The sequence below is a fragment of the Thermotoga sp. 2812B genome, from assembly GCF_000789335.1.
Taxonomy (GTDB): Bacteria; Thermotogota; Thermotogae; order Thermotogales; family Thermotogaceae; genus Thermotoga; species Thermotoga maritima.
Genome location: NZ_CP003408.1, coordinates 56388 through 171730, shown reverse-complemented (window position 1 = coordinate 171730; position 115343 = coordinate 56388). Strand labels below are relative to the sequence as shown.

General features: G+C 46.0%; 115 protein-coding genes, 3 tRNA genes and 1 riboswitch (2 of these 119 cut by a window edge). Of the genes, 84 read left to right on the top strand and 34 right to left on the bottom strand.

Annotation, left to right across the window (positions count from 1 at the left end; all coding sequences use genetic code 11):
- From ubiE to T2812B_RS00860, 8 genes are all read right to left on the bottom strand, one after another.
- Positions 1 to 178 carry the beginning of a bifunctional demethylmenaquinone methyltransferase/2-methoxy-6-polyprenyl-1,4-benzoquinol methylase UbiE gene (ubiE, locus tag T2812B_RS00895; RefSeq protein ID WP_008192795.1) on the bottom strand. 482 nt of this gene lie to the left of the window's left edge, so the window shows 178 of its 660 coding nt (coding positions 1-178); the start codon lies at positions 176 to 178; its stop codon lies off the left edge, out of view.
- Positions 175 to 1251 carry an NAD(P)/FAD-dependent oxidoreductase gene (locus T2812B_RS00890; RefSeq protein WP_008192797.1) on the bottom strand — a complete coding sequence of 359 codons (1077 nt, stop codon included), beginning with the start codon at positions 1249 to 1251 and terminating at the stop codon, positions 175 to 177. Before T2812B_RS00890 ends, ubiE begins: the two co-directional genes overlap by 4 nt.
- A 6-nt stretch (positions 1252 to 1257) precedes the next feature.
- Positions 1258 to 2454, bottom strand: a complete 1197-nt coding sequence (locus tag T2812B_RS00885; protein WP_008192799.1) for an FprA family A-type flavoprotein — start codon at positions 2452 to 2454, stop codon at positions 1258 to 1260.
- Positions 2455 to 2565: 111 nt separating this feature from the next.
- Positions 2566 to 5691 (bottom strand): glycosyltransferase, encoded by a 3126-nt coding sequence (locus T2812B_RS00880; protein WP_008192801.1) that lies wholly within the window; start codon positions 5689 to 5691, stop codon positions 2566 to 2568.
- 2 nt (positions 5692 to 5693) lie between these two features.
- Positions 5694 to 8276 carry a glycosyltransferase family 2 protein gene (locus T2812B_RS00875; protein ID WP_008192803.1) on the bottom strand — a complete coding sequence of 861 codons (2583 nt, stop codon included), beginning with the start codon at positions 8274 to 8276 and terminating at the stop codon, positions 5694 to 5696.
- Between the two features lie 105 nt (positions 8277 to 8381).
- Positions 8382 to 9545 (bottom strand): flagellar hook-associated protein FlgL, encoded by a 1164-nt coding sequence (gene flgL / locus T2812B_RS00870; protein WP_039454413.1) that lies wholly within the window; start codon positions 9543 to 9545, stop codon positions 8382 to 8384.
- Between the two features lie 131 nt (positions 9546 to 9676).
- On the bottom strand, positions 9677 to 10315 hold the full coding sequence (locus T2812B_RS00865; RefSeq protein WP_008192840.1) for an HAD family hydrolase: 639 nt from the start codon (positions 10313 to 10315) through the stop codon (positions 9677 to 9679).
- A complete protein-coding gene (locus tag T2812B_RS00860) occupies positions 10312 to 11280 on the bottom strand; it encodes an ATP-grasp domain-containing protein (RefSeq protein WP_156106812.1) in 969 nt (322 codons plus the stop codon). Before T2812B_RS00860 ends, T2812B_RS00865 begins: the two co-directional genes overlap by 4 nt.
- A gap of 69 nt (positions 11281 to 11349) precedes the next feature.
- Between T2812B_RS00860 and T2812B_RS00855 the strand changes: the two genes are divergently transcribed.
- From T2812B_RS00855 to rpsB, 3 genes are all read left to right on the top strand, one after another.
- The gene (locus tag T2812B_RS00855) at positions 11350 to 12546 is read left to right on the top strand and encodes a glycosyltransferase family 4 protein (RefSeq protein WP_008192848.1); all 1197 of its coding nucleotides are present in this window, start codon (positions 11350 to 11352) and stop codon (positions 12544 to 12546) included.
- A 59-nt stretch (positions 12547 to 12605) separates the two neighbouring features.
- The gene (locus tag T2812B_RS00850) at positions 12606 to 13853 is read left to right on the top strand and encodes an MFS transporter (protein ID WP_008192850.1); all 1248 of its coding nucleotides are present in this window, start codon (positions 12606 to 12608) and stop codon (positions 13851 to 13853) included.
- Between the two features lie 139 nt (positions 13854 to 13992).
- Positions 13993 to 14781, top strand: coding sequence for a 30S ribosomal protein S2 (gene rpsB / locus T2812B_RS00845; RefSeq protein WP_008192855.1), 789 nt, complete (start codon positions 13993 to 13995; stop codon positions 14779 to 14781).
- Positions 14782 to 14802: 21 nt separating this feature from the next.
- Here the strand turns inward: rpsB and T2812B_RS00840 are convergent, their stop codons facing one another.
- Genes T2812B_RS00840 through T2812B_RS00825 form a run of 4 tightly spaced genes read right to left on the bottom strand, consistent with a single transcriptional unit; the run spans position 14803 to position 17032 of the window.
- Positions 14803 to 15123, bottom strand: a complete 321-nt coding sequence (locus T2812B_RS00840) for a YbjQ family protein (protein WP_008192858.1) — start codon at positions 15121 to 15123, stop codon at positions 14803 to 14805.
- A 13-nt stretch (positions 15124 to 15136) separates the two neighbouring features.
- On the bottom strand, positions 15137 to 15859 hold the full coding sequence (locus T2812B_RS00835) for an ABC transporter permease subunit (protein WP_081501906.1): 723 nt from the start codon (positions 15857 to 15859) through the stop codon (positions 15137 to 15139).
- Between the two features lie 13 nt (positions 15860 to 15872).
- Complete coding sequence (locus T2812B_RS00830) at positions 15873 to 16670, bottom strand: ABC transporter ATP-binding protein (RefSeq protein ID WP_038050783.1); 798 nt, start codon at positions 16668 to 16670, stop codon at positions 15873 to 15875.
- Positions 16667 to 17032: a GntR family transcriptional regulator gene (locus T2812B_RS00825; RefSeq protein ID WP_008192866.1), complete on the bottom strand. Its 366-nt coding sequence runs from the start codon at positions 17030 to 17032 to the stop codon at positions 16667 to 16669. Before T2812B_RS00825 ends, T2812B_RS00830 begins: the two co-directional genes overlap by 4 nt.
- 123 nt (positions 17033 to 17155) lie before the next feature.
- Here T2812B_RS00825 and T2812B_RS00820 point away from each other — a divergent pair, with 123 nt between their 5' ends.
- A complete protein-coding gene (locus T2812B_RS00820; RefSeq protein ID WP_008192869.1) occupies positions 17156 to 19069 on the top strand; it encodes a DUF1923 family maltosyltransferase in 1914 nt (637 codons plus the stop codon).
- Here T2812B_RS00820 and ylqF read toward each other — a convergent pair.
- From ylqF to T2812B_RS00805, 3 genes are read right to left on the bottom strand one after another with little or no spacing between them, the layout of a single operon-like run.
- Entirely contained in the window at positions 19032 to 19820 is a 789-nt protein-coding gene (ylqF, locus tag T2812B_RS00815) for a ribosome biogenesis GTPase YlqF (RefSeq protein ID WP_008192872.1), read from the bottom strand. The genes T2812B_RS00820 and ylqF overlap by 38 nt on opposite strands.
- Entirely contained in the window at positions 19817 to 21232 is a 1416-nt protein-coding gene (locus T2812B_RS00810) for a phospho-sugar mutase (RefSeq protein WP_008192875.1), read from the bottom strand. Before T2812B_RS00810 ends, ylqF begins: the two co-directional genes overlap by 4 nt.
- A complete protein-coding gene (locus tag T2812B_RS00805; RefSeq protein WP_008192879.1) occupies positions 21229 to 23028 on the bottom strand; it encodes a TIGR03960 family B12-binding radical SAM protein in 1800 nt (599 codons plus the stop codon). The genes T2812B_RS00810 and T2812B_RS00805 overlap by 4 nt, the downstream gene beginning before the upstream one ends.
- Before the next feature lie 60 nt (positions 23029 to 23088).
- Here T2812B_RS00805 and T2812B_RS00800 point away from each other — a divergent pair, with 60 nt between their 5' ends.
- The 5 genes from T2812B_RS00800 to infB are packed head-to-tail and all read left to right on the top strand — an operon-like array spanning position 23089 to position 27466.
- Positions 23089 to 24027 (top strand): DNA polymerase III subunit delta', encoded by a 939-nt coding sequence (locus T2812B_RS00800; RefSeq protein ID WP_008192882.1) that lies wholly within the window; start codon positions 23089 to 23091, stop codon positions 24025 to 24027.
- Positions 24018 to 24833, top strand: coding sequence for a stage 0 sporulation family protein (locus T2812B_RS00795; RefSeq protein ID WP_008192887.1), 816 nt, complete (start codon positions 24018 to 24020; stop codon positions 24831 to 24833). Before T2812B_RS00800 ends, T2812B_RS00795 begins: the two co-directional genes overlap by 10 nt.
- Positions 24834 to 25058: a DUF2905 domain-containing protein gene (locus T2812B_RS00790; protein ID WP_008192890.1), complete on the top strand. Its 225-nt coding sequence runs from the start codon at positions 24834 to 24836 to the stop codon at positions 25056 to 25058. It begins immediately after the preceding gene.
- A gap of 4 nt (positions 25059 to 25062) precedes the next feature.
- Positions 25063 to 25377: a 50S ribosomal protein L7ae family protein gene (locus T2812B_RS00785; RefSeq protein WP_008192895.1), complete on the top strand. Its 315-nt coding sequence runs from the start codon at positions 25063 to 25065 to the stop codon at positions 25375 to 25377.
- A 19-nt stretch (positions 25378 to 25396) separates the two neighbouring features.
- The gene (infB, locus tag T2812B_RS00780; protein ID WP_008192898.1) at positions 25397 to 27466 is read left to right on the top strand and encodes a translation initiation factor IF-2; all 2070 of its coding nucleotides are present in this window, start codon (positions 25397 to 25399) and stop codon (positions 27464 to 27466) included.
- A 96-nt stretch (positions 27467 to 27562) separates the two neighbouring features.
- Here the strand turns inward: infB and T2812B_RS00775 are convergent, their stop codons facing one another.
- Genes T2812B_RS00775 through T2812B_RS00765 form a run of 3 tightly spaced genes read right to left on the bottom strand, consistent with a single transcriptional unit; the run spans position 27563 to position 30168 of the window.
- Entirely contained in the window at positions 27563 to 28771 is a 1209-nt protein-coding gene (locus tag T2812B_RS00775; RefSeq protein ID WP_008192901.1) for an RNA-guided endonuclease TnpB family protein, read from the bottom strand.
- Positions 28756 to 29388 (bottom strand): hypothetical protein, encoded by a 633-nt coding sequence (locus T2812B_RS00770; RefSeq protein WP_008192904.1) that lies wholly within the window; start codon positions 29386 to 29388, stop codon positions 28756 to 28758. The genes T2812B_RS00775 and T2812B_RS00770 overlap by 16 nt, the downstream gene beginning before the upstream one ends.
- A gap of 36 nt (positions 29389 to 29424) precedes the next feature.
- Entirely contained in the window at positions 29425 to 30168 is a 744-nt protein-coding gene (locus T2812B_RS00765) for a Mut7-C RNAse domain-containing protein (protein ID WP_008192907.1), read from the bottom strand.
- 63 nt (positions 30169 to 30231) lie between these two features.
- On the opposite strand from T2812B_RS00765, the gene T2812B_RS00760 reads away from it, so the two are divergent.
- The 4 genes from T2812B_RS00760 (at position 30232) to T2812B_RS00740 (ending at position 32736) form a co-directional block, all read left to right on the top strand.
- Positions 30232 to 30705: a peroxiredoxin gene (locus T2812B_RS00760; RefSeq protein ID WP_008192909.1), complete on the top strand. Its 474-nt coding sequence runs from the start codon at positions 30232 to 30234 to the stop codon at positions 30703 to 30705.
- Positions 30706 to 30747: 42 nt separating this feature from the next.
- Positions 30748 to 30963, top strand: a complete 216-nt coding sequence (locus tag T2812B_RS00755; RefSeq protein ID WP_004080906.1) for a hypothetical protein — start codon at positions 30748 to 30750, stop codon at positions 30961 to 30963.
- 40 nt (positions 30964 to 31003) lie between these two features.
- Positions 31004 to 32008, top strand: a complete 1005-nt coding sequence (locus T2812B_RS00750; RefSeq protein WP_008192923.1) for a glycosidase — start codon at positions 31004 to 31006, stop codon at positions 32006 to 32008.
- Positions 32009 to 32220: 212 nt separating this feature from the next.
- Positions 32221 to 32736, top strand: a complete 516-nt coding sequence (locus T2812B_RS00740) for a hypothetical protein (protein WP_008192925.1) — start codon at positions 32221 to 32223, stop codon at positions 32734 to 32736.
- Between the two features lie 31 nt (positions 32737 to 32767).
- On the opposite strand, the gene T2812B_RS00735 is transcribed toward T2812B_RS00740, so the two are convergent.
- Positions 32768 to 33565 carry a family 1 encapsulin nanocompartment shell protein gene (locus T2812B_RS00735; RefSeq protein ID WP_008192929.1) on the bottom strand — a complete coding sequence of 266 codons (798 nt, stop codon included), beginning with the start codon at positions 33563 to 33565 and terminating at the stop codon, positions 32768 to 32770.
- 14 nt (positions 33566 to 33579) lie between these two features.
- Positions 33580 to 33927, bottom strand: a complete 348-nt coding sequence (locus tag T2812B_RS00730) for an encapsulin-associated ferritin-like protein (RefSeq protein ID WP_008192931.1) — start codon at positions 33925 to 33927, stop codon at positions 33580 to 33582.
- A 102-nt stretch (positions 33928 to 34029) separates the two neighbouring features.
- Positions 34030 to 34140: riboswitch (TPP riboswitch) on the top strand.
- A 49-nt stretch (positions 34141 to 34189) separates the two neighbouring features.
- Between T2812B_RS00730 and T2812B_RS00725 the strand changes: the two genes are divergently transcribed.
- Genes T2812B_RS00725 through T2812B_RS00690 form a run of 8 tightly spaced genes read left to right on the top strand, consistent with a single transcriptional unit; the run spans position 34190 to position 41442 of the window.
- The gene (locus T2812B_RS00725; protein ID WP_008192934.1) at positions 34190 to 34936 is read left to right on the top strand and encodes a sulfide-dependent adenosine diphosphate thiazole synthase; all 747 of its coding nucleotides are present in this window, start codon (positions 34190 to 34192) and stop codon (positions 34934 to 34936) included.
- A 4-nt stretch (positions 34937 to 34940) separates the two neighbouring features.
- Positions 34941 to 36215, top strand: coding sequence for a phosphomethylpyrimidine synthase ThiC (gene thiC, locus T2812B_RS00720; RefSeq protein ID WP_008192937.1), 1275 nt, complete (start codon positions 34941 to 34943; stop codon positions 36213 to 36215).
- A complete protein-coding gene (locus T2812B_RS00715) occupies positions 36212 to 36958 on the top strand; it encodes a sugar phosphate isomerase/epimerase (RefSeq protein WP_008192939.1) in 747 nt (248 codons plus the stop codon). Before thiC ends, T2812B_RS00715 begins: the two co-directional genes overlap by 4 nt.
- A complete protein-coding gene (locus T2812B_RS00710) occupies positions 36958 to 38154 on the top strand; it encodes a thiamine-phosphate synthase family protein (RefSeq protein ID WP_039454406.1) in 1197 nt (398 codons plus the stop codon). Before T2812B_RS00715 ends, T2812B_RS00710 begins: the two co-directional genes overlap by 1 nt.
- A gap of 4 nt (positions 38155 to 38158) precedes the next feature.
- Positions 38159 to 38572 carry a preQ(1) synthase gene (queF, locus tag T2812B_RS00705; protein ID WP_004080885.1) on the top strand — a complete coding sequence of 138 codons (414 nt, stop codon included), beginning with the start codon at positions 38159 to 38161 and terminating at the stop codon, positions 38570 to 38572.
- Positions 38556 to 39194, top strand: coding sequence for a queuosine precursor transporter (locus T2812B_RS00700; RefSeq protein WP_008192943.1), 639 nt, complete (start codon positions 38556 to 38558; stop codon positions 39192 to 39194). The genes queF and T2812B_RS00700 overlap by 17 nt, the downstream gene beginning before the upstream one ends.
- 5 nt (positions 39195 to 39199) lie before the next feature.
- On the top strand, positions 39200 to 39952 hold the full coding sequence (locus T2812B_RS00695; RefSeq protein ID WP_008192945.1) for an ABC transporter ATP-binding protein: 753 nt from the start codon (positions 39200 to 39202) through the stop codon (positions 39950 to 39952).
- A gap of 23 nt (positions 39953 to 39975) precedes the next feature.
- On the top strand, positions 39976 to 41442 hold the full coding sequence (locus T2812B_RS00690; protein ID WP_008192948.1) for a hypothetical protein: 1467 nt from the start codon (positions 39976 to 39978) through the stop codon (positions 41440 to 41442).
- On the opposite strand, the gene T2812B_RS00685 is transcribed toward T2812B_RS00690, so the two are convergent.
- A complete protein-coding gene (locus T2812B_RS00685) occupies positions 41359 to 42171 on the bottom strand; it encodes a PfkB family carbohydrate kinase (RefSeq protein WP_004080876.1) in 813 nt (270 codons plus the stop codon). The two genes, T2812B_RS00690 and T2812B_RS00685, sit on opposite strands and share 84 nt — an antisense overlap.
- A gap of 49 nt (positions 42172 to 42220) precedes the next feature.
- On the opposite strand from T2812B_RS00685, the gene T2812B_RS00680 reads away from it, so the two are divergent.
- The gene (locus T2812B_RS00680; RefSeq protein ID WP_004080873.1) at positions 42221 to 43237 is read left to right on the top strand and encodes a DUF1611 domain-containing protein; all 1017 of its coding nucleotides are present in this window, start codon (positions 42221 to 42223) and stop codon (positions 43235 to 43237) included.
- Positions 43231 to 43914: a 2-phosphosulfolactate phosphatase family protein gene (locus T2812B_RS00675; RefSeq protein WP_008192954.1), complete on the top strand. Its 684-nt coding sequence runs from the start codon at positions 43231 to 43233 to the stop codon at positions 43912 to 43914. Before T2812B_RS00680 ends, T2812B_RS00675 begins: the two co-directional genes overlap by 7 nt.
- Here the strand turns inward: T2812B_RS00675 and fabD are convergent.
- From fabD to fabF, 5 genes are read right to left on the bottom strand one after another with little or no spacing between them, the layout of a single operon-like run.
- A complete protein-coding gene (gene fabD, locus T2812B_RS00670; RefSeq protein WP_004080868.1) occupies positions 43892 to 44773 on the bottom strand; it encodes an ACP S-malonyltransferase in 882 nt (293 codons plus the stop codon). The two genes, T2812B_RS00675 and fabD, sit on opposite strands and share 23 nt — an antisense overlap.
- A complete protein-coding gene (locus T2812B_RS00665) occupies positions 44770 to 45279 on the bottom strand; it encodes a biotin transporter BioY (protein ID WP_004080866.1) in 510 nt (169 codons plus the stop codon). Before T2812B_RS00665 ends, fabD begins: the two co-directional genes overlap by 4 nt.
- A complete protein-coding gene (gene fabK / locus T2812B_RS00660; RefSeq protein ID WP_004080864.1) occupies positions 45276 to 46220 on the bottom strand; it encodes an enoyl-[acyl-carrier-protein] reductase FabK in 945 nt (314 codons plus the stop codon). Before fabK ends, T2812B_RS00665 begins: the two co-directional genes overlap by 4 nt.
- A complete protein-coding gene (fabZ, locus tag T2812B_RS00655) occupies positions 46217 to 46630 on the bottom strand; it encodes a 3-hydroxyacyl-ACP dehydratase FabZ (RefSeq protein ID WP_004080862.1) in 414 nt (137 codons plus the stop codon). The genes fabK and fabZ overlap by 4 nt, the downstream gene beginning before the upstream one ends.
- The gene (gene fabF / locus T2812B_RS00650; RefSeq protein ID WP_004080861.1) at positions 46627 to 47865 is read right to left on the bottom strand and encodes a beta-ketoacyl-ACP synthase II; all 1239 of its coding nucleotides are present in this window, start codon (positions 47863 to 47865) and stop codon (positions 46627 to 46629) included. Before fabF ends, fabZ begins: the two co-directional genes overlap by 4 nt.
- A 141-nt stretch (positions 47866 to 48006) precedes the next feature.
- On the opposite strand from fabF, the gene T2812B_RS00645 reads away from it, so the two are divergent.
- The 14 genes from T2812B_RS00645 (at position 48007) to T2812B_RS00580 (ending at position 64951) form a co-directional block, all read left to right on the top strand.
- Positions 48007 to 49581, top strand: coding sequence for a CTP synthase (locus T2812B_RS00645; RefSeq protein WP_004080860.1), 1575 nt, complete (start codon positions 48007 to 48009; stop codon positions 49579 to 49581).
- Positions 49578 to 50279 (top strand): PHP domain-containing protein, encoded by a 702-nt coding sequence (locus T2812B_RS00640; RefSeq protein WP_004080859.1) that lies wholly within the window; start codon positions 49578 to 49580, stop codon positions 50277 to 50279. Before T2812B_RS00645 ends, T2812B_RS00640 begins: the two co-directional genes overlap by 4 nt.
- A 4-nt stretch (positions 50280 to 50283) precedes the next feature.
- Positions 50284 to 51207: a glycosyltransferase family 4 protein gene (locus T2812B_RS00635; RefSeq protein WP_004080858.1), complete on the top strand. Its 924-nt coding sequence runs from the start codon at positions 50284 to 50286 to the stop codon at positions 51205 to 51207.
- Between the two features lie 16 nt (positions 51208 to 51223).
- The gene (locus tag T2812B_RS00630) at positions 51224 to 54421 is read left to right on the top strand and encodes an O-antigen ligase (protein WP_008192967.1); all 3198 of its coding nucleotides are present in this window, start codon (positions 51224 to 51226) and stop codon (positions 54419 to 54421) included.
- Positions 54422 to 54581: 160 nt separating this feature from the next.
- Complete coding sequence (locus T2812B_RS00625) at positions 54582 to 55229, top strand: peroxiredoxin (RefSeq protein ID WP_008192969.1); 648 nt, start codon at positions 54582 to 54584, stop codon at positions 55227 to 55229.
- A gap of 180 nt (positions 55230 to 55409) precedes the next feature.
- Entirely contained in the window at positions 55410 to 56462 is a 1053-nt protein-coding gene (locus T2812B_RS00620; protein WP_004080854.1) for an ROK family transcriptional regulator, read from the top strand.
- A gap of 7 nt (positions 56463 to 56469) precedes the next feature.
- Positions 56470 to 57873, top strand: a complete 1404-nt coding sequence (gene nagA / locus T2812B_RS00615; protein WP_010865208.1) for a beta-N-acetylglucosaminidase — start codon at positions 56470 to 56472, stop codon at positions 57871 to 57873.
- Positions 57870 to 59132, top strand: a complete 1263-nt coding sequence (locus tag T2812B_RS00610; RefSeq protein WP_008192972.1) for a sugar ABC transporter substrate-binding protein — start codon at positions 57870 to 57872, stop codon at positions 59130 to 59132. The genes nagA (T2812B_RS00615) and T2812B_RS00610 overlap by 4 nt, the downstream gene beginning before the upstream one ends.
- 49 nt (positions 59133 to 59181) lie before the next feature.
- Positions 59182 to 60084, top strand: coding sequence for a carbohydrate ABC transporter permease (locus T2812B_RS00605; protein ID WP_004080851.1), 903 nt, complete (start codon positions 59182 to 59184; stop codon positions 60082 to 60084).
- Entirely contained in the window at positions 60077 to 60892 is an 816-nt protein-coding gene (locus T2812B_RS00600; RefSeq protein WP_008192975.1) for a carbohydrate ABC transporter permease, read from the top strand. Before T2812B_RS00605 ends, T2812B_RS00600 begins: the two co-directional genes overlap by 8 nt.
- A gap of 13 nt (positions 60893 to 60905) precedes the next feature.
- Positions 60906 to 61898 (top strand): SIS domain-containing protein, encoded by a 993-nt coding sequence (locus T2812B_RS00595; protein ID WP_008192976.1) that lies wholly within the window; start codon positions 60906 to 60908, stop codon positions 61896 to 61898.
- Between the two features lie 10 nt (positions 61899 to 61908).
- Positions 61909 to 63009 (top strand): N-acetylglucosamine-6-phosphate deacetylase, encoded by a 1101-nt coding sequence (gene nagA / locus T2812B_RS00590; protein WP_008192978.1) that lies wholly within the window; start codon positions 61909 to 61911, stop codon positions 63007 to 63009.
- A 195-nt stretch (positions 63010 to 63204) separates the two neighbouring features.
- Positions 63205 to 64407 carry an FprA family A-type flavoprotein gene (locus T2812B_RS00585; RefSeq protein WP_008192980.1) on the top strand — a complete coding sequence of 401 codons (1203 nt, stop codon included), beginning with the start codon at positions 63205 to 63207 and terminating at the stop codon, positions 64405 to 64407.
- On the top strand, positions 64394 to 64951 hold the full coding sequence (locus tag T2812B_RS00580) for a hemerythrin domain-containing protein (RefSeq protein WP_008192982.1): 558 nt from the start codon (positions 64394 to 64396) through the stop codon (positions 64949 to 64951). The genes T2812B_RS00585 and T2812B_RS00580 overlap by 14 nt, the downstream gene beginning before the upstream one ends.
- Positions 64952 to 64973: 22 nt before the next feature.
- Here the strand turns inward: T2812B_RS00580 and T2812B_RS00575 are convergent, their stop codons facing one another.
- Complete coding sequence (locus tag T2812B_RS00575) at positions 64974 to 66368, bottom strand: MATE family efflux transporter (RefSeq protein WP_008192984.1); 1395 nt, start codon at positions 66366 to 66368, stop codon at positions 64974 to 64976.
- Between the two features lie 108 nt (positions 66369 to 66476).
- Between T2812B_RS00575 and T2812B_RS00570 the strand changes: the two genes are divergently transcribed.
- From T2812B_RS00570 to pheT, 9 genes are all read left to right on the top strand, one after another.
- Positions 66477 to 66905 carry a MarR family winged helix-turn-helix transcriptional regulator gene (locus T2812B_RS00570; RefSeq protein WP_008192986.1) on the top strand — a complete coding sequence of 143 codons (429 nt, stop codon included), beginning with the start codon at positions 66477 to 66479 and terminating at the stop codon, positions 66903 to 66905.
- 1 nt (position 66906) lies between these two features.
- A complete protein-coding gene (locus T2812B_RS00565; protein ID WP_008192988.1) occupies positions 66907 to 68931 on the top strand; it encodes an RND family transporter in 2025 nt (674 codons plus the stop codon).
- A gap of 43 nt (positions 68932 to 68974) precedes the next feature.
- Positions 68975 to 69061, top strand: a tRNA-Leu gene (locus T2812B_RS00560).
- Positions 69062 to 69108: 47 nt separating this feature from the next.
- Complete coding sequence (locus tag T2812B_RS00555) at positions 69109 to 69840, top strand: WecB/TagA/CpsF family glycosyltransferase (RefSeq protein WP_038050816.1); 732 nt, start codon at positions 69109 to 69111, stop codon at positions 69838 to 69840.
- Positions 69841 to 69891: 51 nt separating this feature from the next.
- Complete coding sequence (locus T2812B_RS00550) at positions 69892 to 71091, top strand: uracil-xanthine permease family protein (RefSeq protein ID WP_008192994.1); 1200 nt, start codon at positions 69892 to 69894, stop codon at positions 71089 to 71091.
- Positions 71092 to 71129: 38 nt separating this feature from the next.
- The gene (locus T2812B_RS00545) at positions 71130 to 72317 is read left to right on the top strand and encodes an iron-containing alcohol dehydrogenase (protein WP_008192996.1); all 1188 of its coding nucleotides are present in this window, start codon (positions 71130 to 71132) and stop codon (positions 72315 to 72317) included.
- A 26-nt stretch (positions 72318 to 72343) separates the two neighbouring features.
- Positions 72344 to 72432 (top strand) — tRNA-Ser (locus tag T2812B_RS00540).
- Between the two features lie 33 nt (positions 72433 to 72465).
- The gene (gene pheS / locus T2812B_RS00535) at positions 72466 to 73443 is read left to right on the top strand and encodes a phenylalanine--tRNA ligase subunit alpha (RefSeq protein WP_008192998.1); all 978 of its coding nucleotides are present in this window, start codon (positions 72466 to 72468) and stop codon (positions 73441 to 73443) included.
- A gap of 15 nt (positions 73444 to 73458) precedes the next feature.
- Positions 73459 to 75825, top strand: coding sequence for a phenylalanine--tRNA ligase subunit beta (pheT, locus tag T2812B_RS00530; protein WP_008192999.1), 2367 nt, complete (start codon positions 73459 to 73461; stop codon positions 75823 to 75825).
- Between the two features lie 18 nt (positions 75826 to 75843).
- Here the strand turns inward: pheT and T2812B_RS00525 are convergent, their stop codons facing one another.
- From T2812B_RS00525 to T2812B_RS00515, 3 genes are all read right to left on the bottom strand, one after another.
- On the bottom strand, positions 75844 to 76416 hold the full coding sequence (locus T2812B_RS00525; protein ID WP_004080830.1) for a TetR/AcrR family transcriptional regulator: 573 nt from the start codon (positions 76414 to 76416) through the stop codon (positions 75844 to 75846).
- A 15-nt stretch (positions 76417 to 76431) separates the two neighbouring features.
- Positions 76432 to 77880 (bottom strand): radical SAM protein, encoded by a 1449-nt coding sequence (locus tag T2812B_RS00520; RefSeq protein WP_004080829.1) that lies wholly within the window; start codon positions 77878 to 77880, stop codon positions 76432 to 76434.
- Positions 77881 to 77961: 81 nt separating this feature from the next.
- Positions 77962 to 78933, bottom strand: coding sequence for a radical SAM protein (locus T2812B_RS00515; protein WP_008193002.1), 972 nt, complete (start codon positions 78931 to 78933; stop codon positions 77962 to 77964).
- Between the two features lie 127 nt (positions 78934 to 79060).
- Between T2812B_RS00515 and T2812B_RS00510 the strand changes: the two genes are divergently transcribed.
- From T2812B_RS00510 to yqeH, 23 genes are all read left to right on the top strand, one after another.
- Positions 79061 to 79231, top strand: coding sequence for a hypothetical protein (locus T2812B_RS00510; protein ID WP_004080827.1), 171 nt, complete (start codon positions 79061 to 79063; stop codon positions 79229 to 79231).
- A gap of 31 nt (positions 79232 to 79262) precedes the next feature.
- Complete coding sequence (locus T2812B_RS00505) at positions 79263 to 79904, top strand: ATP-binding cassette domain-containing protein (RefSeq protein ID WP_008193004.1); 642 nt, start codon at positions 79263 to 79265, stop codon at positions 79902 to 79904.
- 29 nt (positions 79905 to 79933) lie between these two features.
- Entirely contained in the window at positions 79934 to 80893 is a 960-nt protein-coding gene (locus tag T2812B_RS00500; protein ID WP_008193006.1) for a 1-phosphofructokinase family hexose kinase, read from the top strand.
- On the top strand, positions 80894 to 81346 hold the full coding sequence (locus T2812B_RS00495) for an HPP family protein (protein WP_008193009.1): 453 nt from the start codon (positions 80894 to 80896) through the stop codon (positions 81344 to 81346). It abuts the gene before it with no gap.
- Complete coding sequence (gene mtaB / locus T2812B_RS00490; protein ID WP_008193010.1) at positions 81343 to 82647, top strand: tRNA (N(6)-L-threonylcarbamoyladenosine(37)-C(2))-methylthiotransferase MtaB; 1305 nt, start codon at positions 81343 to 81345, stop codon at positions 82645 to 82647. Before T2812B_RS00495 ends, mtaB begins: the two co-directional genes overlap by 4 nt.
- Positions 82607 to 83428 carry an aminotransferase class IV gene (locus tag T2812B_RS00485; protein WP_008193012.1) on the top strand — a complete coding sequence of 274 codons (822 nt, stop codon included), beginning with the start codon at positions 82607 to 82609 and terminating at the stop codon, positions 83426 to 83428. Before mtaB ends, T2812B_RS00485 begins: the two co-directional genes overlap by 41 nt.
- On the top strand, positions 83425 to 83730 hold the full coding sequence (locus T2812B_RS00480) for a DUF721 domain-containing protein (protein ID WP_008193015.1): 306 nt from the start codon (positions 83425 to 83427) through the stop codon (positions 83728 to 83730). Before T2812B_RS00485 ends, T2812B_RS00480 begins: the two co-directional genes overlap by 4 nt.
- Complete coding sequence (gyrB, locus tag T2812B_RS00475) at positions 83711 to 85621, top strand: DNA topoisomerase (ATP-hydrolyzing) subunit B (RefSeq protein WP_008193016.1); 1911 nt, start codon at positions 83711 to 83713, stop codon at positions 85619 to 85621. Before T2812B_RS00480 ends, gyrB begins: the two co-directional genes overlap by 20 nt.
- A gap of 122 nt (positions 85622 to 85743) precedes the next feature.
- Positions 85744 to 86178: a DUF4894 domain-containing protein gene (locus T2812B_RS00470; protein WP_231556587.1), complete on the top strand. Its 435-nt coding sequence runs from the start codon at positions 85744 to 85746 to the stop codon at positions 86176 to 86178.
- Between the two features lies 1 nt (position 86179).
- A complete protein-coding gene (locus T2812B_RS00465; RefSeq protein WP_008193022.1) occupies positions 86180 to 87430 on the top strand; it encodes a cell division protein FtsA in 1251 nt (416 codons plus the stop codon).
- Positions 87431 to 87446: 16 nt separating this feature from the next.
- Positions 87447 to 88502 carry a cell division protein FtsZ gene (ftsZ, locus tag T2812B_RS00460; RefSeq protein ID WP_004080800.1) on the top strand — a complete coding sequence of 352 codons (1056 nt, stop codon included), beginning with the start codon at positions 87447 to 87449 and terminating at the stop codon, positions 88500 to 88502.
- On the top strand, positions 88502 to 90202 hold the full coding sequence (locus T2812B_RS00455) for a GspE/PulE family protein (protein ID WP_008193029.1): 1701 nt from the start codon (positions 88502 to 88504) through the stop codon (positions 90200 to 90202). Before ftsZ ends, T2812B_RS00455 begins: the two co-directional genes overlap by 1 nt.
- Positions 90199 to 91404 (top strand): COG1361 S-layer family protein, encoded by a 1206-nt coding sequence (locus T2812B_RS00450; RefSeq protein WP_004080795.1) that lies wholly within the window; start codon positions 90199 to 90201, stop codon positions 91402 to 91404. Before T2812B_RS00455 ends, T2812B_RS00450 begins: the two co-directional genes overlap by 4 nt.
- Before the next feature lie 42 nt (positions 91405 to 91446).
- Complete coding sequence (locus T2812B_RS00445; RefSeq protein ID WP_268741196.1) at positions 91447 to 92481, top strand: FtsW/RodA/SpoVE family cell cycle protein; 1035 nt, start codon at positions 91447 to 91449, stop codon at positions 92479 to 92481.
- A 48-nt stretch (positions 92482 to 92529) separates the two neighbouring features.
- Entirely contained in the window at positions 92530 to 93165 is a 636-nt protein-coding gene (locus tag T2812B_RS00440; RefSeq protein WP_008193036.1) for a hypothetical protein, read from the top strand.
- A 16-nt stretch (positions 93166 to 93181) separates the two neighbouring features.
- Positions 93182 to 94552 carry a PEGA domain-containing protein gene (locus T2812B_RS00435; RefSeq protein WP_004080789.1) on the top strand — a complete coding sequence of 457 codons (1371 nt, stop codon included), beginning with the start codon at positions 93182 to 93184 and terminating at the stop codon, positions 94550 to 94552.
- Positions 94553 to 94589: 37 nt separating this feature from the next.
- A complete protein-coding gene (locus T2812B_RS00430) occupies positions 94590 to 95351 on the top strand; it encodes a response regulator (protein ID WP_004080787.1) in 762 nt (253 codons plus the stop codon).
- Positions 95348 to 96262, top strand: coding sequence for a glutamate formimidoyltransferase (gene ftcD / locus T2812B_RS00425; protein ID WP_004080786.1), 915 nt, complete (start codon positions 95348 to 95350; stop codon positions 96260 to 96262). The genes T2812B_RS00430 and ftcD overlap by 4 nt, the downstream gene beginning before the upstream one ends.
- Complete coding sequence (locus T2812B_RS00420) at positions 96259 to 96714, top strand: 23S rRNA (pseudouridine(1915)-N(3))-methyltransferase RlmH (RefSeq protein ID WP_004080783.1); 456 nt, start codon at positions 96259 to 96261, stop codon at positions 96712 to 96714. The genes ftcD and T2812B_RS00420 overlap by 4 nt, the downstream gene beginning before the upstream one ends.
- 16 nt (positions 96715 to 96730) lie before the next feature.
- On the top strand, positions 96731 to 98098 hold the full coding sequence (locus tag T2812B_RS00415; protein ID WP_004080781.1) for a hemolysin family protein: 1368 nt from the start codon (positions 96731 to 96733) through the stop codon (positions 98096 to 98098).
- The gene (cdd, locus tag T2812B_RS00410) at positions 98037 to 98435 is read left to right on the top strand and encodes a cytidine deaminase (RefSeq protein ID WP_004080780.1); all 399 of its coding nucleotides are present in this window, start codon (positions 98037 to 98039) and stop codon (positions 98433 to 98435) included. The genes T2812B_RS00415 and cdd overlap by 62 nt, the downstream gene beginning before the upstream one ends.
- Positions 98431 to 99327: a GTPase Era gene (era, locus tag T2812B_RS00405; RefSeq protein ID WP_024103711.1), complete on the top strand. Its 897-nt coding sequence runs from the start codon at positions 98431 to 98433 to the stop codon at positions 99325 to 99327. The genes cdd and era overlap by 5 nt, the downstream gene beginning before the upstream one ends.
- Positions 99328 to 99338: 11 nt before the next feature.
- A complete protein-coding gene (yqeH, locus tag T2812B_RS00400; RefSeq protein ID WP_004080778.1) occupies positions 99339 to 100430 on the top strand; it encodes a ribosome biogenesis GTPase YqeH in 1092 nt (363 codons plus the stop codon).
- Here yqeH and dnaJ read toward each other — a convergent pair.
- The 3 genes from dnaJ to hrcA are packed head-to-tail and all read right to left on the bottom strand — an operon-like array spanning position 100427 to position 103082.
- Positions 100427 to 101536, bottom strand: a complete 1110-nt coding sequence (gene dnaJ / locus T2812B_RS00395; RefSeq protein WP_004080777.1) for a molecular chaperone DnaJ — start codon at positions 101534 to 101536, stop codon at positions 100427 to 100429. The two genes, yqeH and dnaJ, sit on opposite strands and share 4 nt — an antisense overlap.
- A gap of 6 nt (positions 101537 to 101542) precedes the next feature.
- Entirely contained in the window at positions 101543 to 102061 is a 519-nt protein-coding gene (locus tag T2812B_RS00390) for a nucleotide exchange factor GrpE (protein WP_004080776.1), read from the bottom strand.
- Positions 102062 to 102065: 4 nt separating this feature from the next.
- Complete coding sequence (gene hrcA, locus T2812B_RS00385; RefSeq protein ID WP_004080775.1) at positions 102066 to 103082, bottom strand: heat-inducible transcriptional repressor HrcA; 1017 nt, start codon at positions 103080 to 103082, stop codon at positions 102066 to 102068.
- A gap of 128 nt (positions 103083 to 103210) precedes the next feature.
- Between hrcA and T2812B_RS00380 the strand changes: the two genes are divergently transcribed.
- The 11 genes from T2812B_RS00380 to secF all read left to right on the top strand — a co-directional run bounded on the left by T2812B_RS00380 (position 103211) and on the right by secF (position 112012).
- Positions 103211 to 103297: transfer RNA gene (locus T2812B_RS00380), tRNA-Leu, on the top strand.
- A gap of 53 nt (positions 103298 to 103350) precedes the next feature.
- Entirely contained in the window at positions 103351 to 104358 is a 1008-nt protein-coding gene (locus tag T2812B_RS00375; protein WP_004080774.1) for an L-threonylcarbamoyladenylate synthase, read from the top strand.
- Between the two features lie 7 nt (positions 104359 to 104365).
- A complete protein-coding gene (locus T2812B_RS00370) occupies positions 104366 to 105835 on the top strand; it encodes a cell wall metabolism sensor histidine kinase WalK (RefSeq protein ID WP_008193055.1) in 1470 nt (489 codons plus the stop codon).
- Entirely contained in the window at positions 105804 to 106661 is an 858-nt protein-coding gene (locus T2812B_RS00365) for an HDOD domain-containing protein (RefSeq protein WP_008193057.1), read from the top strand. Before T2812B_RS00370 ends, T2812B_RS00365 begins: the two co-directional genes overlap by 32 nt.
- A gap of 12 nt (positions 106662 to 106673) precedes the next feature.
- Positions 106674 to 107069, top strand: coding sequence for a 30S ribosome-binding factor RbfA (gene rbfA, locus T2812B_RS00360; RefSeq protein ID WP_004080768.1), 396 nt, complete (start codon positions 106674 to 106676; stop codon positions 107067 to 107069).
- Positions 107066 to 107995: a tRNA pseudouridine(55) synthase TruB gene (gene truB / locus T2812B_RS00355; protein WP_004080766.1), complete on the top strand. Its 930-nt coding sequence runs from the start codon at positions 107066 to 107068 to the stop codon at positions 107993 to 107995. Before rbfA ends, truB begins: the two co-directional genes overlap by 4 nt.
- Positions 107996 to 108000: 5 nt before the next feature.
- Positions 108001 to 108882 (top strand): riboflavin biosynthesis protein RibF, encoded by an 882-nt coding sequence (gene ribF / locus T2812B_RS00350; RefSeq protein ID WP_004080749.1) that lies wholly within the window; start codon positions 108001 to 108003, stop codon positions 108880 to 108882.
- A gap of 7 nt (positions 108883 to 108889) precedes the next feature.
- On the top strand, positions 108890 to 109390 hold the full coding sequence (locus T2812B_RS00345; protein ID WP_008193067.1) for an ECF transporter S component: 501 nt from the start codon (positions 108890 to 108892) through the stop codon (positions 109388 to 109390).
- The gene (gene yajC, locus T2812B_RS00340) at positions 109383 to 109733 is read left to right on the top strand and encodes a preprotein translocase subunit YajC (protein ID WP_004080747.1); all 351 of its coding nucleotides are present in this window, start codon (positions 109383 to 109385) and stop codon (positions 109731 to 109733) included. Before T2812B_RS00345 ends, yajC begins: the two co-directional genes overlap by 8 nt.
- Positions 109734 to 109736: 3 nt before the next feature.
- Positions 109737 to 111134 carry a protein translocase subunit SecD gene (gene secD, locus T2812B_RS00335; RefSeq protein WP_004080746.1) on the top strand — a complete coding sequence of 466 codons (1398 nt, stop codon included), beginning with the start codon at positions 109737 to 109739 and terminating at the stop codon, positions 111132 to 111134.
- On the top strand, positions 111131 to 112012 hold the full coding sequence (secF, locus tag T2812B_RS00330; RefSeq protein ID WP_004080745.1) for a protein translocase subunit SecF: 882 nt from the start codon (positions 111131 to 111133) through the stop codon (positions 112010 to 112012). Before secD ends, secF begins: the two co-directional genes overlap by 4 nt.
- Before the next feature lie 23 nt (positions 112013 to 112035).
- Here secF and T2812B_RS00325 read toward each other — a convergent pair whose 3' ends face one another.
- Positions 112036 to 113103 (bottom strand): glucose-1-phosphate thymidylyltransferase, encoded by a 1068-nt coding sequence (locus T2812B_RS00325; RefSeq protein WP_004080744.1) that lies wholly within the window; start codon positions 113101 to 113103, stop codon positions 112036 to 112038.
- An 82-nt stretch (positions 113104 to 113185) separates the two neighbouring features.
- Between T2812B_RS00325 and rplI the strand changes: the two genes are divergently transcribed.
- The 4 genes in view from rplI to T2812B_RS00305 are tightly spaced (at most 13 nt apart) and all read left to right on the top strand, a layout consistent with a single transcriptional unit that may run on beyond the window.
- On the top strand, positions 113186 to 113635 hold the full coding sequence (gene rplI / locus T2812B_RS00320; protein ID WP_004080743.1) for a 50S ribosomal protein L9: 450 nt from the start codon (positions 113186 to 113188) through the stop codon (positions 113633 to 113635).
- Entirely contained in the window at positions 113632 to 114474 is an 843-nt protein-coding gene (gene rnz / locus T2812B_RS00315; RefSeq protein ID WP_004080741.1) for a ribonuclease Z, read from the top strand. Before rplI ends, rnz begins: the two co-directional genes overlap by 4 nt.
- Positions 114475 to 114486: 12 nt before the next feature.
- The gene (locus T2812B_RS00310; RefSeq protein WP_004080739.1) at positions 114487 to 114909 is read left to right on the top strand and encodes an NfeD family protein; all 423 of its coding nucleotides are present in this window, start codon (positions 114487 to 114489) and stop codon (positions 114907 to 114909) included.
- Between the two features lie 13 nt (positions 114910 to 114922).
- A protein-coding gene (locus T2812B_RS00305; protein ID WP_004080738.1) for an SPFH domain-containing protein crosses the window boundary here: on the top strand, positions 114923 to 115343 show its 5' end (the start). The gene runs 497 nt beyond the window's last position; the window shows 421 of its 918 coding nt (coding positions 1-421); it begins with the start codon at positions 114923 to 114925; the stop codon falls past the right edge of the window.

Here is a 115343-nt window from a genome sequence, read left to right as displayed (position 1 = left end):
CTTTTCTTTTCAGGAGCCTGGCTACATCTCCGGTTCCCGCGGCAAGATCGAGAACCTTTTCTGGATTCACCTCAAGGGTGAGTTCCGCTACTCGTTTTCTCCACTTCGTATCCATTCCGAAAGAGATGATCCTGTTCAAAAGATCGTACCTTTCCGCTATTTTGTCGAAGAGCTTCATCGCGTGCTTCTTAGTCTTTCCTCCCACTCCCTGGCTTTTCTCACATCAGAGAGTACGACCACACCGACGATCCTTTCATCTCTGTAGAAAGCCTTTGTTTCGCTGTCGATCAACTCTCCTCTGTCTGTGAGTTCTCCAACTATGGCTATAGGAAAGTCTCCGAACTTGAAATAAGAGGATCTGAAACGAAAGTCGTACTCATCGGGTATGCCCTTCAACGTGTTTGCCAGAACTTTCGCGTGTGCCATGGCGGCTTTCGCCGTTCCGCAGATGATGCCTTCGTATTCCGCACAGTCTCCGATGGCGTATATATCAGGTTTTGATGTCCTGAACTTTTTGTCCACCAAGATGCCTCTGTTCACATCAAGCCCGCTCTCTTTTGCGAGCGACACCTCCGGGATTATTCCTATGGAGCAGAGAATCACCCTCGCCGGTATCTCTTCTTTGTCTGTGACGAGAACATCGTTTTCTATTCTCTCCACGTCCCTGCCGAGGTAAAACTCCACTCCGTGTTTTTCGAGCTCTCCTTTTATTCTCTCTGTCAGTTCTTCGTCCAGCCCCATGAGACGGGTCATCTTCTCAACCACTTTCACTTTGATACCCTGCTTCGACAGATTCCCTGCGATTTCAAGGCCGATGAACCCTCCGCCGATGATGAGAAGATCCTTTTCTCTTTCCACCGCCTCTTTCAATCTCTTCGCATCCTCTATCGTCCTCAAAGTGTACATTCGCTCCCAGCCGGGTATCTTGAGTGCTCTCGGCTTTGCACCCGTTGCGAGAACGAGGACGTCGTATTCAAGGGTTCCTCTGTCTGTTTCGAGAACTTTCTTTTCTGCGTCTATCCTTTTTGCGGTTGTGCCAAGAAGGAGTTTTATTCCCTTCTTTTCGTACCAGTCGGGCGGATAGGGAAAGAGACTTTTTTCCTCTGCCAGTCCCGCGACGTAATGGCTGAGCATGGGTTTTGTGTAGTAGGGCACCGTTTCTCTTTCCACGATGGTGACCTCGTGTTCTTCTGAAAGCTGTTTTGCGAGTTCAACCCCGCCGGGCCCGTTTCCAACGATCACTATTTTCACAATTCATCACTCCAGTTCTTTTTTGAGAAGAGATATAACCTCTTCGATTTTTTTCTCGTCCACACTGACACCTTTTATCTCTGTGAAGGAGAGGATTTTGAACTTCGTTCCTTTCAAGAATTCTCCTGCTGTTCTCTCGATGGATGGAGCCCAGCCGTGCACTCCAAAAACGAGGACGGGTTTTTCGTAGTTTGCCTTGTCTATTATCTCGAGAAGGGTGAATCTCATGAGTGGATGCATCTCCGCCTCGTAGGTGGAAACACCAAAGATCAACGCTTCACTGTCCGGGATGTCTTTCAGGATCTCGCTGATCGCGGGTCTCTCTTCGTCGGAGAATTTGTACACAACCGGTGTGAAACCTTTCTCTTTGAGAGAGTCGATCGCCTTCTTCATCACGTTCTCGACGAAGCCGTACATGGAATCGTAGATCACCGTGACTTTTCCTTTTTTCGGATCTCCCTTTGCAACACTCACGTAGTGGTTCAGTAGCCTTTGAGGATCTTTCTTCCAGATCAGTCCGTGTCCTGGAAGGAGTGCCTTTATCTCCAGACTGGAAAGCTTTTCCGCACCTTCGAGGATGTAATTCTTGTAGTGCCCTATCACCGTGACGATGTACTTTGTGACGTAGGGAAGGTACTCTTCCACAACGCTCTCGTTTGAGTCGTCCAAGACATCTGGGAGCAGGTATCCACCGCCCACATCACAGCCGAAGAGAACTCCGTCGAGATACGTCACCATTGTGTCGGGCCAGTGAAGCCAGGGAGTCATGACGAATTTGAATTTTTTCCCTCCGATTTCTTTCTCTTCTCCATCCTTCACGACTGTCACGTCTTTTATGCCGTAGAATCCTTCGAGGAGTCTTTTTCCGAAGTTCGAAGCGATTATTTCCACATCGTGACCAATCGCTTCGAGCGTTGCAGGGAGAGATCCGCTGTGGTCCGGCTCGGTGTGGTTCACAACGATGTGTGTGATCTCCTTAGGATCGACGATCTTGGACAGAATGTCGATGAACTCTTTCGTGTAGTTCTTCTTCCAGCCGTCTATCAGAACGTTTGCATCCTTCAGCTTCACAAGATACGCGTTGTAGCTGATCCCTTCAGGTATTTCCCAAACCGCCTCGAAGTACTTTATCTGATCGTCGTCTATTCTCAAAATGTGGATTTCCGGATCGTCGAAGATCTTTTCAGACCAGATTTTTGGCATACAGGACACCTCCATTGAATTAGGGATTCCAAAGTGATTATAGCAAAAAAATGTAAAGAAAGCGGTTTCAAAAACTGGAACAACTATGTGAATTTTTTCATATACTTGGGTTTATAGCATTATACCGGAAAAGCGGCGTTTGAATTCCAAATAGTTTTCAAAGAACTTCTGTCCCAATTCTTGACCATAGATTCTAACAGCACTTTGCTTCACAGTATTCTCAAGTTGTTTGAGAGTTGCTTTATCGAACAATTTTTCTTTTTGTGATATTACTATGAGGAAAGCGATGCATATGGGAATTTGTTTGATTCTTTCCAAAAGTTTTTTTGAGTTCGATTGTAAGTTACCGATCTCATAGCCTGTGAAAGTGTAAAAAATTGGAATCATTTTTTCTGCGTAATGCTTTAATAAAAGATAATTGGCAAGAATTGTGTCCTCGGCAATCGTCATTTTTGTTATTCCTACTTTATTAAGAATTTTGGCGAGTTCTTCGTAAGCTTTTTGAAGAGGAATACGTTCTATAAGGGTGTCTATTATCGGAATTTTCCCTGAAAGAGAAGTGATTTCTGAAACAAGCAATTCTTCTTTGTTTTTATAAAAATCACTACACCAAATTTCTCCATTGAACTGTTCTCCTGACATCAACGCATTTGCTACGGTGAGTAATGGTTTTTTGTTCGGAAAGTTCAACAAATCATCCAAAAGTTTTTTGATTCCTTTGGAGTAAACAAGATCATCAATATCATGAAAGAAAACAAATGATCCTTGACTGTGTTTAACACCCATTAATCTTGAGTGAAAGGTTCCAACGTTTTCTTTATTTCTAATTATCAAAACCTTATCGCGTAACTTAGGTTCTCCTTTTGTGAACCTTTCAAATAAATCAGCCGTTTCGTCAGTTGATCCATCGTCAACCAATACAACTTCAAAATTCTCATAATCGATTTGTTTAATATTGTCCACGAGTCTTTTTACATAATTTGCTCCATTCAAAACAGGTATAACAATGGAAACCGATGGTTCGGGAATAGTTAATAGGCTTATTTGTGTGCCTTCAAACTTTATTTTCTTGTGATCATCTAATTTCAGAAATTCATCTGCGTAACCTGGCCATTTTGTTGCAAAACAAATCAACCAGGAACCAACTTTTTCACCTTGAAAATATTTTTGCAAATTCTCAGCTATTTTTAAAGGTACCCACTCTGGATTTATCCTTCTCAGGTAAAACGGTTCTGCCAGAACTCCTATTACTTCTTCATGAAGAGGGATCAAACCTGCTTGTTTGATAAGAGGTTTCAAGGTTAAAAAATCTCTTTCAAAACCATATTCCCAGTCACCAAGTTTTTGAGCGGTTTCTTTTGCTGTTTTGTAAACAAATGAACCACCGTATGGAACGCCTACTACAACGAATTTCGCAACTTCACCCATTTGCTTTAACATTTTGATTATGTCGTCATCTTTTTTAAAGTGTTCAACCACTTCCATGTTGAAAGCAATATCAAACTCCTGTGTCTTGAACGATTCTGTTAGTTTGAAACCATCACCTACCCTGAATTTAACGTTTTCAACGTTATAATCCTTGCTTATCCTGATTGCTAATTCAACAGAAGAAGGATCAATGTCTATACCAGTGACATCAGATTCTCTGAGTGCAAGTTCGATTGAGAACGCTCCTGTTCCAGTTCCGACTTCTAGAATCTGTGCTTTATTGAGAATAAAAAATCGCTCTAATAAACTTACAAATTCTGATCTAAGACTTTTCCCTGGAAGATCGTTCATGATCGTGAAAGAATCAAGTTTACTGTATTCTTTCCATATTTTCGCGAAACTATTCCCTGTGCTTGATTTCTTATGGATTGATTTACTTTTTGTTCTACTGTTATCTTGAGTTTGGACAATGTTCAATATTGATGCAATTTGCTTTTCAAGGGAGCAATTTTGTTCAACAAAATCACGATATTTTGTAGAATCATAATCATCGGAACATATCATTTCTATTGCTTCATCAATTGTATTGAAAATATATTCTCTGGGATAAAATTCTTCAGCTACATAGAAGTTATGAATCACTGGTTTTATACCCTTGGCCATTGCTTCAAGAATTGCTACTCCGTACCCTTCGTGTATACTTGTAGACAAAAAAATGTTTTTACTCTCAAGATAATTGTTAACATTCGTTATAAAACCATCAAATTTGAACCTGTTTTCTATTCCCATCTTTTTTAGTACGTAATTAACGTACCTCCACATTCTTTCATCTTGCATCTGACCCGCCCAGGAGATGTTGTATCTTGAATCAATATTTGTCAATTTCTTTAATATTTGAACTGCAAGAGTCGGATTTTTCTTATAGTTGAAATGCCCTACAAAAACGAGATTATAACCAGGTTTTCTCACTTTGAAGGTAAACTTGGTCAGATCTATTCCATTCCAAATCAATGAATGAGGAACAAATTTGAGTTGAGAACAATTTTCAAGGGATGTTTTCAAAACATTTTCCGCGACAAAAACAACATGATCTACTTTCTCCCATTTGATGTTACTCAATAAATCTTTGCGAAGAGATTCGTAACCATGTAATCTACATATGATCTTTTTTCCATCCTTCGGCAGTTTATTCGTTATCTCCACTGCCATTTCGTTCGCCCATTCGAGCCAGACGATATCTGCCCAGTTGTAAGCTTCCTGGATCTGTTTCCCATCTGTTGTAACTACGAGTTTCACATCGTAGATGTTCGACAAAATCTGAGCTATGTCTTTTATGAAGTTGTCCAGACCAGGAAGGCAAAATATGGCAAGCTTTATGTCTTTTTTGAACTGGTCCTTCAAGATCTGGTATTTTTCTTTCATTTCCGGTATATTGGAAAGTTCCATTGCCTTCTTATAGTAATGAAGAGCCATCGCTGGATTGTTCTGCTTCAACTGTGTGTCTCCAAGCATGTCGTAGACTTCCCACGTTTTGCTGTTGATCCTTGTCAGATACCTCCAGGATTCGAAGTATTCTCCCTTTTCAAAGAGCACCTTTGAATAGTTGAAAAGAACATCGTCGTGAATTGGATTGATATCGAGGGCTTTTTTGAAAAACATGAGCGCTTCGTCGATTTTACCTTCGTAGTAGTGTATGATTCCGAGCAAATTGTATCTTTCTACTTTATCTTCTATCTTTTCAATCAGTTCTTTTGCTTTCGAGAATTCTTTTTGTTCTATCCTTTTTCTTATCTCTTCAAAGATGTCCATAATCAGACCCTCCTGAAGGCTTCAATGAACCTGAGGTTTTTATCAACTGCTCTCACTTTAACAACGGAGAATCTCAGATTTTCCAGAGTTTTCCTCATTTGATGAGTGGTTCTCAATACTCTGAAGCCAGGATAATACCACACGGGGTTGTTTCTATCATTCAAATCAGGCACGAAGAAGAAAAGAAGCACTCTTTCAGCATTTTCAACAAGTTTATTCAGGTCTAGTGTCTCTTCCACACCAGAAACAACAAGGAAGTTCTTCGAGTTTTCTTTCAACTCTATTTCCAGATCTTTCAGGACGGACTCAATCCCAGGAGCTTCTCCTTTGATTCTCAGGTCCCTTATATCGCTCTCCAGAAGAGCTTCTATTATGTGTTCTTCTTTCACTTTGAATGGAGGTTCTTTCATGATTTCCTTTTCTCTTTCTTTGTAGAGCTTCAAGGCTTCATCTGATGGATATGGAAGCGCGTAGTAGAAGTTTTCTTTTCTCTTCCACGCTCTGACAGGGTGAATCGCACCAAAACCAGAGAATCTCTCTGTTATGTTTCCCACCCAGATGATTTCATCCTCTTTTTTCATGAACGGAAATGTCTGATTCGGATAAAGCCCGTTGTATTTGTATCTTCCAAGTGCTATGTCTCCCAGATTTTCGTTTTCTTCCACTGCTTTTATGTGAAGTTCGAAAGCTTTCAATGGATTCTCTTCTTCCCAGGTTTTTGCGAGACGGTAATAGTAGAATGGAAGTTTTGAGATGTCTTTTATTCTTTCAAGAAGCGTTCTTGCTTTTTCTTTGCTTTTTTGGAACACAGCCACTGCTGAGGTGTAGATGGCGAGTGGGTGATCGGAGATGAGATACAGTTTTTCTGCGTCTTCTTTTGCGAATTCGAGGATGTTGAACGGAAACTCTCTGTAGCCGGAGAAGTATCTGTACAATTCCTCGTAAACTCCTTCTATGTCCGGGTCGAGTCTTGTTTTCAGATCTTCTATCACGGGTTTTATGAAGCTTGCTATCTCCGGAGCCAGTTCCAGTGTTTTTCTGTACCTTGAGATGGCTTCCGAGAAATTCCCAAGTTTCAGATACAGGTCACCGATGAGAGCCTGGATAATGCCGTTAAGTTTTTCATCACCTTCGATCTTTGAGAGGATTCTGATGAGTCTTCCTTCTGTTTCTTTCTCTCTCAAAAGATCGAAGATGAAAAGAAGTCCGGGGATACCTGTTTTTCCCACGAAGGAGTTTATGTCCTCGTTTGTAAGGTATTCGAACAGGAAATCCTTCTTTTCTACTAATCTCTTCAAAATGAATTTGGAGATTCTCCTTGAAACAGGGAGTTTGTTCAAAAGCTTTTCGGATGCTTCAATCTCGAATTCCGCTATTTTCTCAACTATTTCATCGAAAAACAGGTTTTCAGAGTTTTCGGCGATCTTTTCGATTAATTTAAGTACCTTTTGGAAGTCTTCTTTTTCGCTTATCTCTGAAACAATTTGAAGTGTGAGGATGAATTTAGACTCATCTATATCATTTTCAATCGCTTTCAGTAGATGTTCATAAGCTTCATTCCATTTTTTAAGCTTTACACAAGCGTGGCACATGAGAAGGTGAGCTGTTCCTATTTCTTTTATAGTTGTGATGGTGAATTCGTACTTCTCGGCCTGCGATAAAGCTTTATTTAAAACATCGAGAAATTTCTTTCCCCATTGATAGAGATTCTCCCAATCTTTCCTTCTCTCATAAATAGCAAGCTTTGCAAAATAAGGATCAGGATTTTCCGGAAAGGCTTTTATGGCAGTATCTATGAGTTCTTCTCCTTTTTCAAGGAACCCATTCAAAATTAGCTCCATTCCGAATATATAAAGAAATTCCAGACCTATTGCAGGTATTTTCCCGATTTTCATTATTTCCTGCAGAGTCTCCCAAGCGATTTTGTTTTCCTCGTGCTTTTTACCACCTATTTTCTTTGTTTTGTAAAGCTGAATAAGGTAATATATCTTTTCTACAGGATCTTTCACGTTCTTTAGATGTTCTCTTATTAATGTCCCTGTTCGCTCATACTTTTTCTTTTTGAGCTTTCTTGTCCAGATGTAGCCGTAATGATAAATCCTGAACGGGGCATGTACTACCTTTGGTTTATAAATCGCTTGGTTGTGAACGATGTTCTTATAGTAAACAGTACCGTTTCTGAAGATCCTCGGTGTTGATGCTATTTCAGTTTTTTTGAAGTCCCAATCAAGATAACTCACTGTGGGAAGATACACGGTGTTCACATCTTCTGATAGGCTTTCCAGAAAACTTCTGATGTTTTGTCTGAACTCTTCTGAAGCTTCTTCGTCAGCGTCCAGAATGAGAATCCACTCGCAGGTGGGAAATTTCAAAGAAAAGTTCCTCGCTTCAGAGAAATCGTTTTTCCATTCGTGGAAGTAAAGCTTGTCTGTGTATTCTCTCACGATCTCTGGTGTTCTGTCTTTGGATCCCGTGTCGACCACCACGATTTCATCTACGACGTCTTTTATGCTTTCAAGCGCTCTTCTTATGTTGTGTTCTTCGTCTTTCACTATCATGGCTACAGAAAGCAGACATTTTCTCATCTTCTCACCTCGGTTGTATATTTCTATGTCCTGCTCTTTCCTTCCTCATATATTTTTGCACAAAAACAAAGGGGGCATATGCCCCCGAATTGACGATGTTTATTTTTATCTCATCAGCTGGAGGACGTTCTGTGGTAGTGTGTTGGACTGAGCGAGCATAGCCATACTGGACTGAAGCAGGATCTGTTGTTTGGTGAATTCCATCATCTCTTTTGCCATGTCTGCGTCTCTGATTCTGGATTCGGCCGCTGTGAGGTTTTCCGCTGCAACTCCGAGGTTGGAGATGGTGTGTTCGAGCCTGTTCTGAACAGCACCAAGTGCTGCCCTTGCCGTGCTCACCCTGTGAATTGCAGCGTCCACAACCATGATCGCTCTCTCGGCTGCGTCTTGAGTGGTAACTTTGAGGGAAGTTGTTGTCAATCCGAGTGCTGCTGCGCTCATGTCGTCAATTCCTGCAACCATGTTGTGCCCTTCGTTCGCTCCGATCTGGAAAATAAGCTGGGAAGCAGATGTATAAATGGCTTCTACCCTGACAACCGCACTGTCTACTACTTCGTTTTTCGGAAGAGCCCCTCCAAAATCACTTATACTGAGAACATCTGTTTTCCACTTAAAGGTTACAGCACCAAGGGTTGCTTGGCCTGCTGTCAAGTCAACAATTGTGTATTTAGATCCTCCGGCGGTGAACAGGGTTATCTTGACATCAAGTTCAGATGTAACAGCGCCGGTGAATTGTCCTACTTCGATAACGTACGTTCCCTCAACCGCTGCGCTTGAAACTTTTCCAAGCTGGACATTGATATTTCCACCAGTAACAACTTTTGCGTCCACTTTGTTTCTGAAGCTTTCGAGTTTTCCATCGAGGAGCTTTTTGGTGTTGAACTCTGTTGTTCTTGCGATTCTGTCTATTTCCTCTCTGAGCTGATCGATTTCCTTCTGAATCTGTTCTCTATCGACGTCCGTGTTCGTATCGGACGCAGCCTGAACTGCGAGTTCCCTCATTCTCTGAAGGATCGAGTGTACCTCTGTGAGAGCTCCTTCTGCTGTCTGGATCAGAGAGATGGCATCCTGAGCGTTCTTGATCGCCATGTTGAGACCTTTGATCTGGCCTCTCATCTTTTCGCTGATGGCAAGTCCCGCTGCGTCGTCTCCTGCCCTGTTGATCCTCAAACCAGAGGAGAGTCTTTCAAGGGTTTTGCTCATGCTGTACTGTGTCTGACTGATGTTCCTCCAGGCGTTCAACGCACTGATGTTGTGATTGATCCTCATGAACCACTCACCTCCGTGTGAAAGTCTTTACTTCCCTGTACCCGGCGCCGGGTTTTCCATTATTTTTAATCGGAAGCCCTTCAGGGGATTTTAATGTTAAATGTTTGTAACGAAATGTTCTTCTGAAGATTTCAATATGGATTTTGAAGGTACAGGTACAAGAAATCGTTTACAGAATTCACGATGAACACTTTCCCGAATAATTGCTCAGAGAATTTTTTTATCAGCATATCTGGATCCCTCAGGCCGGTTTTTACAAGAAAAACATGTACTTGTTTCTGTTTCCCTATGAGAAGATCTGTTTCTGAATCTCCAACAACTGTAATCTCTTCGTCTGATGGTACATTGTTTTTTACCCAGTTGTACTTAATCAACAGATCTCCGTTTGGTTTCAAAGCCACAACATTGTCTACTATACTTTCGTTTCTCTTTTTCAGATCTTCAAGGAGGGCTTTGTGATTTCGCCTCAATGTCAGTATGATGTATTTTTCCTTCAACCTGTCTAATAAACTCCAATCAACAATGTCTCTATCAAGTTCTAAAACAGATGGATCTTCCAGTTTTTCTCTTTTGTATTCTCTGTATGACTCGTATTCCTGTTCGGAGACATTGCGGAAAAGGTTGACTATCATCGAATCCTGTTCGAACCTTCTCTTCAGTGTTTTGAACGTTTCAAGATCGAGGTTTTCAATTTTCCACCATGAATTGAACACAAAGAAATATCTTTCCCAAACATCTAACAACGTTCCATCGAGGTCAAAAATTATCACCCCTCGGTCACCTCGAACATCTCCTCAAAATATCTGTACATAATTCGCTTTTTCCTATCACTCTGAAACTCAGATGGATTGTAAGGTTTTCCCAGAAGTTCCAGTATTAACAATTTTACAATGTTGGAACCTGATTCTACGCTCAAAGGAAGCCCTCCGGAAGCGAATCTCAGATTTATATCTGTAAATATTACTTCATTTTCTGGAGTCAGAAAAAACTGAAAATTTGCAGGCCCAAATATTTTACACTTCGCCGCAATTTTTTCAATTTGATCACGAACATCAATCGAAAAGTCGTTTTCTGAGATAACAGCAGCGCCTCCCAACGTTTTGATTCTGATTCTCTGATTGTATGTGACCAGCTCACCTTTTTTGTTGAAGAAAGCATCGACTGTGTATTCTTTTCCATCGATATATTCCATTATTAGAGCGTCTCTATAAATCGTTGTTGCAAGTTCTAATTCCTCCCTGTTTCTACAAATGAAAAATCCTCTGCTGCCGCTTCCCACTGCTGGTTTGACAACCACGGGAAATTCATCTACGTCGTGGTAAGAGGTGTATATTTTTGGCGTTTTAAGTCCTATCCCCTTCAGAATTTTATAAGCATTTGCTTTATTATCCAGCATTTTGAATGTTTCATAAGGTGATATCATGAATTTCGAACGACTTCGTTTGAGTATTTCAGTCTGGTATTTTGAAACAACTCTGCATTCTTCAGAGTGCACCGGGATATAGATATCTATCCTTTCTTTGTTCAGGATTTCAATGAGTTGATCGATAAACTCCTTCTCTTCACTGGATCTGCTTATTACAAACAATTTATCCAGAAAGAATTTTGTAGGAACCTTCGTTGTTATATCGAAACCATATATCTCGAACCTCTCTCCAATATCCATTTTTCGCAGAACTTTCGCTAAATAAAGACCTGTAAGACCACCGCATGAACCTATTAGAATTTTCACCATCTCCACCTCCTTCTTTTCAATCTCATTCTATAATAACGAGGGAGGACTGTAAAAGAAGGAGGAATAACCTTGAACATCGCCATACTCAACCACTACGCGAGTATACCGGAGATGGGAAGCGCAGAAACGAGGCATTTTGAACTCGCGAAGCGATTTGTAAGAGAAGGTCACAGAGTGGACATCTACATCGGGGATTTTTCACACCTCACTGGAAAAAAATGGAGCGGAACATATGGATGGAGCTTTTCTAAGGACGGTGTGGATTTCATCGTCGTTGAGACAAGAGAGTACACCGGAAACTCCCTTTCGAGGCTTCTCTCCTCGATAGATTATTACAGAAACGGAAGGAAGAAGATCATTCAGAAGAGATACGACGTTATCATAGCGTCTTCTCCGCATCCGTTTTCCTGGAGCCTCGGCTGGTACTATGTGAGAAGAAAAGGCGGAAAATTCTTCATCGAGATCAGGGACGTCTGGCCGGACGATCTTGTAAAACTCGGTTCTCTGAGTTACCGTCATCCAGTTTCAAAGCTCTTCGACCACATGTGCAAAGAGTATTATCCGAAGGCGGATGGGATCATTTCCCTTGTTCCAGATCTTTCCAAGCACTTCAACAGATTGAAGGTTCGACCAAAGAATTTTATCTACATTCCCAACGGTGTTGATCTGAAGGTTTTCAAAGATCCAGAACCGTGCCCGGTGGTGGATGAGCTTTTTTCAAGGGTGCCTGATGGCAAGATAAAGGTTGTCTACGCGGGATCCATCGTCGAACATCAAGGAATAAAAGAGTTCATAGAAGCACTTTCAAAAGTGAACAAAAACCTGAGAGATCGTTTTGTGTTCCTCTTTGTCGGACCGTCTCAGGTGGATTACCTCAATTCTGTGAAAGAAACAGCGAAATATCTTCAAAACGTGTTCTTTTTTGATCCCGTCCCGAAAAGGTGTGTTCCCTACCTTCTTCAAAGAGCAGATGTTCTCCTCTTCACTCTCTCTCAAACCGTGATGGATCACCCCGCCGTGAGTTCCTACAAGGTGGTAGACTACATGGCCTCTGGAAAACCAGTTCTCTGTGTCGATATCGAAAATTTCCCTTTCAAGAAAACAAAGGGTGCTGTCTTTTTCAGGGAAGATAATCTCGAAGAGGCACTGAGGAAGATCCTCCTCGAGGATCTTTCAGAACTCGGCAGGAGAAACAGAGAGTATGTGGAGAAGGAAAGAGACTGGGATCGACTTTACGAAAAGTTAAGAAGTTTCGTACTCTCCTGAAACGAAAAGTTAGGATAGAATATCTTATGCTGCATACTTCAGAGCCGGGAGAGAAGAAGATGGAACGTTTGACAGAGAAGGACTATCGGTGGAATTTCATCGTGAATTCACTGGATTATGCTTTTTTCAGTCTTGGAATGACCCTTGGATCCATTTTTACGCTCTTTCCTGTTTTTGCCAGAAATCTTGGTGCTTCCAATCTGGAGCTGGGTCTCATCCCAGCCATTGCGAACCTGGGCTGGGGTATTCCAGCCATATGGGGCGCAAAGTACGCGGAGAGATCGCCAAAGAAATTGAATCTCGTTCTCAAGGTAACTCTGGGAGAGAGGCTCCCTTACCTGTTCATGGCGCTGATAAGCTTCTACCTCGCTGTTCCTTCTCCGAGGCTGGCTCTTTACCTTTCCATTCTGATGGTTGGGATCGCTACATTCTCAATGGGCTTTCTGGGTCCTCCGTGGATGAGTATGATAGAGAAGGTGATCGATCCACGAAGAAGAGGCACTTTTTTTGCCATGGGAAACGGTCTTGGAGCGATACTGGGAGTCGGTGGTTCTGTCATTGCCAGAGAGCTTCTCTCGAACTACCCGTTTCCTGTGAACTTCGGTTACGTCTTTCTCACAGCGTTTGTCTTCTTCATGGTGTCCTTCGTGTTTTTGGCTCTCACAAGGGAAGTGCCGGATCACACACTACCAGACGATGAACCTATATGGAACTACATAAAGAACATGAAGAATGTCTTTCTGGACATGCATTTCCGGAACTTTTTGATAGAGAGAATCATCACGAGTTTCATGTTTGCGTCCAGCGGTTTCATCACGGTGTATTTGCTGGAGAAGTTCTCACTTCCAGACGAATCGGCAGCGGTTTTCACGGCGATCGTTCTCGTTTCTCAGGGACTGTCTTCTTTCCTGTTCGGCCCTCTCGGTGACAGAAAGGGACACAAACTGAATCTCCTTCTCAGCAAGATCTTTTATTCCACAGCTGTCATGCTGGCGTTTCTTTCCACATCACCGGTGCACGCTTACCCCGTCTTCGCTCTGATGGGCCTTGTGAACACCACGAACAACGTTGGAAACATGGCGATCACGCTGGATTTTGTGTCTGGAAAGAGAAAAGAACTCTACATGGGTTCCCTGTACTTCTCAATCGCTCCTTTTTCCTTCGTTGCTCCCCTCATTGGAGGTAAAATAGCAGATCTTTCTGGATACGGTGTTCTCATGGTTCTCACGGGGTTGATCGGTGTATTCGGGATTTTCTACGTTGCAAAGTTTATCGTGGACCCGAGAGTTTCAAACAAGAACAATTGAAATTTCTTCCCTTCGATGGTAGAATTCTCAAGGTGTATATCACGCACGCTCCTGGATCCCACCCTCGGTGCCTGTGAAAAGGCCGGCGTGGGTGTGAAGGGAGCGGAGGATCAAAACCAAAAGAGTGGAGGTGTTGTCTGTGCCTGTTGTTACAATGAAACAGCTTCTGGAAGCGGGAGTTCACTTTGGACACAGAACGAGAAGATGGAACCCGAAGATGGCTCCCTACATCTACACGGAGAGGAAAGGTATCTACATCATCGACCTTCAGAAAACCCAGCAGTTGCTCGAAGAGGCTTACTACTTCGTAAGGGAGAAAGCCAGCGAAGGTGCGACGATTCTATTCGTGGGAACGAAAAAGCAGGCCCAAGGAGTCATAAAGGCCGAGGCAGAAAGGTGCGGAGCCTTCTACGTGAACAACAGATGGCTTGGAGGACTTTTGACGAACTTCAAAACGATCAGATCGAGGATAGACAAACTCATCGAACTCGAAGAAATGGAGCAGAGCGGCAAGCTCGAAGAACTTCCAAAGAAAGAGCAGAGCAGAATCAGAAGAGTTCTTGAAAAGCTCAGAAAGAACCTCGGCGGGCTCAAAGAAATGAGGAGACTTCCGGACATCATCTACATCGTTGATCCGAGAAAGGAAAAGATCGCTGTGGCAGAGGCAAATAAGCTTGGAATCCCCATCGTGGCCATCGTTGACACGAACTGCGACCCCGATCCCATCGACTACGTCATCCCTGGAAACGACGACGCGATCAGATCCATAAAACTCATCACTTCCGTCATCGCAAACGCATATCTCGAAGGAAGAGAGGGAGCTCCTCTCACTGCGGAAAAAGAAGAAACAGAAAGTGCAGAAGAAACGAGTGAAGAAGTAATGGAGGACATAAATCTGGAAGAACTCGAAGAGGAAGAAGAAGTGTAATCAAGGGGCGTTCCCGCCCCTTTAAATTTTCTCCAGTTTCACCGCGGTTCCGTACGCGAGGATCTCCGCAGCACCACTCATGATCGTAGATGAAGAATATCTGAATCCTATCACCGCGTCCGCCCCAAGTTTCTCCGCTTCTTTCATCATCCTTTCCAGTGCAATGTTTCTTGCCTCCGTGAGCATCTCCGTGTAGCCTTTGATCTCACCACCCGCGAGGGTTTTGAGGGCAGCGGCTATGTCTCTTCCCAAATGCTTTGACATCACCACGTTTCCTGAAACTACCCCCAAGATCTCCTTCACCCTGTATCCCGGTACCTGTTCCGTGGTGGTGATTATCATTCTTCACACCTCCTCAGAAGTCTCTCGTTTTGAAACTCCTCCGGGAAAGATAAGTGAAAACAACACCGGTTAGAGTGTAGATCAGCGACGGCCAGAGTGTGACATCACCCTTCAGAACGTAGGAGTAGGTGTTCAAAGTGGAGAGTGTCTTCACGAACCCACCCAGAACGGTAGTTCCAGCAAGAAGAGCGATCGAAGCGATGAGAGGCTTCACCTGATCTGAAGAGATCACAGAGAAGAACACTGTGACGGAAAACCACAGGTAAGTCGTTATCATCTCCACAAGGAAGTATTTGAATACCAGTCCTGTATCGAGTCTTTCTCCGATGGCCCAGCTCACAGGTATTGGAACGAGCGCAAGCACAACAAGCGCTACAAAAGTGAAAACAAGAGGTGCGAAGAACTTCACGTTGAAGAGCTTCTCTCTGGACATCCTCACGAGCAAAAGCTCGATCGTTTCGTTCTCTATTTCTCTCGCAAATATGGGGAAAGCTATTATGATCGCAAATATCGGCACGAACTGTCCGAGGTTCTTTCCGTACCACTGTGTAATGATGTAAAAGTTCCACTCTGAAAGCTTCTTTATGAAGTCTTCCGTGACACCGAATTTTTCAAGAAATCCTTCAGGAACGTTCTTCAGCATTTCGGTGAGGGCCGGCGTGTAATCTTTCATCACTACTAGGAGCACGAAAGTTCCAAGAAGGAGGAAGAACATCACAAGGAATCTCACCTTCATGTCTTTTAACTCCTTAACGATCATTTATCTCACCCCTTACAATCGCTTCGAATATGTCTTCAAAGGTTGCATCTTCGATCTCCACACCTTCAGGGGCTTCTTCCTTTTTCACAAGGTAAACTTTTTCTCCACTTTTGAGAGTTTTCAAAAGATAGCCGTTCAGATTCTCTCTGGAAGCCACAAGGCCGTAAGAGGACTTTATGTCGTCGAGGTTTCCTGTCAAGATGATCTTTCCTTCCTTCATGATGGCAACTTCGTCTGCAATCTTCTCCACTTCTGCGAGCACATGGCTGGTGTAGAGAACGGATTTGCCATCGAAGGTGAGGGATCTTATATGATCGAGTATCTCGTTTCGCACGATGGGATCGAGTCCCCAGGTGGGTTCGTCCAGTATGTAGAGATCCACGTTCTCAGAAAGAACGAGTGAAAGGTAAAGGATCGTTCTCATGCCGTGCGAGAGATTGGTCACTTTCTCGTTCAGGTCTATTCTGAACCTTTCGAGAAGTTCGAGACAGTTTTTCTCGTTGAAGTTCTTCCCTATCTTCTTGAAGAGATCGATGATCTCTTTCACTCTGAGGTACGGATAGAGCTTTTTCTCCTCCGGCAGATAAGTGAACGTGCCGTTCAGTTCGATCTCTCCGGAGTTTCTCTTTCTCAAACCTGTGATGCACTTCAGAGTGGTTGTTTTACCGGCACCGTTTGGACCGAGTATGGCAAAGATCTCTCCTTTTTCCACTTCGAAACTGATGCCATCCACAGCCGCTTTTTCTCCGTAGAACTTTTTGAGATCTTTCACTCTGAGGATCATCATTCATCACCTCTGTAGATTTCTTCTGTTATTTTCAGAATCCTCTCCTGTGGGATACCCGCTTTTTTGCAGTCTTCGATCTTCTTCCTGAGTTCTGTTTCAAGCTGTGTTTGGATTTTTTCCACATCCACTTTTGAGACGACGTAGCCCTCTCCTCTTCTCACTTCTAAGACTCCTTCCTGGACGAGTTCCCTGTAGGCGCGGGCGACGGTGTTCAGATTCACACCGAGGTCTTCTGCGAGAGATCTTATGGAAGGCACGAACTCACCTTCTTTCAGTTTTCCCGACAGGATCAGGAGTTTTATCCTTTCCTTTATCTGCTCGTAGATGGGTTTTGAGGAGTGAAAATCGATCCTGAACCACAAGATCTATCACCTCGCTGTAATATTATACTATTACACTACTCTCAGAATCAAGTTCTGTCTTGCGTGTTTTGTTGCATTTTGTTAAAATAGATGATGAAATCAATTAAATCAGGAGGGATGATCGTGCTTTTGAAAGAGATAAACCAATACTGCAAAGAAAAAGCCACTGGAAAGAGAATCTACGCAGTTCCAAAGCTGTGGATACCGGGTTTCTTCAAAAAGTTCGACGAGAAATCCGGTAGGTGCTTCGTTGATCCTTACGAACTCGGAGCCGAGATCACCGACTGGATTTTGAATCAGTCCAGAGAGTGGGATTATTCCCAACCTCTTTCATTTCTGAAGGGTGAGAAAACACCGGACTGGATTAAGCGTTCCGTTGTTTATGGATCCCTTCCCAGGACCACCGCGGCGTACAATCACAAGGGTTCTGGATACTACGAAGAGAACGACGTTCTTGGTTTCAGAGAGGCGGGAACGTTCTTCAAGATGATGCTGATTCTTCCGTTCGTCAAAAGCCTCGGTGCGGACGCTATCTATTTGCTTCCCGTGAGTAGAATGAGCGATCTCTTCAAGAAGGGAGACGCTCCTTCACCGTACTCCGTGAAGAACCCAATGGAACTCGATGAGAGGTACCACGATCCTCTCCTCGAACCTTTCAAGGTGGATGAAGAGTTCAAGGCCTTTGTGGAAGCGTGTCACATCCTCGGAATCAGGGTGATTCTCGATTTCATTCCGAGAACGGCTGCCAGAGACTCTGACCTCATAAGAGAACATCCGGACTGGTTCTACTGGATAAAAGTGGAAGAACTCGCAGATTACACTCCTCCAAGGGCCGAGGAACTTCCGTTCAAGGTACCAGACGAGGACGAACTCGAGATCATATACAGCAAAGAAAATGTGAAAAGACATCTCAAAAAGTTCACACTTCCTCCGAATTTGATCGACCCTCAAAAGTGGGAGAAGATAAAAAGAGAAGAGGGGAACATTCTGGAGTTAATTGTGAAAGAATTTGGAATCATCACTCCTCCAGGGTTTTCCGATTTGATCAACGATCCACAGCCCACGTGGGACGATGTCACGTTCTTGAGGTTGTACCTGGATCACCCGGAGGCTTCGAAGAAATTTCTCGATCCCAACCAGCCTCCCTACGTTCTCTACGACGTAATAAAGGCGAGCAAATTCCCTGGAAAAGAGCCGAACAGAGAGCTCTGGGAGTACCTCGCGGGCGTGATACCATATTACCAGAAAAAATACGGAATAGACGGTGCAAGACTCGATATGGGGCACGCGCTTCCCAAAGAACTTCTTGACCTCATAATAAAGAACGTGAAGGAGTACGATCCCGCATTTGTGATGATCGCAGAGGAGCTGGACATGGAAAAAGACAAAGCATCGAAGGAAGCGGGATACGATGTGATCCTGGGAAGTAGCTGGTACTTTGCGGGAAGAGTAGAGGAAATAGTAAAACTTCCTGATATCGCTGAAGAGCTTGTTCTTCCCTTCCTCGCCTCCGTTGAAACTCCTGACACACCGCGCATTGCCACAAGAAAGTACGCTTCTAAGATGAAAAAACTGGCACCGTTTGTGACTTACTTTCTGCCAAACTCTATTCCCTATGTGAACACGGGGCAGGAGATTGGAGAAAAACAGCCCATGAACCTGGGGCTGGACACGGATCCGAACCTGAGAAAAGTCCTCTCCCCAACCGACGAGTTTTTCGGGAAACTCGCGTTTTTCGACCACTACGTTCTTCACTGGGACAGCCCGGACAGGGGAGTCTTGAACTTCATCAAAAAACTGATAAAGGTGCGCCAGCAGTTCCTCGATTTTGTCCTCAACGGAAAGTTTGAAAATCTCACAACGAAAGATCTCGTCATGTACTCTTACGAGAGAAACGGCCAAAAGATCGTCATCGCCGCGAATGTTGGAAAAGAGCCAAAAAAGATCACCGGCGGAAGGGTCTGGAACGGAAAATGGTGTGATGAAGAGAAGGTGATCCTCAAACCCCTCGAGTTTGCTCTTGTTGTACAGGAGTGATATCTTCAGGACGTTCGAAGGAAACGCACCCTGCTTTTCCCTGAGCCACTTCTGTGAAAAAAAGCATCAAGGCTCTTTCGATATCGGGGACTCCTCCTTTTTTGAGGAGTCCTCTTTTTCTCGCGAAGTCTTCGAAGAATTCGCCGAACGATGATGCTATTCCGACGCTTTGAGCGAATATCTCAAAAGCTCTTTCGAAGATTCTCTGGTCTTCTATTCTCTCTACCGGTAGGCTTCCCACAAGAAGGAGCTTCGCTGCGAGGTCCTCACTGAAGATGTTCTTGTAGAGAATACCGGGTGTGTCCAAAATCTTCACACCGTTCTCCAGGGAGAACCACTGAATGCCCTTTGTGATGCCGGGCTGTGCTCCAACGGAGCTCGCTCTTTTTCCTTTCAGCTTGTTTATGATCGTTGATTTTCCCGTGTTTGGAACACCAACGATCAGAACGCGGGCAAGCCTGTCGAAGGAGAGCTTTTTCAGGAGGACCTTCCTTGGTTCACCTTTGTGAGTGGTGATCACTCTTTTTCCCTGCTTTTTGAAGAACTCCACCCACTTCTTTGTTGTTTTCTCGTCCGCTATGTCCACTTTGTTCAGAAGGATGATCGTTTCTTTTCTGGAGAAGTCCACACCGTACGCTGATGTGGCAAAGGGGGCCCGCGCGTCGCGGACCTCCACCACTGTGTTTACAAGCCTCAGAAGATCCTTTATTTGCCGTTTCGCTTTCTCTATATGACCGGGGTACCAGCTCACAGCTTCAGGATCTCCTTTATCTTGCTTTCGCTTTCTTTCATCAATTCCTCCGCTTCTTCTCTCGTGTCTCCTCTCACGTGGATGTAAACCTTGAGTTTCGGTTCTGTTCCCGAAGGTCTCACGAAGATCCTTGATTTTTCAAAGACGAAGGCTATGGTCTCGTTCGGAATAACGTTTCCGTAACCCTTTGAGTAGTCAATGATATCGTCGCGGGTTTTGAGGGATTCGTATATTTTGATCGCTTTTTCGACATCTTCAAATTTGAAATTGATGAGCTTTTCCATGTAGTACCCGTGCTTCTGGTAGAGTTCTTCGAGCTTCTCGTAAGGATCGTAGTTGCTGAAGGCAACAGCGGAGAGCACACTGCCCACCACACCGTCTTTGTCCCTCGCGTGGTTTCCCGCAAGGTACCCACAGCTTTCTTCGAAACCGAAGACGAAGTTCCTGTCACCTTTTTTGGTGTGTTCCTCTATCAGGTGTCCTATGAACTTGAATCCAGTCGGCGTTTCTTCCAGGAAGGCACCTTTCTCTTCGCAGATCGGTCTCACCATGTCCGTTGTAACGATCGTCTTTATCACGAGGGGATTTTCCACTTTCACATGATCCAGGAGAAAGTCCGTGAGAAGGACACCTACCTGGTTTCCTGTGAGTCTTCGCCCTTTGAAGACCACTCCCACTCTATCGCAGTCCGGGTCTGTGGCGAGTCCCAGAGTAGCTCCTTTTTTATTCAGGAGAACGAGTGCTTCGTCTTCCTCGGGATTCGGTGTGGGAACGGTTGAGAAGTTTGGATCAGGTTTCATCTGTTCTTCTACGAGTCTGACTTTGAACCCGAGTCTTTTCAGGACCTCAGGCACGTAGTTTGCTCCTGTTCCGTGAAGCGGAGAGTAGGCGATATCGAGATCGGTCTTCATCGGGAGATTTGAGACGATTTCGAGTACAGCTTTTATGTAGCTCTCTTTCACTTCAGGGGGTACAAACTTGATTTCTCCCTCTTTCACATGGGAAAGATCGACTTTTTTGTATATCTCGGTGATCTCATTGGTGTATTCGGGTATCGCTTGTACACCATCCCAAGTGTAGACCTTGTAGCCGTTGTATTCCGGGGGATTGTGGCTCGCGGTGATGACCACACCTCCACCCGTTTTCATGTATCTTACAGCGAAGGAAAGAACCGGTGTCGGGGTAGGTTCAGGAAAAACGTAGGCTTCTATACCTTCACCGGCGAAAACTCTGCCAGCGAGCTCTGCGAACTCCTTGGAGTTCTTTCTCGTGTCGTAAGCGATCACCACGCTTTTCTGACCTTTCTCTTTCAGCCAGAGGGCGGTGCTCAGAGAGGCTCTTTTCACCGTTTCTTCGTCGAATTCCCCTTTCCTCATCACGCCTCGAATTCCACCCGTTCCGAACAGAATCATCCTCTCTCACCTCCGAAAAGAACGTTTTTAACTCCAAATCTGAAGCATACACCGCACAGGTAACACCTGTTCCATCTACAGTCATCTGTGGTTTCTCCGTTGATTGCTTTTCTGTACTCTTCTTTCAGAAACTCCTTTGTTACTCCCATATCTATGTGGTCCCATGGGAGGTCTTCAGAAGGATCGATCTCTCGGAGATAGTCATTGGGATCTATTCCCGTTTCATCGAAGGCTTTTTCCCACAGATCGAATCTGAACATCTCACTCCATTCGTCGAAGAGTGCTCCCAGTTCGTGTGCCTTCATTATGAGATCCAGAAGTTTTCTGTCACCCCTTGAGAAAACTCCTTCAAGAAGACTCATTCTTGGATCGTGATAGGAGATTCTAGCGGATCTTTTTGCTCTTTTCAGTGTTTTGATCTTTTCGTACGCCTCCTCAGGGGAAATCTGTCTTGCAAACTGAAAGGGTGTGTGCGGCTTTGGAACGAACACGGAGACGGAAGCGGAAACTTCTTTGAAACCGAGTCTCTTCACTCTCTCTAAGAGTTTGACCATTTCTTCGAGGTCTTCGTTCGTCTCTCCAGGAAGTCCCATCATGAAGTAGAGTTTCACACGTCTCCAGCCGGATTTTTTCGCGGCTTCGAGTGTTGCGAAGATGTCTTCTTCACTTATATTCTTGTTGATGATGTTTCTCAATCGCTGTGTGGCCGCTTCTGGCGCGAAGGTGAGGCCTGTTTTTCTCACGGAGGCAATTCTCCCGGCGATCTCCACACCGAACCTGTCCATCCTCGTGGATGGTATGGAGACGGCGATCTTCTTTTCTGAGTATCTCTTCAAAAGCTCGGATACTATCTCCCCTATTTGAGTATGATCCATCGTCGAGAGAGAAAGGAGGGATACCTCTTCGTAGCCGGTGTTCTTCAGCATTTTTTCGACATTTTCGAGGATGTTCTCGAGGGATCTTTCCCTCACAGGCCTGTAATAAACGCTCGCGTGGCAGAATCTGCATCCTCTCGTGCATCCTCTCGCGACCTCTATGACTGCTCTGTCGTGGACTGATTCGACATTTGGTACGATCTTCTTCACCGGAACAGGCTGGGAGTTCAAATCTTTCACGATTCTTCTCTTTATGGTCCGCGGATATTCCGGTGAAACTGGAACGATCTTTCTTCCTTTCTGCTCGTAGAACGCTGGAACGTAAACCCCTTCGATCTTGGAGAGTTCTTTCCAGATCGTTTCTCTTTCTTCTCCCTTCGTTTCTTTCAATACCTGAGCGATTTCAAGGATCGCTTCCTCTCCATCACCGATGAGAATCGCGTCGAAAAATCCGTAGATCGGTTCGGGATTCGAAGAGCACGGACCTCCACCGAGAACAATGGGATCTCTCCTCTTCCTCTCCCAGAAGAAGAGGGGTATTTTGGAAAGCTTCAAAACTTCTACGACGTTGGTGTACGAGAGTTCGTACTCCAGAGAGATTCCAACGGCATCCATCTGGTAGAGCGGTGTGTAGGACTCCATGGTGTAAAGGGGGATATCCTTTTCTTTCATGCGCTCTATCATGTCGATCCAGGGAAGATAGCTCCGCTCCGCCCAAATGCCCGGTTGCTCGTTCAGAATGTGGTACAGTATCTCAAGACCGTGGTTTGAAGTACCTACCTCGTAAGTGTCGGGAAAAACGAGGGCTATCCGGAGGGAAACCTCCTCTGGATCTTTCACAACGCTGTTGATTTCTCTTCCTATGTATCTACTTGGTTTTCTAACCCAGGGAAGTGTTTCATTCAAGAATTTTAGAATCATCCTTTCACCTCAGTTCTGATTTTATCATTGGTTGTTATAATTAGAAGGCGAGGTGAGATCATGAACGATTTGATCAGAAAGTACGCTAAAGATCAACTGGAAATTTTGAAAAGGATCATAGAAAAGTCTGAAGGAATATCCATCCTCATAAATGGAGAAGATCTCTCGTATCCGAGAGAAGTATCCCTTGAACTTCCCGAGTACGTGGAGAAATTTCCCCCGAAGGCCTCGGATGTTCTGGAGATAGATCCCGAGGGGGAGAACATAGGCATAGACGAAATCAGAACGATAAAGGACTTCCTGAACTACAGCCCGGAGCTCTACACGAGAAAGTACGTGATAGTCCACGACTGTGAAAGAATGACCCAGCAGGCGGCGAACGCGTTTCTGAAGACCCTTGAAGAACCACCAGAATACGCTGTGATCGTTCTGAACACTCGCCACTGGCATTATCTACTGCCGACGATAAAGAGCCGAGTGTTCAGAGTGGTTGTGAACGTTCCAAAGGAGTTCAGAGATCTCGTGAAAGAGAAAATAGGAGATCTCTGGGAGGAACTTCCACTTCTTGAGAGAGACTTCAAAATGGCTCTCGAAGCCTACAAACTTGGTGCGGAAAAACTTTCTGGATTGATGGAAAGTCTCAAAGTTTTGGAGACGGAAAAACTCTTGAAAAAGGTCCTTTCAAAAGGACTCGAAGGTTATCTCGCATGTAGGGAGCTCCTGGAGAGATTTTCAAAGGTGGAATCGAAGGAATTCTTTGCGCTTTTTGATCAGGTGACTAACACGATAACAGGAAAAGACGCGTTTCTTTTGATCCAGAGACTGACAAGAATCATTCTCCACGAAAACACCTGGGAAAGCGTTGAAGATCAAAAAAGCGTGTCTTTCCTCGATTCAATTCTCAGGGTGAAAATAGCGAATCTGAACAACAAACTCACTCTGATGAATATTCTCGCGATACACAGAGAGAGAAAGAGAGGTGTCAACGCTTGGAGCTGAAGGCAAGGGCAGTGGGAGTGGAGATAATACCAAAGGGTAAGATAATTTACTACTCTGTACCCAACGGTGATGAGTACGAGAGAGGAGACCTCGTTCTGGTACTGGGAGATTTTGGACTTGAAGTGGGAAAGGTTCTGATACCTCCCAGAGAGGTGGTCATAGACGAGGTGGGGTACGAACTCAAGGCCGTGATCAGAAAGTTGACGGATGAAGATCTGGAACAATACAGGAAGAATGTAGAGGATGCGTTGAAGGCCTTCCGGATATGTAAGCAGAAAATAAAAGAACATGGTCTTCCTATGAAGCTTCTCTATGCAAAGTACACCTTTGATAGAACGAGACTTGTCTTTTTCTTCAGTGCGGAAGGAAGGGTTGATTTCAGAGAGCTTGTAAGAGACCTCGCAAAGATCTTCAAAACAAGGATAGAGTTGAGGCAAGTTGGTGTGAGAGATGAGATGAAGTTCTTTGGAGGCCTCGGATTGTGCGGACTTCCGACATGCTGTTCCACATTTCTCAGAGAGTTCACCAGCGTCACACTGAAGCACGCAAAGAAGCAGCAGATGATGATCAATCCAGCGAAGATATCCGGACCATGCAGAAGGCTTCTGTGCTGTCTTACCTACGAATACGATTTCTATGAAAAGGAGCTGGAGGGAATTCCTGACGAAGGGAGCACGATCACTTACGAAGGAAAGCGTTACAAGGTCGTGAACGTGAACGTGTTTCTCAGAACGGTGACTCTTTTCTCGGACCAGGAAGGGGAAATGATCAAGGTGCCTTTCGACTATTTCAGGAAGGGGGAATGAATGGTGTTCCAGGGGATCGGGAAGTTTCTGATCCTCATGGGATTGATTCTTGTGGCCTTTGGGGTTCTTCTGATTTTGTTTGAAAAGATCCCGTTCCTGGGAAAGCTTCCCGGCGACATAGTGATAAGGAGGAAGAATTTCGTCTTTTACTTCCCGCTGATGACCAGTTTGATCATCAGTCTCTTAGTTTCCCTCATTCTGTATTTGATCTCACGTATGAGGTGATAGAATGGAGGACCAGGTCAGAAGAAAGGTTTACAGTTACATAGGTTTTGCTGTGAGGGCAAGAAAGATCGTCTTTGGTAAGGAACGAATGAGGGCTTACATAAGGTCACCGAGGGAGAAAAAGCTCATAATCATAGCGGAAGATGCCAGTGAAAGGACGAAGAGGGACACGATCATGAGGTGCGAGAACAAAAAAGTCCCTTATGTTATCATGTTCAGCAAAGAGGAACTGGGAAGGTTGCTCGACAAACCCGCTGTTTCGGTGATAGGCCTTGAAGAGGACAATCTGATAGATGCCATTTTGGGGATGGTAAAATAGACAGGGCGAGGTGATAGAAATGGCCAGACTGAGAGTTTACGAGTTAGCCAGAAAACTGAACATGTCACCAAAAGAACTTCTTCAGGAACTGGAAGAGCTCGGCGTGAACGTGAAGAGCCATATGAGTTATGTGGACGAAGAAATGGCGAATATCATCATAGATCTTTTGGAAGAAGACAGTCGAAAGGCCAAGCAGTCTTCCAAGCCGAAGAAAGAAAAGGGAGAAGAGGAAATAGAAAAAGAGGTCGTTGAGAAGAAAAAGAGGAAAAAGATCACTTTGAAGCCAGACGAACTCAAGCTCGATATCATCGCGGAGAAAATAGGTGTTCCACAAAACAAGATCATCCAGGATATGTTCGTCAAGAGAGGAATCGCGTTGAGACCCGGTCAGATCCTGAAGCTTGAGGAAGTAGAGCAGATCCTCAAGGAGTACAAGATCGAGATAGAGATAGAGGAAGAACAGGCTTCAGAAGAGGAGATTGACGAATTTGAACTTCTGGAAAAGAGATACCAGGAGCTCTACGAAAAGGAGAAAAACAAGCTCGTTCCGAGGCCTCCTGTTGTAACGGTCATGGGGCATGTCGATCATGGAAAGACCACGCTCCTCGACAGGATCAGATCCACAAGAGTCGCTGAAAGGGAAGAAGGAGGAATAACACAGTCCATAGGTGCGTATCAGGTGGAGGTCAACGGGAAAAAGATCACCTTCATAGACACACCCGGACACGAGCTCTTCACCGAGATGCGTGCAAGGGGAGCCCAGGCGACGGACATAGTGGTTCTCGTTGTGGCGGCAGACGATGGTGTGATGCCACAGACGATAGAGGCCTACAACCACGCCAAGGCCGCCAACGTGCCGATCATTGTGGCGATAAACAAGATTGACAAGCCAAACGCTAACGTGGAAAAGACGAAGCAGGAACTCGTAGAAAAGCTGGGACTCATCCCCGAAGAGTGGGGTGGGGACACGATAGTAGTTCCCATATCGGCGAAAACCGGTCAGGGAGTAGATGAACTGCTGGAGATGATCCTTCTCGTCGCAGAGATGAACGAGATAAAGTGCTACCCCGAAGGACCTGCGAGGGCCGTGATCATAGAGTCTAAACTGGACAAAAAAATGGGGCCTGTCGCGAGTGTGATCGTGAAAGATGGTGTTCTGAAGGTTGGAGACGCGGTTGTTGCTTCGAACACGTACGGCAAGGTTAGGAATCTCTTCGACGACAAAATGAAACCCGTTAAAGAAGCTTATCCATCTCAGCCTGTTATGATTCTCGGCTTCGAAGATGTTCCCGACGTGCATTCCAACGTCTACGTGGTTGAAAGTGTAGAAAAAGCCAAAGAAATCGTGGAAAAGAGACTGCAAAGGCTCGAAGCCCAAAAACAATCGAGGAAGCACATAAACCTCGAGGATCTCATGAAGATGATGCAGGAGAAGGAAAAGAAAGTGCTCAATCTCATTCTGAAGGCGGACACGTACGGCTCTGTAGCCGCTTTAAGGAATGCGATAAACAAGCTCCAGTCCAAAGAAATCGAGTTGAACATAGTTCACGCTGGAGTGGGCGAGATCAGTACAAGCGATGTGATGCTCGCCGCTGCCGTGGATGGGGTCATCCTCGGTTTCAGGGTGAAGGTGAACAACCAGGCGAGAAGACTCGCGGAGCAGGAAGGAGTCGACGTCAGAACTTACTCCATCATATACAAACTCGTCGAAGATCTGAAGCTCGCACTCGAGGGGATGCTGGAGCCGGAGGAAGTTGAAGAAGTCATCGGTCATGGTGAAATAAGAAAGGTTTTCAAGATATCCAAAGTAGGAAAAGTGGCGGGAGTTCAAATGCTCGATGGTAAAGCCGACAGGAACGGTTTTGTGAGAATCTACAGAAACGGACAGCTCGTTTTTGAAGGAAAAATAGAGAGTTTGAAACACTACAAAGAGGATGTTAGTGTGGTTGAAGCGCCGCAGGAGTGTGGAATAAAGTTTGCGGGATTCGACGATATACACGAGGGGGATGAACTGGAGTTCTACGTGATAAGGAAGGTGAAGAGAAAGCCGACTTTCGTGGAAGAACAGGCAGATCAAGAACAAAAATGAAGGGGCGAAAGCCCCTTCTTCTTTATTCAATTGTTTCTACTCTCACGTTTTGACCTCCTCCCAATCCCCTGAAAGGGATGGGACTTTTGGTGGCTCTCAGGCCACCTTCCATGGAGCCAAAGACGCTCCATGGCCACAGAGGTGTGGGTGAAACCTCACACCTCTGACGGGGGCCAAACCCGCTACTACCTGGCCTGTGCCAGGATACCTTTTCCAGATGTTGATTGCTCCAACTCCGTCCCTGTGATACTCAAAACCACAGGTTTTGCAGTGGTACCTTCTTCCGTTCGGCTTGTTCTTTGCACCACAGACAGGACACGTCTTGCTCGTGTTCGCTTCTGAAATGAGTTCCACTTCGATTCCGAACTGCTCTGCTTTGTACCTTATCATCTCGATGAGTTTTCTGAACTGCCACTGGTGGATCTTCTGGTTCGCGTTGTCGCTGTAGTCCGCTCTTTCTCTGATCCCTGTGACGTCTCCTATCACGATGGTTCCGATTTGTTTTCTGAGGCACAGCCCGATGAAACTGCTTGTGATCTTGTGCATGATGTCGTTGATCTGGTTTCTGAGCCGTCTCAGGACTCTTTTCTTTGCACGAACAAGCTTGTTGTACCTTCTTGATCCCTTCTTGCACTCTGCTATGGCAGACTGAAGGCTTGCAAGGCGTTTGTTTCGATAGCGAAGGATGCTGCTGAGGACTCCTCCGTGGTAGCTGATGACTTCTTTTCCATCAAAGCACGTGATGGGACGGAGCACTCCAGGATCGACTGCCATAACACCAGAATTAGCACTCTTTTCTTCAATCTCCACCTCTATCGCAAGGTGGAGATAGTATCCATCTTCAAAGACAAGTCTTGCCTGTTTGATGCGAAGGGGAGGTTTGAGAGGTGTTTGTACAACAAATGGTTCTCGTTCTCTGCCAAAAGACAGTCTCAGGGTGCCGTCTTGCAGAAGCTTCACAGCGTCTTCTTTCCATATGAACGGCAGATAGCGTTTTTTCTTGTAGGGAGGTTTTGCATCTTGATTCTTTTTGGCTGCTTTGAAGTACCCTTTGAGGGCTTGGAAGTAGAGCTGAACAAATGCCTGCTTTGAGTGGACGTGGATTTTGATGTTTTCTGCCCAGCGGAGGATGTATTTGTCTGCGGTGGGCCAGGACAGCCAGAAGCCTTTCTTTTGGTGTATCTTTCGCACAAGAGACATCGTTTTGTTGTAGATTCTTGCTGCGGTGCGGTTGAGTTCTTCGCATGTTTGATTCAAATGCCCTGGTACGGCGAGCTTGTAGGTTCGTATCACACGTCTGGGCATTTTTCCACTCCCTGTGCTAATTGTAACACAGTTGAACTACAACAACCGTTTACTACCCCCTGAAGGAGGATAGCTTGCGTGGTTGGGGTTCTGTCACTCAATTTGAAACTACTGTTTTCCGCTATCTTCATGTCTATACTTCCTGCGAATTTGTGAAGAGATATACCGTACTCTGAGAAAGCCACGTAGAAACCTTTCTTTCCATCTTCAGACAGTCTGAAGTACACTCTTCCCTCTGCAGATCCTTCCCTCTTCAGGTTACACTCAAGGATAAAGTTCGTCCACTCTCCTGGAGTGAAAACTCCACGGTCTATGATCACTTTGAGGACCTTGCCTATGGTTTTATCTGCTTGTACTCCTTCCTCAACGTGTGGAGCCTTTCCAAGCACTTTCCAGGGTCCAAACGGGGCAACCTGACCTTGGCCGTAAGCTTCAAAATCTTCAAAGAAATCCTCCGTTCCCGTTGGTTCCACCACCTTGAAACCGAGATCCACCTTCGGCATCTCGACGTCTACCTTGGGAAGAGGCACCGGCACCTGAACCCTCGATTCACAGCTGGTTCCCATCATGAGAAGCAGGGAAGCGGCCACCAGAAAGAGTAAGAGAAGTCTTTTCATGTTAATCACCCCTTACAGAAAAATTATATGTTGAAATTATACCATATCTATGTTCGATTTTATGAACTCCACCATGTGATCGTAGTGCGACCCTTTCCAATAGATTCTTCCACACATCGGACAGCGAGCGAACTCGTTGAAGAGTTCGTAGACTTTTGGAGGAACTCTGCTTTTCACGGCTTCTTTTGGTACTTCTTCGAGTTCCACACCACATTCGATACATCGGGTGAAGGGTTTCATCCACTTCTTCAGATCGTATCTTTCCACCACCTCCACCAGCTGTTTCTTCGGGTCCGTGTTTCTCACGTAGTAACCGAAGACGAGCTCTTTCCTCTTCAAAAGACCCGTATCTCTGGACAGAAGGATAGCTTTCTTTTTCACCGCCATCTCGCAGAGCTTTTCATCGCTTTCTTCACCAAAAATCGCTTCAAAACCCAGCATTCTGAGAAGCCGTACCAGCTTTCCGAGGTGTATATCGAGTACGAAACGGGGTTCACCTCTGTATCTGGGGGTGACGAGCCAGTCTTCAGGGATTTCTATGTTCTGGAATTCTGGATACACAAAGAAGAGTTCTCCATCTTCCACCATATGATCGAAGCCGACCGGTTTTCCGTTCAGCGTAATGAGGCTCACTTCTACATGCGGAACTCCAAGGGCTTCTATCCTGTCCTTCACCGTCTGGAAACCCGTGAAGCGATGAACTTTTATTCTTCCACTATCTCTGAAGAAATCGTTCAATCTACCAAAAAACCTGAAGAAGGCTATTTTTTCGTATTTCATAGATGATCCCCTTTCGTGGTAGAATTCTAATGGGTAAGTTCAGCCTAACTGGAGGTGGTTTTCATGTTGAAATCAGGCGATAGGGCGATCGATTTTGAGCTGGTGAACACCGATCTGAAAATGGTGAAACTCTCCGATTTTTCTGGAAAGAACGTTGTGCTTGCTTTCTATCCAGGAGCGTTCACGAGTGTTTGTGAGAAAGAACTCTGCACGTTCAGGGATTCTCTCTCCAAGTTTAACAGACTCAACGCGATGGTTCTTGGAATCAGCGTGGACAGTCCGTTCGCAAACAAGGCCTTCGCTGAGAAAAACCACATCACGTTCGATCTGCTCTCCGACTTCGGCGGAAGGGTGGCTTCACAGTACGGTGGTGTCCACGAGAACTTTCTGAATATCCCCGGCTACACCGCTGCGAAGAGGGCTGTTTACGTAGTGGATGGAAGCGGAACGATAGTTTATTCCTGGGTTTCCGAAGATCCAGGTAAGGAACCACCCTACGAAGAAATAGAAGAAGCGCTCGAGCGTCTTTCAAAGTAAACATCTCGATGATTTTTCCGATAAAAAAATAGGGGTGATACCATGAGAGTGGAAGGAATCGGTTACAACCCCGTTTACCAGAGTTATGCCCAGCAGCGCACCACCCCTGTTTCAACAGCTGGTAGTTCTCCTGTCATGACAAAAGAGCAGATGGAGCAGATACTCTTCTTCTCCCTCTATCAGCAGACGGGTCTGAACGTGAAGCTCGTGAGAATCGCAGGAGAACTTTACGGAAAGATGATGGACCAGCTGGCCTGAAGGGGACCTCCCCTTCAGGTTTCAAGGGGGGAAATAGGAGATGGTGGAAGAGCTCCTCGGAAAAGCACTGGCACGAAAAAGATCCCTGAGGAAAGATGAGACGATCGATGTGTTCAATCGGGTGACTTACTTTTTCCCAAAAGATTTCGTCATCACGAACTATCCCAGAAATCCGGTGGCTGTGTTCAATCCTGGAGCGGTTCTCGTTGGTAAAACGCTTCATGTTTTCCCTCGTCTGATTTTCGATTACTACAAGTACGTTTCGTCTATTGGTCACTTCACAGTGAACATCGACGATCTGTTGAATGGAGAAGTAAAAAAACCATTGGAAATGGAAGTTGTATTCTGGCCGAGAGATATTCAGGAGTTTCTGGGGTGCGAAGATCCGAGGGTGTTCTTCAGAAATTCCCGTTTCGAGCTTCTCTACACAGCGAAGGGATACAAAGACTGGTCACAGGAAGGGAAGCCCCACACCGATTTTCTTGCGTACGCCGTTCTCGATGAGGATCTGAACCTGGTTGAGAAGAGATACATATCGATAAAAAGTACGCTGGGTGAGTATGTGCCGGTTTCCATGAAAGACAGTTCTTTTGTGGAGTCGAACGTTATCCTGACGAGATTGACGGTTGGTGATGCCAAGGTCTGCTGGAGAGGAAGGCTCGAAGGAAGTTACATAGATCTGTATTCGCTCGATCCCGTCTTTTTCCCGGAAGAGTGGGAGACGAAAGTTGGATGGTCAACGAACACTGTTGAAGTGAAGGAAGGTTATCTGATAGGATGGCACGCTGTTCTCAAAGATCTCACCTACAAAAACGGTCTGGCACTCGTGGATGGCAGGGGAAGACTCCTCGGTACCACGAATTACGTTCTCTCACCAAAAGGTGTGATCGAAGAGTACGGAGACAGAATAAGGGTGATATTCGGGTGTGGGCTTGTCGTCTATGAAGGAAGAGTGATATGGATAGGCGGTGTTTCCGATTGGGCGATAGGCGTTTTTGAGGCAAGTGAAAGGGAGATCATGAATTTAATGAAAGAAGCAACATGATTTTAACAGTGCGGTGGTATTGTATCTTTGTGAGGTGAGACGATGTGTAGTTTCGTACTCTTTGAGCAGGGAATTCTCAGCGATATGATAATGTGCACTGCGATCAAAAACCGGCCCCTCGAAGGACCGGGGGTTTTCGTGTGAGCAGTGAGTCTGAAATCGAGGGGCCGGCCGAATGGTCGGCCCCTTTTGTTTTATAGGGAGGTGAGGAGATGAGGATTGCTACAGGGACTCCCGTCCTTGCGTCGGGAAGGTTCAAGAGAGTGGGCTTGAAGAACGGATACACGCTTTTGGTGGATAGATCTGCTGTTCTCCCGGAGAAGCTATCGCTGAACGGTGCTCCTCTCGAAAAGAACGGAGCGATCCTTGTGGATGCTTTCAAAGAGTTTGATTTCGTTCTGGAAAGAGACGGGAAGTTCTTTCTGAAGATCTCACAGCCGATCGTGGTTCATTTCTTTAAAGGCATAAGTGTTAAGATCTTCCCTGAACTCACACCATCTGTGTGCGTCACTGGAGTATTCACTGGTGAGAAAGGAATTCTCGTTCTTGGAAAAGAGGAAGCGATATGTGACAGGGTAATAGATTCGTTCGAAAATTCCGTGAAAAACTCCTATGACATTCCAAAGTTCCTGAGAGATGTCAGAGAAAATTCTGAAATATCGGGAATAGTTGCGATTGCGGGGAAAGTAGTGGGAACGTGGGCGAAGGGAAAACTGGACGTTCTTTAATCGAAAGGTCCGCTCCGAGGAGCGGACCAGATCAGAACTTTAGAAGAATCAAGGCCTCCGGGTTGACAACCTGGAAGGTGAACGTCTCCGTTATGAAAAGCCTCACCGCATCTTTTTCTCTGTCTTCGTACCCTATCGAGAGATCCTGTCCGAGGATCAGCTTGAAATCCCCTCCACGCTCAGAAGCGACGAGGGCATCCTCGATCCTCGGTGTGGTTATGATCTTGCCACCCCTGAGATATTCTTCCACTCTCTTTTCGAGGGGGTAATGCCCTGCCTCTTCCTTCAGGAAGTTGATCCACCTGTCCGTGTTTATAACGAGTGTGTAAGGACCCTCTATACCATCTTTTGAGAAGATCGAAAGAGCCCTCACTATGGCTTCGAGGAGGTCTTTTGATGTGCTTCCACACTCGATTTTCCTCTCTTCGAAGGAAAGAAGGCCTTTCACACCCGATTTTTCGCAACCTTCGAATATCACTTCGTCTTCAAATTCCGCAACCTTTCTCACCACTTCTTCTAGGCTGGAAAGATCCACGTTCGGTTTTCCTCTCTCGAGGTTGTCGAGTTCCCACAGACCGAGAGTGAACGTTGCCCTCAGTTCGATGAGCGGCAGAGACTTCCTCAATCCCCACTTCACCACTTCGTTCTCGTCTGAAAGCACCTCAACCTCTCCCAGTGGATGGGCAGCGTACTCCCAGCCGTACGGTCCCTCCACATCGACGAATTTCCTTCCGTAGAGCTGTGTTTTGAAGATCTCCCTTGCTCTGTTGTCTATCTCCTGCCACTGTTTTTCTGTCAGAGGAGCAAAGGATCTTTTCAGAAATTCCATGTTCACCACCCCTTTCAGAGCTTCCTTATGCCGAGGTCTCCACCCGTGTTTTCTGATCCACCGGACGTTTCCTCTTCTTCGATTTCTGTGATCGGCTTGTCCGTGAACAGGTAAGTTCTGAGTGCCTCATCCCAGCCGGGCATGTTCCTTCTCAGCCACTCAAGGAGCATTGCTGCGTGCTCCATCTCCTCGTCTCTGTTGTGTTCGAGTATTTTTCTCACGGTTTCGTCTTTTGTGGTGACAACCCTCTGATGGTACCAGGCGACCGCCTCTATCTCTTCTTTCAAGCTGTTCAGAGCTCTCACGAAATCTCTGTCCTTCCCCGTGAGTTCGGAAACTGGTTCGTGGTACTGATCCGCCATTTTCTTTCACCTCCGTTGAACGCTTTCTAAAATGAAACCTCCATTTAAATTATATCACACAAAAATCCTTTAAAATTGAAGTCGAAAAAATGAATATCGAAAACCTTCCCCAGGGGGAGCTCCTATTCCGGGGCTGAGAGGAGGACGGAAGTCCTCGACCCCAAGAACCTGATCCGGGTAATGCCGGCGGAGGGATCGGGGAAGGAGGAAATAAAAAACCTCCGCTCGGCGGAGGTTTTTATTTTTACGAGGAGGTGTGCCTATGAGAGATGTGTTGATCTCCAAAATCATCGTTGAGAGGTATTTTGAAAAACTCAGAAATAGTCTGGAGCTGGATGTTGCAATCGTGGGAGCAGGACCGAGCGGTCTCACAGCAGCGTACGAGCTGGCAAAGAATGGCTTCAGAGTAGCTGTGTTTGAAGAGAGAAACACCCCGGGAGGCGGTATCTGGGGTGGAGGAATGATGTTCAACGAAATCGTGCTGGAGAAAGAACTCGAGGATTTTCTGAAGGAGGTAGAAATCGAATACGAGGTGAAAGAAGACCACATAGTGGTGGATTCCGTGCATTTCGCTTCGGGACTTCTCTACAGAGCGACGAAGGCAGGAGCCATCGTCTTCAACAACGTTTCGGTTGAAGATGTGGCGGTCCAGAACGGTAAGGTCTGTGGAGTGGTGGTGAACTGGGGTCCAACGGTGAGACTTGGGCTGCACGTCGACCCCATAACGGTGAAAGCTTCGTTCGTTGTGGATGGTACCGGTCACCCCGCGAACGTGGTTTCACTTCTCGCAAAGAGAGGTCTCGTAGAGATGAAAACAGAATTTCCTATGGACGCCGATGAAGCGGAAAAATTCGTGGTGGATAACACCGGTGAGATCTTCCCAGGACTTCTCGTTTCAGGGATGGCGGTCTGCGCTGTTCACGGCGGACCGAGGATGGGTCCCATCTTCGGTGGAATGATTCTGTCCGGTCAGAAAGTGGCGAGAATCGTGAGTGAAAGGTTGAGGTGATATCATGACTCAGATGGAAATGGCCAGAAAGGGTGTTGTTTCCGACGAGATGAAGAAGGTGGCGGAGTACGAAGGAGTGGATGTCGAGATCGTCAGGCAAAAGATTGCGGAAGGCAGAGCGGTTCTTCCAAAGAACAAACTCCACAGGATAGAAAGGCCAATGATCGTTGGAGAAGGTTTCAGTGTGAAGGTGAACGCGAACATAGGAACCTCCCAGGGATTTTCTTCGCTCGAAGAGGAAAAGGAAAAGGCAAGAGTGGCGATAGAATACGGTGCTGACTCCCTCATGGTTCTTTCCACGTGGGGAGACCTGAGGGAGATCAGGAGAACCATCGTGGAGATGTCGCCCGTTCCAGTTGGTTCGGTGCCCATATACGATTCCGCCGTGAGGAGTTACCAGATGAAAAAGAACGTGGTGGATTTTTCGGAGAAGGATTTCTTCGATATAGTCATAGCACACGCGGAAGATGGTATAGACTTTATGACGATCCACGTCGGTGTGACGAGAAGGGTGCTTGATAGGATAAAAAGTTCAAGGCGGGTTTTGAAGATCGTGAGCAGAGGCGGAGCGATCATCGCGGGATGGATGATAAAGAACAACAAGGAAAATCCGTTCTACGAACACTTCGATGAACTCTTGGACATCGCAAAGGACTACGACATCACTTTGAGTCTTGGTGACGGCATGAGACCCGGGGCTGTGGTGGACGCGAGCGACGCCCAGCAGTTCGAAGAGCTGTTCGTGATGGGAGAACTTGTGGAGAGAGCGAGGGAAAAAGGGGTCCAGGTGATGCTGGAAGGGCCGGGGCACGTTCCTCTGAACGAGGTGGAGATGAACGTGAGGCTCATGAAAAAGATCGGAAAAGGGGCCCCCATCTTCCTTCTGGGACCACTTCCAACGGACAGAGCCATGGGTTACGATCACATAGCCTGCGCGATAGGTGGTGCGCTGGCTGGCTACTACGGAGCCGATTTCCTCTGTTATGTGACTCCTTCAGAGCACATCTCGCTTCCGGATGTTGAAGACGTGAGAGAAGGTGTGATAGCCTCTAAGATAGCGGCTATTGTCGCGGATGTGGCGCGCGGAAACAAAAAAGCCTGGGAGCTTGAGAAAAAGATGGCCCTCGCAAGAAAGAACTTCGACTGGGAGACGATGTTCAGCCTTTCGCTGGGAAAGGACGTTGCGAAGAAGAAATACGAGGAAAGACCGTACCCCGACAAAGGCTGTTCTATGTGTGGACCATTCTGTGCGATAAAGATAGCGGAGGAGTTCTCTTGAGAAAAGGTGTATCCACGAGCATCATAAGAAGCAATCCCGATCTGCTTGAAGCACTCCCGAAAGCAGAACTTTACGAACTGGGTTTTTTCAAGGCGGAAGACCTCGAGAAGGTCCTCCGCTTTTTTCACGACAAAAATTTTGGAATCCACGCTCCTTTCATCTACAGGTACAGATACCACTATCCGAATCCGACCTCTCTGAACGAGGAAGAAAGAGAGGACACCTTTTCTGTGAACAAAAAATGCGCTGAGCTTGCCAGGAAGATCGGCGCAGAATACATGATAATTCACTTCCCAAATGCCCTTCAGAAAGAAAACTGGCTTTCTGTTTACAAAGAGGTGGAGAGAGAATTCTCCGAGCTTGCGGGTGTCATCAGCGTTCGAGTGGAGAACGTTTATGGAAACGATCATTTCCACTCCGCTGAAGATTACAGGACTTTTCTTGAAAACACAGGTTGCAAGATGTGCGTTGACATCGGCCATCTTCTTCTAGACGCTGAGGTTTACGGTTTTTCTCCCATCGAATTCATAGAAAAGCTCTCTGATTTTGTAGAAGAATTTCACATTTACTACGCGGATTTCGAAACCTACAAAAAATGCCATCACGCTCCCTGGGGTGAATCGAAAGAGTTTCTTGAAGTGTTGGAGTTCATAAAGGATTTCGACGCGGATTTCGTTCTGGAGCCGACACCAGAATGTGAAGAAGGTCTGGAAAAACTCTTCGAATACTGGAGGGATCTCTGATGGTTCTTGTGGTTGCGGGTTTCGATCCTTCGGGAGGTGCGGGGATAATTCAGGATGTGAAGGTTCTCTCGGCTCTCGGTGTGAAAACTCATGCGGTGATCTCAGCTCTGACCGTGCAGAACGAAAACCGGGTGTTTTCAGTGAACTTCAGAGACTGGGAAGAAATGAGAAAAGAAATAGAAGTCCTGACACCTCCGCATGTGATAAAGGTAGGACTCTCTGCACCGGAGACGGTGAAAAGACTGAGGGAAATGTTCCCGGATTCAGCGATCGTCTGGAACGTGGTACTCGAATCGTCCTCGGGGTTCGGGTTTCAGGATCCGGAGGAAGTGAAGAAATTCGTGGAATACGCTGACTACGTGATCCTGAACAGTGAAGAAGCGAAAAAACTCGGTGAATACAATAACTTCATCGTCACTGGCGGGCACGAAAAAGGCAACACGGTGAAAGTGAGATATAGAGATTTCGTTTTTGAAATTCCCAGAGTTCCTGGAGAGTTCCATGGAACAGGTTGTGCCTTTTCCAGTGCCGTTTCGGGATTTTTAGCGATGAACTACCCGGTAGAAGAGGCCATCAGATCTGCTATGGAGCTTCTGAAAAAAATTCTTGAAAGATCCTCAGGTGTGGTGGAGACGGAAAAACTCCTTCGGGACTGGTACAGGTACGACACTCTGAGCACACTCGATGAGATCCTTCCAGAGTTCCTCGCGATCGGCCATCTCACGGTGCCGGAGGTGGGGCAGAACGTTTCCTACGCTCTCCCGTGGGCGAAGAACGAATTCGAGGTGGGAAAGTTCCCCGGAAGGATAAGACTCAAAGAAGGAAAAGCGGTGGCGGTGTCCTGTGCTTCTTTCAAAGACAGATCTCACACGGCACGTATGGCCGTCACGATGATGAGGTATCATCCTCATATGAGGTGTGTGGTGAACGTTCGCTACGAAAGAGAGTACGTTGAGAGGGCAAAGAAAAGAGGGTTGAAGGTTTTCCACTACGATCGGTCGAAAGAGCCGAAGGAGGTTCAGGAGAAAGAGGGGCAGTCCATGGTGTGGATGATCGAACAGGCGATAGCGGAGTTGAAATCACCTCCAGATTTGATATATGATGAAGGTTGGTGGGGAAAAGAAGCGATGATAAGGGTGTTCGGAAGAAATCCAAAAGAAGTTCTTGAGAAAATAAAACTCATGGTGGAGGAGTGATCCTATGCCGAAGGCAGAGGGAAGGATCTTCGACTTCAAAGGGCACGACGCGATAAGGACGGACTTTCTCGAAGCGATCGATTTCGATGGAAAAGACGAGTACATAAAGATAGAGACCGACGAGTTCTCCGCAGTCTGTCCCTTCTCCGGTCTTCCAGACATCGGAAGGGTGATCATAGAGTACTACCCGGACGGTGGAAAGATCGTCGAACTCAAATCTTTGAAGTACTACTTCGTCAGCTTCAGAAACGTTGGTATATACCAGGAAGAAGCGACGAAGAGAATCTACGAAGATTTGAAGAATCTTCTCAAAACCGACCGAATCAGGGTCACGGTGATCTACAACATAAGGGGTGGCATAAAGACAACCACTCAGATGGGTTCACTGGAGGGGAAAAAGAGTGGAGAAGTCGAATGAAAAACTCATTCTCCTGACGGGAATATTCGTCTCTGCTTTGACCATATCCAACGTGATCGCAGGAAAACTGGTGAACATAGGGTCTTTCCTTGTCCCGGTGGCGGTTTTGTGTTACCCTATCACGTTCGCCGTAACGGATATCGTATCGGAAGTCTATGGGAAAAGAACAGCCCAGAAGATGGTCTGGACGGGATTCTTCACGTCTCTGATCTTGGTGATCTACTCCCAGATTGCGGTTTTCTATCCTCCCGCTTCCATCTTTGCGAACAATGAGGCCTTCGTGAAGGTTTTTGGATCAACTCCGAGGATCGTGCTCGCAAGTATTCTGGCTTACATCCTTTCACAGACTCACGACGTCTGGGCCTTCCACTTCTGGAAGAAAGTCACCAGAGGATCACACCTGTGGCTCAGAAACAACCTGTCCACGATGGTCTCCCAGTTCATAGACACACTCACCTTCATCACCGTGGCGTTCGCTGGAACAATTCCGGGGAACGTGCTTGTTCAGATGATCTTTTCCCAGTACGTGGTGAAGCTGATCATGGCACTGATCGACACACCCTTTGTGTATCTTGGGGTGAAACTGATCAGCGGCCAGTGGACAGTGAAAGAAGGGGGCTGATATATTTGATAGTTGCAAGGGGGCTAACCAGGAGGTTCGGGGATTTCACCGCGGTCGATCACATCGATCTTTCGGTGAGGCCGGGGGAGATATACGGCTTTTTGGGACCGAACGGTGCGGGGAAAACCACCACGATAAAGATGCTCACCGGAGTTTTGAAACCAACGGAAGGAGAAGTGGAAATCCTCGGCATGAAAATGAGCACCCACGAGATCGAGATAAAGAAGAGTATCGGTGTGATACCGGACGAGCCAAAGATCTATTCACATCTGACGGGGAAGGAGTTTCTGGATTTCATCATCGAGATTTACGATCTGAAAGAAGAAGAGATCGATAAGAGGATAGCGGAGCTCTGCGAAGCCTTCAAAGTGGATTACCTCGGAAAAAGAGTAGGTGAGATGTCCCACGGTATGAAACAGAAACTCATGCTGGTCAGCGTTTTCATGAGAAAGCCGAAGGTGATATTTCTCGATGAACCCACGGTGGGACTCGATGCGAAGAGTGCAAGGATATTGAAACTCCTTTTGAGGAAGTACGCTGACGAGGGAGCCACAATATTTCTCACTACCCACATATTGGAGATCGCAGAAAAGATGTGCGATAGGATAGGCATTATAAACAAAGGCAGACTGATAGCGGAAGGTACCATGGAAGAGCTCAGAAGGCTCGCCGGTCAGAAAGAAGCCAGTCTGGAGGATCTGTTCCTCCAGCTCACCGCGGAGGGAGAAGAGATAGAAGAGATCATGAGGGAGCTGTGAAATTAAATCTGGAGGTGGTACACATGTCTGCTTCCTCCCAATCCCCTAAAGGGGATGGGGCTCCGCAGACAATTTCTATGAGAAAACTCTCTGTTTTGCTCAGATACGCTCCGGCTCGTGGGAGGAAAGGATTCTACTCTGTTCTCATCTCCGTTTTGATGACGGGTTTTCTGTTCTACTCGCTCATGGGGAACAATTTCAAAGCGATACTTGAAGAGTTCGGAGAAGAAGCCTTCTCTGCTTTACTTTCTTTTTCGACCACCATGTTTTCTGTGATGTTTCTTCTCGGTGTGTCTTTTTATCTTTCCAATTCGTTCGTTCTGGAGGGAGAGATCGAGTTTCTGCTCACCCTTCCCATTGAAAGGAGCACGATAGTGATCTATCAGCTGTTGATATCCCTCTTCTATCAGTCCTTCATTCTCATAATGATGATTCTTAATTTCTTCATGTATTCTCTTTTGATGAACAACTGGATGCCCTTCGTCACCGGAGTGTTTCACACCGTTTTTCTGCTCCTCGGGGGAGCCATTCTTTCAGTTCTGTTTGGAAGGCTCTTGAGAACCTCGCTGTCACGGAAGCTTTACTCGCTGATTCAACTTCTTGCCGTGTTCCTGTTTCTGATACTCGTCAACCTTCCTGATTTCTCCGTATCTTTTGGAAGATGGTTCATCTCAAACTGGAACGTTTTCGCGTACGCTGTTTTTTCAAGAGAAAATCCGATCTTTCTTCTCTATGAAATTCTGATATGTCTTGGAACTTTCCTCGTCTTTCGGGTGATTTCCACAACTGTCATGTTCGAACCTGTCCTGCGTAAAGAAAGAATGCCCGTTGAAAAACCCACGCGGTTTCCGGGTAAGGGGTTTTTCAAGAAGGATCTCATCACGCTCCTCCGGGAAGAAAGATCGCTCTACCTTCTTTTGTACCCAATCGGTTTTGGTGTTCTCATGACGTTCGTTGGAAGTCCCGATTTTGGGTTGATCTTTGCAATCGGGATCGCAGCGCTCTACAATGCGACGATGAGCGCTATGCTGTGGAGAAAGGAAATGGAAGTGTGGCCTCTCCCAAAGGTTTTACCCGTCAAGACGAGTGAAGTGATGATTTCGAAGATACTCGTTTCATCTCTGCTGAACTCGGCTGTCGTTTCTGCTTTTGTCATCTTTCTGGCAATTTATCAGAAGCAGGTGTTCTACATTTTCTTCGCACCGGCGGGTTTGAGTCTGTTTCTTTTCATCTCGGCTCTTGGGCTACTTCTTTCTAAGTGGGAAAAAACTGGAAGCCTCACGAATCCGGCGAAGGTCTTTTCTGGTCCTGAAATACTCCTTCTGCAGCTTGTGGCCATAGGGGTTGTCGGTGTGCTCGGATACGCTCTTTCAACGGGTTCTCACCTGATGTTCTTCTCGATCCTGTTAGCCACCGTGGTGGGAAGCGTCTTTGGATTCATCTGGGCATTCAAGCGTATCGTCTTTCGTGCTGAGCGGCTCGAGGAATGAGATCCTCTCAAAGGGGGTCACATTTTCTTTTTGACCGAGAATCTGAGAGCACTTCACGGCTTCTTCGAGAATTTCTTTCTTTGACTTTCCAAGGGGAAGATGGTGCACGAAGACGATGTCGAACAGATCTCCCAGTCCGATCGAGTGAGGATAGGAAATGCCGTTTCCTGGAACGTACACTTCTCCCCATCTTGCCCCTTTCGAACCCATCTTCACAACGTCGCACTTTCTGAAAGAACACTCGCGCTCGTTTCCTATCACGAGAGCGTTCAAATCGCTGGTGTCGAATCTTGCACCTGGTCCCACGTCCAGAATCACGTTTTTGGTGTTTTCACAGATCTTTCTTATCGTTTTTTCTGGAATCTCTCCAGTCACGAAAACAAGGTCGTATTCGCTCAAAGAGGGCAGTTTCATCTCTTTTCTGTTCACACCTGGATCGACGGCGAGGGGCTTGTCGTTGTGGGCGATGAAGATTCCAGTTTTTCCACCCTGAATAGTGGACATATGTGAGGTGTCAAAACTTGCTTTTTCCAAGAGTTCTACTATTTGTTTTCCCCTCCAGTCATCCCCAATGTTCGAGTAGAAGTCAACGGTGTGACCCAAAAGGAACAGGCCATAGGCCACGTTGAGGCCGGATCCTCCCGGTGATTCCCTTATGGTCGAAGAGTGTGGATTTTCACCGAAGATGAAGATATCCCAGAAAGTACCACCCACAACGGCTATCTTCAAAGCGGAAACCTCCCATGGTAGAATCTTTTAAAAAACGGAGGGAAAGAGAATGGATCTCTGGAAATTATACCAGCCCGGCACACCAGCGGCGATCGTGGCGTGGGGACAGCTGGGAACAGCTCATGCCAAAACCACCTATGGACTTCTAAGGCACAGCAGACTCTTCAAACCCGTTTGTGTAGTCGCGGAACACGAAGGGAAGATGGCGAGTGACTTTGTGAAGCCCGTTCGATACGACGTGCCCGTGGTCTCCTCTGTTGAAAAGGCGAAAGAAATGGGAGCTGAGGTTCTGATAATTGGAGTGTCGAATCCTGGTGGATATCTGGAAGAGCAGATAGCGACACTCGTAAAAAAGGCACTCTCACTCGGTATGGATGTCATTTCTGGTCTTCATTTCAAAATCTCACAGCAAACAGAATTTCTGAAGATTGCCCATGAAAACGGTACGAGAATAATAGACATTCGCATTCCACCTCTCGAGCTCGACGTTCTCAGGGGAGGTATATACCGAAAGAAGATAAAAGTCGTCGGTGTATTCGGAACCGACTGCGTGGTAGGTAAAAGAACCACCGCTGTTCAGCTCTGGGAAAGAGCTCTGGAGAAGGGGATCAAAGCGGGTTTTCTCGCAACAGGACAGACAGGGATCCTCATAGGAGCGGATGCGGGGTACGTGATCGACGCTGTTCCCGCGGATTTCGTTTCCGGTGTGGTGGAAAAAGCTGTTCTGAAACTCGAAAAAACAGGAAAAGAGATCGTCTTCGTGGAGGGACAAGGAGCCCTGAGACATCCCGCTTACGGCCAGGTCACCCTCGGCCTTCTGTACGGTTCCAATCCTGACGTGGTTTTCCTGGTTCACGATCCGAGCAGAGACCATTTTGAATCTTTCCCGGAAATTCCAAAAAAACCGGATTTTGAAGAGGAAAGAAGGTTGATAGAGACTCTCTCTAACGCGAAGGTGATAGGTGGGGTGTCTCTCAACGGAGGCTTCGAAACGGATCTTCCCGTTTACGATCCGTTCAACACAGATGACCTCGACGAGATGCTGGAGAGGGCAATGGTATGGTAGACGTTGTAATGGCACCATGCTCACCTGTGGAGTGTAGAACGGCGGTTGTGATAGATGTTCTGAGGGCAACGAGCACCATAGTGACCGCTCTTTCGAACGGTGCTTCCGGTGTGATACCCGTGAAAACCATCGAAGAGGCTCTGAAGAAGAGAAAAGAAGGCGTTCTGATCTGCGGAGAGAGGAACGCACAAAAACCGAAAGGATTCGACCTTGGAAATTCCCCTCTGGAATACAGGAAGGAAAAGATATCAGGAAAAACCATCGTTCTCACGACCACAAACGGCACTCAGGTGATAGAGAAAATCAGAAGTGAAGAGATAATAGCGGCTTCTTTTTTGAATTTGTCAGCGGTCGTTGAGTATTTGAAAAGCAAAGAAGACATACTGCTCGTGTGTGCTGGAACGAACGGCAGATTCTCCCTGGAAGATTTTCTACTCGCTGGCGCGATAGTGAAGAGGCTAAAGCGAAACGATCTTGGGGACGGTGCTCACGCGGCGGAAAGGTATTTTGAGTCCGTGGAAAACACAAGGGAGGAGATCAAAAAACACTCCTCCCACGCAAAAAGGCTGATTTCTCTTGGATTCGAAAACGATGTCGAATTCTGCACGACTGAGGATCGTTTCAAAACAATACCTGCCCTCGTGAACGGTGTGTTCATTCTGAAAGAATTTCCGTGAAGTGCTTTGCGTTCGCTCCCATTCTTCTACACAGGTTTTTCAAAACGGTCTTTGGACCAACTTCAACGAACTCGGTTACTCCCATTTTTTTCATGGTGTCAACCGACTGTTTCCACAGAACCGGCCCTGTAATCTGTTCGATTATGTTCCTCTTTATCTCTTCAGGATTTTCCGTTGGTTTTGCTGTCGAGTTCATAACGATGGGCCATCTCGGCTTTTTGAAGTCCACCTTCTCCACTTCTTCCTTCATTTTCTCCCTGGCGTACTCCAGAAACGGTGTGTGAAACGGGCTTGAAACCATGAGTTCCACGACACGGCGAGCTCCTTTCTCTTTGAGAATCTCCATTGCCTTTTCCACCGATTCCTTCAACCCACTGATCACAACCTGATCGTGGGAATTGTAGTTCGCTATGTAAACCCCTTCGATAGAGTTCACCACTTCTTCTATGGTTTCAATGTTGAGCCCTATGACAGCGGCCATCGTGCCTTTCCCCGGTTCCAGTGCCTTCGACATGTACTCTCCCCTTTTTCTCACAAGATAAAGCCCCGTCTCGAAATCGTAGACTCCTGCCACTGCCAGGGCGGTGTACTCTCCGAGGCTGTGTCCTGCCACAACATCGGGCAGGATACCTCTCTTCTCCAGCTCGAGAAAAGCGATGTAACTCGTTATGTAGATCGAAGGCTGGGCGTTCTCTGTGAGTTTCAATGTTTCTTCGTCACCGTTCATGATCTCCGTGATATCAAAGCCCAGTACCTTTTTCGATCTTTCGAATATTTCTTTCGAAGACTCGTAAACGGAAAAATCCTTCGCCATTCCAGAGTACTGCGATCCCTGTCCGGGAAAGACAAACGCTCTCACCGTTCCACCTCCAGTTTCTTGAGCCTCAGCGCTATCAGAGCAGCAACGACCAGTTTTATCAGATCGAACCAGACGAAGGGAACGAATCCCACGGAAATCGCTTTCCTGATATCGTGAACGTAGAAGTTCAATACAAAGACACCGAGCGCATAGATGATGCCGAGTCCTGCTACCCCGGAAGCGAGATACCAGGCGAAACTTTCCTTCTTTTCAGCCAGAAGGCCGATCACGAACGCTCCGAGGATGAATCCGAAGAGGTACCCACCAGTTGGTCCCACAAGGACCTGCGCACCACCCTTGAAATTCGCAAAGACGGGAAGTCCCATGGCTCCAAGCAGAACGTACGTTGCAACTGCAAGAGTTCCGTATTTCTTTCCCAGAACGTACGCTGAAAGAAAGACAAAGAACACCTGAAGGGTAAAGGGAACAGGCCCCAGAGGGATCGAGATCCATGCCCCCACCACGATGAGAGCTGTGAAAATCCCTGCCTTTATGAGCTGCCTCACTCTTCGATGTACCCCCTCAGCTTCTCCACCGTTTCTTTGAACTCCTTCAGGATATCCTCTATGATCTGCTTCACCGGTTTTATCTCATCGATCAAGCCGGCGCTCTGTCCCACCATGAAGGATCCTCTCTCCAGATCGCCTTCAACGACCGCTCTTCTGAGACTTCCCACCAGCATTTCTTCAGCCTGCATGGGGTTTTCAAACTCCATCTCCTGGATCTTCCTTGCAAAGGGAGTTCTGAGAACGCGCGCGGGGTGTCCAAGTTTGGCTCCCGTCACAACGGTGTCTCTTATGGAAGCCTTGACGATCTTTTCTTTGTAAACCGGGTGCACGTCGCTTTCCACACTCGCCACAAACCTGGTTCCCATCTGAACGGCTTCCGCTCCGAGTGCGAAGGCGGCTGCCATACCTCTTCCGTCGGCGATGCCTCCCGCTGCGATCACGGGGATGTTCACACTCCTGGAGACTTTGTTGACGAGAACGAAGGTTGTGACTTCACCTATGTGTCCACCGGACTCCATCCCTTCCGCTATCACCGCATCCGCTCCCGCTCTTTCCACCATCCTTGCCAGAGAGTCGGAGGCGACAACGGGTATCACCTTTGTTCCGTTTTCCTTGAGTTCCCTTATGTACTTCGTTGGGTTTCCCGCACCGAACGTGACGACGGGTACTTTCTCTTCTATGCACACCTTGACGAGATCGTCCGCCCACGGAGAGACAAGGATTATGTTTACACCGAAGGGTTTGTCCGTCTTCTGTCTGAGTTCGGAGATCGCTTTTCTCAGGTCGTCCGGCTTCATGGCTCCGGATCCGATGATTCCAAGTCCTCCCGCCTCCGATACCGCTGCTGCGAGGGTGGGAGTTCCCGCCCAGGCCATTCCACCCATGAGGATTGGATGCTCTATTTCCAGAAGATCTGTCACTCTTGTTCTCACGGTCATTTCTTTTTCACCCCCAGCAAAAGCCTGGCTTTCGCCACGATTTTGTCATCGACCTTTGCAACTCCTTCCACCTGAACCGTGCCGAGTTTTTCACCGAGCTTTCTCACTTCGTAGATCAGCCTGTCACCCGGACGTACCTCCTTCTTGAAACGCGCTTCGTCTATTCCGAGAAACAGAGGAATTCCTTCCACACTCTTCAAAAGGAGAATTCCAGCGGTCTGAGCAAGGCCCTCTACGATGAGAACACCCGGGTATATCGGATACTCCGGGAAATGTCCCTGGAAGACGGGATCAGAAATGCTGATGTTTTTGAAGGCGACGATCCTGTCTTCTGATTCTTCTATCACACCGTCAACTAGGAGAAATGGATACCTGTGCGGAAGGATCGACTTCACGTAATCTATGTTCATGATTCATACCTCCCCACCACGATGGACACGTTGTGCCCGCCGAAACCAAAGGAGTTCTTTATGAAGTTTTTGATCTCCATCTGAACGGGTTCTTTACCGACAAGGCCGGTTCCTTTCGCTTCGTCGATCGGATTGTCAAGGTTCGGCATGCCGTGGACGAAAGAGTTCTGCATCTGAAGGATGGCAAGAACGAGTTCGGAAGCACCGGCGGCACCAAGGAGATGTCCTATAAGGGCTTTCGAAGAGTTTATGGCGACGTTCTTTACGTGTTCTCCAAGGACTTTCTTTATCGCTTTGAGTTCCGCTTCATCACCTGCTGGTGTGCTTGTGGCGTGACAGCTCACGTAGTCGATGTCTTCGACAGCCAGACTGGATTCTTTCAGGGCGAGTTTCATGGCTTCTGCTGCCCCTCTGCCCTCTGGATCTGGAGCACTGAAGTGGTACGCGTCGTCCGTCATACCCACTCCCTTGATCTCCGCGAGAATTTTCGCTCCTCTCGATTTTGCCACTTCCTCGGCTTCGAGTATGAGAACCGCACCGCCTTCACCCATCACAAAGCCGTCTCTGTCTTTATCGAACGGACGAGAAGCACGCTTTGGATCGTCGTTCCTCCTTGAGAGTGCTCTCATGTTGGCAAACCCGGTGATGGGAAGTGGAGCAATCGTTGCCTCGGTTCCCCCGACGACTGCCACATCCGCGTATCCGTGTCTTATGAGGAGAGCACCGAGAGCTACCGCGTGGAGGGATGAAGCACAGGCGCTTACAGAAGAGAAGTTCGGTCCTTTCAGTCCGTATTCCATTGCAACGACACCGGAAGCCATATCGATGAGGATCATCGGAATCAGGAACGGACTGACTCTGCTTGGACCCTGACTCAGGAATTTGTTGTTCTCGCTGTCGAGCGTCAGAAATCCTCCCATGCCGGATCCTATGATGGTGGCTGTCCTGTCGGCGTACGGTTCGAAGTTTATACCGGCGTCTTCCACAGCTTCTTTCGCGCTGACCAGAGCGAAGTGAACGAAACGGTCTGTTCTCCTGACCAGTTTCGGATTTATGTACTCCTCCGGTTTGAAATCTCTCACCTCTGCGGCGATCTGGACGGGAAGGTTAGAAGCATCAAAAGAAGATATTCGATCTATCGTTACTTTAGTTTCTCTAAGTCCTTCTAAATTTCTCTCTTTTCCAACACCAAAGGGACTCACGATACCCATACCCGTGATAACTACCCGCTTCAAAATACCACCTCCTGACAAAAAAATCTGGCATGATTATACCATAATCTCACATTGGGTTACAATCCCGATGTTCTCTCATGTTAAGGAAATGAGAAATTTACTCTCCAGGTGATAACATATTGAGGAGAAGGAGGGAATAGGATGAAGAAATACGTGATCGTGACGGGAGGAGTCCTCAGCGGTATTGGGAAGGGAATATTCTCGGCTTCCTTAGCGAGGTTGATGAAAGAACACGGTGTCGATGTGAACGTGTTGAAAATCGATCCTTATCTCAACGTGGACGCTGGTACCATGAATCCCAACCAGCACGGAGAAGTCTTCGTCACCGAGGATGGCTACGAGGCGGATCTGGACCTCGGTCACTACGAGAGATTCCTTGGAAGAGACATGACGAGGCAGAACAACATGACAGCGGGGCAGGTGTACCTTCGTGTCATAGAGAAGGAAAGACAGGGAAAATACCTTGGGAACACCGTCCAGATCGTACCGCATCTCACTGAGGAGATAAAAGACAGAATAAGGGCGCTCGAGGCGGAACTCCTCGTGGTCGAGATAGGAGGTACCGTTGGAGACATCGAAGGGGAAGTCTTTCTGGAGGCTGTGAGAGAACTCCAGATGGAAGAAGGAAAGGAAAACTTCCTTTTCGCTCACGTCACGTACGTTCCTTACCTTCGGACGACCAACGAGTTCAAGACGAAACCCACTCAACAATCCGTTCAGCTTTTGAGAAGGATAGGAATCACACCGGATATGGTCATCGTGAGGAGCGAGTTTCCCCTCGATGTCCCCAGTATGAACAAGGTGGCTCTTTTCTCCGGTGTTCCACGCGATTTTGTGATAAACCTGCCCGATACGAAGAACGTGTATGAAGTTCCAGAAATACTGAGAGATATGGGTTTGCACGAGAAGATTGCTTCCAAGTTGAACGTTGAGCTGAAAAAATCCACGTTCAACTGGTCCTATCCCAAAGCTTTCAAACCCTACAGGATAGCGCTCGTTGGAAAATATCTTGGAACGGACGACGCGTACAAAAGCATCATAGAGTCGGTCTTTTTGACAGGAATAGAAAAGCCCACCGTGGTGGACAGTCAGATGCTCGAAGACATGAACGACGAAGAAGTAAAGAAAGTGCTCGACGAATACGATGCCCTCATCATACCCGGTGGATTCGGAAGAAGAGGTGTAGAAGGCAAGATAAAAGCCATAAAGTACGCACGTGAGAACAAGAAGCCCATACTTGGAATATGTCTCGGTATGCAGCTCATGGTCATAGAGTTCGCACGCAACGTGTTCGGCTACAAAGAGGCCAATTCCACCGAGTTCGATCCGAACACACCTTATCCTGTTGTGGATCTCATGGAGGAGCAGAAGAGAATATTGAAGCTCGGTGGTACGATGAGGCTTGGAGCTCAAAAGGTGAAAATTTTTCCAAAAACGAAACTCTACGAAGTTTACGGTGGAGTTGAGGAAGTCTACGAAAGGCACAGGCACAGATACGAAGCCAACGAAGAAGCGTTTCCGGAGCTGTTCAAAAAACCTGGAGAAGAAGGGTACAAGCTCGTCGTGTCCGCGAAATCCGACTTCATAGAGGCCGTTGAGCTTGAAGATCATCCTTTCTTTGTTGGTGTTCAGTTTCATCCCGAGTACAAGAGCAAAGTGGGAGCACCGCACCCGATTTTTGTCTATTTGAGAAAAGTCCTGGAGGGATCACAATGATAGACATGCACCTTCACTCCACGTTCTCCTACGATGGAAAGGCGGAAATAGACGACATAATCTCTCAGGTGCAGAAGCTCGGTATCGAACATTTCTGTATCACGGATCACTACGAATACGAAAACGGGGAACTCGTTCACGATTTCAACGTTGAAGAGTACTTTCTCACCATGGAGAAATACGATCTTCCGAAGGGAGCGGAGATCAGCTGGGATGGTGTGGGAGAGGCGGTTTTTCCCGATGGTTTCGACTACCTTCTTCTTGGGATACATCGGTACGATGAGAACCTTCCACCGGATGAGCTCGCAAGAGACTATCTGGAGCGAACGCTCTTTGTGATGGAAAGGGTGAAATTCCACACACTTGCACACCTGGACTATCCGGCAAGATACGCGAAGGCAGATTTCAAAGCGAACAGAGATTTGATAGAAAAGATTCTGGTGTTCCTCGTGAAAAACGAAAAGGCCCTTGAAATCAACACTGCTGGTCTCTTCAAGCACGGGAAACCCAATCCGGACTACTGGATAGTGGAGATGTATTACGATCTCGGTGGGAGAGTCGTGACGATTGGTTCGGACGCACACGAATCGCAACATATAGGTCGAGGAATAGAAGAAGTCATGAGAGAACTCAAAAAGTTTAATTTCGAGTACCTCGCTGTCGATGGGAAGAAACTCGTTACCGTGAAACTGAGGTGAAGGAATGGCTTTTCTTTTGAGTTTTCTTTTGAGTCTGTTCGGTGTCTGGTTCTTCGGAAGAGTTGCGAAAAGACTGAACATCGTGGACAGGCCGGATGGTGTTCTGAAGCCCCACGGGAGAGAAACACCTTACCTGGGTGGGCTGGGAATATTTGTGGGGGTCCTTCCGTTCTTGTGGAACGACACGGTGGTTCTCCTTTCGGCATCGATCGCTCTTGCTCTGGGATTGATGGATGATCTGTTCTCTCTTTCTCCTTTTTTAAGGTTGATCGCAGAATTTGGCATTTCGCTTCTGCTCGTGTGGAGATTCATCGGCCTCGACAATTTACTGGTTTCCACTTTCTGGTTGTTCTTTGTTGTCGTTCTCATAAATTCCGTGAACATGATGGACGGTATGGATGGGCTCTGTGGAAGTCTTGTGGCTCTGTCGGCGCTCTCCTATTTCTTTCTGGTTAGAGGCGTGTTCTTCGAAAACCTCTCTCTCTCCCTTCTCGGTGCATCTCTTGGCTATCTTGTTTTCAATTTTCCACCCGCGAGGATCTTCATGGGCGATGCGGGAAGTTATCTGATGGCTGTTTTGCTATCCGCGATCGTTCTTTCCCAGAATCGATTTGCCTCTTTCGATACATTCCTCACGATGATTTTTCCTCTCTGGATCTTCTTTTTGGATTTTCTGGCGAGTGTTCTGAGGAGGTACAGGAACAAAAAATCGATCTTCAGAGGAGACAGGAATCACATGTACGACAAGCTCTCTCGAAGATTCGGGGTGAAAAGAGCTCTCTTCATCATGATAGCAACGCACGCTGTGTTCTGTGGGTTCAGCTTTGGAGCTCTGGGAAATATCGTGATGAGTGTGGTGACGTTTGTTTTAGCCGTTGTGTTTTCTTTTGTTCTCATCAAAGGCCTCGGGCTTCTTCATTACGATTGAGCGGGAGGGAAAACTTATGGAGATTCTGTTTTACGTCATGTACGTCGTAGTTGCCCTTTTCTCGTCCAGGAAACTCACGTACGAGTTCAGCGTTCCAAAGTACGCTCTGATCACGGTGTTTCTGAGTGTCATGTTCTCCATGGTCCTGATGAAGATTCTCAGGAAGGAAAAACTGGAAATCAGATTCAACATGGCCCACGTGGCTTTTTTTGCCTTCGCTATCTCGGCTCTTTTATCCACGATAAATGTCTATCGCGATAATCCTGTCTATTTCAGATATTCTTTTGACATAGCGATCTACGTTCTTCTCATGTTCTTCACATCGATCTTCATCTCGAACTTCTTCGTCACAAAAGAAAGAATAAAAAGATTTCTCACGGTCAGTGTGGCTCTTGCGGGATTCATAGCTTTCGACGCGCTTTTGAACTTCTACGGCGGTGTCGATGTTTTTCTTGGAAGTGTGGGGAGTCCCTTTTCGAGGGCAACCGTGAAGGCGACCATAGGAAACGTGAACTTCGTCTCGAACTTTCTCTCCCTGAACCTTCCGCTCGCTATCTATCTCATAGCGTCAGCCGATTTCAAAAGAAAAGAAGCGTCTGTGATCAAAGTGATAGCCTCAGTTTCTGCGCTTCTCATGGTTTCGGGAATACTGGTGTCTCAGACGAGATCGCTGTACGTTGCGAACATCATCTCCCTCTGTATTTTCGTAGCGTTCTACATGATCTTCAGAAAAAAGAAGGTTTCGGAAGAGACAGACAGAGAAGTTCTGAACATGAGTAAAACTCTCATGACTTTCGTTCTGATCGCTTCGATCGTCCTCGTTGTTCTCTACAATCTTCCCACTCCTCTGAACGGTTACGGAATGGTATCTCCCGCAGGAAGAATTCAGGCGGTTGCCGAGGTGAGTTCCTGGCACGAGAGGCTTCTGTCCTGGTTCTCATCGATATACCAGTGGAGAACACACAAGATTCTCGGTACCGGAATCGGAACGTATCAGATTCTCACGATAAACTACATGGGAGATGTTATAGAAGACCACCCGATTCTGATGTACGGCTGGAACAACTTCAAGAGAACGCACAACGATTACCTTCAGGTTCTTGGAGAAATGGGAATTGTCGGATTTGCTTCTGTTGTTTTTCTCGCTCTGTCACTTGGGATACTGTTCTTCAAAATAATTCGAAGAATCGCAGTGCGGGACGATCTTTTGCTCTTTCTGGCGCTTGCCAGTTCTTTCATCACGTTCATGATGCACAGCGCGTTCAGCTTTCCGGCGCATCTACTTCCAAACGGTTTTCTTGTGATGACCGTCGCTTCCATAGCGGTTGGTGGGTACTTCTACGGCGGAAAGAAAGCGGAGATTCAACGAAAGAAGGCCGTTGTGTTTGGAACGATCGTTCTTCTAGTTGGTGTCGTTTCCGCTTACTTGAAATGGAACTACTTCATTTCTGAAGTTTATTTCAAATGGGGAAATTCTGCCTATCTTTCTATAAGGAAAGTGGAAGAAGACATGGCCAAACTGGACAACTACGAACAGCAGGTAAAGACGGCCATGGAAGAGCTGAGCTCTCTGAGTGGACGGTACAGTTACCTGAAACCCGACGAATTCAAGAAGTTTGTCGAAAGTCAGAACCTTCCTGTGAAGCCTTCTAACCTGGAGATAGAAAGACTGAGGCTCGAGACCATTCAAAAAGAAAGCCAGAAATTGCAAAACGCTCTTCAGCAGATAGCATCTTATAGGAATCAACTCACGAATCAAAAGATAGAACTCTACAGGAAAGCGAAAGAGTACTTCTTGAAATCCGTTCAAGTGAACAAAGCATATGGAAGATCTTATTTCTACCTTGCATCGCTTGCAACAAGCGAGTACCGAATCGACGAATTGAAAGCGAAGCTGAAGACAAAAGAGGATTACAATGCGTTTTTTGAACAGAACTTTGATGAGTATCAAAAGGTGATCTTTCCGGATGTGAAGAAGACTGATCTGACGTTTCTTGAGAACGCGAGTCTTTCCACGATCAACGATCTGGGAGAGGACAATCTCATCACCGCTCAGGTCCTCCTCGATTCCGTTTCTCTGTACCTTTCCTCTCTGAAGTCCTTCAACGAGAGAAACACATACAGAGGCCTTGCAACAAGGTATGTAGGGCTTCATCAGATCATGAAGATTTTGTTCTCGAAAGCCCAGGACGATCTGACACAGAAAGCCTTCGCTGAGTTGGCATCAAAGTATTTCGATAGTTTCACGAATTACGCGAAGCTCACGGTGAAGATTCTTCCGGGTGCGTGGAACAGATTTCCCGACTGGAAACACTACGATCTCAGGAAAGCGGTTGCGGGGCAGGATATCTACAGATATTTCGCTACGAAAGCTGCGGAAGCTCAACCACTCACCGTTCAGAAGAACAGAGAGTTTCTATTCCACCTTGCTAAAAGAGAAATCTGGGCAGTTGAAAGCATGAACAAAGCGGGTGTCTGGGGAGTTCCAGATGGTGTTCTCGATTTTCTGCATGCGATGCCTTTCGAATACGTCTCTTCAAACAATCGTCAGGAGGCCTTGTTCGCATCCGAAGACGTCCTGAAGATTTACAATGAGAGCTACAGAAACGCAAAAGAATCCATATCGATGTACGAAAGTAGAGCAGAAAAGACATTTGAAAGCGTTCTGGAGGAACTGAAGGAATACCTCGAAAGTAATCTGGGAAAAGAGTACGCGAATCAATTCGAAAAACTCTTCAAGGATCTTTTTGAAAGCTTCAAGAATCTGAACTGGCTGTCCATCAACGTTCAGGAAATGAACAAATTCATATCAGAGAAGAACTACACGTACAAGTTGAATCCGTGGGCAGAACTTCTCGTAGAAAGGATGAAAAACTTCGAAAACTATATGAAGCAAAGAAATGTTGAAGCTTCCAGAATCAGCGAAGTGCTTTCCAGGATCTACAACGACCTGTACGAACTCAGAGATGTTCTTGTTTTCGAAAGATACATAAGATTCCTCGAACACTACAGACTCATTCTGAACGATGCAAGGAACTTCTTGAGAACTCTGGAAAAAGTCTACAGCGTGGCTTCTGATGAGGAGTGGAAGATGATACTGGAAGACTGGAGTGTGAACCTCTGGAACGATGAAAAGTTCGAAACGAAAGAGCAGGTGTTGGAACGATTGAAGAAATCAGAAGAATTTCTGAAATCGATAGAGGAAAGTTTGTAAGGACAGGGGGAGAATCTCCCTGTTTTTTGTTCTCTGTGCACAATTTTTAATGATTCAAAATCGATACAGAACAGAAAAATTCACGAAACACAATGCGTGTATTATTGATAACGAATATCAAATTAGAACAATTTTAAAAATTTACGAGGAGGCGTTGTGTATGGAAGGAAGGATTCCTCTCATAGGTGAAAAGTTTCCAAGGATGGAAGTGAAGACCACTCAGGGAAAGAAGGTTCTTCCGGACGACTTCAGCGGAAAGTGGTTCGTTCTCTTCAGCCATCCGGCTGATTTCACTCCGGTGTGTACCACCGAGTTCGTTGCGTTTCAGAAGAGGTACGATGAGTTCAGAAAACTCAACACGGAACTCATAGGTCTCAGCATCGACCAGGTGTTTTCACACATCAAGTGGATCGAGTGGATCAAAGAAAAACTAGGAGTCGAAATCGAATTTCCTGTCATAGCAGATGACTTAGGAGAAGTTTCCAGAAGGCTCGGATTGATTCATCCCAACAAGGGAACAAACACGGTGAGAGCCGTTTTCATAGTCGATCCGAACGGAATCATAAGGGCCATCGTCTACTACCCGCAGGAAGTTGGAAGAAACATCGATGAAATTCTCAGAGCGGTGAAAGCCCTTCAAACGTCCGATGAAAAAGGAGTTGCCATTCCTGCCAACTGGCCAAGCAACGAGCTCATAAACGATTCTGTGATCGTTCCTCCGGCAAGCAGTGTGGAAGAAGCAAGAAAAAGACTGGAATCGAAAGATTTCGAGTGCTACGACTGGTGGTTCTGTTACAAAAAGGTATAACAGAAAATAAAAACAAGAAAGCGGGTGGCTCCTTCTGGAGCCACCTTTTCGTTTTTCCCTCCTTAAATTCTTCCATCAGTTAACGAAATGAAACTGTAACTTGACAAAGTGTGACCTATTGGTTGACAATAATTTATGAAGTTGTTTGCGGCATGCAACTAACTGATGGGAGGGACCCTTTTGAACATTTCACCCACTCAACACAAGATTCTCAAACTTCTCATAGAAAACGAAAAGATATCGATGAGAGAAATCAGTGAAAAGCTTTCTGTGAACATGTCCACCGTGTCCAGGAATTTTCGCTCGTTGTTGGAATCGGGTTTTGCTCTGAAGGTCGAAGAAGCATCTCCTGGTTCCTCGGGAGGTAGAAAAACCGCTCTTTATACGGCAAACCCGAATAAGTTCTTCATCCTGGGGATTGGTGTTGAGCAGAACAGGTTGATCGGTGTGGTGATCGATGCGAAGGGAAACGAGGTTGAAAAAAGTGAGATACACAGAAGTTTTCGTGGAGATGAGATCGTAAACGCTCTTGTTGATTGTGTTGAACCTTTTAAAGAAAAGTATCCAAACACAGTGGGAATTTCCATCGGTATGCCTGGAATCATAAAAGAAAACAAGGTGATCTTTTCTTCGGCCCTCGGTATTGAAGATCTCGATCTTGGAAGAATTCTCTCCAAGGAATTTGGAACAGAGATTTTCGTTCTTAACGACGCAAACGCGGCAGTTGTGGGATACGGTTTTCAGAAGAAAAATGTGGTTTATTTTCTGATCTCTGTTCCTTACTATCTGAACCAGCCGGTGGGTGTTGGAGCGGGACTCTGGCTGGAAGGGAGCCTGTACCAGGGTTCCAACGGTGCTGCGGGTGAATTCGAAATCGACATCCTGCCGTCCATTCTGTCTGGACCAGCCACACTCGATGAAGTAGATTTGAAAAACCTGTCTTCCGATTCGTTCTTGAAACTTCTTTCGAAGCTTTCGGAGGTTGCCTCTTTCGTTAGCTATCTTCTAGATCCCGAAACCGTGATTTTTGGTGGGGACATAACGTTGTTTTCCCCGGAATTTCACAGCGGTCTGGCAAAGAACGTTCGGGATCACCTCGAAAAAAGACACATCTCTGACGTTGAGGTTCTCTTCGATGAAAGAGGGCTCTGGACGGTCGCCTTCGGTGCAGCAAAAGCCTTCTGGAAAAGGATTCTAGAAGACTACGAGTTCGCCGGCAAGATTCTGAAATGAAGGAGTGATGGACGTGGATCTTGGAAAGCTGTTCTTCTGCGGTTTCAATGACTTCAACGAGGAAGTCAAGGAAATAATCAGAAAATACAGACCAACCGGTATTTTGATCTATCCAGGAGTTCTTTCGAAAGAGTACCTTCTGATGGATTTCATGAGTTTTCTATCGAAGGAAGGAGATTTTCTCATCAGTTCCGATCACGAGGGTGGCCAGCTTGAGGTGTTGAAATACGTTCCCTCGTCTCCGGGAAATCTTGCCTTTGGGAAAAACTCACCGGATGTGACTTACAGATATTCCAGGGTTGCGGGAAAGATCATGGAGATTGTGGGGCTCAACATGGTTTTTGCTCCTGTTCTTGATCTTCTTTCTGAAGAGAGTTCTTCGGTGATCGACATAAGAAGCTACGGCTCAGATCCCAAAATCGTAGCCGAGCACGGAGCAAGAGCCTGTGAAGGTTATCTGGAAGGTGGAGTTATTCCCTGCATCAAGCACTTTCCAGGTCACGGAAAAGCGAGAGAAGACTCTCACCTCACCCTTCCTGTAGTCGATGCACCCTTTGAAAAACTCTGGGAAGAGGATCTTCTGCCGTTCAGAAAGGTGCTGGAAAGGGAGAAAAAGGTCACGGTCATGACGGCCCACGTCAGATACTCTTCGATAGACAGTCTCCCGGCTACTCTTTCGGAGAAGATCATAACGGACGTTCTCAGAGAAAAGATCGGTTTCGACGGTCTTGTGATCAGTGACGCTATGGAGATGAGCGCTGTGTCGAACAATTTCTCTGTTGAAGAGATTGTGAGTCTCTTTCTGAACGCGGGAGGAAACATGATCCTTCTCGGTGATTACAGAAATCTTCCGGTTTACTATGAAACGCTGGTGAAACTCCTCGAGGATGGAAAGGTCCAGAAGGACAAAGTGGAGCGCTCCATAAGAACGGTGGAAAAATATCTTGCTTTTGCGAAGAAAAACAGCGGTGTTGGTTTCCTTGCCGATGTTTCGATGAAGGCTGTGGAATTCCTCGGTTTTGAAAAGATAGATCATACCAGTGAAGTGACTCTTCTCGTTCCTTCCAGTGAGAATCTGAGTCAGGCAGACACCACGGGGGGCGATTACGATCAGATTCCGGAGATCGTTTCCAGATTTTTCGAAGTCGAGAATGTTGTTCGATACACCGTAGAAGACGGTCCCGAGTTCGTTGAAGGTGATTTGATCTTCGATTTTGTAGCCGACATACCGAACGAAAAGGCTTTGAAAGCCCATCTGAGCCTTCCGGCAGAAAAGACCGTTTACTTCGTTCTGAGAAATCCGTTCGATGTCAGGTATTTCGAAGGAAGAAAGATAGTCGTCACAAGATCGACGAAACCCATTTCTATCTATAAATCCTTAGAACATTTTTTAGGGAGGTGTGATTCATGAGGAAGTTTTTGGTCATTCTCATGGTAGTTCTTCTCGCAGTTCTGGCACTGTCCAAAACCAAGATAGTCTTCTGGACCATGTCGTTGAAACCGACCTTCACAGATTTTATTCAGGGAATCATCGACAGGTACGAAGAGTTGAACCCGGATGTTGAAATCGTCTGGGAAGATGTTCCATGGGACGTTCTCCAGCAGAAGCTTCTTGCGGCCTTTTCTTCTGGAAATCCACCCGATGTTGTGAACCTGAACGCTCAGTGGACCATCGAATTCGCTCAGAAGAAAGTTCTGTTCCCCTTGAACGATTTGCTACCCGAAGAAGTTATCAACCAGTACTTCGACAACATGATCAAAGGACTCACCTGGAAAGACGGAATTTATGGAATTCCCTGGTACACAGCTGTGGACGTGATATTCTACAACAAAGAGATCTTCGAAAAAGCTGGACTGGATCCGAAGTATCCACCTCGAACCTGGGATGAAATACTCCTCTACTCAGTTTTGATCAAGGAAAAAACGGGAAAATACGGTGCGCTTCCTACGATCTTCCAAGATCCCTCTGCGATCTTCAACTGGGACGGATTGAATCTCTACACGGTGGATGAAAACAACAGAATAAAAGAAGTACTCTTCGACAGGCCGGAATACGCTCACACTCTCAACAAATGGGCCACTCTCTACAAACAGAAGTACATCCCGAGTGAAATCGTCCAGGGTGGAGAATGGACGAGAGCCACAGAGCTCTATCAGGCTGGAGAACTCGCCATGTTGATCACTGGCGTTCAGTTTGCGGACAGAGTGAAATGGAACGCCCCAGAAATATACGAAAAATCCGATGTTGCTCCTATTCCGGCTCCAAAACCTGGTGTGAGAATGAGTGGATGGTATTCAACACTGAACGTGGTCAGAGGATCCAAGAATCCTAAGGAAGCCGCTAAATTCGCAGCGTTCGTTGCAAACCTCGAGAACCAGATCGCATTCTGTAAGCTCGTGACCATATTCCCGACTCTCAAAGCAGCGGTGAACGATCCGTGGTTCTCAAAAGACGATGGAACGCTCGCTGCCAAAGCCAGAATCATGGGAGCCAAGTATCTTGAGAACATCACGTTCTACAACGATGACATATCATTCAGAAAAGAAGCGTTCGACAGACTGAAGGATGCCATTATTCAGGTGTTCCTTGGACAGAAAGATCCCGAAACAGCGCTCAAAGAGACCGCGAAGTACTGGAGATACCTCATTCAGACTCAGCAATCGAAATAAAAAAGATGGGGAGGGGTGTGTCCCCCTCCCTTTCGAAAGGAGAGAGAGAATGCCAGGAAGGTACTACAAAAGTTTGAGAAAAAAACAGCTTCTTCTTGCATTCTTCTTCATAACGATTCCAACTCTCCTCATGGTGCTTTTCATATATTATCCTCTCGTGTTCGGTATCAAAATATCCTTTTACCAGTATGACATAGTGGGAGAATCTCTTTACATTGGACTGAAAAACTACGTCGATCTGCTTCGCGATCCTTTATTCTGGAACGCCTTCAAAAACAGTCTTTTGTACCTGCTTGTTGTACCTCCGCTCCAGCTCATTTCTATACTGCTTGCGGTCCTGCTCGACAGGGCCATAAGGGGTAGGAATCTTTTCAGAACTCTCATTTTTCTTCCAGTGGTTACTCCCATCACCATCGCTGCGATCACATGGCAGTGGATGTACAGAGAAAAAGGATTCATCAACTTTCTTCTCCAATCACTTCATATTATAGACGAGCCGATTGCTTTCCTCTCGGATCCCAAGATAGCTCTCTTTGCTATCATGTTTGTCACCATGTGGAAGGGCTTCGGTTACTACATGGTCATATATCTGGCGGGGCTCCAGAGCATTCCCAGGGAATTGATAGAGGCTGCCAGGGTTGACGGTGCGAAGCCTTCTCAGGTCTTTTTCAAAGTGACGATCCCCCTTCTGAAACCGTACATCCTGTTTTGCTCAACCATGTCGTCCATAGCGGCTTTGAACGTCTTCGGAGAGATTTACGCCATGACAAAAGGTGGCCCGGTTCACGCAACGGAAACAATGGGAATTTTCATATACAATCGAGCTTTTGAATATCTCCAATTCGGATACTCGAACGCCGCCGCTGTTCTGTTCAGTTTCGTTGTGATTGCGTTTTCGCTTCTGAACTTCTACCTGTTCAGGGAAGGAGGTTTGAAGAGCTATTATGCCTAAAATCAGAAAGATCTTGACTTATGTGGTTCTCGTTCTTTTTTCGCTTCTCTCGGTGTGGCCGTTTTACTGGATCGCAAAGACCTCTTTCGAGGCAGGGGGCAACGTGTACAAGTATCCACCGAGTCTCATCCCGTACCCGGCAACCTTTTCAAACTACGTTGGGGCATGGAAAACTGTGAAACTTGGAAATTACTATCTGAACACGATTATAATAGCGGGTTTTGGCACACTTTTGAACGTACTCTTCTCACTGATGGTGGCCTATCCTCTCGCTAGGATAGATTTCAAAGGAAAACAGCTGGTGCTTTTTCTGATTCTTCTTCCGATGATGATTCCAGTTCAGAACACCTTGATAGTCAACTACCTCACCCTCAGAAAACTCGGTCTTCTGAACACCTACACCGGGGTGATTCTCCCTCAGGCCGTTACAATCTTCGGTATCTTCATGATGAGACAGGCTTATTTGAGTATTCCAAAGAGCTTTGAAGACGCTGCAAGGATAGACGGTGCCGGAGAACTTTACATATGGTGGAGGATAATCACACCTCTGATAAAACCAGATATTGCCACTCTCGTTGTGTTTCAGGTGATCACCTGGTGGGACAATTTCCTGTGGCCTCTCATAGTTCTGTCCGATTCCAACAAGTATCCTCTCTCTGTGGCACTCGTTTATCTGAACAGCACTTTCCAGGTGAATTTCAGATACACCGCAGCCGGAATCGTTCTGGCAATACTTCCTGTTGTAGTACTGTTCATCTTCGCTCAGAGGTACATAATAAACGCTATTGCCGGCGGAGTGAAATACTGAAGGAGGGAAGATTATGAGCAAAACACTGAAAGAGATCACAGACCAGAAAAACGAGTTGAAGGAGTTCTTTGAGAATTTTGTTCTAAATCTGGAAAAAACGGAAATCTTCAGTGAAATACAGAAGAATCTGACCGATGAAGTGCTCTTTGTGGGATGTGGAAGCTCTTACAACCTCGCTCTCACCATCTCAAATTATTTTGAGAGAGTGTTAAAGATAAGAACGAAGGCGATTCCAGCAGGTGAGGTGGCTTTCCAAAAGGTTCCAGATCTCAAGGAGAAAGGATTGGCCTTTCTCTTCTCGCGGACCGGAAACACAACGGAAGTACTTCTCGCAAACGATGTTCTGAAGAAACGAAACCATAGAACGATAGGAATCACCATAGAAGAAGAATCGAGACTTGCGAAGGAGAGCGATCTTCCACTTGCGTTCCCTATACGAGAAGAAGCGATCGTGATGACGAAGTCTTTCAATATGATCCTGCTCTCTTTGATGTTTCTTGCGGACAAGATAGCCGAAAATTCAACGGAGAGGTTCTCAGAGCTCATTAGGTATTCGCCCGAGTTCTTCGATATCTCCTGGAAAGTGATTGAAAAGATCAACCTGAAAGAACACGATCACTTCGTGTTCCTTGGCATGTCGGAATTTTTTGGAATCAGCCTTGAATCGGCTTTAAAATGTATCGAGATGTCGCTCACTTTCTCGGAGGCGTATTCAACGCTCGAGTACAGACACGGTCCAAAGGCTCTGGTGAAAAAAAGCACCCTCGTTTTCATGCAAAAAGTACCGGGAATGGATGAACAGGAGAAGCGCTTGAGAAAAGAACTCGAGTCACTCGGTGCCACCGTTTTGGAAGTAGGAGAAGGTGGAGATATCCCGGTGAGCAACGATTGGAAATCCGCCTTTTTGAGAACTGTTCCCGCTCAGATTCTCGGGTACCAGAAGGCGGTCTCCCGGGGTATCTCACCAGACAAGCCGCCCCATCTGGAAAAGACCGTTGTTCTGTGAGGTGCATTCTATGGTTGTTGAGAAAATTCTGATCGTTGATCCCATCGATGGAGAGTTCACCGGGGACGTGGAAATAAAAGAGGGAAAGATCGTGAAAATTGAGAAGAGAGAATGCATTCCACGGGGTGTTCTCATGCCCGGGTTTGTTGATCCGCACATCCACGGTGTGATGGGTGCGGACACCATGAACTGCGATTTCTCTGAAATGGAAGAATTTCTCTATTCTCAGGGAGTCACCACGTTTCTTGCCACAACTGTTTCTACTTCGTTCGAAAAAATGAAAGAAATTCTGAGAAAAGCAAGAGAATACATCCTTGAAAACCCGTCAACATCGCTGCTGGGTGTTCATCTGGAGGGACCGTACATCTCGAAAGAGAAGAAAGGCGCTCATTCAGAGGAACACATAAGACCACCTTCAGAGGAGGAACTGAGCGAGATCGATTCTCCGGCGAAGATGCTCACCTTCGCACCTGAGATAGAAAGCTCCGAACTTCTTTTGAAACTTGTGGAAAGAGACATCGTTCTCTCTGCGGGACACTCCATCGCAGATTTTGAGGAGTTCATGAAATTCTACAAAGAGGGTGTCAAAAGAATCACACATTTTCCGAACGGGTTGAAACCTCTTCATCATAGAGAGATAGGAATCACTGGAGCGGGGCTTTTGCTGGACGATGTGAAGCTGGAGCTCATCTGCGACGGGGTGCATCTCTCCAGAGAGATGGTAAAGCTCGTCTACAAAGTGAAAAAGGCGGACGGAATCGTTCTGGTCACAGATTCTATATCTGCGGCGGGGCTCAAAGACGGAACGACCACCCTGGGAGATCTTGTGGTGAAGGTGAAAGGCGGTGTTCCAAGGCTTGAAGACGATACGCTCGCGGGAAGCACGCTCCTCTTCTCGCAGGCCGTGAAGAACTTCAGAAAGTTCACAGGGTGTTCCCTTACAGAACTTGCGAAAGTGTCCTCGTACAACAGCTGTGTTGAACTGGGACTGGATGACAGAGGAAGAATAGCCGAAGGAACGAGGGCGGATCTTGTTCTTCTCGATGAAAATCTGAACGTGGTGATGACGATCAAAGATGGTGAGGTAGTTTTTAAAAGAAATTCAAGTTGAAGGTTTCATGGAAATGAATATTCTATCAAGCACCTCTTGAGGAGATCTCTCTATCCTGTGTTTTTAGATTTGAATTTGTGGTACCTAAGTGGTATACTATCAGTAGCTTTATGTTAAGACAAAACGAAAATTCTCCCTCAGAGTTCCTGCGCTGTCTGAATCACCGTCAAACCGCCCAGTACGGGAGGTGAAAGAATGGAAAGGGAAAAAGTGATCGAGATATGTGATGGAGTTTATTGGGTTGGTGTAAAAGACTGGAATCGCAGGATTTTTGATGCATTAATTCCTCTGCCACATGGAACTTCGTACAACTCCTATCTGGTTAAAGGTACAGAAAAAGTGGCTCTTATTGATACTGTGAATCAAGGTTTTGAAGAAGAGCTGGAAGAAAAATTGAATGAAATAGTCAAAGTTGAGAACATAGATTATCTCATCATGAACCACGCTGAACCAGATCATGCAGGTGCGATTCCTTACATCATGAAGAAGAACACAAAATTACAACTAATCGCTACTGAAAAAGGTTCGAAAATGGCATCGATATATTACTCCGTCCCACCTGAAAGGATAAAAATAGTGAAAGATGGCGAAACAATCGATCTGGGTGGAAAGAGATTGAGCTTCATAGAAGCTCCTTTCCTTCACTGGCCCGAGACCATGTTCACTTACCTGGAAGAAGATAAGATCCTGTTTCCATGTGATTTCTTTGGTGCACACACGGCTTTTGGATTTTATGACAGCGACGTGGAAGATATAATGAGCCATGCGAAGAGATACTTCGGAGAAATAATGATGCCTTTCCGGATCATGGGTAAGAAAGCTCTAGATAAGATCAAAGGACTCAACATAAAAATCATAGCTCCGAGTCATGGGCCGATTTACAGGAATCCAGAAAAGATCCTCGATGCTTACAGAAAATGGACTAATGGTGAGACAAGAGAGAAGGCTATCGTTCTGTACGTGAGCATGTGGGGCTCGACAGAAAAGATGATAAAAACTGTCTCGGATACGTTGATATCCGAAGGAATAGAGGTGAGTCTGTACAACCTTGCACTTGCGGATATTGGAGATGTTGCAAAAGATCTTGTCGATACAAGGGCTTTGATCTTTGGTTCTCCCACCGTTCTCGGATCCATGCATCCTGTGGCGATATTCGGTGCCTATCTCTTGAAAGCATTGAAACCTCCCATTAAATATTGCGTTGTTCTCGGTTCCTACGGCTGGGGTGGAGGATCTGTGAAAGAAGCGTTGGATATGTTGGCTTCCACAAAAGTAGAAGTTGTAGGAGAACTGGAGGTTAACGGTCCGCCCACCACAGAAGATTATGAAAAGCTCAGGAAAATATGTAAGGATCTGGTGGTAAAAATAAAGGGAGATGAAAGGTATGACGGCAACTGATGTTTTGAAGGAGGAACATAGGGCTATAGAAACGATGTTGAATGTTCTTGAAAAGATCTGTAACAAACTTGAAGTCGGGGAGAAGATAAATGTTGATCATCTGGAACAGATTCTTGAATTCATCAGGATTTTTGTGGATAAATGTCACCATGGGAAAGAGGAAGATTTGCTTTTTCCAGCCATGGAGAGAGCTGGTGTACCGAAAGAAGGCGGTCCAATTGGAACCATGCTGTATGAACATGAAATAGGTAGAAATTACGTTGATAAATTATCCCATGGGATAGACGAATACAAAAAAGGAAACAACGAATCTGTGAAAGAAATCGTAGAGAACGCGAGAAATTACATATCACTTTTGAGGGAACATATCAACAAAGAAGACAACATCCTTTACGTGATTGCAGATACACATCTTTCACCCGAAAAACAAAAAGAGCTGCTGAATAGGTTTGAAAGACTCGAAGAAGAACGGATAGGAATAGGAAGGCACGAAGAATTGCACAAAGTTTTACAATTTTTAAGCAGAATTTATTTGGAAGAATAAGTTAAAAAACTTCAAAAATGTTTCATCCCAACTCCTTCACTCTCTCCCGTGTGAGGGCGGCTCTTTTTTCCCACTTGCCGGAGAGGAAGAAGAGGAGCTTCAGTGTACTTCGAAAGATGATGTCTGCGATCATTCCGATCCAGGCACCGAGAAGCCCAAGCTGGAAGTACTTCACCATCACGAAGGCGACGGGAAGCCTCACGGTCCAGATGGAGATGAAGGTGATGATCATCGGTGGAAGGGTGTTTCCCGTCCCCCTGAGGGCACCGTTCATGGTGAACTCCGTTGCCAGGAAGAACTGGAATAGCCCGATTATCTTGACGGGGAGCTTTGCGATCTCTATTATCTGTGGATCGCTGGTGAAGATGCGTATCAACGGTTCTGGAAAAAGAAAGATTACGATACCAACCGTCACCTGAAACAGAAGACTCAAGATCCATCCCTGTCGAATGACTCCAAGAACGTGTTCCTTGTTTCCCATTCCGTTGTACCTTCCAACCAGTGTGGTGATAGCGACCGAGATTCCAAACGCAGGCATGAAAGATAGAGACTCAACGTTTATACCTATTCTGTGTCCAGCGTACGCTTCAGCTCCTGCGATGAGCAGGATGTTTGCAAACATCAAAACACCTGTGGAAAAGACGAAGTTCTCTATGGCAGTTGGAAATCCAACACGGAGAATTTCTTTTTGACTGGACCACTTGGGAGGAACGAGTCCTTTTCTGAGCTGGAACTCCTCTCTTTTGAATATCACGTACGTGAGGATCCCTGCTCCCACGAATCTTGAGAGGATCGTCGCAACTGCTGCTCCTCTGACCCCCATCTCCGGGAATCCGAACTTTCCAAAGATCATGGCGTAATCGAGGAAAATGTTCAGAAAGTTCGTGAGACCGGTGACGATCATCGGGGTTCTTGTGTCACCAGCACCTCTGAGCATCGCAGAGAACACGGCCATGATGGAAAAGCCCATGGAGCCGGAAAGGATGACTTTCAGATACTCCTTCGCGGATGATTCTATTTCTCCTTCCAGATTCGGAAAGATGTTTATCAGCGCATCGGAGAGCGGTGTGAGGGCGGTGAGAATAACACCCGTGAATATGGCGAGAAAGACACTGTTCCAGGCAAGGGACCTCACAGCTTTCCTGTTGCCCGCTCCGATGGCGTTCGCTATCGTGACGGTGGCTCCCATACTGGCGGCGATCAGAACGACCTGAACCACCCAGAATATCTGGTTGGAGAGTCCCACACCGCTCATCGCTTTCCAGGAGTAGTGTCCCAAAAAGGCAGTGTCTGCCATTCCAAAGAGCATCTGAAGCACGTTTTCTCCCATGGCAGGAAGTGCCAATTTTATGAGTTCTTTTCTGATTTCTGGTACCTCTTCTTTCGGCAGGTAATTCTTGAAGAGTGAATATCTCATTCTCATCACCGGTTCTTATTCTACAACAAATAGTTCGTATGGTGAACCATTTGGTAAAATAATTGAACTGTTCTATAATTGAACTGTCAAAAAATGGGAGGTGAAGACATGGATGCTCTGGAAATATTCAGAACACTCTTTTCGCTGGTGATGAGGTTTTCCAGTTATCTTCCATCGAACGAAGAGGTCTCTGACATGAAAACAACGGAGCTCTACGCGTTCCTCTACGTGGCCCTCTTCGGCCCAAAGAAAATGAAAGAGATAGCGGAGTTTCTTTCCACAACGAAGAGCAACGTAACGAATGTGGTGGATTCTTTGGAGAAAAGAGGACTGGTCGTCAGGGAGATGGACCCCGTTGATAGAAGGACGTACCGAGTGGTCTTGACCGAAAAGGGAAAGGAAATCTTCGGAGAGATTCTTTCGAACTTCGAAAGTCTTTTGAAAAGTGTTCTTGAGAAATTTTCCGAGGAAGACTTCAAAGTGGTGAGCGAAGGATTCAATCGAATGGTGGAAGCCCTGTCGAGGGAGGGAAGGTAGCATGAGAAAGTACCTTTTCACCACAATATACGTGGTGCTGGTTTTTCTTTCGTTTCTCGTTGTTTTCTCCCTTGGAAAGATAGAGACCGGCCCTGAGGTGTTCCTTCCAGGTTACAATGGAGATCCCGAAAAGACTACGAACGAAAACGTGAAAAACCTCTTTCGTGTGAACAAGGAGTTCGGCGGTAGTTCTTCGATTGTGATCGTTGTCGAAAGCGATGAGAACTTCTTCGAAGACGCAAGGACTCTGCACGAACTCCACAGAGCTCTGGAGGAAAGAGAAGACATCTCTAGTGTTATGAGTCCTGTGAACCTTCCAAGGCTTTCTGGTTTCAGAATGGACTATTACTTCAAAGATGGGAAGATTTCAAAGGACGTATTGAACGACACAAACGCGAAGAGTTTCATCACAGAAGATGGGAAGTACGCACTTTTGAACGTGATTTTCAAAGAAGGTGTCAACGCACGGGACAAAATACCCGAGATAAAAAGGCTCGTGTCCAGCTACTTCGAGAAAAATTACCTCTTTGGTGAACCGGTGATAGACAGCGCTCTTTTCAAAGAACTGGTGAGACAGACTTTTGTTTATCCCGTTTTCATGTTTCTTGTGATCTTTCTTCTCTTCTATTATCAGTTGAGATCCTTCAGAGCGGCGATCTTTTCTTTGATAGTTCCTGTGCTGGCCACGTTTTTTGTGTTCGCTGTGTTTTTCGCTATGGGGAAGAGTCTCAACACCATGACCGTGATGACCATCACCTTCCTTCTCATCATCGGCTCTGCGTACGGGCTTCACTTCTACAACGCGCTGTTCAGGTTCAACGATAAAAGAGAGGCGGTAAAGCACATCTTCAAACCCATACTCTTTTCGATGCTCACCACTGCAGCGGGATTCATGTCTTTCATTTTCATCGATATAAGGGCGTTCAGAGAACTCGGAATTCTGGTTTCTTCTGGACTCGCTGTTGTGGTGCTTGTGATATTCACATCAGGTGTGGAGATCTTCAGAAACTACACTCCAAAGAGAACTCCGAGGAACTTTGGGATGAAATACGTGGGAAGAAAGATCGCTTTGATCGTCCTCGTTGTTTTCCTGGTGATGGCAGCTCTTTCACCGTTTCTGCTCAAAAGAGTACAGGTGGGTTCAGATATGGTGTCCTATTTTGACAGGGATTCCGAACTCAGAAAGGCTTACGACCTCATTGTGGAAAAGTTCAACACGAGAGAGCCGATCTATCTGGTGCTGGAAAAAAATGTTCCGTTCGTTGGAACAGATTCCAAAATTTTGAAAGAGCTGATCGAAAAGATAGAAAAGAGCGAGTACGTCTCCAGTGTGGTGTTTCCTGTGGATATTCCCGTTCCGATAATGTACACGCTCTCCAGAACGAACCCGTTTCTCAAAACTTTCGTTGGAGACAAAAACAGGATAAGGTTGATCGTCAACCTCACTCCGGAAGGATACGAGCATGTGAAGAAAGTGGTAGATCTGATCAACGAAGTAGTCAGCGAAACGGGATGGTCACACTACGTGGCGGGATCCGTTCTGATCTGGAACGATATCAACGAAAGCATAATGAGATCACAGATACAGAGTATCGTTCTCGCGTCCATCCTGATTTTTGCCATGGTCTTCATCATATTCCGAAGGCCGCTCACTACACTGAGTGTGATGATACCAATCGCTTTCACGACGGTGTTCAACTTCCTGTTCATGGCCCTCTTTGGCATCAGTCTGGATGTTTCCACTTCGATCACTTCCGGTATCCTCATGGGTCTTGTGATAGACTATTCCATTCACATTGCTTCAGAAGAGAGGAGATTGAGAGATCCGTACCTTGTGGTCAAGAACGTGGGACCGTCTGTTCTCACAAACGCGCTGGGTTTGATCTCGGGATTCGCTGTTCTTCTCTTCTCCGAACTCGCGCTCTTTAAAAACATATCTCTGCTCATGATGCTCGGAATAGGTGTTGGGGCCGTTTTCACGCTGATCGTTCAGCCGATGATACTGGAAAAGAGGAAGAACTCTTGACGCTTGCGGAAGAAGATGTTAAACTATCTGAACGGAGAGGAGTGCCGAGGTGGCGGAACTGGCAGACGCGCATGACTCAGGATCATGTGGGGGTTTCCCCGTGCGGGTTCAAGTCCCGCCCTCGGCACCAGCAGAAAGCGGAGGTCTTCCCTCCGCTTTTTTTTGGAGGAAAACGGGGTGAAAGAGATCGAGCTTTTCGGAACGAAAGTTCTATCGGGGACAAGGCGGGAATTCCTGAACGCGATCGAAGAGAGAATAGAGAAAAACATCAAAACCTTCGTTGTCACCATGAACGCTTCGATTCTTTTGAAAGCCATAGAAGATGCAGGATACAGAGCAATCGTGAACTCCGCAGACCTTGTAGTACCTGATGGTTTCGGCGTTGTCTGGGCCATGAAAACCCTCACAGGGGAGACGACTGAAAGGCTGCCTGGAGTAGAGATCATGAAACACCTCTGTGAAAGATCGAAAGAAAAAGGCTGGAAGGTGTATCTTCTCGGAACGAAAAGGGAAATCGTTGAGAAGGCAAAAGAAGTGCTGGAGAGATCGGGTGTGAGAGTTGTGGGCTGTCACGACGGTTTCTTCTCCGAAAAAGAATCACCGAAAATCGTTGAAGATATAAACAAAAATTCAACCGATCTTCTCTTCGTCGGAATGGGTGTTCCGCGTCAGGAGGAGTGGATATACAAGAACTTTCCACAGCTGAACGTGAAGCTCGCCATGGGAGTTGGAGGATCCATAGACGTCGTATCGGGCAAAAAGAAACGCGCACCAGAATGGGTTCAGAGGATGAACCTGGAGTGGCTTTACAGGTTTTTCCAGTCTCCTTTGAGTAAAAGAAAGGTACCGGTGCAGGTTTCAAAGTTCGTCTTTTTCGTTTTGAGAGAAAAATTGAAAAACAGAAACTGAAGGCTCTTTGATTCAAAGAGCCTTTATTTTTAAATGTCGGGAGGTGTTCCCATGGAGTTCGAAGGAGCGGTTACCAAGGTCAGTGGATGGAGATGGTTCCTGCTGGCACTTCAGCACTTCGTTGCCATGTTCGGTGCCACCGTTCTGGTTCCTCTCATCACTGGACTCGATCCTCTTGTGGCGCTTCTCACCGCGGGAATCGGCACACTCATATTCCATTTTGTAACAGGCGGGATTGTACCGGTTTTTCTCGGGTCGAGCTTTGCCTTCATCGCTCCGATTCTGGCAGTGAAAGAGATCTATGGAGATCTCGCCTACGCGACGGGCGGAATATTCGTGGCGGGTCTGTTCTATGTTCTGTACGCTTTGATAGTGAAGGCGGTTGGTCCGGAAAAGGTGAAAAAGATTCTCCCTCCCGTTGTCACCGGAAGTATGATCATGGTGATAGGGCTCACGCTCAGCCCCGTTGCCATCCAGATGGCATCGAGTGATTGGCCGCTTGCCCTCATCGTCATAGCCACTGTCGTTTTCGTTTCAACCATGACAAGAGGCTTCTTCAGCATGGTTCCGGTGATCACAGGAGTCGTCGTTGGATACGTCGCAGGACTCTTCATGGGAAAGATCGATACCAGTGCGATAGTGAGCACACCTCTCTTCAGCGTACCAAAAGTAATGCTTCCGAAGTTCGACTACGGAGCGATATTCATGATCGTTCCGGTGACTCTCGCTACCTTCATGGAACATCTTGGAGATATCACCACCAACGGGGCGGTTGTCGGTAAGAATTTCTTCGACAAGCCCGGTCTTCACAGAACACTCCTCGGTGATGGACTCGCAACTGCTGTGGCCGGCCTTCTTGGAGGTCCTGCGAACACCACTTACAGTGAAAACACGGGAGTGCTGGCCCTCACGAGGGTGTACGATCCTTCCGTCCTCAGAGGAGCCGCTCTTGTGGCAATATTCGCCGCCTTCGTGTCGAAGTTCGGGGCTATCCTCCAGACAATCCCTCAGGCGGTGATGGGAGGAGTGAGTCTCATCCTCTTCGGTATGATCACCTCCGTCGGTGTGAGAACCATGGTGAATGCAGAGGTGGATTTCTCCAAGCCAAGAAACCTCATGATCACCGCTCTGATGCTCACTGTTGGTATCGGTGGAGCGGTCTTGAAGGTAGGAAGAGTGGAGCTGAAAGGAATAGGGCTTGCCGCCCTCGTCGGTATCTTCCTGAATCTGATCCTTCCAGATAGAGATTGAGCCATCGTGATACAATCGAAATGAGGAGGTGGTAATCGATGGAGAACTTCGTCTTCCACAATCCCACGAAGATCGTCTTTGGAAGAGGAACGATTCCAAAAATAGGAGAAGAGATAAAGAACGCGGGAATCAAAAAGATCCTTTTCCTATACGGTGGCGGATCGATAAAGAGAAACGGTGTCTATGATCAGGTTGTCGATTCACTGAAAAAGCACGGAATAGAGTGGGTAGAAGTATCTGGTGTCAAGCCGAATCCGGTTCTCTCCAAGGTCCACGAAGCCGTTGAGTTGGCGAAAAGAGAAAAGGTGGAGGCCGTTCTTGGTGTTGGTGGAGGAAGCGTTGTGGATTCTGCAAAAGCAGTAGCGGCTGGTGCTCTTTACGAAGGCGACATATGGGATGCTTTTATCGGTAAATACCAGATCGAGAAAGCCCTTCCTATTTTCGACGTGCTCACAATCTCGGCGACAGGAACGGAGATGAACGGTAACGCTGTGATAACGAACGAGAAAACGAAGGAAAAATATGGAGTGAGTTCGAAGGCTCTCTATCCAAAAGTATCCATAATCGATCCTTCTGTTCAATTCACTCTTCCAAAAGAACAAACAGTTTATGGAGCGGTGGATGCGATCTCACACATCCTCGAGTACTATTTCGATGGGAGCAGTCCTGAGATCTCCAACGAAATAGCGGAAGGTACTATCAGAACGATCATGAAAATGACAGAAAGGTTGATAGAAAAACCGGATGACTACGAAGCAAGGGCAAATCTCGCGTGGTCTGCAACGATCGCCCTCAATGGAACGATGGCAGTCGGAAGAAGGGGCGGAGAGTGGGCTTGCCATAGGATTGAGCACTCCCTCAGCGCTCTTTACGATATTGCACACGGAGCGGGTCTCGCCATTGTGTTTCCGGCGTGGATGAAGTATGTGTACAGAAAGAATCCTGCGCAGTTCGAAAGGTTTGCGAAAAAAATCTTCGGATTTGAGGGTGAGGGAGAGGAACTGATCCTGAAAGGGATAGAAGCTTTCAAAAACTGGCTGAAGAAGGTAGGAGCTCCTGTGTCCCTCAAAGATGCGGGAATCCCAGAAGAAGACATAGACAAGATCGTGGACAACGTCATGCTTCTTGTGGAAAAGAATCTGAAACCTAAAGGAGCGAGTTTGGGAAGAATAATGGTGCTCGAAAGAGAAGACGTTCGTGAAATATTGAAATTAGCGGCGAAATGAAATAAAATATGAAGATGGAAGGACGCGGAGGCGTGTCCGAACTGGCTAAGGAGCCGGTCTCGAAAACCGGTGGGCCGTGAGGCCCTTGTGGGTTCGAGTCCCACCGCCTCCGCCATTTTTTTGTATAACAGAACAGGGGGTACGAGAGATGGAGATAGAAGCCGTCGAAAAGGAAGCCATCGAGAAATTATCGAAGATATCGAACGTTCAAGAGCTGGAAAGTTTCAGGATAGAATTTCTCGGGAAGAAAGGAAAAATCACTGGCTTGATGAAAAACCTCAAGAATCTCCCACCTGAAGAAAGGCCTGCCTACGGTAAAAGAGTGAACGAACTCAGAGAGAAGATAGAAAAACTCTTCGAAGAAAAGAGACAGCAAATCCAAAGGATACTCGAACAGGAAAAGATGGAAAAAATGAGAATAGACGTCACAGTACCGGGGGCAAGGAGGAAACTTGGACATTCTCACCCTGTTCTGAAGGTTATGGAAGAGATAGAGAGAATCTTTGTATCGATGGGATTCGATGTAGTGGAAGGACCGGAGATCGAAACAACCTGGCACAACTTCGACGCACTGAACACACCGGAATGGCATCCAGCCAGGGACGAACACGATTCTTTCTACATAACGGATGATCTCCTTCTCAGAACTCACACTTCTCCCGTTCAGATCAGAACAATGCTCGAGAGAAAACCTCCCATCGCTATCATATCACCCGGAAAAGTTTACAGAAGAGACTACGATGCAACGCACCTTCCCATGTTTCACCAGGTGGAAGGGTTGCACGTAGATAGAGATCTCAGCGTGGCTCATTTGAAATTCACCCTCGAAGAGTTCGCTCGAAGAATGTTCGGCGAGAGTGCGAAGGTGCGTTTGAGGCCGAGCTTTTTCCCGTTCACGGAACCGAGTTTTGAGGTGGATGTCTATCTTTCCGGGTACGGATGGTTGGAGATTCTGGGAGCAGGCATGGTCGATCCGAACGTTTTTTTGAATGTAGGATACGATCCGGAAGAATGGACGGGTTACGCGTTTGGAATGGGAGTGGAAAGAATCGCCATGCTGAAGTACGGCATAACAGACATAAGAGAGTTTGTCAGAAACGACGTGAGATTTCTCAGCAGCTACTGATGGGGGTGTGATGAGGTGAGAGTTCCCGAGTCTTGGCTCAGAGAATTCGTAGATCTCGACTGGGACATTGAGCAAATAGCGGAAAAACTCACTTTTTCTGGCACGAGTGTGGAGGATATTCTGAGACCGTTCAACGTTTCCGGAGAGATAATCACAGCGAAGGTGATAGAACGCTTCGATCATCCGGCTTCAGAAAAGCTCATAGTGTGCAAGGTGGACACCGGAAAGAGAATCTACACGGTCATCACAGCCGATAAAACCGTGAACGAAGGAGACTACGTCATACTGGCTCTCGAAGGATCCACCCTGAACAACGGTCTCAGGATAGAGCCTCGTGAGTTCAAAGGGGTTATCTCGGAGGGTATGCTTTGCTCACTTGAAGAATTGGGACTTGAGGAAAAATCCGACCGGGTTTATCGTTTCCCTGAGCCCGTGGAACTCGGTGTGAACGTGGTAGAGAAATATGGACTCAACGAAAGAGTCCTGGACATAGAGATAACTCCGAACAGACCTGATTGTCTTTCGATTATTGGTGTTGCGAGAGAGCTTTCTGCCCTCAGCGGAAGGCCCTTGAAGAAGCCTCAACCCGATGTCTCTTTTGTGGATGAAGATGTTAAGTTCGATGTGGAGATAGAAGACGTGGAAGGTTGTCCCAGATACTCTGCTCGAATAATGAAAGGTGTCACCGTGAAAGATTCACCGATCTGGATGAAGGCGAGGCTCGTAGCGGCAGGGGTTCGTTCTCTGAACAACGTGGTCGACGCCACGAACTACGTGATGATCGAGCTGGGACATCCCGTTCACGCGTTCGATCTGAACAGGCTCAAAAATAAAAGAATCGTTGTGAAATCTGCAAGAGGTGGAGAAAGAGTCCTGCTACTCGATGAAAAGGAGTACGAACTGAAGGGCGGAGAGATCTTGATAACGGACGGTGAGAACGTCCTCGCACTTGGCGGAATCATGGGAGGAATGGAATCTGGTGTGTACGATGACACCAGAGATCTGGTGCTGGAAGTGGCTTACTTCGATCCTGTGAGGATAAGAAAGGCAGCCAAAGTGCTTGGAATCAGCTCTGAGTCTTCTTACAGGTTCGAACGTGGTGTGGATCCAAACGATGTGGAGCTCGTATCTTTGAGACTCGCAGAATTGATTCAAAAGCTGGCCGGAGGCCATGTTCTCAAGAAATTCTGGGATGTTTATCCTCGAAAGATAGAGCCCAAAAAGGTGATGCTCAGAAAAGCCAGGATCGAAAAGATACTGGGAACGAAAGTTGAAGAGCCGGGCGATATTCTCAGACGACTTGAATTCCAGGTGGAAGACAGAGGAGACAGTTACGAAGTCCTTGTTCCCACCTTCAGGCCCGATGTTGAAAGGGAGATAGACCTCATAGAAGAGATAGGAAGGATTTACGGGTACGAAAAAGTCGAGTCGAAAGTGATAAGCGTTCCCGCGGTAAACCGCGGCTGGGGCGAGAAACAGCTCTTCAGAAAGGAAATTTCTCAATTCATGAAAGGAATGGGATTCGATGAAGTGGTGACCTTCTCCTTTGTGGACTCCCAGAAGGTTAAAAAGTGGCCTCTGGTGGACAGAGAACCCATAGCTCTCTCCAACCCAATCGCTTCAGATATGGACGTAATGAGGACGTCACAGTTTTACAGCCTGATACAAGTGCTCGCTGAAAATTTCAAGAGGCAGAACAGAGATCTGAAGCTCTTCGAGATTGGAAAGATTTACTTCAAGGAGAATGGAAACTTCAGGGAGATAGAGACACTCTCTGCCATGAGCTGTGGACTGGAAAATCCGGGAGACTACACCGATAAAAGAAGCGTGTCCTTCTACACGATCAAGGGAGTTCTCGATGAGCTCTTCTTCAGGCTCGGAGTGAACGTCGTATACAGAGCTGTAGAGATACCTGGATTGTTCCCAACCAGATCCGCTCGTATCTACGTGGAAAACAGGGAGATCGGTTTCATTGGAATGGTCGATCCAAAGCTCCTCGATGAGTACGATGTGAAGGAGGATACCTACTTCTTCGAGATAGACATGGAACTTCTGAGAGAATACGCATCGAAGAGACCCGCTTACAGGCCCACACCGAGATTTCCCGCTGTGAGAAGAGATATCTCCTTCCTGCTCCCGAAAGGATTTGAGTCTGTGAAGATCATCGAACTTTTCAAAAAGAGCGGAGGAGATCTGGTGGAGGAAGTGGGAGTGTTCGACATCTATGAGGGTAAAGGGATCCCGGAAAATATGGTGAGCGTTACCTTATATGTGGTGTTCAGACATCCAGAAAGAACCCTGACCGATGAAGAGGTGAATAAAATCTTCGAAGAGATGGTGCAGAAAGCAGAACGAGAATTTGGAATAAGAAGGAGATTCTGAAATTAAAATGAAGAGGGGCTAACGCCCCTCTTCTGTTTTCACATTGAGCAGTCCTCTGAGTATCATTTCCTGGATGTTTTGAAGCAGTCTCTTATCCTTTGGAACGTCTCCGAACGAATTGACTATCAGTTCCGCAGCGGCCCGGGAATCGAGATCTTTGTAAACGTAGTTTTGTTTCTTCCCTTCTTCTATGAGTTCTTCGACTCGCTTTATGAAGCTTTCATAACGTTCTCTGAGTTTCGACCATTTTTCTTCTTCGAATCTGACGGTCGATTTTTCTTTCTCGATGATTTCGTTCAAAACGGTTTTATTCAGGACAAAATCAACGTAGGACTTCAGAAACTTCTTTATCTTCGCAAAGTAAGAATTCGTCTCTTCGGTGACGGCGAAAAGATGGCTCTCCAGCTCCTCGAGTGCTTCTCTCCAGACTTCTTCGAAGAGTTTGTCTTTGCTCGGAAAATAGTAGTAGATGAGGGCCTTCTTCACACCGGCCTCACGTGCGATTTCTTCCATACTTACTCCATCGTAGCCGTATTTTGAGAATGCCTTCCTCGCCGCTTCGAGGATTTTCCTCCTTGTTTCGGAGCTCAATTCAATCCCTCCACATCAGTCCCTGTAGCGTTTATCCACTGCGAGGAGTTTTTCTTTGTCTGCGTACCTCCTCATTCTCACTTCGTAGCTGTAAACTCCTCTGTTGGCAGGATAGATCTCGGAGTAACCTTCTTCGTACCAGAGTTTGTCTGCGTATTTCTTCCATTCGGCTGCGAGTTTGTCCAGTTCGGGCGCGAGATCTGTGATGACCCTTTCGGATCCCTCGTGCTGTGGTTTTGCGTTGAAGGCTCTCACCATGGCTCTGAAGACTTTCGGGTTGTCAATTATCGGACACGGTCTGAAGAGATTGTCGCTGTAAGGGATCATCCTCTTGTAGGCTTCGAAGAACGGTGATCTCAAGATGTCGATGAGTTTTTTCTCACGAATGCTGTCCACCGCGAACTGCTGGAAGACACAGGGTTCTACATAGCCTTTCGCGTTTATGTGGAGGTACTTGGCACCTGCTGCGAGACAGCCATTGGTGAGGAACCCGTGGTTCCAGAAGTCGGCAACGAAAGCGAATCTTCCGCTGAGTCTGAGCTGTTCGAGTTTGTGGAATCTTTCGTATCTCTGCTGTGGTGTGGGAACGAGGTCCATCGTTGGATTCATTCCCACGGGCATGAACTGGTAAACCCACACGTAAGAAACTCCCTGTTCTTCGAGAAAGTCCCAGAATTCATCTTTCATTATGGTATCGTGGTTCATTCGTGTTGCCGTCACAGAAGCTCCGAAGATCACACCATGTCTTCTGAGCCTTTCCCAGGCTTCGAGGACTCTCTTGAATATTCCCCTTCCTCTTCTCCAGTCTGTGTCGGTTTCAAATCCTTCCACAGATATGGAGACCGTCACATTTCCAAGTTCTGCGAGTTTCTTAGCGGTTTCTTCTTTTATCAGAGTTCCGTTGCTGTAAACGAGGAAGTAGCTGTCTTTGAACTCTTCGAATATGTCCATCAGGTGAGGCCAGAAGAAGGGCTCACCACCGGTGATGATGAAGAAGTATATTCCCAGGTCGTTGGCCTGTTTCAAGATGTCTCTGACTTCATCGTGGGAGAGCTCGTATTTTCTACCGTAAAGTCCCGCATAGCACCCAACACAGTTCAGATTACAAGCGTATGTGGGGCTCAGAACGAGGAGTTTTGGGAGCACCGTTTTGTACTCGTGCATCTTTTCCTGCCTGATAGGTTCTCCGAGAGCGAACTCGTTGATGATCAGGTTGTTTATAACCCCTTCAACACACCTTGGACTTGCTTTTTTGAAAACGTTCACCCATGACATCACCATGGGATGTCTTTCTTTTGCGAGGTCAGCCAGTTTTCGAAGGCCGCTCTTCGCGGGCTCCTTCGTGAACATACTCAGGGTACCGAAGATTTTTCCAAGAGTTTCCACTTCAGCGTTTCTGACAAATGAGCCAACGAGTTTTCCCGCCTGACGATAGATCATTCCTTTGATTCCACCTACTGCCATCCAACCACCTCCATATTTTTTTACTTACCGGTCGGTAAAAATATTCTATGCACACATAATAACAATCGAGTTTCATTTAAGTTACTTTATGTTGTACCGTTCTTTGTTCAGGAAACAAATAGCTTCGTCTTTTTCGTGCTCTCTCAGCAAGTAGTAAGCCTTGCAACCTCCACCGCATTCGTTCAGGATGGGACACTGCTGGCAGGAAGCCGGGGAAGGAATGGGAGTGTATTCGTGCCAGATTTCCGAGAATTTCTTTTCTCTAACGTTCCCCATGTAGAATTCCTTTCTGTATCTGAAGTGCCCACAGGGGACGACTGTGCCATCGGCCAGAACCGATGCATGTGTGATTCCTGCGGAACACGGCTTTCCTGATATAGATTCTTCCACGTAAAATGTCAAATGGTTTTTGTAATTTTCTATCACTCCAAGGACGTGTTTTATAGCCACTCTCCACTCCTCGGGATTCATATCCAGTTCTCTTGCATGGATCATGCCCCTTCCAACCGGTATGAACCTATCCACATACAAAGCATTAACTCCCAATTCCAGTGCGAGTTTTACCATATCTTCGAACTTTCTCCAGTTTCTCTTGTTTATCACGTTCAAAATGGTGACCTGAAACCCTTCATCCACGAAGTTTTTGATGCCTTGAACTGCTCTTTTGAAGTTTCCGGTTCCTCTCACAAAGTCGTTGGTCTCAGGATCTGGTCCTTCAAGGGAAACTCCAATAAGCACGTCGGGATTGGCCTTCTTTATTTTCTGTACCATTTCCTTGGTGGCGAGCGAACCGTTGGTGTTGATCATGAGACGCTGTCCGACCTCTTTTCCGAAGGCAAGAATATCCAGTATTTGAGGGTGAAGAAGAGGTTCGCCACCCACAATATCGAGAGCCCAGGTGCCCAATTCTTTCATATCGAGTATCAGTTCCTTTATTTCTTCGAAACTCAGCTCTTCAGGATGTGGTTTTCCGGCCTCGCAGTAGCAGTGTTTACATCTGAAGTTGCATCGCAGTGTCAGTTCGTATTCCACAATAAAAGGTGGGTTTCGCATCCAATCACCTCCAGGATAGATTTTAACCCTGGAGACGTTTTATTACATTCTCCGGGTTTTAATTGTAATGATCCATACAAGTCCAATTAAAGGTTTGGGGTTAGAATCAAAAACGAGGTGATGCCTCTTGGAGAAGAAAGTATCCAGAAATCCCCGTGTTTTATCGCAGATAGATTTGCTCAAATTGATGACCGATGGAGATGAAAGTGCTCTCAGGGAAATAAAGAGACGTTTGGGCCTTGACGAGAAGAAAGAAAGAGATAACGATGAAAAGCAGAAAGTTTCCGATAAGATTTGAAAACTTTTCCTTATCCGTGGATGGTAAAAGTGTGCTTGAGAATATTACTCTTTCCTTTGTTGAAGGAATGAACGTCCTTTACGGCCCAAGAGGATCTGGGAAATCTTCCCTCCTCAGATCAATTGTCAAGTTGAACACCGAAATATTCAATGAGATTTCCAGAAGCGGTTCCGTCTATTTGTTCGATCAAAACGTTGAGGATCTTGATGACATTTACGTTAGAAAAAACGCTCTGTATCTCGATACGAGCTTCATCGATGCGATGAACCAATACACATTCGATGAATTTCTTAAACTCGCTCTGAAAAGAAAGATTTCTCTGGAGAATTTTTCCGAGAAACTCGATGATCTTGGAATACTGAAGATGCTCGTCCGCGGTCAAAAGACCCCCCTTTCTGTGTTTTCGCCTGCCGAAAAGATCTCCCTCCTTCTTTTCATTCTCGAGCAGAAAAAGCCTCGCGTTATTTTAATGGACTGTCTGCTGGATCACCTGGACGATGAAAATCTGGAGAAGATAATGGACATGTTCCTCAAGATGAAGGAAGAACGAACTTTTGTCATATCCACCCGCATTCTTCAGAGGTTTCTCTACATCGCCGATTTGTTGGTGATACTGAATAATGGTAGAATCAATTATACGGGGAGTCCAAAGGATTTTGTTTTGAGAATGTGACTCCTCACTTTTGACTTCGAGGTGATCGTATGGTCCTGACGGTGACCCTCAATCCCGCTTTAGACAGGGAAATTTTCATAGAAGATTTCCAGGTGAACAGGCTGTACAGAATAAGAGATCTTTCTAAAACTCAAATGTCCCCAGGTGGAAAGGGTATAAACGTTTCTATAGCTCTTTCCAAATTGGGAGTGCCGTCAGTCGCCACCGGATTCGTGGGTGGGTACATGGGAAAGATTCTTGTGGAAGAATTGAGAAAAATTTCAAAGCTGATCACAACGAATTTTGTTTACGTGGAGGGAGAAACGAGGGAAAACATCGAAATAATCGATGAAAAGAATAAAACAATAACCGCTATCAATTTTCCCGGTCCGGATGTTACGGATATGGATGTGAATCACTTTCTGAGAAGATACAAGATGACGCTTTCGAAAGTCGATTGCGTTGTTATATCGGGGAGTATTCCACCGGGAGTAAACGAGGGAATATGCAACGAACTGGTGAGACTCGCGCGTGAAAGGGGAATCTTTGTTTTTGTCGAACAGACTCCCAGATTGCTTGAAAGAATTTATGAGGGTCCAGAATTTCCCAACGTCGTGAAACCAGATTTGAGAGGTAATCATGCTTCTTTTCTTGGTGTTGATTTGAAAACCTTTGACGATTACGTGAAACTCGCCGAAAAGCTCGCCGAAAAATCGCAGGTTTCCGTGGTGTCATACGAAGTGAAGAACGATATTGTTGCAACAAGAGAAGGGGTCTGGCTTATAAGATCCAAAGAAGAAATAGACACATCACATCTTCTGGGTGCGGGAGACGCATATGTAGCTGGTATGGTCTATTACTTCATTAAACACGGAGCCAACTTCCTCGAAATGGCAAAATTTGGTTTTGCCTCCGCACTGGCTGCCACTAGAAGAAAGGAAAAATACATGCCCGACCTTGAGGCGATAAAGAAGGAATACGATCACTTCACCGTAGAGAGGGTGAAGTAAATGAGGGTAAAGGATGCCGTCATCTATGATATTTCCGCTGTTTTTGAAGATGAAACGGTTGAAACAGTGATAAAGCTTCTTTCCAGACAGAACCTCTCAGGAGTTCCTGTTGTCGACCATGATATGAGAGTAGTGGGTTTTGTCAGCGAGAGCGATCTCATAAAGGCCCTTGTGCCCAGTTATTTCTCGCTTTTGAGATCTGCTTCGTTCATTCCAGACACCAACCAGCTGATAAGAAACGTAGTCAAAATAAAAGACAGACCCGTGTCTGATTTTATGAACAAGCCTCCCGTTGTTGTGAAAGAAGACGATCCTCTTATCGTAGCAGCTGATTATCTCATAAGACACGGCTTTAAATCGCTTCCTGTTGTTGACGAAGCTATGCAGCTCGTTGGTATAGTGAGAAGAATAGATATTCTGAGGGTAGTTTCGGAGGGAAAGCTTGAGATATGAAAACTGTCAGGATAGAGACCTTCGGCTGTAAGGTGAATCAGTACGAAAGTGAATACATGGCTGAACAGTTAGAAAAAGCCGGGTACGTGGTTTTACCCGACGGGAATGCTGCTTACTATATAGTGAACTCTTGTGCCGTTACCAAGGAAGTCGAGAAGAAAGTGAAGAGATTGATAAAGAGCATCAGAAACAGGAACAAGAACGCAAAAATCATCCTCACTGGATGTTTTGCCCAGCTTTCTCCGGATGAGGCAAAGAATCTTCCGGTGGACATGATTCTGGGAATCGATGAGAAAAAACACATAGTGGATCATATTAACTCCTTGAATGGCAAACAACAGGTTGTTGTATCTGAACCCGGCAGACCCGTTTACGAGAAAGTGAAAGGAAGTTTCGAAGACAGAACCCGTTCTTACATAAAGGTTGAAGACGGGTGTGACAACACCTGCACCTACTGTGCTATCAGGTTGGCCCGTGGCACAAGAATCAGAAGTAAGCCGCTCGAAATATTCAAAGAGGAATTCGCGGAAATGGTAATGAAAGGTTACAAAGAGATCGTAATAACCGGTGTCAACCTTGGAAAATACGGTAAAGACATGGGTTCTTCCCTAGCTGAGCTTCTGAGGATCGTGGAAGAAATTCCTGGAGATTATCGTGTGCGTCTCAGCTCCATAAATGTGGAAGACGTGAACGACGAAATTGTGGAGGCTTTCAAGAGAAACCCCAGACTGTGTCCGCATCTTCATATTTCGGTTCAGAGCGGATCCGACGATGTGTTGAAAAGGATGGGAAGAAAATACAGAATCTCTGATTTCATGCGTGTTGTTGACAAATTGAGAAGTATCGATCCAGATTTTTCAATAACAACGGACATAATCGTTGGTTTCCCTGGAGAAACGGATGCCGACTTCCAGAGAACTCTTGAACTGGTGGAGAAAGTGGAGTTCAGCAGAGTACACATTTTCCGATTCTCACCACGCCCCGGAACTCCAGCGAGCAGAATGGAAGGCGGTGTTCCCGAATCGAAGAAGAAAGAGCGTCTGGATGTTTTAAAAGAGAAAGCGAAAGATGTTTCTATCAGGTACAGGAAGAGAATCATTGGGAAAGAAAGAAAAGTACTCGCTGAGTGGTACGTTATGAAAGGTGTTCTTTCTGGCTATGACGAGTACTACGTGAAGCACGAGTTTGTAGGAAATAGAGTGGGAGAATTTCATAGTGTGAGGGTGAAATCCCTTTCAGAAGAGGGAGTGATTTCCTGTCGTGCTGATATGGTGGAGGGGAAAGTTCCGGCGCGCGGATGAAATTTCACTGGATTTCTCTCTGTTTGAAAAGTCGCTCCAGGGAGCGGTGTATGAAACTCTGAGAACTTACAGTAGGGTCCCGTTTGCGGCTTACAAACATTACACCAGGCTGAAAAGATCTGCCAATTTCTTTAATCTTCCTCTTTCTCTGAGTTTCGATGAATTTACAAAAGTGCTGAAGACGGGGGCTGATGAGTTCAAACAAGAAGTGAGAATCAAGGTCTATCTTTTCCCTGATTCCGGGGAGGTTCTCTTTGTGTTCTCACCGCTCAATATACCAGACCTGGAGACAGGAGTCGAGGTGAAAATATCGAACGTTCGAAGAATACCGGATCTTTCTACTCCACCAGCTCTAAAAATAACTGGACGTACCGACATAGTGCTTGCAAGAAGGGAAATAGTGGACTGCTACGATGTGATTTTGCTCGGTTTGAACGGGCAGGTCTGCGAAGGAAGCTTCAGCAATGTGTTTCTGGTGAAAGAAGGCAAATTGATCACACCTTCGCTCGACAGTGGTATTCTGGATGGCATCACACGGGAAAACGTTATAAAGCTCGCAAAAAGTCTCGAGATACCTGTTGAAGAAAGAGTAGTGTGGGTGTGGGAACTGTTCGAAGCGGATGAAATGTTTCTCACACACACAAGTGCGGGAGTGGTTCCTGTCAGAAGGTTGAACGAGCACTCGTTTTTCGAGGAAGAGCCAGGACCTGTGACAGCGACTTTGCTGGAGAACTTTGAGCCTTTTGTCTTAAATCTGGAGGAAAACTGGGTGGGAATATGATTCTTCTCAGACAGCTGCTTGATGAGCTTTCCACCAAACAACCTCTTTTTTTTGAATTGAAGATAAAGATGCTCCTTTCTGAATGGGACAAGATAGTTGGACCTGTGATAGCGAGGCACACGAAGGTGGAAAAAGTGGAGAACGGGACAGTTTACGTTGTTTGCGATGATTCGCTGTGGATGACGGAACTCACCATGCAGAAAGATCGCTTGCTCAAAATTCTGAATGAAAGATCGGGCAAAGAACTGTTCAGAGATATAAAGTTCAGGAGGGGAAAAGTAGATGGAAAAGTACTCCGCTGAAAGTATAAAGGTTTTAAAAGGACTGGAACCTGTCCGAATGCGACCCGGAATGTACATAGGATCCACGGGCAAACGTGGATTGCATCACCTCGTGTACGAAGTGGTTGACAACAGTGTTGATGAGGCACTCGCTGGATACTGTGACTGGATACGTGTGACTCTCCATGAAGATGGAAGTGTGGAAATCGAGGACAACGGAAGGGGAATCCCCGTTGACATACATCCGGAAGAGGGAAGAAGCGCTCTGGAAGTGGTTTTCACGGTTCTTCATGCGGGCGGAAAATTCTCCAAGGATTCCTACAAGATAAGCGGTGGCCTGCACGGTGTTGGTGTATCGGTGGTGAATGCTCTTTCGGAGTGGCTGGAAGTGCGGGTACATCGTGACGGGAAGATCTACAGACAAAGATACGAAAGGGGTAAACCGGTCACACCTGTGGAAGTGATAGGAGAAACCGATAAGCACGGCACGATCGTTCGATTCAAACCCGATCCCCTCATATTTTCGGAGACAGAGTTCGATCCCGACATACTCGAACACAGATTGAGAGAGATAGCTTTCCTAGTACCAGGACTCAAAATAGAATTCGAAGACAGAATAAACGGAGAGAAGAAAACCTTCAAATTCGATGGAGGCATAGTGGAGTATGTGAAGTATTTGAACCGTGGGAAAAAAGCTCTACACGATGTGATACACATAAAGAGAACGGAAAAAGTGAAAACAAAAAATGGTGAAGATGAAGTGATAGTGGAGATCGCCTTTCAATACACTGATTCGTATTCCGAGGATATCGTGTCTTTTGCAAACACCATAAAAACCGTCGATGGTGGAACTCATGTTACAGCCTTTAAGAGCACCCTCACAAGACTCATGAACGAGTATGGGAAAAAACATAATTTTCTCAAGAAAGACGATTCCTTCCAAGGTGAGGATGTTAGAGAAGGCCTCACGGCGGTTATCAGTGTTTACGTGAAGAACCCCGAATTCGAAGGGCAAACAAAGTCAAAACTCGGCAACGAAGAAGTCAAGGAAGCGGTAACCAAGGCTATGAGAGAGGAACTGAAAAAAATATTCGACGCGAATCCCGAGCTCGTGAAAACAATTCTTTCAAAGATCATGAGCACCAAACAGGCAAGAGAAGCGGCAAAAAGAGCTCGGGAGATGGTGAGAAGGAAAAACGTTCTCCAAAACACAACACTTCCCGGAAAACTGGCGGACTGTAGTTCCACAAATAGGGAAAAAACAGAGCTTTTCATCGTAGAAGGTGACTCTGCCGGTGGATCAGCAAAACAGGCCAGAGACAGGGAATTTCAGGCTGTTCTTCCCATAAGAGGAAAGATTTTGAACGTGGAAAAATCATCTCTCGATAGATTACTGAAAAACGAGCAGATCAGTGACATAATTGTTGCAGTGGGAACGGGCATAGGAGACGATTTCGACGAAAGCAAGCTCAGATACGGTAGAATTATTATCATGACCGATGCCGATATAGATGGTGCACATATAAGAACTCTCCTTCTGACACTCTTCTACAGATACATGAGACCCCTCATCGAACAGGGTAGGATATACATAGCGCTCCCACCTCTCTACAGGATCAAAGCTGGAAAAGAAGAGTTCTACGTTTATAGCGACCAGGAGCTGGCGGAATACAAAGAGAAACTCCAGGGAAAAAGGATCGAAATTCAGCGGTACAAAGGACTCGGCGAGATGAACCCTGAACAGCTCTGGGAAACAACGATGAATCCGGAAACGAGAAAAATCATAAGGGTAACTATAGAAGATGCCGAAGAAGCGGATAGACTCTTTGAAATTCTTATGGGTAACGATCCATCCAGTAGAAGGGAGTTCATAGAAAGACACGCTTTGAAAGTGAAAGAGCTGGATATCTAGTCATGAGGTCCTTGAGGGTCCTTTTCATCACAATGATTGTTCTTTACATTCTGTTCTTTGTGAATTTCACTTTACAGAATCGCAGAGAACGTGTGAAGGTCCCGGAGGGAGTGTATTCATATTTGATAGAAAATTTTAACATTTCTCCAAAAAGTATTATAATAGATTCGAAAAAGGCTATAGGGATAGTTTTCTATGAAGGGAATTACTATTTGTGCGCTGAAGATGGGAGCTTGGTAGCTTCGTTATCGAAAAAGGACCTATTCAAATTCTACCCAGTGTTTCTGGAAGTTAAGCTTGAAGGGCTTCGACTTTCAAAGAGCGACAGGGAAATTCTGGAGATGTTGATTCCGATTTTGAAAAGTTCTGTAGTGTCCGCCGTTCTTTTTGACTCAAAAGAAGTTGTTCTGCTGAAGGGATCCAGAATCATGTTTGAAGAGTGGAAGGATCTTGTTGAAAATTTTCAAGTGATAATGGAGCAATTTGATGGATTAAAAGTGAAGGAAGAGTATTTTCTGACAGAGGATGGGAGACTGATGTGGATAAGGGGTGATTGACTTGTCAAGAACTGTCTTTTATACCTCGATTGATATAGGTTCACGATACATAAAAGGACTCGTTCTCGGAAGACGTGACCAAGAGTGGGAGGCACTGGCCTTTTCAAGTGTGAAATCGAGAGGATTGGATGAGGGTGAGATAAAAGACGCCATCGCTTTCAAAGAATCTGTGAACACCCTTCTTAAAGAACTTGAAGAGCAGTTGCAAAAATCATTGAGAAGTGATTTTATAATATCCTTCAGCAGCGTGAGTTTTGAGCGAGAAGACACCGTGATCGAAAGGGACTTCGGTGAAGAGAAACGATCTATCACCCTGGACATCTTGAGCGAAATGCAATCGGAAGCCCTTGAAAAATTGAAAGAAAATGGGAAGACTCCTCTCCATATATTTTCGAAAAGATATCTCCTGGATGACGAAAGGATCGTTTTTAATCCCCTCGATATGAAAGCTTCGAAGATAGCCATCGAGTACACATCCATTGTCGTGCCTTTGAAAGATTATGAGATGTTTTACAATTTCTTGCAGGATACCGTTAAAAGTCCATTTCAGTTGAAGTCTTCTCTCGTTTCAACTGCCGAGGGAGTTCTTACCACGCCTGAAAAGGACCGGGGAGTAGTTGTTGTGAATCTGGGGTACAACTTCACCGGGTTGATAGCGTACAAAAACGGTGTTCCCATAAAGATATCCTACGTTCCTGTGGGGATGAAGCATGTTATAAAAGATGTTTCTGCAGTTCTCGACACCTCCTTTGAAGAATCGGAAAGACTCATTATAACTCATGGAAACGCAGTTTATAACGATTTGAAAGAGGAGGAAATACAGTACAGAGGGCTCGATGGAAACACCATAAAAACGACTACTGCGAAGAAACTTTCCGTCATTATACACGCACGTCTCAGAGAGATAATGAGCAAATCCAAGAAATTTTTCAGGGAAGTTGAAGCGAAGATAGTAGAAGAAGGGGAAATAGGGATACCTGGTGGTGTGGTTCTCACCGGAGGTGGGGCCAAGATTCCACGAATAAACGAACTGGCCAGAGATGTGTTTAAATCTCAGGTGAGAACAGGTTGTTACGCGAATTCCGACAGACCATCCATCATCAATGCGGATGAAGTTGCCAATGACCCTTCCTTCGCTGCTGCGTTTGGAAATGTTTTCGCTGTTTCGGAAAATCCTTATGAGGAAACTCCGGTGAAAAGTGAAAATCCGCTGAAGAAAATTTTCAGGCTCTTCAAAGAATTGATGGAGTGAGTAGGAGGTTAAGAGTATGGGATTTGACCTTGATGTTGAGAAGAAAAAGGAAAATAGAAATATCCCTCAGGCGAACAATTTGAAGATAAAAGTCATAGGTGTAGGCGGTGCCGGAAACAATGCCATAAACAGAATGATAGAAATAGGAATACACGGTGTTGAATTTGTCGCGGTGAACACCGATCTTCAGGTACTGGAGGCTTCTAACGCTGACGTGAAGATTCAGATCGGTGAGAACATCACACGAGGCCTTGGTGCAGGGGGACGTCCCGAGATAGGAGAACAAGCTGCTCTTGAGAGCGAGGAAAAAATCAGAGAAGTGCTCCAGGATACCCACATGGTCTTCATAACTGCAGGGTTCGGAGGAGGGACGGGAACAGGTGCTTCCCCTGTCATAGCAAAGATAGCCAAAGAAATGGGAATCCTGACTGTAGCCATAGTGACGACTCCCTTCTATTTCGAAGGCCCGGAGAGACTCAAAAAAGCGATAGAGGGGCTCAAAAAACTTCGAAAACATGTGGATACCCTCATAAAGATATCCAACAACAAACTCATGGAAGAACTCCCGAGGGATGTCAAGATAAAGGATGCTTTTCTGAAGGCTGACGAGACTCTTCACCAGGGAGTGAAGGGAATCTCGGAACTGATAACGAAGAGGGGTTACATAAATCTCGACTTTGCAGACATAGAGTCGGTGATGAAGGACGCCGGTGCTGCGATCCTTGGCATAGGTGTTGGAAAGGGAGAACACAGAGCGAGAGAAGCTGCTAAGAAGGCTATGGAAAGCAAGTTGATAGAGCATCCTGTAGAAAATGCGAGTTCGATTGTGTTCAATATAACTGCTCCCAGCAATATAAGAATGGAGGAAGTGCACGAAGCAGCTATGATCATAAGGCAGAACAGCAGTGAGGACGCGGACGTCAAATTCGGTCTCATCTTCGATGATGAAGTACCCGATGACGAAATACGTGTGATCTTCATAGCTACAAGATTCCCAGATGAAGACAAGATTCTCTTCCCGGAAGGTGACATACCGGCCATTTACAGATACGGTCTGGAGGGGCTTCTTTAATGCTGAGAAGATACAGAAAATTGGGTGAAATTCTTCTGGAAAAAGGATTCATAACCAGAGAAGAGTTGGATAAGGCTCTTGAAATTCAAAAAGAGGAAAGGAAACCGCTCGGAGAAGTTCTAATTGAGACAGGGTACATCACGGAGGATCAGCTGCTGGAGGCTTTGAGTGAACAATACGGGGTTCCGATCCTGAAAGAACTTCCAAAAAACATACCACTCAACGTGGTGGGTTCTATTCCAAAGAACATCATCGAATCTCTGCACGTCATTCCTATAGAAAAGAAGGAAGACGGAACTCTTGTGGTGGTGACGGATAACGGGACGAACATTCCAAGGATCAAACAGGAGATACGTTTTCTCACAGGAAAAAATCCAGAGATTTATCTTGTGGCGAGCAGAGATTTTTCCGTTTTGTATCAAACGTATGTTCTTGGTGTCCCTCTCGAACTTTTCGAGGAGCCTTACGTTGCCATAGAAGAAACACCGGAACAAATCGAGGAAGAAGAGGAAGAAGAAAGGGAAATAGAAGAAGCTCCCATCGTCCGGCTCGTAAACAATATCGTAAACCGTGCCATAGAAATGGGAGCGAGTGATATCCATATAGAGCCGATGAAGAGAACTGTGAGAGTGAGATTCAGAATAGATGGTGTTTTGAGAAAAGTTCTTGAGTATCAAAAGCCACAGCACAACTCAGTTGTGGCACGTATCAAGATTATGAGCAGTCTAGATGTGTCGGAAAGAAGGCTTCCGCAGGACGGGAAGTTTTACACGATAAAAAGCGGTGAGCAGTACGATTTTCGCGTGTCAACCATGCCCTCTACTTTCGGAGAAAAAGTCGTGATGAGGATATTGAAGGTGTCCGATGCAAACAGACGTCTTGAAGAACTCGGCTACAGTGAATACAACTTGAAGCGAATACTATCATTACTTGAAAAACCGTACGGTATCATCCTGGTCACCGGACCAACGGGAAGCGGAAAATCCACCACGCTTGTCGCTATGATAAATTATTTGAAGAGTGAAAGTGTGAACATAGTAACAGCGGAAGACCCTGTGGAATACACCATCGAGGGGGTTACTCAGTGTCAGGTTTTCCCAGAAATAGGTCTCACGTTTGCTCGGTACCTGAGAGCATTCCTCAGACAGGACCCCGACATCATCATGGTGGGTGAGATCAGAGACAGAGAGACCGCGCAGCTTGCAGTGGAAGCCTCCCTCACGGGGCACCTGGTTTTGAGTACACTCCACACCAACACCGCTGCCGGTGCTGTCTCAAGGCTCATAGAAATGGGAATAGATCCTCACCTTCTCGGAGCCTCCCTTATCGGAATCATAGGTCAGAGGCTGGTGAGAAAGCTCTGTGATGAGTGTAAAATGCCTGGAGAAATCCGGGATGAACAGGTAAAATCTTATTTCGAGCGATTTTTTGGAAAGGTACCAGATCAGATTTACTATCCTTCAGAAGAAGGATGTCCTGACTGCAGGGGGATGAGATACAGAGGAAGAATGGCTATAGGGGAAGTTTTGATTGTGGATGAAGAGTTGAGAGAATTGATCTCTTCCAAAGCGAGTGAAACAGAGATTGCAAAGCTCGCAGTGAAAAAAGGTATGCGCACCATGTTCCAGGATGCCCTCGAAAAGGTTCTTCTTGGGCAGACGAGTATCGAAGAGGTTTTCAGGGTGACCACACCGCTATGAAGTACTTTTCTAAAAGCCCTGAAGAATGGCAGAAGAGAGACGAAGAAAAGGAAAAAGAGTTCAGAAACAGAAAAAATAGAATTCGCCGCAGGGCGAATTTTATTCTTGTCGTGAATCTTGTAATAGTGGTTTTCCTGGTGTTTTTCACGAAAGCGTTTTTTTCCAACAAACCGGAAGGTGTGATTGGACCCTTCCAGCTGGTGATAGAAACAAAAGAGTCCTACCTTCCAAACGATCCCCTCGATGTGCGTGTAAAAGTGTTCAACAGAGAGAAGAAAAAAGAAAATCTTGTGCTGGAAGATTTCGTATTTTCCATCAAAAGGGAGAATGACACGGTGTACGAGTTTCACTTTCCACAGCGTGTGGAAAAAGAGATGGAAGCTTTCGAAAGTGTCCTGGTTTTTGATCTTTTGAGGGAGGAAGAGCTGTCAAATCTACCTGGAGGGAATTACACGATCACAGTCTCTGTCAAGTTGAACGGCCAGAGGGTGGTTATCAGTAAGGTCGTTTCGGTGATTGAAAAGTGGCAAATCGAGGTTGAAGACCTGAAAGATTTTTATTTCCCTTACGAAAACGTGCATTTCTTTGTCTATCTGGAAAACATAAGCTCAAAGAGTCGGAAAATTCGTGTGGAGTCGATCGGCCTTATTATCCTTAAAGGGAATGAGGCTGTCTTTGAAAGAGATATTCCTATAGAAAAAGACTTCGTGATAAATCCGATGATGGTCGAACAGATCCACGAAGTGAGTTTTTCCGCCCCAAAAGAATCGGGAGATTACATCATCAAATTGAAATTGAAGACAGAAAGCAGTCTGATAGAAAAATCAATTCCCCTTTTCGTCACGCGAGAGTATCAAAAAGATTTGAAGGGACTCTCCCTTGTCATCGAAGGGAAGAAGTTTGTAGCATCCGGTGAAAGATACGATTTCTCTGTGAAGCTTTTGAACGAAGAAAAGAAACGAAAGTACATAGTTTTGAAAAACATCATGATTGTTTTGACGCACAAAGAACCGGTGTTTTCGTATGCTTATTCTGAAGAGTACAGAATGACGATCGAAGGATACTCCTCAAGGGAAATTTTTAAGACGACCAGTTACGATATCATAAAGCTCGAGGATCCCGGGACTTACAAACTCATCGTTGTGATAGAAAGTGAAGAAGACAGGCTGATGAAGGAGATGGAGATAGTCGTTTCAGAGTGAGGTGGGACCATACCACACGAGAACAAACGAATAGACTGGATCATAGTTGTTCTTGTGTCCATCTTGATGTTGTTTGGACTTGCAACTTTGAGAAGCGCAACTTACGGAGAAAATGAGCAACTTTTCACGAGGCAGATTGTGTGGGATATAGCCGGTTTTTCGTTGATGTTTCTGGTTCTGTTCATCAAGGACAGAACGATAAGGAACTTTTCGATCATTCTCTACGTCTTCTCCGTTGTTTTACTGGCGGCCCTTCTTGTGAAAGGAACCCCCATCGGTGGTTCAAAGAGATGGTTCAGAGTGATGGGATTCAGTTTCCAGCCCTCAGACTTTGCAAAGCTTTCGCTCGTTGTTCTGCTCCCTTATCTTCTGGAGAAGAAGTGGTTCTGGAGAAGTTTTTTTCTCACGGTTGTCCCCGCTGTTCTCATATTTCTGGAACCCGATCTTGGCACCACGCTTTCTGTGGGATTGATCTGGCTGTTTGCGGTTTTGGCCTCGAATGTGAATAAGAAGCCCCTTGTGATTCTATTGATACTTGTCCTTGTGTTTCTTCCTGTCTTCTTTTTCTTTGGGCTGAAGGATTATCAAAGAGCGAGGATACTCTCTTTTCTCAACCCGGAAGAGTACGGCGAGAGTTACTCCTACAACGTTCTGCAATCGATTCACGCAATCGGAGCCGGTGGACTCTTTGGAGCAGGATACATGAAAGGAAAAGCGAACCTCATGGGTTACGTTCCTGTTTCATACACTGATTTCATCGTATCGGTGATCGGTGAGGAATTCGGATTCATCGGAATAGTCTTTCTGCTTTCGCTTTTCGGTCTTCTGTTCTTCGAGGTTTCCAGATGGATTCTGAACGTGAAAGACGAGTACTGGGAAATACTGATGGTTTCTGCGTGTGGACTGATATGGTTCCACGTCTTCGAAAACGTCTCGATGAACCTGGGACTCCTTCCAGTCACGGGTGTTCCTCTTCCCTTCATCAGCTACGGTGGAACCTCCACACTTGTGTTTTCCATTCTCGTCGGACTCATTCTCAAAGGGATTGCGCTGGCAAGAGTGGAAAAGAAACTTTGAGAACTCTCTTCTTTACTTGAAAGTCTTAGATTTGAGGGGGTGAAGAAAATGAAGAGATTTTTTCCCTTTCTGGGGTTGATTCTTCTGATTTTGACAGCCTGTCTACCTCCAATTGAGGAAAGGCACGAGTTCATCATCGAAGTGGTTGGGAATGCTTATCTTGACGATGTGATGGATTGGTATCAACCATCCTATGGTGATTATCTTGTTCAGGCACACCCTGTGATTGTACTCTACTATCCAGATGAAAGTTATGCTTACTATGAAAGAGCGACATTCTACGAACAATACAACGACTTCGTTGCCGCAGCCGGGGTGATCGTTGATACGGCGGATCTTAAAAATGATTTAGGCAGGATCTGGAACAGTTACTATCCAATTTACGACGTGGATGTGTGGTGGCAGGCAGATCGGGAAGAATGGCAGGCGAGAGTCAAGGGTTTGACGAGGGATGTTAATATCACGACGTTTTTTGTGGTAACCTTCAACGGACGTGATAATTACTGTGAAGTAGTAGATATAAAAGATGAAGGCGAAATATATCTTGACAACAACGGAGTTTATCACCTTGGTCCTTTAAGCGGTGTTGATGGTTTTGCCGCTTTCGTTCAGGAAAATCCGAGAGAATTAACCTTAGAATCAAACACAAAGATCCTCGGTGCGGAAGTCAGATGGATAAAATAACGAGGAGGTGTGATTCATGAGGAGATATGTGTTTCTTCTTCTGATTCTTGTCTCGATGGTGGCTTTCTCTTTCGAAGCAAAGAGCATCATCATAGTACCCGAGAAACCTTACTTCACGGTGGATGTGTGGCTCAACAAACCGGAAGGATCCGTCTATGAAGTGGGAGAGAGGATAGAGATCTTCGTCAAATCTTCCAGAGACGCGTACATACTCATCTACGACATCAACGCACAGGGTAAGGTAACTCTCATTTTCCCGAACAAATACGAAAGCGACAATTTTGTCAGGGCAAATGAGATAAAAAAGATTCCTTCAAAATCCACCTATTCCCTCAGAGTTTCACCGCCGTATGGAAAAGAGTACATTCAGGTGATTGCAAGCACCAGACCGATACCGATTTTCAACCAGCTGAAAGAACTCGGGACAACTCGAGCCTTTCCGACGCTATCCGACAACGTCGAAGAATACGTTCAAAAGAAATTGAAACCCTATCTCACGGGAGAATGGGTCTCCGATCTCACTTATTTTTATGTGGGAAGAGCCCCAGCGTTTGGAACGCTGATCGTTGACTCGACACCTCCAGGAATGACCGTCTATATTGATGGTTCTTACAAAGGGAAGACACCGGTCACGGTATCGGTCGACGAAGGTACACACTACGTGACGGTGTATTTTGAAAACTACACGTTCTACAAGGAAGTCTATGTGGGAAGAAACCAGACGGTGAAGGTGATAGCCACTTTGCCTCTCGCTCAGCTCTCTCTCAGTTCAAGTCCGAGCGGTGCGAGTGTCTATCTGAACGGTGTCTATCAGGGAAAGACTCCTCTGACGCTGAACCTCTCTCCTGGAAATTACACTGTCACGTTCAGAAAAGAAGGGTACCGCGAGGAGACCCGAAACATAACACTCAGCGCGGGAGAAACCAGATCCGTGTACGTCACGCTAAAACCAGCACAGTCTTCTTTGAAACTGAGAACAGATCCTTCTGGTGTCGACGTCTATATCGATGGAAGATACGTGGGAACGACCGACCAGAACGGTTTGAATCTCATCCTTGATCCTGGGATGTACGAGGTAAAACTGGAAAAAGAAGGATACGAAACAGATCGCTTCACGGTGAATCTCGCACCGGGAGAAGAAAAGGAGATTTTCAGAAGACTGGAAAAAAGAGTAGTCTTCTCAGAGGTTAGAATAGAAACAGAACCATCGGGAGCCACAATATACCTGAATGGATACTACCACGGTGAAACACCCATCACTCTATACGTCCAGGCGGGAACCTACGAGATAACGATCGTGAAACCCGGATACAGAACGATTGTAAAAACCATCACCTTTGACGATGAAGAGGAATACTTCAAGTTCATCATGAACAGGATAGAATGATCGATGTTAAAATTAGTGATAAAGGGAGGAGTTCGCAGTGACTCCAACGGTTATGGTAGTGGATGAATCCAGAATCACCTTTCTTGCCGTCAAAAATGCCCTTGAAAAAGACGGTTTCAATGTGATTTGGGCAAAAAACGAGCAGGAAGCATTCACATTTCTCCGTCGCGAAAAGATCGATCTCGTGTTCGTAGATGTGTTCGAAGGTGAAGAGAGCTTGAACCTGATAAGAAGAATACGTGAGGAATTTCCCGACACGAAGGTTGCGGTTCTGAGCGCTTACGTTGACAAAGATCTCATTATTAATTCGGTGAAAGCGGGTGCGGTTGACTACATTCTCAAACCGTTCAGGCTCGATTATCTCTTGGAAAGAGTCAAAAAAATCATTTCTTCCACACCCAGAGTCACCGTTTCTCTCAGGAAAAACATTGAGGATCTTGAGATCACCCTCAAGTTCGAAGATATCGTGAGAAAAGAAATAAAGCGTTCCAACAGGACGGGTTCTCGTTTCTGCGTCATGTACGTTAAGTTCGAAGATATCATGAGAGACTACGAGACTATCAAGAAGTTCTTCAGGGAAACAGATTACGTTCTACCCATCTCCGCCAGCGAATACCTGTTTGTACTGACACTGACGGGGAAACACGGAATAGAGGCCGTTACAAGGAGGATGAAAGAGAAACTTTCCGAACGTTTCAGCTACACGTATGTGTGTTACCCGGACGATGGTAAAACCTACGAAGAAATCATTTTGACTCTGAAGGACAGAATGGCGAAACCGAGGGGGAATGAGAGTTGAAACTGATAGAATCGGTACCAAACTTCAGCGAAGGAAGAAGAAAGGAAGTAGTTGAAAAGATCGTCGCGGAAGCGAAAAAATACGACAGGGTATGGGTGCTCGACTGGTCAATGGATGCAGACCACAACAGATCGGTGATAACACTCGTGGGAGAACCGGAGAACCTCATAAATGCTCTCTTCGATATGACGAAAAAGGCAGCCGAACTCATCGATTTGAGAAATCACACGGGCCAGCATCCCAGAATGGGTGCAGCGGACGTCATACCACTTGTACCTCTCTACAACACGACTATGGAAGAGTGTGTGGAGTATTCGAAAATACTCGGACGCAGGATAGGAGAGGAACTGGGTATTCCCGTGTATCTTTATGAAAAATCTGCCACACGTCCAGAAAGACAAAATCTGGCGGATATCAGAAAGGGAGAGTTCGAGGGTTTCTTCGAGAAGATAAAAGATCCTCTGTGGAAGCCCGACTTTGGTCCCGACCGCGTACATCCCACAGCGGGTGTGACGGCGGTTGGTGCGCGCGAATTTCTCATAGCCTTCAACGTGAACCTTGGAACGCGGGATGTGAAAATAGCCGAAAAAATAGCCAGGGCAATCAGATTTTCCAGTGGAGGACTCAGGTACGTCAAAGCGATAGGTGTTGATTTGAAAGGAAGGGGAGTTGTACAGGTCTCTATCAACATAACAAATCACAAAAAAACACCTCTCTATAGGGTTTTCGAACTCATAAAGATGGAAGCCGAACGATACGGGGTACCGGTTTTGGGATCGGAGATAGTGGGACTTTTCCCGCTCGAATCTCTGTTGAAGACGGTTTCTTACTATCTGAGAACCGACCTCAACGCTAAAAAGGTCATAGAATCCAATCTCCTGGAGATACTCGTTAGAGAGAGTGAAAAATGAGAGTAAGAATAGCAGTAATTGGAAAACTGGACGGTTTTATCAAAGAGGGAATAAAGCACTACGAAAAGTTCTTGAGGCGATTTTGTAAGCCGGAAGTTCTCGAAATAAAGCGAGTCCACAGAGGAAGCATCGAAGAAATCGTCAGGAAGGAAACGGAGGACCTGACGAACAGGATTCTCCCCGGAAGTTTTGTTATGGTTATGGATAAGAGAGGGGAAGAAGTTTCTTCAGAGGAGTTCGCCGACTTTCTCAAAGATCTGGAAATGAAGGGAAAGGATATAACGATCCTGATAGGTGGGCCCTATGGGTTGAATGAGGAGATCTTCGCGAAGGCCCACCGTGTTTTTTCATTATCGAAGATGACCTTTACACATGGTATGACCGTTTTGATAGTTCTGGAACAGATATTCAGAGCGTTTAAAATAATCCATGGGGAAAACTATCACTATTGATGGAGGTGGAACAAAAGTGGAAGATCCTGTCAGTAGTGTTTTAACTCTCGGGCTGGAGTCACTGCTGCTGGTCATCTTGATTTACCTGTCGAACTTTTTCTCTTCTTCGGAGACTGCGCTCACCCTCATGAGCAAGGTCAAGATCAAAGAGTTTCTGGAGGAAAAAGAGGAAAAATCCGCGAAGGAAAGCTACATTCATCTGTTCAACAAGTATCTCACCACGATTCTCATAAGTAACAACCTCGTCAATCTCCTCGCATCCTCTATCTCCACTCTTATCTTCTTGAATCTGCTCAGAAACATGAGCGAAGAGTTCGTGGCGGTTGTGTCTACTCTCTTCATCACCACCATCCTTCTCATCTTCGGTGAGATCACCCCAAAGGTCCTGGCACGATCAGATCCAGAGCGTGTGTTCCGCAGATCGATAGGTGTTATCAGATTTCTCACCCGTGTTCTGGATCCCATAGGAAGGTTACTCGTGAAAATAGCGGACGGCATCATTTCCCTGAGACATGGAAAAAAGGTCTCCGAAGATCTGTTCATAACCGAGGAGGATATCGTTTCCATTGTTCAGGTCGGAGGGGAAATGGGTGTCATAGAGGAAGAAGAAGAAAGGATCATCAAGCGCGCTTTCGAGATGAAACAGATAGCCGTGAAAGAAATCATGACACCGCGGGTCGACATAGTGGCGATAGAGGAGAACCAGACAGTGAAAGACCTTATCGAACTGGTTGAAGACGAAGGGTACTCCAGAATACCCGTTTATAAAGAAACCATAGACAACATCGTGGGTATCTGCTACGCTAAGGATGTGCTTTCCATGCTTGCTGAAAAGGATTGCGAAGAAGTGAAAAGTATGAAGGTGAAGGATATTATGAGAGAAGCCCTGTACGTTCCCGAGACGATGAACATAGATGAACTCCTTAAGATCCTCAAAGCCAGGAAGATTCATATAGCGATCGTTGTGGATGAGTACGGAGGAACGGCCGGTATCGTAACACTTGAAGACATCATCGAAGAACTCTTTGGAAACATAATGGACGAGTACGACTACGATGAGATCTCTGGTATAAGAAAGATCGATGAGAGGACTTACATAGTGGATGGTGCCACACCGATAAACGACATCGAAATGGAGTTGCGTGTTCAATTTCCAGAAACAGAGTACGAAACGATAGCGGGATATCTGCTCGAGCACTTCAAAAGGATACCGAACGTTGGAGAAGAAGCGGTGATCGGAAATCTGTACTTCAAAGTACTCGCTGTTGGGAAAAACAGAATAGAGAAAGTCATGATAAAGATACTTGAGGGGGAAGAAATCGATGGTGAACCCGGAGAAGCTGGTGAAAATGGCTCTGGAAGCCAGGAAAAAGGCGTACGCTAAGTACTCGGGTTTCAGAGTCGGTGCCGCTTTGCTCACAAAGAGCGGAAAGATATACACAGGGGTGAATGTGGAGAATTCTTCTTACGGCTTGACAGTCTGCGCTGAAAGAGTAGCTGTTTTCAAGGCCGTTTCTGAAGGAGAAAGAGAATTCGTGGCAATAGCGATAGCGTCGGATTCTCCGGATAAGACTGCCCCCTGTGGTGCTTGTAGACAGGTTCTCTACGAATTTTCCGATGATCTGGATGTGATAATGGCGGATAGAGATGGGAACTTCGAGATTGTGAAATTGAAAGATCTTCTACCAAGAGGGTTCAGGCTGGGAGGTGGTGAGTATTAAATCGGGTTTTGTCGCTCTGGCAGGGAAGCCGAATGTGGGGAAATCGACATTCATAAATGCTGTTATGGGAAGAAAAGTAGTGATCGTCTCAGACAAACCTCAAACTACTAGGAACAGGATAAACTGCATCTACACGGACAAAGACAGTCAGATCATATTTGTAGACACTCCCGGTATCCACAAGCCTCTTCACAGGCTTGGAGAGTACATGGTGAAGGCTGCTGTTCAGGCTCTCAAAGGGGTGGATCTTGTACTCTTTATGCTGGACGCGGCGGATGGATTTACGAAGACAGACGAACACGTTGCGAAGATCGTGAACGACTCTGGAACCAAAACTATCATCGCTGTGAACAAGATCGATGTGGCGGGTGAAGAGAAGGCAAAAGCGGTGGGAGAACTCGCAAAAAGTATGGTGGAGAACGTCGTGTCTGTCCATTACATATCCGCTCTGAAGGGTGAAGGTGTCTTCGAAGTTCTAGAGAAGATAAAGGAAGAACTACCGGAAGGGCCACAGTATTACCCCGAAGACATGGTAACGGATCGCCCTCTCTCTTTCATGGCCGCTGAAATCATAAGGGAGAAGATCTTTCATCTCACAAGGCAGGAGGTACCTCATTCCACGGCCGTGGTGATCGAGGAAATAAAAGATAGACCAAATGGTGTCCTCTACATACGGGCAAACATATACGTGGAACGTGATTCTCAGAAGGGAATTCTCATAGGAAAGAACGGCAGCATGATAAAGAAAATTGGAACGCTCGCCCGTGAAGAATTGGAGTTTCTCGTGGGAAGAAAAGTGTATCTCGATCTGAACGTTAAAGTGAAAGAAAAGTGGAGAGAAAAGGACTTCATCATACTTCAAGAAATAGGCTTGAAAGACGACATAAAATGAGGTGAGACTCGATGAGATGTCCCGGATGCGGAGCAGCCATTCAGTTCGATGACCCGAAAAAACCGGGGTACATCCCGCGCGAAGTCTTTGAAAAAAGGCTCGAAGAAGGAAAGGAGATACTCTGTCAGAGATGCTTTCGAATGAAACATTACGGCAAACTGGAACCAGTTGAATTCGACTGGGATTTTAAAAACCAGTTGAAATCGTACCTTGGAGGATTCGATGTAGTGGTCTGGGTAATAGATATTTTCGATTTCGAAGGGACCTACAGAGAAGATATAGCAGAAATTCTGAAGGGGAAGAGGGTTATCTACGTCATAAACAAGATCGATCTCCTGCCCAGAGCGGTTACAGTGAAGGAGATCAAAGAATGGGTGAAGAAAAGAATAAAGACGAAGAACACAGATGATATAAGGATCGTCAGTGCTGAAAAGAATTTCGGCCTGACATCGCTTGTAAAGTATCTTTCACGGTTGACCGACAAAGCACTGGTGGTGGGAGTAACGAACGTAGGAAAATCTTCTCTACTAAACAAGATCTGCACTCATGAAAACACCATAAGTCCCTTTCCAGGGACAACTCTAGGTATTCTCAAAAGAAAGGTAAAAGAAGCGAATCTGTATCTCTACGATACCCCAGGTATCATGACAAGCGATAGGATTCTCGATCTTTTGGATCCTGAGTGTCAAAAGAGAGTTCTGCCAAGAGAAGAACTTTCCAGGAAAACCTTCAAGCCGGATAATGGAAGAACCATCTTCATGGGGGGACTGTGCCGATTCGATATTCATTTTGAAACAGAAAAGAATCCGATCTTTCTGCTTTTCTCCTCTAAAGAAGTAACCTTCCATGAAACGAGGAGGGAAAGAGCAGATGAGCTCATGAGAAACAGACTGGGAGATCTGCTAATTCCTCCATGCTCTAAAACAAAATTTGAAAATTTTAAGTGGAAGAGAGAAACCTTTACGTTGAAAGAAGGAGAAGAACTGGCGGTGGCGGGACTGGGATGGATGAGTGTCCGAAGAGGGCCTTTCACCGTCGAAGTCACGGTCCCGGATAGCGTGAAGCTCGTTGTTAGAGAAGCACTCGTCAATCCCAAACGCTAACCGATCGTGACTCCGCGTTTTTTCGCCAGTTCTTCGAGGACTTTTCTTTCCTCTCTGGAGAGACTCTTTGGTATCTCAACGTGCACGTTCACGATGAGATCTCCGCGCCTTCCATACCTGTTTGGAAGGCCTTTTCCCTTCAACCTGAAGACGGTTTCCGGCTGAGTTCCCGGAGGAATCTTCAACATCGTCGTACCGCCTTCTGGAAGAGGAACTTCAACGGTTGTTCCCAAGATAGCCTGAAGGTAGTCTATTGTGACATCATACACGAGATCTGAACCGGATTTCTTGAATCTGGGATCTGGTTTCACACGGACGATAATTATCAGATCACCGTAAGGTCCACCGTAATATCCCGCATTTCCACCGCCAGTGATTCTAAGATGAGTACCATCTTCCACATTTGGTGGGATTTTCACCGTTCTTCTGACCTTTCTGAGAACTCTGCCGCTTCCACCACACTCGTGGCAGTATTCCCGTGGAATCTTCCCTGTGCCGCCACACCTCTCACAGGTTCTCTCGCTGACGAAGTAACCAAAGAACGATCTTCGTTCTTCTCTGATCCTTCCCGTTCCACCACAACTTGGACAATCCATGTATCCAGCGTTGGGTTCTACGCCAGTTCCGCCACACCTCGGACAGGTTTCGTACCTTTCGTATTCCACGGGTATCTCCGCTCCGTTGATCAAATCGGAGAGAGTTACTTCTATTTCGTACCTTATATCTTCGCCTCTTCGGGCGTATTCTCTTCTTTCTTCCTGGTGTGGTCTTTCGCCAAAGAAAACGTCGAATATATCTCTGTTGAAGATGTTTTCAAAGTCTCTGAATATATCGTCGAAGAAGCCACCAGATTCTGTTTCCTGATACGTGGGTTGTTCTCCCACGTATCCGAAACGATCGTACATAGCCCTCTTCTGTGGGTCGCTGAGGACTTCGTAGGCCTCCTGAATTTCCTTAAAACGCTGTTCGGCTTCCTTCCTGTTTTCCGGATGACGATCCGGATGCCACTCTTTTACGAGTCTCTTGTAAGCCCTTTTTATTTCTTCCTGTGTGGCGTCTCTGGGAACACCGAGAATTTCGTAGTAATCCTTCTTTTCTTTTTTCATGATCCATCACTCCTTCTTATCAGAAGGTTCTTCAACCTTCCTTTCTTCTTTCTTTCGTGGTTTCACTGCAACCTTCACTTTTGCGGGTTTCAAGACTTTCCCGTGGAATTTGTAACCACTCTCTACTACCTCAAGGATAGTGTATTCTTCCACGTCTTCTGTTTCTACTCTTTCAACTGCTTCGTGTTCAAAAGGATCGAATTTCTCTCCCACGTGGATCTTTGTAAGCCCCTCTTTTTCCAAGACGTTCAGGAGTTTTTTGTATATCATTTTCACACCTTCGTAGAAGGCGTCTCCCTTTTCTCCCTGATTCAATGCCCTTTCGAAATCATCGAGAACGGGAATGAGTTTCGATATGAGGTATTCATTCGCGTTCTTTATCAATTCTCTTTTTTCACGGGCGACTTCCTCACGATAGTTTTCGTATTCAGCTTTCAGCCTTTTTGCGTACTCTTCCAGTTCTTTGTATTTTTCTTTCAGTTCTTCACATTCCTGTGTGAGTTCCTTCTTCTCCTTTTCACTCATCTTTTCACCTCCTGGAAGTTGAAGTGAAATACTCTGAAAGACGGTTCAGAATGTATTCAAACACCCTGTGATTTCTATCGTACTTCGTAACCTTCGACGTGAAGAGGTACACACTCCCGATAGGAGATTCTCCTTTAAAGTATTTCCCTGAAAAAACGGCGAATTTTTCCAGCTTTTTTCTGCCGATTTCCCTTCCTATCCTGACGGTTATGCCTTCTCCAACTAAGCTCTCGAGAAATTTCTGATCCTTCACTTCTTCGAGAAGGTTTCTGATGTCCTCCAGAGTGAGCGTTTCGTCCTTTAGAAGGTTCTCAAGACCTGCATCCAGATATCTCTCGACAGTCTCACCTATCAGAGATTCAATCAACCTGAGGAATCCACTTCCTTTCAGGCTTTCTATTTTACCCATCAACACTTCTCCTACTGTTCTGCCTCTGAGGAGGAAGTTGAGCTGTCTTTCGATTTCTTCCCAGTTCAGTCGTTCCTGAGTTTTGATAGGAGTAACTTTGGAAACACCGAATTCCGTCAATATGGAAAAAATGAGGTAGTCTTCCGAAACAGGAATGAGCATCACTCTGAGTATTTTCAAATCTCTTGTGTTTGGTCTTTCTATGAGGACGTAACCTTCCGTCAATCGAGCTAGAAGATTTCCCGCAAGGAAGAGAACCTTTTCCGGATCAGCGAGAGGCATCGATTTGAAAGTCTCCACTGCGAGATCCGCTTCTGATGTTTCTTTTGAGATTTTCAGCATTTCTTCGTAGTAAAATCTCAACCCCTTGTCAGTTGGAATCCTCCCAGCCGATGTGTGGGGCTGGTATATGTATCCAAGGTACTCCAATTTTTTCATATCATTTCTTATAGTGGCACTGCTGAACTCTATATTGCTCACTTCCAGAACTCTCTGTGAGCTCACAGGTTTTTTATTTTCTATGTACTCTCTCACGATGCAGTAAAGCACTTTTCTCTGACGATCGTTCAGTTTCTTCAAGGCTTCGTTGTTCTTCCTGTTGAGCCTTCTCATGATTTAGCACTCCCTTCTTTTGAGTGCTAATAATAGTTTAGCACACATTTTAAAAGAATTCAAGAAGGAAGAGGGATTCTCGGAACTTGACTTTAGAAAGAGAAAGCTGGTACTATATATAATGGAGGGCCGAGGTGGCGGAATGGCAGACGCGGCTGACTCAAAATCAGCTGGGGGATAACCCCGTGCGGGTTCAAGTCCCGCCCTCGGCACCACAGGGGCTCCGAAGAGCCCCTTTATTTTGTATCACATCAGGAGGGAAAAACCTGTGACCAGAGTGTTAAAGGTGGATCCCCTCTTTCCCGACGAGAAAGTTCTGAAAGAAGCGGCTGAACTTCTCCGGAACGGAGAAGTGATCATTTTCCCCACCGAAACCGTTTACGGAATAGGAGCGGATGCGTACAACGAAGAGGCCTGCAAGAAAATCTTCAAGCTGAAAGAAAGACCCGCTGACAATCCTCTCATTGTTCATATACATTCCTTCAAACAGCTGGAAGAAATCGCGGAGGGTTACGAACCTCATCTGGATTTTTTGAAAAAGTTCTGGCCGGGGCCGTTGACGGTTATTTTTCGAAAAAAATCCGAAAAGATACCTCCCGTGGTGACTGCTGATCTTCCAACGGTGGCTGTGAGGATGCCAGCACATCCGGTGGCCCTGAAGTTGATAGAACTCTTCGGTCATCCTATAGCCGCTCCAAGTGCAAATATTTCGGGAAGACCCAGCGCTACGAACGTGAAACACGTCATAGAAGACTTCATGGGCAAAGTTAAGCTGATAATCGATGCAGGGGATACTCCCTTCGGCCTGGAGTCCACCATTGTGGACCTCACAAAAGAAAAGCCTGTTCTTCTGAGGCCAGGGCCAGTGGAAGTTGAACGACTGAAAGAGCTCTTTCCGGAACTCGTTGTGCCCGATTTTGTACGAAAAGGGAATTTTAAGGGCAGGCCACTTGCGCCGGGAATGAAATATCGACACTACGCTCCCTTAAAGCCTCTGATACTCGTAGAAGATTTGACGAAGATGGAGGAAGTATTGAAAAAGTACCCGGATCATGTGGTCATCTGTGTTGAAGAGAGAAAGGAACTGTACGACGACAGAATCGTTGTAGGATCTTTGAAAAACCCTTACAGTATCGCCCAAAACATCTTTTCTGCTCTGCGCGAGGCTGAAAAAATGGGGAAAGAGTATATAATTGTTGAGGGATTTGAAGAAAGGGGAATTCTATTTGCGGTGATGAATCGATTGAGAAAAGCGGCAACAGAAATTGTGAGGTGACTTCTCTTTGGAGGAAATAAAAGAGCAGAACAACCGTCTGTTTTTACTCCTTTCAATAATGATAATGGAGTTTTCCAATGCGAAAACGGAAAGCGATATTCTTCAGGGGCTTTTGAACCTGGTAAGAAAAGTTGTTGATATCAAAGAGGTGGTTCTCGTCGATGAAAACAAGAGAAAAATCTGGGGAAGAGACATCGATATAAAAAGATTCGAAGAGTTCATTGACTGGTCCATCAGACAATCCAACCCCGTCTTTGTGGAGGATGAACTCGGTTATGTTGGAATAGTCCCTGTTGTGAAACAGGACAGGATGTTTGGAAGCTTAATTGTGCTACTGAATCACCAGCCATCAATGGAAGAAACAGAGATTTTCAAAGTTCTTTCGTTTCTTTCAGCGGTCGTTCTGGAAAACATAAAGTTGTACAGGGAGCTAGAAGAAACATACAACTACGTGAACGTCATCCTTAACGGTCTTCCAGAGGGGATCTTCGTTTATTCGAATGGGGAAATAAAATTTCAGAATGAGAAGTTCAAAGAGGAGAATTTTCCAGATGAAGTTTTGAGGAAGGCCATTTCTCTGTCAAAAGAGGCAATATCTTTGCGAACACAAAGAGTGGGTGAAGTGATATCTGGGGAAGAATTCTTTTCAATCACCTCGATACCTCTCATCCTTGGTAGCGAAGTCCAGGCGCTGACGATCGTTGAAAATGTGACAGAATCAAAAGAACTCGAAAGACTGAAGCGAATAGACAGGATGAAGACGGAGTTCATAGCGAACATCTCGCACGAGCTCAGAACGCCTTTAACGGCCATAAAAGCTTATGCGGAAACAATTTACAACAGTCTGGGAGAACTGGATCTCAGCACCCTCAAGGAGTTCCTCGAGGTGATAATAGATCAAAGCAACCACCTCGAAAATCTCCTGAATGAGTTACTGGACTTTTCCAGGCTTGAAAGGAAATCCCTTCAAATAAACAGAGAAAAAGTTGATCTCTGTGATCTCGTAGAAAGTGCGGTGAACGCGATCAAAGAATTTGCTTCATCTCACAACGTGAATGTTCTCTTTGAGAGTAATGTTCCCTGTCCTGTGGAAGCTTACATCGATCCAACAAGAATCAGACAGGTACTTTTGAATCTTCTCAACAACGGGGTGAAGTACTCAAAGAAAGATGCTCCTGATAAGTACGTGAAGGTGATCTTGGATGAGAAAGATGGCGGTGTTCTCATAATTGTAGAGGACAACGGTATAGGAATACCGGATCACGCAAAGGATAGGATATTCGAACAGTTTTACAGGGTGGATTCTTCGTTGACCTACGAAGTGCCTGGAACGGGACTCGGCCTTGCCATAACAAAAGAGATCGTGGAGCTTCACGGCGGCAGGATATGGGTGGAAAGTGAGGTGGGTAAGGGATCCAGATTCTTTGTGTGGATCCCAAAAGACCGTGCCGGCGAAGATAATAGACAAGATAATTGAAGAAATAGACAAGTTACCTTCACCAAATGTTGTTGTTCAAAGGATAATCGCCGTTTGTTCAAAGCCGGATGCGTCTTCTACTGAAGTGGCGAACACTCTCATGATGGACGCAAGCTTGAGTGCCAGGGTGTTGAAACTGGCCAACTCAGCCTATTATGGCGTTCCAAGAAAGATAACCACGTTGAGCGAAGCGGTGATGATCCTTGGTTTCAAAACGGTGAGAAATCTCGCCCTCAGTGTTTTCACTTACGATATGGTTTTCAAAAACAGTTCCTCTGGAATCGATCGTGAAAAGCTCTGGGAGCATTTCATAGCGAGTGCTATCGCTTCAGAAACCGTTGCAGAAACAATGGGCTATCCCCTCAAGGAAGAGATCTTCATAGCAGGACTCCTCCACGATCTGGGCAAGGTAGTTTATGATCTACTGTTCTCCGATATACTTGAAACGGAAGCCAAAATTGCTCAAAAGACGAAGAAAAACCTCATAGACATAGAAGAGGAGCTTGGGATTCCACCGCACTCCGAAGTGGGCGCAAAATTGCTCAGAAAGTGGAATTTTCCAGATCTTCTTGTTTTGTCTGCGGAATTTCACCACAACGTCGAGGGTAACCCGAACGAACTCTTCGTCAACCAGGTTTCCATGGTCCACATAGGAGATGTGATAGCGAATCTCATGATGAAAGGGGCATCTCTTTCGTGGGGAGATCCGAAACTTTCTCCTTTTGCTTTGAATGTGCTGAAAGTGAAACCGAAAACTTTCTTGAGAATACTGGATAAATCTAAGGAGAAGTACAACAAGGCTCAGGAATTCTTGCAGATAGATTAGGAGGTGAAAAGAATGAACCCAGCCTATAGAAAAGCCATGCTCGAATCGGAGATTCAAAAACTTTTGATGGAAGCACTTCAACAGCTGAGAGATCCCCGCTTGAAGAAAGATTTCGTCACGTTTTCCAGAGTGGAACTCTCAAAGGACAAAAGGTACGCAGACGTCTATGTCAGTTTCCTCGGCACACCGGAAGAACGAAAGGAAACGGTTGAAATATTGAACAGAGCGAAGGGTTTTTTCAGGACCTTTATCGCCAAAAATCTGAGACTCTACGTTGCTCCCGAAATTCGCTTTTACGAGGACAAAGGCATAGAGGCGAGTGTAAAAGTTCACCAGCTGCTGGTTCAACTTGGATACGATCCTCTGAAGGACAAAGAAAAGAAAGAGGAGGATAAGGAAGAAGAATGAAGCACGGAATCCTTGTAGCTTACAAGCCTAAAGGACCCACATCGCACGATGTTGTGGACGAAGTTAGAAAAAAATTGAAGACGAGGAAAGTCGGACACGGAGGAACTCTCGATCCGTTCGCCTGTGGGGTTCTCATAATCGGTGTCAACCAGGGCACGAGAATTCTCGAGTTCTACAAGGATTTGAAAAAGGTGTACTGGGTGAAGATGAGGCTTGGTTTGATAACCGAGACTTTCGATATAACAGGCGAAGTTGTCGAAGAACGAGAGTGCAACGTCACCGAAGAAGAAATAAGAGAAGCAATCTTTTCCTTTGTGGGAGAATACGACCAAGTTCCACCAGCTTATTCTGCTAAAAAATACAAAGGCGAACGTCTCTACAAACTGGCGAGAGAGGGAAAGATCATAAATCTTCCACCAAAGCGAGTGAAGATCTTCAAGATATGGGACGTGAATATTGAGGGAAGAGACGTCTCTTTCAGAGTGGAAGTGTCTCCTGGTACCTACATAAGATCTCTCTGTATGGATATAGGTTACAAGCTCGGTTGCGGTGCCACCGCTGTTGAGCTTGTAAGGGAGAGCGTGGGACCTCATACAATCGAGGAAAGTTTGAACGTATTCGAAGCCGCTCCTGAAGAGATCGAAAACAGGATCATACCACTCGAAAAATGCCTTGAGTGGCTGCCGCGTGTTGTCGTTCATCAGGAATCAACGAAAATGATTCTCAACGGTTCTCAAATACACCTTGAGATGCTCAAAGAATGGGACGGTTTCAAAAAGGGTGAAGTTGTCAGAGTATTCAACGAAGAAGGACGGTTACTTGCTCTGGCTGAAGCGGAAAGAAATTCTTCGTTTCTGGAAACCTTGAGAAAGCACGAAAGAAACGAGCGAGTTTTGACCCTCAGAAAGGTCTTCAACACGAGGTGAAAGGAATGGTTGTCAGCATCGGAGTTTTCGATGGAGTTCACATCGGGCATCAGAAGGTCTTGAGGACCATGAAGGAAATAGCATTTTTCAGGAAGGACGATAGCCTTATCTACACCATATCTTATCCCCCCGAATATTTCTTACCGGATTTTCCCGGTCTTCTCATGACGGTAGAAAGCAGGGTGGAGATGCTTTCTCGTTACGCCAGAACCGTTGTTCTGGATTTTTTCAGAATAAAAGATCTCACCCCAGAAGGGTTCGTCGAGAGGTATCTATCTGGAGTATCGGCTGTTGTTGTTGGAAGGGATTTCAGATTTGGCAAGAACGCGAGCGGAAACGCGTCTTTTCTCAGAAAGAAAGGTGTGGAAGTCTATGAAATTGAAGATGTCGTTGTTCAGGGAAAAAGAGTGAGCAGTTCTCTGATCAGAAACCTCGTTCAGGAGGGAAGAGTGGAGGAAATTCCTGCATATCTCGGCAGATATTTCGAAATCGAAGGAATCGTCCACAAAGATAGGGAATTTGGAAGAAAACTGGGATTTCCAACTGCCAACATCGATAGAGGAAATGAAAAACTCGTAGATCTGAAAAGAGGAGTTTATCTGGTGAGAGTTCATCTGCCGGATGGAAAGAAAAAATTCGGTGTTATGAACGTGGGTTTCAGGCCCACCGTGGGTGATGCGAGAAACGTGAAGTACGAGGTGTACATCCTGGATTTCGAAGGGGATCTTTACGGGCAGAGACTGAAACTGGAAGTATTGAAATTCATGAGGGATGAGAAGAAATTTGATTCAATCGAGGAGCTGAAGGCTGCTATTGACCAGGATGTAAAGAGCGCCAGAAACATGATAGATGATATAATCAATTCGAAGTTCGAAAAAGAGGGGTGATATGCGGATGCGAAAGTTGACCTACACTGCGATGTGGCTCGCTGTTGGTGTAGCTCTTGCCTATCTTTTTCATCTGCTGAACCTCGGAAGAATGTTCCTGCCTCTTCATTTGGTGGCCATGCTCGCTGGAGCGACTTCTGGAGCCTTCGTGGGAGGAGTGACGGGTGCGGTACTTCCTATTCTTTCGTTTTTAACGATGGGGATGCCTCCATTTCCAATGTTTCTCTTCATGATACCTGAGGTGTTCACATACGGTTTCGTCATGGGGGTTATGAAGAAAAACATATTCGTTAGAATCCTCATCGCCGTGGTTCTTGGAAGACTCGTTTACTCGGTTTCCTACTACGTTCTTGGGGCCCTCATTGGTATCAAGCTTCAGCCGTTAACCTCCATTTTATTGAGTTTTACCACGGGTATTCCCGGTATCGTTCTTCAATTCATTTTGGTTCCACTGGTTTACAGACGGCTTCAATTGATATTTGAGAAGGGAGGAAAGGAGAATGCCTGAGATCATCTACGCAGCAGCTCCGGGTGCTTCGAACGGTACCACCACAACCGCAACAGGTGGTGGCTGGGGAAGTCTCCTCTTCATGCTGATATTCTTCATAGCCATTTTTTACTTCATGATCATCCTTCCCCAGAGGAGAAGAGAAAAACAGTTCCAGCAGATGATAAGTCAGATGAAACGAGGAGACACGGTCGTCACAATCGGAGGAATTGTCGGGAAAGTCATCGATATCAAAAAGGACACCGTCAAGATCAAAACAGCAAATTCCACGGAACTCGAGATAACAAAAAGGGCTATTTCCACGGTTATAAAGGAGAGGTCACAGGAAAATCAGGAGGGATGATGAATGAGGGGAGACAGAGTAAGACTCATAGTAGTTCTACTGGTACTGGCTGGTGCCCTGCTTGCCATTTTCTGGCCCAGTAAAGGAGGATGGATATCCAACATTCGTCTTGGTTTGGATATAAAAGGTGGTGCAAGGATCGAATACATGGTTGAAGTTCAGCAAGGAACAGAAAATCCTTCCGATGTTGTGGATGACGTGTGGACCGTGCTGAGAAACAGGCTCGATGCGGCTGGTTACACAGAAGCGGCCGTGAAGAAAGTACTCCGGGATAACAAATACTACATAGTAGTGGAGATACCCGGGGCGACCGACACGGTCCAGGCGGAAAAGTTGATCGGATCGACGGGTGTCCTTTACTTTGCTCAGGTTCTCGATGAGTACCTCGGTGAAGATCCCAGCAAAGTACCTGAACTTTCCCTTGAAGCCAGAAGAGAGAACGCGGTATGGCTCAAAGGAAGAGATGGAAAGTGGTACCTCGTGAAAAAAGAGATAATGGGAAGGAAAGACCTAGTTCTTGAAGCTCCAAGAATCGTGTATGCAAGACCGGAAGTGGAGACAAGAACTGGAAGATACGGCTACAAGGTTTCCTTTGAACTCGCAAAAGAGTACGTTGATATATTCAAAAAGATCACACAAGCGCTGTACGTTCCCGAAGGAACTTATGATCCAAAGAAGAGACTCGCTATAGTGCTCGACGATGTTGTTCAATTCGTTGGTCAAGTGGTTGCAATCATAACTGATGGGAAGGCAGAGATAACAGGTAATTTCTCACTGGAAGAAGCGAAACAGCTCGCTGCCATTCTAAGGAGTGGCGCGCTTCCCGCAAGGCTCGTAAAAACCTCTTCGGGATGGGTTGCACCGCTCCTCGGACGTGATGTGATCGATGCTTCCTTGAAAGCAGGAATAATCGGACTAATACTCGTTCTCGTTTACATGATCATTTACTACAGAACGATGGGAATAGTCGCCGATCTTGCACTCATTTACAACACCGTATTACTCCTTGGTGTGATGGCAGCCGGCAAATTCATTCTCACCCTCCCTGGAATAGCGGGTATCATCCTCACTATAGGAACGACCGTCGATGGAAACGTGATTATATACGAAAGGATAAAAGAAGAGATGAGGCTGGGTAAACCTGTTAAAACTTCCATAGCGGCTGGTTTCGACAGATCGCTTTCGACGATACTCGACGCGAACATCACGACGATACTCACAGGTCTCATTCTCTACTATTTTGGCACAGGAACCATCAAAGGCTTTGCCATCACTCTGATCATCGGTGTACTTGGAAGTATATTTGTGAATCTGGTATTCAGTCGTCTGCTTCTCGATGCACTTGCGCGCTTCATCAAGCCACTCAGAGCCGATGAGGCACAGGGAGGGACCGGGCAATGAGGAAAGAAATTGATTTCATGGGAAAGTCGAAGATCTTCATTACGATCTCGCTGATACTGATAGCGATATCCATCGTTTCCATATTCACGAAAGGATTCAACTTCGGAGTGGAGTTCACCGGTGGTTCCGAGATCATAGTGAGATTTGAAAACAAAGAGGTCACGGAAAACGACATAAGGGCCGCTATTTCTCAAATCTCTGAAGAATTTGCAAACGCGAGAATAGTAGAAGTTCGTTCCGCGGGAGATCCTTCAAACGTTCAGAAGTACTCCATTATCGTTCCGAAAACTTACGAACCGGATGAAAAGCAGAAAATTCAGGAAGAGATGGAAAAGCTCCTTTCGGGCAAGGTGGTGTCCTTCAATGAGATCAGTGGAACAGCAGCTGAGGAAATCAGAAGGGGAACGTGGACGGCGATTCTGGTGGCTCTTGTTGTGCTCCTCATCTACATAACCATCAGATTCAGATTCATCTTTGGAGTCGCCGCTGTTGTGGCTCTGATACACGATGTGCTCATCACCATGGGATTCTTCTCGCTGTTCGGCTACGAGATAAACGTCGCGGCGGTGGCAGCGTTTCTCACACTACTCGGTTACTCTCTCAACGACACGATCGTTCTTTCAGACAGGATCAGGGAGAACATGAGAAGATATCGCGGAAGGAACATGGTGAACATCGTGAACATGAGTATAAATCAGGTGCTCGCCAGAACGATAAACACCTCTCTCACCACGTTCTTCGTCGTTTTTGTTCTTCTTCTGTTTGCTGGAAACGCCGTCAAACCCTTCGCTTTCGGAATGACGGTGGGTACGATTGTGGGAACGTATTCCTCGCTTTACGTTGCCTCGCCTATCATCGTGAAATGGACAAAACAATAAGAGGGGCTCAAAGCCCCTCTTTTTTAAAGCTCCACCCGACTCATGTTCCCCAGGATGAGATTCAAGCTCGCCGGTCTCTTCTGCGATCCTTTCACAGAAACTCCCTTTCCCAATATGGAAGAGTCTATTCTTTTTTCCACACCTGTTATAGAGCATTCATCCATCACGATGCTGTTTTCCACTTCACAATCTTCGAGTATCACTCTGTTTCCTATTGAGGAATAGGGCCCTACGTAGGAGTTCTTTATGAAACAATTCTCTCCTATAACCGCGGGACCTCTGATCACAGAATTGACGATTTTCGACGCTTTTCCTATTCTCACGGGCCCCTGTATGGAGGACTTGTCATCCATTTCTCCGAGAAGTTCTTCGGTTGTCTCCATCAGGATCTTCCTGTTCGCCTCTAACAGATCTTCTGGCTTTCCAGTGTCTTTCCACCAACCGTAAACGATGTAACCCCGAACTTTTTCACCCTTCTCAATAAGGTATTCGATGGCGTCCGTTATCTCGAGTTCTCCCCTCCAGGAAGGTTTTATGTTCTTTATTCCTTCGAAGATCTTGTTTCTGAAGAGATAGAGTCCCACGATGGCGAGATTGCTGGGGGGAGTTTTGGGTTTTTCCACAACCTTTATCACTCTGTCACCTTCCATTACAGCTACACCGAAACGGGTTGGATCTTTGACCGGCGATAGTAGAATCGAAGCGGCATAGTCCGAATTTTCAAAATCTTTCACGAATTTTCCCAGATCTTCGAGAATGAGGTTGTCCCCCAGATACATCATGAAATCCTCGTCTCCGAGAAATTCCCGTGAAACCCAGACGGCGTGTGCAAGGCCCTTAGGTTCTTCCTGAATGATGTAAGAGATCCTGAGGCCGAAGTTTTCGCCTGTACCAACTATGCTTTTAAACTCTTCGGCGTTGTGAGGACTAACCACGATTCCCACTTCTTCGATACCGGCTCGCGCGATGTTTTCCAGGCTGTAGAAGAGAATAGGCTTGTTAGCGATAGGGATAAGGTGTTTGGCAGTTGTGAATGTGAGCGGTCTGAGTCTTGTCCCTTTTCCGGCACACAGAACTATCGCTTTCTTCACACTTCACACCTCCTCTTTTCAAGATTATATCAATCAAGCATGATAGAATAGATAAGGAAAAATTTTCAGGAGGTGATTTGTTTTGAAGGTGATACTTCTCAGGGACGTTCCAAAGATCGGGAAAAAGGGTGAAATCAAAGAAGTTTCGGATGGATACGCGAGGAACTACCTCATACCCCGTGGTTTTGCAAAAGAATACACGGAAGGGCTTGAAAGGGCGATAAAACACGAAAAAGAAATAGAAAAAAGAAAAAAGGAACGAGAAAGAGAAGAGAGTGAAAAGATTCTCAAGGAATTGAAAAAAAGAACTCACGTTGTGAAGGTCAAAGCAGGTGAAGGCGGAAAGATATTCGGAGCTGTCACAGCCGCAACAGTCGCAGAAGAGATCTCAAAAACCACCGGTTTGAAGCTCGATAAAAGGTGGTTTAAACTGGACAAACCCATAAAAGAACTGGGTGAGTACTCTCTGGAAGTCAGTCTGCCAGGGGGTGTAAAGGACACGATAAAGATCAGGGTGGAGAGAGAAGAATGAACATCATAGGGTTTTCAAAGGCGCTGTTTTCCACCTGGATCTATTATTCACCGGAGCGCATACTCTTTGATGCGGGGGAGGGTGTCTCCACGACTCTTGGAAGTAAGGTGTACGCCTTCAAATACGTCTTTCTCACTCATGGGCACGTGGATCACATAGCGGGATTGTGGGGAGTTGTGAACATAAGGAACAACGGTATGGGAGACAGAGAAAAACCTCTCGACGTTTTTTATCCAGAAGGAAACAGAGCCGTGGAGGAGTACACCGAATTCATAAAGAGAGCAAACCCCGATCTCAGATTCTCTTTCAACGTTCACCCTTTGAAGGAAGGTGAGAGAGTCTTTCTGAGGAATGCAGGGGGGTTCAAAAGGTACGTTCAGCCGTTCAGAACGAAACACGTTTCCTCTGAAGTGAGTTTTGGTTATCACATATTCGAGGTTAGAAGGAAACTGAAGAAAGAATTTCAGGGGTTGGACAGCAAAGAAATCTCACGCCTTGTAAAAGAAAAAGGCAGAGACTTCGTCACTGAAGAATACCACAAAAAGGTTCTCACTATCAGCGGCGATTCACTGGCGCTCGATCCCGAGGAGATTCGTGGAACGGAACTGCTCATCCACGAGTGTACGTTCCTGGACGCACGCGATCGAAGGTACAAGAATCACGCTGCCATAGACGAAGTGATGGAGTCTGTGAAAGCAGCGGGTGTCAAAAAGGTCATTCTCTACCACATTTCCACCCGTTACATAAGACAGCTCAAGTCGGTCATAAAAAAATACAGGGAGGAAATGCCTGATGTAGAGATCCTTTACATGGATCCAAGAAAGGTGTTTGAAATGTGAGGGGGCGAAATTATGGAAGCCTGGGTGTTCTGGCTTGTTCTCGGTGTGATCCTTATGGTTGCAGAAATTCTCACACCCACATTCTTCATATTCTGGTTTGGAGTGGGTGCCCTTGCCGCTTCTCTGGTGTCACTCTATCTTGGGGTGTACGTTCAAATCATAGTCTTTGCAGCTGTATCTATAGTACTCGTCTTCCTCACGAGAAGGTTGGTTCAGAACTGGGAATCTCCGAGAAAGATCCATGTTGAAGAGATCGCTGGAAAGGTAGCTCTCGTTATTGAGACAATAGATAACAGAAAGGGAACTGGCCTTGTGAAGATCGATGGAGATGTGTGGAGAGCGTACGCAGAAGACGACGATGAGGTCATAGAGAAAGGAGAACACGTGAAGATAATGAAGGTAGAAGGTGCTCATGTGGTTGTAAAAAGAGTATGAGGGAGGTGTTTCTATGTTGATAGCTCTTGTTGTTCTGGTCTTTTTCCTGATCGTACTGGCTGCGAGTTCTATAAGGATCGTGCGCCCGTACGAACGAGGTCTCGTGGAAAGGCTCGGAAAATTCAAGAGGGAAGTAGGAGCAGGAGTACATTTCATAATTCCTTTCTTCGAACGAATGATAAAGGTGGATATGAGAGAAAAAGTCATCGATGTTCCTCCACAGGAGGTTATAACAAGAGATAACGTGGTTGTGACGGTGGATGCCGTGATCTACTACGAGATCACCGACGCATACAGGGTGGTTTACAACGTGAGCAACTTCGAGATGGCCACCATAAAGCTCGCTCAGACGAATCTGAGAAACGTCATAGGTGAACTGGAGCTCGATCAAACGCTCACATCCAGGGAAAGAATAAACATGAAGCTTCGAACTG

Bases quoted from the DNA above. Each gene is read 5' to 3' on its own strand.
- T2812B_RS00885 (WP_008192799.1), bottom strand. From the start codon at position 2,454: ATGCCAAAAATCTGGTCTGAAAAGATCTTCGACGATCCGGAAATCCAC.
- T2812B_RS00880 (WP_008192801.1), bottom strand. From the start codon at position 5,691: ATGGACATCTTTGAAGAGATAAGAAAAAGGATAGAACAAAAAGAATTC.
- T2812B_RS00875 (WP_008192803.1), bottom strand. From the start codon at position 8,276: ATGAGAAAATGTCTGCTTTCTGTAGCCATGATAGTGAAAGACGAAGAA.
- flgL (WP_039454413.1), bottom strand. From the start codon at position 9,545: ATGAGGATCAATCACAACATCAGTGCGTTGAACGCCTGGAGGAACATC.
- T2812B_RS00860 (WP_156106812.1), bottom strand. From the start codon at position 11,280: ATGGTGAAAATTCTAATAGGTTCATGCGGTGGTCTTACAGGTCTTTAT.
- T2812B_RS00850 (WP_008192850.1), top strand. From the start codon at position 12,606: ATGGAACGTTTGACAGAGAAGGACTATCGGTGGAATTTCATCGTGAAT.
- T2812B_RS00840 (WP_008192858.1), bottom strand. From the start codon at position 15,123: ATGATAATCACCACCACGGAACAGGTACCGGGATACAGGGTGAAGGAG.
- T2812B_RS00835 (WP_081501906.1), bottom strand. From the start codon at position 15,859: ATGAAGGTGAGATTCCTTGTGATGTTCTTCCTCCTTCTTGGAACTTTC.
- T2812B_RS00830 (WP_038050783.1), bottom strand. From the start codon at position 16,670: ATGATGATCCTCAGAGTGAAAGATCTCAAAAAGTTCTACGGAGAAAAA.
- T2812B_RS00810 (WP_008192875.1), bottom strand. From the start codon at position 21,232: ATGATTCTGTTCGGAACGGGTGGAATTCGAGGCGTGATGAGGAAAGGG.
- T2812B_RS00805 (WP_008192879.1), bottom strand. From the start codon at position 23,028: ATGATTCTAAAATTCTTGAATGAAACACTTCCCTGGGTTAGAAAACCA.
- T2812B_RS00800 (WP_008192882.1), top strand. From the start codon at position 23,089: ATGAACGATTTGATCAGAAAGTACGCTAAAGATCAACTGGAAATTTTG.
- T2812B_RS00790 (WP_008192890.1), top strand. From the start codon at position 24,834: ATGGTGTTCCAGGGGATCGGGAAGTTTCTGATCCTCATGGGATTGATT.
- T2812B_RS00785 (WP_008192895.1), top strand. From the start codon at position 25,063: ATGGAGGACCAGGTCAGAAGAAAGGTTTACAGTTACATAGGTTTTGCT.
- infB (WP_008192898.1), top strand. From the start codon at position 25,397: ATGGCCAGACTGAGAGTTTACGAGTTAGCCAGAAAACTGAACATGTCA.
- T2812B_RS00775 (WP_008192901.1), bottom strand. From the start codon at position 28,771: ATGCCCAGACGTGTGATACGAACCTACAAGCTCGCCGTACCAGGGCAT.
- T2812B_RS00770 (WP_008192904.1), bottom strand. From the start codon at position 29,388: ATGAAAAGACTTCTCTTACTCTTTCTGGTGGCCGCTTCCCTGCTTCTC.
- T2812B_RS00765 (WP_008192907.1), bottom strand. From the start codon at position 30,168: ATGAAATACGAAAAAATAGCCTTCTTCAGGTTTTTTGGTAGATTGAAC.
- T2812B_RS00760 (WP_008192909.1), top strand. From the start codon at position 30,232: ATGTTGAAATCAGGCGATAGGGCGATCGATTTTGAGCTGGTGAACACC.
- T2812B_RS00755 (WP_004080906.1), top strand. From the start codon at position 30,748: ATGAGAGTGGAAGGAATCGGTTACAACCCCGTTTACCAGAGTTATGCC.
- T2812B_RS00750 (WP_008192923.1), top strand. From the start codon at position 31,004: ATGGTGGAAGAGCTCCTCGGAAAAGCACTGGCACGAAAAAGATCCCTG.
- T2812B_RS00740 (WP_008192925.1), top strand. From the start codon at position 32,221: ATGAGGATTGCTACAGGGACTCCCGTCCTTGCGTCGGGAAGGTTCAAG.
- T2812B_RS00735 (WP_008192929.1), bottom strand. From the start codon at position 33,565: ATGGAATTTCTGAAAAGATCCTTTGCTCCTCTGACAGAAAAACAGTGG.
- T2812B_RS00730 (WP_008192931.1), bottom strand. From the start codon at position 33,927: ATGGCGGATCAGTACCACGAACCAGTTTCCGAACTCACGGGGAAGGAC.
- T2812B_RS00725 (WP_008192934.1), top strand. From the start codon at position 34,190: ATGAGAGATGTGTTGATCTCCAAAATCATCGTTGAGAGGTATTTTGAA.
- thiC (WP_008192937.1), top strand. From the start codon at position 34,941: ATGACTCAGATGGAAATGGCCAGAAAGGGTGTTGTTTCCGACGAGATG.
- T2812B_RS00710 (WP_039454406.1), top strand. From the start codon at position 36,958: ATGGTTCTTGTGGTTGCGGGTTTCGATCCTTCGGGAGGTGCGGGGATA.
- queF (WP_004080885.1), top strand. From the start codon at position 38,159: ATGCCGAAGGCAGAGGGAAGGATCTTCGACTTCAAAGGGCACGACGCG.
- T2812B_RS00690 (WP_008192948.1), top strand. From the start codon at position 39,976: ATGTCTGCTTCCTCCCAATCCCCTAAAGGGGATGGGGCTCCGCAGACA.
- T2812B_RS00680 (WP_004080873.1), top strand. From the start codon at position 42,221: ATGGATCTCTGGAAATTATACCAGCCCGGCACACCAGCGGCGATCGTG.
- T2812B_RS00675 (WP_008192954.1), top strand. From the start codon at position 43,231: ATGGTAGACGTTGTAATGGCACCATGCTCACCTGTGGAGTGTAGAACG.
- fabK (WP_004080864.1), bottom strand. From the start codon at position 46,220: ATGACCGTGAGAACAAGAGTGACAGATCTTCTGGAAATAGAGCATCCA.
- fabZ (WP_004080862.1), bottom strand. From the start codon at position 46,630: ATGAACATAGATTACGTGAAGTCGATCCTTCCGCACAGGTATCCATTT.
- T2812B_RS00645 (WP_004080860.1), top strand. From the start codon at position 48,007: ATGAAGAAATACGTGATCGTGACGGGAGGAGTCCTCAGCGGTATTGGG.
- T2812B_RS00640 (WP_004080859.1), top strand. From the start codon at position 49,578: ATGATAGACATGCACCTTCACTCCACGTTCTCCTACGATGGAAAGGCG.
- T2812B_RS00635 (WP_004080858.1), top strand. From the start codon at position 50,284: ATGGCTTTTCTTTTGAGTTTTCTTTTGAGTCTGTTCGGTGTCTGGTTC.
- T2812B_RS00630 (WP_008192967.1), top strand. From the start codon at position 51,224: ATGGAGATTCTGTTTTACGTCATGTACGTCGTAGTTGCCCTTTTCTCG.
- T2812B_RS00625 (WP_008192969.1), top strand. From the start codon at position 54,582: ATGGAAGGAAGGATTCCTCTCATAGGTGAAAAGTTTCCAAGGATGGAA.
- nagA (WP_010865208.1), top strand. From the start codon at position 56,470: ATGGACGTGGATCTTGGAAAGCTGTTCTTCTGCGGTTTCAATGACTTC.
- T2812B_RS00610 (WP_008192972.1), top strand. From the start codon at position 57,870: ATGAGGAAGTTTTTGGTCATTCTCATGGTAGTTCTTCTCGCAGTTCTG.
- T2812B_RS00605 (WP_004080851.1), top strand. From the start codon at position 59,182: ATGCCAGGAAGGTACTACAAAAGTTTGAGAAAAAAACAGCTTCTTCTT.
- T2812B_RS00600 (WP_008192975.1), top strand. From the start codon at position 60,077: ATGCCTAAAATCAGAAAGATCTTGACTTATGTGGTTCTCGTTCTTTTT.
- T2812B_RS00595 (WP_008192976.1), top strand. From the start codon at position 60,906: ATGAGCAAAACACTGAAAGAGATCACAGACCAGAAAAACGAGTTGAAG.
- nagA (WP_008192978.1), top strand. From the start codon at position 61,909: ATGGTTGTTGAGAAAATTCTGATCGTTGATCCCATCGATGGAGAGTTC.
- T2812B_RS00585 (WP_008192980.1), top strand. From the start codon at position 63,205: ATGGAAAGGGAAAAAGTGATCGAGATATGTGATGGAGTTTATTGGGTT.
- T2812B_RS00580 (WP_008192982.1), top strand. From the start codon at position 64,394: ATGACGGCAACTGATGTTTTGAAGGAGGAACATAGGGCTATAGAAACG.
- T2812B_RS00575 (WP_008192984.1), bottom strand. From the start codon at position 66,368: ATGAGATATTCACTCTTCAAGAATTACCTGCCGAAAGAAGAGGTACCA.
- T2812B_RS00570 (WP_008192986.1), top strand. From the start codon at position 66,477: ATGGATGCTCTGGAAATATTCAGAACACTCTTTTCGCTGGTGATGAGG.
- T2812B_RS00565 (WP_008192988.1), top strand. From the start codon at position 66,907: ATGAGAAAGTACCTTTTCACCACAATATACGTGGTGCTGGTTTTTCTT.
- T2812B_RS00550 (WP_008192994.1), top strand. From the start codon at position 69,892: ATGGAGTTCGAAGGAGCGGTTACCAAGGTCAGTGGATGGAGATGGTTC.
- T2812B_RS00545 (WP_008192996.1), top strand. From the start codon at position 71,130: ATGGAGAACTTCGTCTTCCACAATCCCACGAAGATCGTCTTTGGAAGA.
- pheS (WP_008192998.1), top strand. From the start codon at position 72,466: ATGGAGATAGAAGCCGTCGAAAAGGAAGCCATCGAGAAATTATCGAAG.
- T2812B_RS00520 (WP_004080829.1), bottom strand. From the start codon at position 77,880: ATGGCAGTAGGTGGAATCAAAGGAATGATCTATCGTCAGGCGGGAAAA.
- T2812B_RS00515 (WP_008193002.1), bottom strand. From the start codon at position 78,933: ATGCGAAACCCACCTTTTATTGTGGAATACGAACTGACACTGCGATGC.
- T2812B_RS00500 (WP_008193006.1), top strand. From the start codon at position 79,934: ATGGTCCTGACGGTGACCCTCAATCCCGCTTTAGACAGGGAAATTTTC.
- T2812B_RS00495 (WP_008193009.1), top strand. From the start codon at position 80,894: ATGAGGGTAAAGGATGCCGTCATCTATGATATTTCCGCTGTTTTTGAA.
- mtaB (WP_008193010.1), top strand. From the start codon at position 81,343: ATGAAAACTGTCAGGATAGAGACCTTCGGCTGTAAGGTGAATCAGTAC.
- T2812B_RS00480 (WP_008193015.1), top strand. From the start codon at position 83,425: ATGATTCTTCTCAGACAGCTGCTTGATGAGCTTTCCACCAAACAACCT.
- gyrB (WP_008193016.1), top strand. From the start codon at position 83,711: ATGGAAAAGTACTCCGCTGAAAGTATAAAGGTTTTAAAAGGACTGGAA.
- ftsZ (WP_004080800.1), top strand. From the start codon at position 87,447: ATGGGATTTGACCTTGATGTTGAGAAGAAAAAGGAAAATAGAAATATC.
- T2812B_RS00455 (WP_008193029.1), top strand. From the start codon at position 88,502: ATGCTGAGAAGATACAGAAAATTGGGTGAAATTCTTCTGGAAAAAGGA.
- T2812B_RS00450 (WP_004080795.1), top strand. From the start codon at position 90,199: ATGAAGTACTTTTCTAAAAGCCCTGAAGAATGGCAGAAGAGAGACGAA.
- T2812B_RS00440 (WP_008193036.1), top strand. From the start codon at position 92,530: ATGAAGAGATTTTTTCCCTTTCTGGGGTTGATTCTTCTGATTTTGACA.
- T2812B_RS00435 (WP_004080789.1), top strand. From the start codon at position 93,182: ATGAGGAGATATGTGTTTCTTCTTCTGATTCTTGTCTCGATGGTGGCT.
- T2812B_RS00420 (WP_004080783.1), top strand. From the start codon at position 96,259: ATGAGAGTAAGAATAGCAGTAATTGGAAAACTGGACGGTTTTATCAAA.
- cdd (WP_004080780.1), top strand. From the start codon at position 98,037: ATGGTGAACCCGGAGAAGCTGGTGAAAATGGCTCTGGAAGCCAGGAAA.
- yqeH (WP_004080778.1), top strand. From the start codon at position 99,339: ATGAGATGTCCCGGATGCGGAGCAGCCATTCAGTTCGATGACCCGAAA.
- dnaJ (WP_004080777.1), bottom strand. From the start codon at position 101,536: ATGAAAAAAGAAAAGAAGGATTACTACGAAATTCTCGGTGTTCCCAGA.
- T2812B_RS00390 (WP_004080776.1), bottom strand. From the start codon at position 102,061: ATGAGTGAAAAGGAGAAGAAGGAACTCACACAGGAATGTGAAGAACTG.
- hrcA (WP_004080775.1), bottom strand. From the start codon at position 103,082: ATGAGAAGGCTCAACAGGAAGAACAACGAAGCCTTGAAGAAACTGAAC.
- rbfA (WP_004080768.1), top strand. From the start codon at position 106,674: ATGAACCCAGCCTATAGAAAAGCCATGCTCGAATCGGAGATTCAAAAA.
- truB (WP_004080766.1), top strand. From the start codon at position 107,066: ATGAAGCACGGAATCCTTGTAGCTTACAAGCCTAAAGGACCCACATCG.
- ribF (WP_004080749.1), top strand. From the start codon at position 108,001: ATGGTTGTCAGCATCGGAGTTTTCGATGGAGTTCACATCGGGCATCAG.
- T2812B_RS00345 (WP_008193067.1), top strand. From the start codon at position 108,890: ATGCGAAAGTTGACCTACACTGCGATGTGGCTCGCTGTTGGTGTAGCT.
- yajC (WP_004080747.1), top strand. From the start codon at position 109,383: ATGCCTGAGATCATCTACGCAGCAGCTCCGGGTGCTTCGAACGGTACC.
- secD (WP_004080746.1), top strand. From the start codon at position 109,737: ATGAGGGGAGACAGAGTAAGACTCATAGTAGTTCTACTGGTACTGGCT.
- secF (WP_004080745.1), top strand. From the start codon at position 111,131: ATGAGGAAAGAAATTGATTTCATGGGAAAGTCGAAGATCTTCATTACG.
- rnz (WP_004080741.1), top strand. From the start codon at position 113,632: ATGAACATCATAGGGTTTTCAAAGGCGCTGTTTTCCACCTGGATCTAT.
- T2812B_RS00310 (WP_004080739.1), top strand. From the start codon at position 114,487: ATGGAAGCCTGGGTGTTCTGGCTTGTTCTCGGTGTGATCCTTATGGTT.